Origin of the sequence: Pseudomonas sp. MF6776 (assembly GCF_016613125.1) — a bacterium.
GTDB classification, from domain to species: Bacteria; Pseudomonadota; Gammaproteobacteria; order Pseudomonadales; family Pseudomonadaceae; genus Aquipseudomonas; species Aquipseudomonas iridis.
In genome coordinates this window covers 1-115,343 of sequence record NZ_JAENSQ010000010.1, presented here as the reverse complement: position 1 = coordinate 115,343, position 115,343 = coordinate 1, and the positions used below count along the sequence as shown (strand labels likewise).

73 protein-coding genes and 8 tRNA genes (1 of these 81 running past the window's edge) are annotated in these 115,343 nt (G+C 60.3%); 21 read left to right on the top strand and 60 right to left on the bottom strand.

Annotated elements, in window-relative coordinates:
- The 23 genes from JJD74_RS13820 to leuC form a co-directional block, all read right to left on the bottom strand.
- Positions 1–695 carry the 5' portion of an XdhC family protein gene (locus JJD74_RS13820; RefSeq protein WP_047300463.1) on the bottom strand. The gene continues 277 nt to the left of window position 1, outside the view, so the window shows 695 of its 972 coding nt (coding positions 1–695); it begins with the start codon at positions 693–695; its stop codon lies off the left edge, out of view.
- 1 nt (position 696) lies between these two features.
- Entirely contained in the window at positions 697–1,932 is a 1,236-nt protein-coding gene (locus JJD74_RS13815; RefSeq protein ID WP_200614677.1) for a c-type cytochrome, read from the bottom strand.
- Positions 1,933–1,934: 2 nt separating this feature from the next.
- On the bottom strand, positions 1,935–2,474 hold the full coding sequence (locus JJD74_RS13810) for a (2Fe-2S)-binding protein (protein WP_042558620.1): 540 nt from the start codon (positions 2,472–2,474) through the stop codon (positions 1,935–1,937).
- Positions 2,467–5,298, bottom strand: coding sequence for a xanthine dehydrogenase family protein molybdopterin-binding subunit (locus JJD74_RS13805; RefSeq protein WP_200614675.1), 2,832 nt, complete (start codon positions 5,296–5,298; stop codon positions 2,467–2,469). The genes JJD74_RS13810 and JJD74_RS13805 overlap by 8 nt, the downstream gene beginning before the upstream one ends.
- A 490-nt stretch (positions 5,299–5,788) precedes the next feature.
- Positions 5,789–5,865, bottom strand: a tRNA-Asp gene (locus tag JJD74_RS13800).
- A 94-nt stretch (positions 5,866–5,959) separates the two neighbouring features.
- Positions 5,960–6,036 (bottom strand) — tRNA-Asp (locus JJD74_RS13795).
- A 55-nt stretch (positions 6,037–6,091) separates the two neighbouring features.
- Positions 6,092–6,167, bottom strand: a tRNA-Val gene (locus JJD74_RS13790).
- A 183-nt stretch (positions 6,168–6,350) separates the two neighbouring features.
- Positions 6,351–7,127 (bottom strand): SDR family oxidoreductase, encoded by a 777-nt coding sequence (locus JJD74_RS13785; RefSeq protein WP_200614673.1) that lies wholly within the window; start codon positions 7,125–7,127, stop codon positions 6,351–6,353.
- Positions 7,124–8,335: an O-succinylhomoserine sulfhydrylase gene (locus tag JJD74_RS13780; RefSeq protein ID WP_200614671.1), complete on the bottom strand. Its 1,212-nt coding sequence runs from the start codon at positions 8,333–8,335 to the stop codon at positions 7,124–7,126. Before JJD74_RS13780 ends, JJD74_RS13785 begins: the two co-directional genes overlap by 4 nt.
- An 80-nt stretch (positions 8,336–8,415) precedes the next feature.
- Positions 8,416–9,921, bottom strand: coding sequence for an amidophosphoribosyltransferase (purF, locus tag JJD74_RS13775; RefSeq protein ID WP_042558616.1), 1,506 nt, complete (start codon positions 9,919–9,921; stop codon positions 8,416–8,418).
- A gap of 41 nt (positions 9,922–9,962) precedes the next feature.
- A complete protein-coding gene (locus JJD74_RS13770; RefSeq protein WP_042558615.1) occupies positions 9,963–10,523 on the bottom strand; it encodes a CvpA family protein in 561 nt (186 codons plus the stop codon).
- A gap of 98 nt (positions 10,524–10,621) precedes the next feature.
- A complete protein-coding gene (locus tag JJD74_RS13765) occupies positions 10,622–11,272 on the bottom strand; it encodes an SPOR domain-containing protein (RefSeq protein ID WP_200614669.1) in 651 nt (216 codons plus the stop codon).
- Entirely contained in the window at positions 11,256–12,563 is a 1,308-nt protein-coding gene (gene folC / locus JJD74_RS13760) for a bifunctional tetrahydrofolate synthase/dihydrofolate synthase (RefSeq protein ID WP_200614667.1), read from the bottom strand. The genes JJD74_RS13765 and folC overlap by 17 nt, the downstream gene beginning before the upstream one ends.
- Positions 12,560–13,480: an acetyl-CoA carboxylase, carboxyltransferase subunit beta gene (accD, locus tag JJD74_RS13755; RefSeq protein WP_042558612.1), complete on the bottom strand. Its 921-nt coding sequence runs from the start codon at positions 13,478–13,480 to the stop codon at positions 12,560–12,562. The genes folC and accD overlap by 4 nt, the downstream gene beginning before the upstream one ends.
- 200 nt (positions 13,481–13,680) lie before the next feature.
- Positions 13,681–14,301, bottom strand: a complete 621-nt coding sequence (locus JJD74_RS13750) for a phosphoribosylanthranilate isomerase (protein ID WP_042558611.1) — start codon at positions 14,299–14,301, stop codon at positions 13,681–13,683.
- 65 nt (positions 14,302–14,366) lie between these two features.
- On the bottom strand, positions 14,367–15,191 hold the full coding sequence (gene truA / locus JJD74_RS13745) for a tRNA pseudouridine(38-40) synthase TruA (RefSeq protein WP_042558610.1): 825 nt from the start codon (positions 15,189–15,191) through the stop codon (positions 14,367–14,369).
- 226 nt (positions 15,192–15,417) lie between these two features.
- Positions 15,418–18,069: a FimV/HubP family polar landmark protein gene (locus JJD74_RS13740; RefSeq protein ID WP_200614664.1), complete on the bottom strand. Its 2,652-nt coding sequence runs from the start codon at positions 18,067–18,069 to the stop codon at positions 15,418–15,420.
- Between the two features lie 209 nt (positions 18,070–18,278).
- The gene (locus tag JJD74_RS13735; RefSeq protein ID WP_200614662.1) at positions 18,279–19,289 is read right to left on the bottom strand and encodes an aspartate-semialdehyde dehydrogenase; all 1,011 of its coding nucleotides are present in this window, start codon (positions 19,287–19,289) and stop codon (positions 18,279–18,281) included.
- 248 nt (positions 19,290–19,537) lie between these two features.
- Positions 19,538–20,650 carry an aspartate-semialdehyde dehydrogenase gene (gene asd / locus JJD74_RS13730; RefSeq protein WP_200614660.1) on the bottom strand — a complete coding sequence of 371 codons (1,113 nt, stop codon included), beginning with the start codon at positions 20,648–20,650 and terminating at the stop codon, positions 19,538–19,540.
- Positions 20,651–20,716: 66 nt separating this feature from the next.
- Entirely contained in the window at positions 20,717–21,799 is a 1,083-nt protein-coding gene (gene leuB / locus JJD74_RS13725; protein WP_042558606.1) for a 3-isopropylmalate dehydrogenase, read from the bottom strand.
- A 63-nt stretch (positions 21,800–21,862) separates the two neighbouring features.
- Positions 21,863–22,636 (bottom strand): class I SAM-dependent methyltransferase, encoded by a 774-nt coding sequence (locus tag JJD74_RS13720; protein WP_200614658.1) that lies wholly within the window; start codon positions 22,634–22,636, stop codon positions 21,863–21,865.
- A 137-nt stretch (positions 22,637–22,773) separates the two neighbouring features.
- Positions 22,774–23,418: a 3-isopropylmalate dehydratase small subunit gene (leuD, locus tag JJD74_RS13715; protein WP_047300452.1), complete on the bottom strand. Its 645-nt coding sequence runs from the start codon at positions 23,416–23,418 to the stop codon at positions 22,774–22,776.
- Between the two features lie 10 nt (positions 23,419–23,428).
- Positions 23,429–24,847 (bottom strand): 3-isopropylmalate dehydratase large subunit, encoded by a 1,419-nt coding sequence (leuC, locus tag JJD74_RS13710; protein WP_200614656.1) that lies wholly within the window; start codon positions 24,845–24,847, stop codon positions 23,429–23,431.
- A gap of 148 nt (positions 24,848–24,995) precedes the next feature.
- On the opposite strand from leuC, the gene JJD74_RS13705 reads away from it, so the two are divergent.
- The 3 genes from JJD74_RS13705 to JJD74_RS13695 all read left to right on the top strand — a co-directional run bounded on the left by JJD74_RS13705 (position 24,996) and on the right by JJD74_RS13695 (position 31,012).
- Positions 24,996–25,886: a LysR family transcriptional regulator gene (locus tag JJD74_RS13705; RefSeq protein ID WP_042558602.1), complete on the top strand. Its 891-nt coding sequence runs from the start codon at positions 24,996–24,998 to the stop codon at positions 25,884–25,886.
- 69 nt (positions 25,887–25,955) lie between these two features.
- Positions 25,956–29,234 carry a sensor domain-containing protein gene (locus JJD74_RS13700; RefSeq protein WP_200614654.1) on the top strand — a complete coding sequence of 1,093 codons (3,279 nt, stop codon included), beginning with the start codon at positions 25,956–25,958 and terminating at the stop codon, positions 29,232–29,234.
- 86 nt (positions 29,235–29,320) lie between these two features.
- Positions 29,321–31,012, top strand: a complete 1,692-nt coding sequence (locus JJD74_RS13695) for a molecular chaperone HscC (protein ID WP_200614652.1) — start codon at positions 29,321–29,323, stop codon at positions 31,010–31,012.
- Here the strand turns inward: JJD74_RS13695 and JJD74_RS13690 are convergent.
- The 13 genes from JJD74_RS13690 to uvrB form a co-directional block, all read right to left on the bottom strand.
- The gene (locus JJD74_RS13690; RefSeq protein WP_200614650.1) at positions 31,009–33,714 is read right to left on the bottom strand and encodes a J domain-containing protein; all 2,706 of its coding nucleotides are present in this window, start codon (positions 33,712–33,714) and stop codon (positions 31,009–31,011) included. The genes JJD74_RS13695 and JJD74_RS13690 overlap by 4 nt on opposite strands.
- Entirely contained in the window at positions 33,711–34,406 is a 696-nt protein-coding gene (locus tag JJD74_RS13685) for a DUF1266 domain-containing protein (protein WP_200614648.1), read from the bottom strand. Before JJD74_RS13685 ends, JJD74_RS13690 begins: the two co-directional genes overlap by 4 nt.
- 182 nt (positions 34,407–34,588) lie before the next feature.
- On the bottom strand, positions 34,589–35,035 hold the full coding sequence (locus JJD74_RS13680) for an Hsp20 family protein (protein WP_042558597.1): 447 nt from the start codon (positions 35,033–35,035) through the stop codon (positions 34,589–34,591).
- 121 nt (positions 35,036–35,156) lie between these two features.
- Positions 35,157–36,116, bottom strand: a complete 960-nt coding sequence (locus tag JJD74_RS13675) for a tRNA dihydrouridine synthase (protein ID WP_200614640.1) — start codon at positions 36,114–36,116, stop codon at positions 35,157–35,159.
- A gap of 79 nt (positions 36,117–36,195) precedes the next feature.
- On the bottom strand, positions 36,196–36,639 hold the full coding sequence (locus tag JJD74_RS13670) for an acyl-CoA thioesterase (RefSeq protein WP_200614637.1): 444 nt from the start codon (positions 36,637–36,639) through the stop codon (positions 36,196–36,198).
- A 47-nt stretch (positions 36,640–36,686) separates the two neighbouring features.
- Complete coding sequence (locus tag JJD74_RS13665) at positions 36,687–37,520, bottom strand: alpha/beta fold hydrolase (RefSeq protein ID WP_042558594.1); 834 nt, start codon at positions 37,518–37,520, stop codon at positions 36,687–36,689.
- 30 nt (positions 37,521–37,550) lie between these two features.
- A complete protein-coding gene (locus JJD74_RS13660; protein WP_042558593.1) occupies positions 37,551–38,090 on the bottom strand; it encodes a TetR/AcrR family transcriptional regulator in 540 nt (179 codons plus the stop codon).
- Positions 38,091–38,271: 181 nt separating this feature from the next.
- Positions 38,272–38,347 (bottom strand) — tRNA-Glu (locus tag JJD74_RS13655).
- Between the two features lie 81 nt (positions 38,348–38,428).
- A tRNA-Ala gene (locus JJD74_RS13650) sits at positions 38,429–38,504 on the bottom strand.
- A 53-nt stretch (positions 38,505–38,557) separates the two neighbouring features.
- Positions 38,558–38,633, bottom strand: a tRNA-Glu gene (locus JJD74_RS13645).
- A 79-nt stretch (positions 38,634–38,712) separates the two neighbouring features.
- Positions 38,713–38,788 (bottom strand) — tRNA-Ala (locus tag JJD74_RS13640).
- A 249-nt stretch (positions 38,789–39,037) separates the two neighbouring features.
- Complete coding sequence (gene gltX / locus JJD74_RS13635) at positions 39,038–40,519, bottom strand: glutamate--tRNA ligase (RefSeq protein ID WP_042558592.1); 1,482 nt, start codon at positions 40,517–40,519, stop codon at positions 39,038–39,040.
- A 152-nt stretch (positions 40,520–40,671) separates the two neighbouring features.
- Positions 40,672–42,687, bottom strand: coding sequence for an excinuclease ABC subunit UvrB (gene uvrB, locus JJD74_RS13630; protein WP_115147583.1), 2,016 nt, complete (start codon positions 42,685–42,687; stop codon positions 40,672–40,674).
- A 336-nt stretch (positions 42,688–43,023) separates the two neighbouring features.
- Between uvrB and JJD74_RS13625 the strand changes: the two genes are divergently transcribed.
- Positions 43,024–44,220, top strand: a complete 1,197-nt coding sequence (locus tag JJD74_RS13625) for an amino acid aminotransferase (RefSeq protein ID WP_042558590.1) — start codon at positions 43,024–43,026, stop codon at positions 44,218–44,220.
- A gap of 221 nt (positions 44,221–44,441) precedes the next feature.
- A complete protein-coding gene (locus JJD74_RS13620; RefSeq protein WP_115147584.1) occupies positions 44,442–44,642 on the top strand; it encodes a hypothetical protein in 201 nt (66 codons plus the stop codon).
- On the opposite strand, the gene JJD74_RS13615 is transcribed toward JJD74_RS13620, so the two are convergent.
- Positions 44,639–44,869 carry a hypothetical protein gene (locus JJD74_RS13615; RefSeq protein WP_042558588.1) on the bottom strand — a complete coding sequence of 77 codons (231 nt, stop codon included), beginning with the start codon at positions 44,867–44,869 and terminating at the stop codon, positions 44,639–44,641. The two genes, JJD74_RS13620 and JJD74_RS13615, sit on opposite strands and share 4 nt — an antisense overlap.
- A gap of 219 nt (positions 44,870–45,088) precedes the next feature.
- Here JJD74_RS13615 and JJD74_RS13610 point away from each other — a divergent pair.
- Positions 45,089–45,164 (top strand) — tRNA-Asn (locus JJD74_RS13610).
- A 196-nt stretch (positions 45,165–45,360) separates the two neighbouring features.
- On the opposite strand, the gene JJD74_RS13605 is transcribed toward JJD74_RS13610, so the two are convergent.
- Positions 45,361–46,887 (bottom strand): nucleobase:cation symporter-2 family protein, encoded by a 1,527-nt coding sequence (locus JJD74_RS13605; RefSeq protein ID WP_200614636.1) that lies wholly within the window; start codon positions 46,885–46,887, stop codon positions 45,361–45,363.
- 255 nt (positions 46,888–47,142) lie between these two features.
- Here JJD74_RS13605 and JJD74_RS13600 point away from each other — a divergent pair, with 255 nt between their 5' ends.
- Both JJD74_RS13600 and JJD74_RS13595 read left to right on the top strand, forming a co-directional pair.
- A complete protein-coding gene (locus JJD74_RS13600) occupies positions 47,143–47,427 on the top strand; it encodes a BrnT family toxin (RefSeq protein WP_200614635.1) in 285 nt (94 codons plus the stop codon).
- A 3-nt stretch (positions 47,428–47,430) separates the two neighbouring features.
- Positions 47,431–47,766, top strand: a complete 336-nt coding sequence (locus JJD74_RS13595) for a BrnA antitoxin family protein (RefSeq protein WP_042558586.1) — start codon at positions 47,431–47,433, stop codon at positions 47,764–47,766.
- A 3-nt stretch (positions 47,767–47,769) separates the two neighbouring features.
- Here JJD74_RS13595 and JJD74_RS13590 read toward each other — a convergent pair whose 3' ends face one another.
- The 4 genes from JJD74_RS13590 to JJD74_RS13575 form a co-directional block, all read right to left on the bottom strand.
- On the bottom strand, positions 47,770–48,597 hold the full coding sequence (locus JJD74_RS13590; RefSeq protein ID WP_200614634.1) for an arylamine N-acetyltransferase family protein: 828 nt from the start codon (positions 48,595–48,597) through the stop codon (positions 47,770–47,772).
- Positions 48,598–48,697: 100 nt separating this feature from the next.
- Complete coding sequence (gene xth / locus JJD74_RS13585) at positions 48,698–49,492, bottom strand: exodeoxyribonuclease III (protein WP_200614633.1); 795 nt, start codon at positions 49,490–49,492, stop codon at positions 48,698–48,700.
- A 105-nt stretch (positions 49,493–49,597) separates the two neighbouring features.
- Entirely contained in the window at positions 49,598–51,040 is a 1,443-nt protein-coding gene (locus JJD74_RS13580) for a mechanosensitive ion channel family protein (RefSeq protein WP_200614632.1), read from the bottom strand.
- 192 nt (positions 51,041–51,232) lie between these two features.
- Positions 51,233–52,099: a pirin family protein gene (locus JJD74_RS13575; RefSeq protein ID WP_200614631.1), complete on the bottom strand. Its 867-nt coding sequence runs from the start codon at positions 52,097–52,099 to the stop codon at positions 51,233–51,235.
- Positions 52,100–52,467: 368 nt separating this feature from the next.
- Here JJD74_RS13575 and dkgB point away from each other — a divergent pair, with 368 nt between their 5' ends.
- Positions 52,468–53,271: a 2,5-didehydrogluconate reductase DkgB gene (gene dkgB, locus JJD74_RS13570; protein WP_200614630.1), complete on the top strand. Its 804-nt coding sequence runs from the start codon at positions 52,468–52,470 to the stop codon at positions 53,269–53,271.
- Between the two features lie 17 nt (positions 53,272–53,288).
- Here dkgB and JJD74_RS13565 read toward each other — a convergent pair whose 3' ends face one another.
- From JJD74_RS13565 to JJD74_RS13525, 9 genes are all read right to left on the bottom strand, one after another.
- A complete protein-coding gene (locus JJD74_RS13565; protein WP_200614628.1) occupies positions 53,289–56,507 on the bottom strand; it encodes a transporter substrate-binding domain-containing protein in 3,219 nt (1,072 codons plus the stop codon).
- A gap of 10 nt (positions 56,508–56,517) precedes the next feature.
- Positions 56,518–57,144, bottom strand: a complete 627-nt coding sequence (locus tag JJD74_RS13560; protein ID WP_042558579.1) for a response regulator transcription factor — start codon at positions 57,142–57,144, stop codon at positions 56,518–56,520.
- Between the two features lie 135 nt (positions 57,145–57,279).
- On the bottom strand, positions 57,280–57,702 hold the full coding sequence (locus JJD74_RS13555; protein ID WP_115147592.1) for a chemotaxis protein CheY: 423 nt from the start codon (positions 57,700–57,702) through the stop codon (positions 57,280–57,282).
- 85 nt (positions 57,703–57,787) lie between these two features.
- Positions 57,788–58,996: an EAL domain-containing response regulator gene (locus tag JJD74_RS13550; protein ID WP_200614964.1), complete on the bottom strand. Its 1,209-nt coding sequence runs from the start codon at positions 58,994–58,996 to the stop codon at positions 57,788–57,790.
- Between the two features lie 94 nt (positions 58,997–59,090).
- Positions 59,091–59,480, bottom strand: a complete 390-nt coding sequence (locus tag JJD74_RS13545; RefSeq protein ID WP_200614626.1) for a hypothetical protein — start codon at positions 59,478–59,480, stop codon at positions 59,091–59,093.
- Positions 59,481–59,666: 186 nt separating this feature from the next.
- A complete protein-coding gene (locus JJD74_RS13540) occupies positions 59,667–60,383 on the bottom strand; it encodes an MgtC/SapB family protein (protein WP_042558576.1) in 717 nt (238 codons plus the stop codon).
- 142 nt (positions 60,384–60,525) lie between these two features.
- Positions 60,526–63,225, bottom strand: coding sequence for a magnesium-translocating P-type ATPase (mgtA, locus tag JJD74_RS13535; protein ID WP_200614623.1), 2,700 nt, complete (start codon positions 63,223–63,225; stop codon positions 60,526–60,528).
- 613 nt (positions 63,226–63,838) lie between these two features.
- On the bottom strand, positions 63,839–65,173 hold the full coding sequence (locus JJD74_RS13530) for a lysine N(6)-hydroxylase/L-ornithine N(5)-oxygenase family protein (protein ID WP_200614620.1): 1,335 nt from the start codon (positions 65,171–65,173) through the stop codon (positions 63,839–63,841).
- A gap of 132 nt (positions 65,174–65,305) precedes the next feature.
- Positions 65,306–65,788 (bottom strand): sigma-70 family RNA polymerase sigma factor, encoded by a 483-nt coding sequence (locus JJD74_RS13525; RefSeq protein WP_042558573.1) that lies wholly within the window; start codon positions 65,786–65,788, stop codon positions 65,306–65,308.
- Between the two features lie 322 nt (positions 65,789–66,110).
- On the opposite strand from JJD74_RS13525, the gene JJD74_RS13520 reads away from it, so the two are divergent.
- Genes JJD74_RS13520 through JJD74_RS13510 form a run of 3 tightly spaced genes read left to right on the top strand, consistent with a single transcriptional unit; the run spans position 66,111 to position 70,650 of the window.
- Positions 66,111–67,274, top strand: a complete 1,164-nt coding sequence (locus JJD74_RS13520; protein ID WP_200614618.1) for an efflux RND transporter periplasmic adaptor subunit — start codon at positions 66,111–66,113, stop codon at positions 67,272–67,274.
- Positions 67,275–69,248: a MacB family efflux pump subunit gene (locus JJD74_RS13515; RefSeq protein ID WP_200614616.1), complete on the top strand. Its 1,974-nt coding sequence runs from the start codon at positions 67,275–67,277 to the stop codon at positions 69,246–69,248. It begins immediately after the preceding gene.
- Between the two features lie 7 nt (positions 69,249–69,255).
- Complete coding sequence (locus JJD74_RS13510; RefSeq protein ID WP_200614614.1) at positions 69,256–70,650, top strand: efflux transporter outer membrane subunit; 1,395 nt, start codon at positions 69,256–69,258, stop codon at positions 70,648–70,650.
- 189 nt (positions 70,651–70,839) lie between these two features.
- Here the strand turns inward: JJD74_RS13510 and pvdP are convergent, their stop codons facing one another.
- Positions 70,840–72,465 carry a pyoverdine maturation tyrosinase PvdP gene (gene pvdP / locus JJD74_RS13505; RefSeq protein ID WP_047300429.1) on the bottom strand — a complete coding sequence of 542 codons (1,626 nt, stop codon included), beginning with the start codon at positions 72,463–72,465 and terminating at the stop codon, positions 70,840–70,842.
- Positions 72,466–72,673: 208 nt separating this feature from the next.
- Between pvdP and pvdM the strand changes: the two genes are divergently transcribed.
- The 5 genes from pvdM to JJD74_RS13480 all read left to right on the top strand — a co-directional run bounded on the left by pvdM (position 72,674) and on the right by JJD74_RS13480 (position 80,606).
- On the top strand, positions 72,674–74,044 hold the full coding sequence (gene pvdM / locus JJD74_RS13500; protein WP_047300428.1) for a pyoverdine-tailoring dipeptidase-like protein PvdM: 1,371 nt from the start codon (positions 72,674–72,676) through the stop codon (positions 74,042–74,044).
- Positions 74,041–75,327, top strand: coding sequence for a pyoverdine-tailoring periplasmic protein PvdN (gene pvdN, locus JJD74_RS13495; protein ID WP_200614611.1), 1,287 nt, complete (start codon positions 74,041–74,043; stop codon positions 75,325–75,327). Before pvdM ends, pvdN begins: the two co-directional genes overlap by 4 nt.
- A gap of 37 nt (positions 75,328–75,364) precedes the next feature.
- Entirely contained in the window at positions 75,365–76,252 is an 888-nt protein-coding gene (pvdO, locus tag JJD74_RS13490) for a dihydropyoverdine dehydrogenase (protein WP_200614608.1), read from the top strand.
- A gap of 108 nt (positions 76,253–76,360) precedes the next feature.
- Positions 76,361–78,010, top strand: coding sequence for a cyclic peptide export ABC transporter (locus tag JJD74_RS13485; protein ID WP_200614605.1), 1,650 nt, complete (start codon positions 76,361–76,363; stop codon positions 78,008–78,010).
- A 115-nt stretch (positions 78,011–78,125) separates the two neighbouring features.
- Positions 78,126–80,606 carry a TonB-dependent siderophore receptor gene (locus JJD74_RS13480; RefSeq protein WP_200614603.1) on the top strand — a complete coding sequence of 827 codons (2,481 nt, stop codon included), beginning with the start codon at positions 78,126–78,128 and terminating at the stop codon, positions 80,604–80,606.
- Positions 80,607–80,706: 100 nt separating this feature from the next.
- On the opposite strand, the gene JJD74_RS13475 is transcribed toward JJD74_RS13480, so the two are convergent.
- From JJD74_RS13475 to JJD74_RS13445, 7 genes are all read right to left on the bottom strand, one after another.
- Positions 80,707–81,663, bottom strand: coding sequence for an alpha/beta hydrolase (locus JJD74_RS13475; RefSeq protein ID WP_047300424.1), 957 nt, complete (start codon positions 81,661–81,663; stop codon positions 80,707–80,709).
- Between the two features lie 75 nt (positions 81,664–81,738).
- Entirely contained in the window at positions 81,739–95,397 is a 13,659-nt protein-coding gene (locus tag JJD74_RS13470) for a non-ribosomal peptide synthase/polyketide synthase (RefSeq protein WP_200614600.1), read from the bottom strand.
- 13 nt (positions 95,398–95,410) lie between these two features.
- Positions 95,411–103,240 carry a non-ribosomal peptide synthetase gene (locus JJD74_RS13465; protein WP_200614590.1) on the bottom strand — a complete coding sequence of 2,610 codons (7,830 nt, stop codon included), beginning with the start codon at positions 103,238–103,240 and terminating at the stop codon, positions 95,411–95,413.
- The gene (locus tag JJD74_RS13460) at positions 103,237–106,638 is read right to left on the bottom strand and encodes a non-ribosomal peptide synthetase (RefSeq protein ID WP_200614581.1); all 3,402 of its coding nucleotides are present in this window, start codon (positions 106,636–106,638) and stop codon (positions 103,237–103,239) included. The genes JJD74_RS13465 and JJD74_RS13460 overlap by 4 nt, the downstream gene beginning before the upstream one ends.
- A gap of 188 nt (positions 106,639–106,826) precedes the next feature.
- Entirely contained in the window at positions 106,827–107,810 is a 984-nt protein-coding gene (locus JJD74_RS13455; protein ID WP_200614578.1) for a TauD/TfdA family dioxygenase, read from the bottom strand.
- Positions 107,811–107,849: 39 nt separating this feature from the next.
- The gene (locus tag JJD74_RS13450; protein ID WP_042558558.1) at positions 107,850–108,590 is read right to left on the bottom strand and encodes a thioesterase II family protein; all 741 of its coding nucleotides are present in this window, start codon (positions 108,588–108,590) and stop codon (positions 107,850–107,852) included.
- A gap of 71 nt (positions 108,591–108,661) precedes the next feature.
- Positions 108,662–109,834, bottom strand: coding sequence for an MFS transporter (locus tag JJD74_RS13445; RefSeq protein WP_200614567.1), 1,173 nt, complete (start codon positions 109,832–109,834; stop codon positions 108,662–108,664).
- 242 nt (positions 109,835–110,076) lie between these two features.
- On the opposite strand from JJD74_RS13445, the gene JJD74_RS13440 reads away from it, so the two are divergent.
- The 3 genes from JJD74_RS13440 (at position 110,077) to JJD74_RS13430 (ending at position 113,339) form a co-directional block, all read left to right on the top strand.
- Positions 110,077–110,877, top strand: coding sequence for a glucose 1-dehydrogenase (locus JJD74_RS13440; RefSeq protein ID WP_042558556.1), 801 nt, complete (start codon positions 110,077–110,079; stop codon positions 110,875–110,877).
- Positions 110,870–112,696, top strand: a complete 1,827-nt coding sequence (locus tag JJD74_RS13435) for a glycoside hydrolase family 15 protein (protein ID WP_200614565.1) — start codon at positions 110,870–110,872, stop codon at positions 112,694–112,696. The genes JJD74_RS13440 and JJD74_RS13435 overlap by 8 nt, the downstream gene beginning before the upstream one ends.
- A gap of 253 nt (positions 112,697–112,949) precedes the next feature.
- On the top strand, positions 112,950–113,339 hold the full coding sequence (locus tag JJD74_RS13430) for a hypothetical protein (RefSeq protein ID WP_200614562.1): 390 nt from the start codon (positions 112,950–112,952) through the stop codon (positions 113,337–113,339).
- A gap of 39 nt (positions 113,340–113,378) precedes the next feature.
- On the opposite strand, the gene JJD74_RS13425 is transcribed toward JJD74_RS13430, so the two are convergent.
- Positions 113,379–114,374 (bottom strand): GlxA family transcriptional regulator, encoded by a 996-nt coding sequence (locus tag JJD74_RS13425; RefSeq protein WP_200614560.1) that lies wholly within the window; start codon positions 114,372–114,374, stop codon positions 113,379–113,381.
- Between the two features lie 89 nt (positions 114,375–114,463).
- Here JJD74_RS13425 and inhA point away from each other — a divergent pair, with 89 nt between their 5' ends.
- Entirely contained in the window at positions 114,464–115,150 is a 687-nt protein-coding gene (gene inhA, locus JJD74_RS13420) for an isonitrile hydratase (protein ID WP_200614557.1), read from the top strand.
- Positions 115,151–115,343 lie beyond the last annotated feature (193 nt).

Genomic DNA, 115,343 nt, shown 5'->3' with positions numbered 1-115,343 from the left:
ACCGCGGTATCTCGATGGCAACCGCCATCGGCAATGAACACCGACGGCAGTTGCCGACGAATCTCCACACCACTGAGCACCACACCCTCGAGCACTTCATCGCGCGGATCGCAGAGGATCACTTCGAAACCGAGGCCGACCGCAAACTCGGCGCACGCCTGCGCAACGCTGGAATATCCGGCGAGCAACAAACGCTGCGCCGCACCGATGCGGATCCGCACCCGATCAATCTCCCGCTCGATACGCGCACCCTGCTCGCGATCAGCGAACAGACTGCGCGCACCGCTGGCCAGATCGACCTCGCGAATCAATCGACGCTGACCGAGCAGCGCCGACTCCAATTCGCGCAGATGCGCCTGGACGTCGCAGTCGGCGTCAAATTTCTCTACCAGCACATCGAGAATGCCACCACAGGGCAGGCTGACCCGCGAGCGCGGATCGTCGCCTTCACCGTAACGCACGACATTGACCGCATCGAGAAACGCACCTTCGGCGACGCGCTCGAGAAAATCTTCCTCGACGCAACCGCCGGACAGCGACCCGATCCACTGCCCACCTTCATTCACCGCCAGCAGCGAACCCGGCGCACGCGGTGCCGAGCCGTAGGTAGTCAGCACGGTGCAGAGCCAGATGCGCTGCCCCGCCACCGACCACTCCAGCGCGCGGCGCACCACTTGCAGATCGAGATGCTGCATATCAGTGCGCCTTGTGCTCGATGGTCGGAGCGTCGGCTTGCAGCTTCTGCACTTCGCTCACTGCCAGTTCAGCGGATTGACCACCCCAGCCTTGGCGCAGGTAGTTCAGCAGATCGGTCAACTGCTCAGGACTGAGCTTGTCGGCAAAACCCGGCATCGGTTGCATGTGCTCGAACCCGGAGAATTTCTGTTCGCCGATACCATCCTCGATCACGCGCAGCAAGTTGCGTGGATCTTCCAGACGCAGCGTGGTGTTGCCGCGCATGGCCACCGCGATATGCGGTTTGCCTTCGCCACCGACCGCGTGACATCCGGCGCAGACGTTCAAGTAATCCTGACGGCCGCGCTGGGCGCTCGCGCTGAGCTTGTCCACTGGCACTTCGACCAACGCTTTGGCTGCCGGCGGCTGATCACCGAGCAGGAACGTGGCCATCGCAGCCAGATCGGTATCAGTCAGGCCCTGAGTGCTGTTGTGGAACACCGGGAACATCTCGTTGAACATCGTGCCCTGTGCACTCATACCGTGCTTGAGGAACGTGCTCAGGTCCTGATGATTCCAGCCGCGAGCAGCCAGATCGGTCGCCAGTAGACTCGGCGCCAGATAACCGTTGAGGATGCCACCGGTCATGCTTTTGTCCATCTGCATAGCGCCCGGCAGGCCGCGCGGCGTATGGCATTCGCCGCAGTGGCCGAGAACGTCGACCATGTATTGGCCGCGCTTCCACGCTTCGCTTTTGCCTTCGCCCGAATCCAGCTTCACATCTTTGCCGTACATCATGTTCCAGCCCATCAGGCCCAGACGCACGTTGAACGGAAAGCTCAGGCTGGTGACCGGTGCAGCACGCTCGATCGGCTCGACGGTTTTCAGATACGCATGAATCGCGTCGGAATCTTCCCGCGGCACCAGGTGATAGGAGGTGTACGGCATCGCCGGATACAGATTCGCACCGTCGCGGCGCTTGCCTTCGGTGAGCGCGGCAAAGAACTCCTCATCGCTGTACAAACCGATACCGTGTTCTTTACTCGGCGTGATGTTGGTGCCGTAGATCGTGCCGAACGGCGAGACGATCGGCAGGCCACCCGCATACGGCGCACCACCCGGTGCTGTGTGGCAGGCCACGCAGTCGGCAGCGCGGGCGAGATACTCGCCGCGCTTGACCTGATCATCAGCGTGCGCCAACAACAGCGGCGCAGTCAGCCCGACCGCCAGGGTCAGGCGGGTCAATAAAAGCTTCATGCTTAACCCTCCTTGACCAGGCCGAGATCGGTCAGCACGTTGCGGGTAGCGTTGTAGTAACGCACGTACCCGGTGCAACGACAGATGTGATGGCCGAGGCTGTCCTCGATGACTTGTTCCAGTTGGCTTTTGACGATCGGCTGGCGTTGCAGCTTTTCCACCAGCACGGTCGCAGCATTGACGAAGCCCGGAGCGCAGTAGCTGCACTGGAAGGCGAACTCGTCGACGAAACGCTGCTGGATCGGGTTCAGCTCAGTGACCTGACCGTCCTCGTCACGCTTGGCGTGGCTTTCGATGGTGCGAACTTTCTTGCCTTCGAAATAATGCGCACCGGTGATGCAGGTGCGCACTTCTTCGCTGGTGCCGTCCGGATTGTCGACGATCACGACGCAGGCGTGGCAGATACCCTGACCACAGCCCAGGCGCGAGCCGGTGAGATTCTTGTATTCGTGCAGGTAGTCGATCATCGGCAGGTCATCAGGGATGTCCACCGGGCCGACGGATTGACCATTGAGGGTCAGTTGAAGCGGACGGTTAGCCATTGAGGGCCTCCTTGATGCGCGCAGCAGTGATTGGCAGATCGCGAACACGTTTACCGATGGCGTGCGCCACGGCGTTACCGATGGCACCGACTACCGGGATCATCACCACTTCGGCGATGCCTTTGGACGGATCGCTTGGCGACAGCGGCGGCAGAATTTCCGCCGTCTGTTTCCACACCGCAACGTGACGCGCCATTGGCAAGCGGTAACGGTTGAAGTTCCAGTCACCCTCCCCCGGCCCACCTTCGTACAGCGGCATTTCTTCCATCAATGCGTGGCCGATGCCCATGGCGATACCGCCCTCGAGCTGGCCCTTGACCAGTTCTTCGACCAGCACACGTCCGCACTCGACCCACGAATGGTGATTGAGCACTTCAACTTCCGCCGAGCCTTTGTTGACCTTCAACTCGACCAGCGTCGCGACCGGGCTGTAGTACGTCACGGCAGCGTTGTTCAGCTGGGTCACCGGGTAGTTGATGTTCTGGCGATCCAGCAGGTGGAAACCGGCAGTGCTCATCAACGCTTGCTTGGCCTTCGGTGCGCCGTCGCCATACTTCACCGCCAGACCATCGAGTGGCAGACGCTCTTTCACGCCGTCGATGCTGTACTCAGCCTCGGCCCAGCTCCAGCGGTTGAAACCGTGAACTGTCGCCGCAGTGACCAAGCCACGCTCGTGAGCGCGTTTGGCCAACTCTTCGAAGCTCAGCGGCTGCATGCCGTTGGCGGTCAGTTTGCCATCGACCCAATGCGCGTCTTCACGTCGCACCACGTAAGGGTTGGCCTGGCCGCCATAAGGCCCCTGACGCCAGATCTCCAGCGCCGCCGGCCACAGACCGTGATTGAACAACACACGCGCCGCTTCACGGGTGGCATGACTGAAGTAGTAAGCGGAGTTGGTCGCGGACGACGCCGAGGCCAATTTGCCCACCCAGCGCGGGTTGCGCAGCAGGCTGTCCTGCTCGGCCTGGCTCATGGTGTAAGGGTTGCCGCTGGTGATCAGCTGCATTTCCTTCCATTCGGTTTCGCCAGTCTTCACTTCGTGCGCCGGGCTGCCGAGGAAATCGGCGACGACCAAAGCTTGCGACGTGGACATGCCGGTACCGATTTCAATGCCAATGTGTCGCAAGGTAATGCGACCGTCGGCAGTGAATTCGATGCTGGCCATCGGTGCTTCGGAACCGGTGCCGAAGTCTTTCTGGCAAATGGCAAAACCAACGCCATACCAGTTATCCGGGTCTGCCGCTTCGCGCTGTTTCTTGATCGCGTCGCGGTTTTTCCAGACCTCGTGCACGGAGGCCTTGTCGAGAATCTCGTGCAGTCGCAGCGCGCCGGCCGGAATCGCACCCTGGGTATTTTTCATGCCGGAACGCAGAGCGTTTTTGCGACGCAGGTCGATCGCGTCGACACCCAGGCGATTGGCGATTTCGTCGACCATCATTTCGGTCGCCGCCATGCTTTGCAGGGTGCCGTAGCCGCGCATCGAACCCGCCTCAACACCGCGCGAGTGATAGGCGGTAACTTGCAGGTCATTCTGCGGCATGTAGTAGATCGACTGCGCTGCCGTGGCACCCACTGCGGCTACCGACGGGCTGTAGTTGATCCGGCCACCACCGTCGACACTCATTTCGGCGCGGAAAATCTTGAAGCTGTAATCGTTCTTGTCCACCGCCAATTGGTAACGGATGTCGAACGGGTGACGCTTGATACCGCTCTGGAACTGCTCGTAACGATCGTTGGCCAGACGCACAGGCACACCGGCGCCGTACAGCGCAGCGAGGGCCGCGTAGTAAACGAAGATGTTGTGGTCTTTGGAGCCGTAACCCACGGTGTAACCCGGGTGCATGTTCAGGTTGGCCAGGCCAAAGCGCGAAGGTGCGATCATTTTCGCAGTATCGGTCGCCGTTTCCAGTGGGCACTGAGTCGCCACGACGAAGTGCAGGGTTTTGGTCTTCGGGTCATACCAGCCGTTGCCGTTGTCCGGCTCCATGGCGGCCGGCTCGATCGACGGAGTCTTGTAGCGCTCATCGAACACCAGCCAGTTGTCCGGCGGCGTGTCGATCTCTTTCTTCATGCGATCGGCGTAGAACAGCCCGCGCTCGGTCAGGTTGCCATGCAGATTCGGCGATGCATCCCACACCGGACGGCGGTTTTTCAGCATCGGGAACAGTATCGAATCCTTGAGGCTGGCGAATTCGTCTTCATCGGCCGAGGTCGGGCCACCTACACGCACATAGCGGAAGCTGCCGTAGGGGTCGCGTTCGTAGAACGGCACTTGAGCACCGTAACGAATCGCCTTGTCATTGAATTTGAGCTGGTTCTTGGCCTGACGGAAACGCTCGAAATCGTTCCATATCAGGATTGCCACCGGGTGCCCGATGAACATCGGCACTTTGCCTTCCGGCAGCAGCGGATCCGGAGCGTGTTCTTCCGGAAAGACGATGCCGTCCTTGTCCAGGTCAGCAGCGGTAACGATGCGATCCGGTTGCAAGTCTGCACCAAGCCACGACAGGTCGTAGCCGGCATAGATGCGATCAGCCTTGATGGTTTTCAGCAGCATGGCGTGGCCCTGCTGCTCAGGCCAACCCGGCATGTCCTTGGATCGGATATCGCGGGCGAACACTTTGCTGCCGCAGACCTTGGACAGTGCATCGTTACGCTGACGCGCCTTACCGTTGTTGCCGAGCCACTTCTCGGACGGCACGGTGACGCTGTTTTCCATCAAGGCAGCCAGCGCCTGACTGCTGAGCGGCGTGAGCGTGACGCTCACTCCCGCTACCAGCCCGCCCTGAAGGAATGAGCGCCGGGATATTTCACGGTTGGACATGGATCATCCTCTGGGCGGTTATATGTCCGCCCTTCTGGTTATCTACTGGGAATCTCGAGTCTTGCAGAAGCTCTTTCTGGCGTAGCAAAGAGCTGTGTTGACAGTGCAAAGCTGACCGAAAGGTTAACTTTAAAGGTTTCTTGGCTCGCAGCAAACAACCAGTTACATAATTCTGACTAAAGAATCAAAAAATCAATGCGACGTGGCAGCGCAGCAAACCCGTAGAGATAACTGTGCATGTCTAGGCGCTCGCGAAAGCATTCTTGCGGCGGATGCAAATTTTGAATGTGCCGACGCCTTCGCGAGCAGGCTCGCTCCCACGGGGATTTGTATTGGGCACAGGATGGTGGAAGACAGGAAGAAAAGCGGAGGGTCAAATTTCAGACACAAAAAACCCCGGTCTTTCGACCAGGGTCTTTGCTATCGATTCCGAACCAGCCAATGGCTGCTTTCGGTGCTTCAAGGCGTTCAGTGGGCCTCGAAGCAGATATGGCGCAGCGGACGGGACTCGAACCCGCGACCCCCGGCGTGACAGGCCGGTATTCTAACCGACTGAACTACCGCTGCGTATCGCTTTGAGCTTGCGCTCAAGTAACTCGTTTTGATTGAAAGCTTCGGTGCTTTTCAATCGCGAACCAGACAACGTCTGACTCGTTAAATATGGCGCAGCGGACGGGACTCGAACCCGCGACCCCCGGCGTGACAGGCCGGTATTCTAACCGACTGAACTACCGCTGCGCGTCGGTGCAGGCACTTTCAGCCTACCCTCTTGCTTTCGCAAGTTACCCGGAAGTGGTGGGTGATGACGGGATCGAACCGCCGACATTCTGCTTGTAAGGCAGACGCTCTCCCAGCTGAGCTAATCACCCGTTTGCATCTCCGAGGCCGCGAAATTTACGCAGGTAGCGAACCTAAGTCAATAGCAGGATTGAAGTTTTTTTCAAAAACCGCTTTTAGCGACAAGTGTCGAGCAGCAAGCAAAAGCAAGAACACATACCGCAGTCACTTCACTGTTGTGCTTTGACTGGCAGCTTGAAGCTCGAAGCTGCCCTTCACTGCTTGTAAATCATCTTCTTGGTCATGCCGCCGTCAACGACGAATTCCTGCCCGGTGACAAACCCGGCATTCCTCGACAGCAGCCACGCGACCATCGCCGCGACATCCTCAACCGTGCCCACCCTGCCCGCCGGATGCTGAGCGTGATCGGAATCGGTCAACGGCTCGGCACGGCGTGCAAACGGGTCCCGCGCATCAATCCAGCCCGGGCTGACGGCGTTGACCCGAATCTCCGGCCCGAGACTGATGGCCAACGCGTGAGTGAGGGCCAACAACCCACCCTTGCTCGCCGCATATGCCTCGGTATCAGGTTCGGACTGTCCGGCACGGGTCGACGCCAGATTGACGATCGAGCCATTGTGCGCCCGCAGATACGGCGCGCAATGCTTGGCCAGTAGCATCGGCCCGCTGAGATTCACTGCCAGCACCCGATTCCAGTAGGCCAGATCAAGGCTTTCCAGCGTGATGTTGTGGGGATCAGCCACCGCCGCGTTGCACACCAGCGCATCGAGCCGACCAAACTGCCCCAACACCTCGGCCACACCAAGCGCCACCTGACCTTCATCCGCAACGTCCATGGCGATGAACCAGGCGTGCTCGCCCAGCACCTTCGCCACTTTCGAACCCCGCGCACGATCGAGATCGGTCAGCACCACTTGCCAGCCTTCGCTGATCAGCCACGCGGCGATGCCCAGACCAATGCCGCGCGCGGCCCCCGTGACCAGTGCAACGCGGCCATGGGTACCGGCTTTCGCAGTGGACAATTCGATCACAGCGCCGCCAGACCGCGCGCCAGGTCGGCTTGCAGGTCGGCCACGTCTTCCAGACCCACTGCGACACGGATCAGGCTGTCACGAATACCCGCTGCTTCACGCTCCTGCGGCGCCAGACGGCCGTGGGAAGTGGTGCTCGGGTGGGTGATGGTGGTTTTGCTATCACCGAGGTTGGCGGTGATCGAAATCAACCGGGTGGCATCGATAAAGCGCCACGCGCCCTCTTTACCGCCCTTGACCTCAAAACTCACCACCGCACCAAAGCCCTTCTGCTGACGCTGAGCAAGCTCATGCTGTGGATGGCTCTTGAGGCCGGCGTAATGAACCTTCTCGATACCGTCCTGCTGCTCCAGCCATTCGGCCAGTTGCTGGGCGTTGGCACAGTGCGCCTTCATCCGCAGGTTCAGGGTTTCCAGACCTTTGAGGAAGATCCACGCGTTGAACGGGCTCAACGTTGGCCCGGCGGTACGCAGGAAACCGACGACTTCCTTCATCTGCTCGCTGCGACCGGCGACCACGCCGCCCATGCAACGGCCCTGGCCATCGATGAACTTGGTCGCCGAGTGCACGACGATGTCCGCACCGAGCTTCAGCGGCTGCTGCAACGCAGGTGTGCAGAAGCAGTTGTCGACCACCAGCATCGCGCCTTTGGCGTGCGCAATTTCCGCCAGGGCGGTGATGTCCACCAGCTCAGCCAGCGGATTGGATGGCGACTCGACGAAGAGCAGCTTGGTGTTTGGCTTGATCGCCGCATCCCACGCCGGCAGCTCTGCCAGCGGCACATAGTCGACTTCGACGCCGAAACGCTTGAAATACTTTTCGAACAGGCTGATGGTCGAACCGAACACGCTGCGCGAGACCAGCACGTGATCGCCGGCGCTGCACAGGCTCATTACCACCGCCATGATCGCGGCCATGCCGGTCGCCGTCGCGACAGCTTGCTCGGCGCTTTCCAGCGCAGCAATGCGCTCTTCGAACGCGCGCACAGTCGGGTTGGTGTAGCGCGAGTAAACGTTGCCCGGCACTTCGCCAGCAAACCGTGCTGCTGCGTCGGCGGCAGTGCGGAACACGTAGCTTGAGGTGAAGAACATCGGATCACCGTGTTCGCCTTCCGGCGTACGGTGCTGACCGGCACGTACGGCCAGGGTATCGAACGCTACGCCTTCGAGGTCGCTATCCAAACGACCGGCATCCCATTCCTGACTCATGCTGTCACTCCTTGCCTGTTCTCGATAAATAAAAAGTCTTTTGCCAGATACAAAACCGGCCCCTCAGGGCCGGTAGAAACTCAGTTGTTGTACAGATCGATGATCGCACTGACCGCCTGGGTCTTGACCTTCGAGGCATCGTTGCGTGCCTGTTCGATCTTGTCCAGATAAGCCTCGTCGACGTCGCCCGTCACGTACTTGCCGTCGAACACTGCGCAATCGAAGTTTTCGATCTTGATCTTGCCGCCGCCGACCGCTTCGATCAAGTCAGGCAAGTCCTGATAGATCAGCCAGTCAGCACCGATCAGATCAGCCACGTCCTGAGTCGAACGGTTGTGGGCGATCAGTTCATGGGCGCTTGGCATGTCGATGCCGTAGACGTTCGGGAAGCGCACCGCAGGGGCGGCCGAGCAGAAGTAGACGTTTTTCGCGCCGGCTTCGCGGGCCATCTGGATGATCTGCTTGCAGGTGGTACCGCGAACGATCGAGTCGTCAACCAGCATCACGTTCTTGCCGCGGAACTCCAGCTCGATGGCGTTGAGCTTCTGGCGTACCGATTTCTTGCGGGCAGCCTGGCCCGGCATGATGAAGGTGCGGCCGATGTAACGGTTCTTGACGAAACCTTCGCGGAATTTCACGCCCAAGTGATTAGCCAGCTCCAGCGCAGCGGTGCGACTGGTGTCCGGAATCGGGATGACCACGTCGATGTCGTGTTCAGGACGCTCACGCAGGATCTTCTCGGCGAGCTTCTCGCCCATGCGCAGGCGCGCCTTGTAGACCGACACGCCGTCGATGATCGAGTCCGGACGCGCCAGATAGACGTGCTCGAAGATGCACGGTGTCAGGGACGGGCTGGTCGCGCACTGACGGGTGTGCAGCTTGCCCTCTTCAGTGATGTAGACCGCTTCGCCCGGCGCCAGGTCGCGAATCAGGGTGAAACCGAGCACGTCCAGGGAGACACTTTCCGAGGCGATCATGTACTCGACGCCTTCGTCAGTGTGACGCTGACCGAACACGATCGGGCGGATGCCGTGCGGGTCACGGAAACCAACGATGCCGTAACCGGTCACCATGGCCACTACTGCGTAACCGCCGACGCAACGGTTGTGCACGTCGGTCACGGCAGCAAACACGTCTTCTTCGGTCGGTTGCAGCTTGCCGCGCTGGGCCAGCTCGTGGGCGAACACGTTGAGCAGCACTTCCGAGTCGGAACTGGTGTTGACGTGACGCAGATCGGATTCGTAGATTTCTTTGGCCAACTGCTCAACGTTGGTCAGGTTACCGTTATGCGCCAGTGTAATGCCGTAAGGCGAGTTGACATAAAACGGCTGGGCTTCGGCCGAAGTCGAGCTGCCCGCGGTTGGATAACGGACGTGGCCGATACCCATATGGCCGACCAGGCGTTGCATGTGACGCTGATGAAACACGTCACGCACCAGGCCATTGTCCTTGCGCAAGAACAACCGGCCATCATGGCTGGTCACGATACCGGCAGCGTCCTGGCCGCGGTGCTGGAGCACGGTTAGCGCGTCATACAGCGCCTGATTGACGTTCGACTTACCGACGATACCGACGATGCCACACATGCGACGCAACCCCTACTTAATGGATCTGAACTGAACAACACTCACTGCGGCGTTTTGGCCGACGGCAAGAGCTGTTCCTTGAACGGAATTTCAGCGGGTACGCTGATTCCGCTGGCAAGCCACTGACTGCTCCACCCAAGAATCAGGTTCTTGGACCAGTCGGCGACCAATAGAAATTTTGGCACGAGCTGTGACTCTTTCCACCACCCGTCCTGCTGTACCGGCCCCAGGCTCAACAGCCCGACTGCGACGACCACCAGCAACACGCCACGCGCCGCGCCGAAGGCCATTCCCAGAAAGCGGTCGGTCCCGGACAACCCGGTGACGCGAACCAACTCGCCGATAAGATAATTGATCATTGCGCCCACGATCAGCGTGGCGACAAACATGATGGCACAGCCCGCGATCACGCGAGCCGATGGGGTTTCGATGTATCCGGCGAGGTACTCGGACAATGAACCACCGAACATCCAGGCTACGACTCCTGCGATGATCCAGGTCACCAGCGATAATGCTTCTTTGACGAAGCCGCGGCTCAAACTGATCAATGCGGAGATGGCGATGATTGCAACGATCGCCCAGTCAACCCAGGTAAATGGCACAGTGCAGCCTACAGACGGATAAGGCGGCGCATTTTAGCAGAGCGCATGGCTGTCGGTAAGCTGCGATTTTCAGTGCATTTCAATCGAATCGATAGATCCTAGCCACGCTCGGGCTGGAAGCGTACGACAAAGCCCTTGAGCTTCTGCTGACGACTCAAAAGATCACGCAGACGATCGGCTTCGGCGCGCTCGATCAGCGGGCCGACGAACACCCGATTCTTGCCATCGGCGGAACGGATGTAAGCGTTGTAGCCCTGGCTGCGCAGAGTTTTCTGCAGACTCTCGGCGCTGGCGCGGCTCGACAGGCTGGCCAGTTGCACCGACCAGCTTACCGACAGACCATTGGCGTCGACACGGCTCTGAGTGGTATCAGGCTTGGTCGTCGCTGAAGCTATCGGCTGGGCAGGCGCAGGAATCGGCTTGGACACCGGCGGCGGCGCGGCAGGCTTGGCTATCTGAGCCGGCACAACAGGTGCCGCGGCGATCGGCGCAGAAGGCGCGACTTGCTCGGCGATTTCGTCATCGCTTGGCACGGGCTCTTGCGGCAAGGTTTGCGGCTCGGGAACGGCGACCGGTTCCAACTGCACTTGCGGCACGGCAGGCGCAGACGGGGCAGCCGGGGTCTCGACGGTCACCTGACGCTGTTCGTCCTGACGGGAAAACAGCATCGGCAGGAAAATCACCGCCAGCGCCACCAGCACCAGGGCACCGACCATGCGCTGTTTGTACGCTTTATCCAGCAAAGCCATTTGCCGCTTCCTCCGTGGAGTGCCGGGCCAACCATTCAAGGGCCTCGGCGACACAATAAAATGATCCAAACAACAGAATCTCATCGTCGCTAGTTGCGACGGCGCACTGCCCTTCAAGTGCGGCGGCAACACTGTCGTAAGACGTGACCGACGCGCCAAGGTTCTGCAATGCCGCCTGCAATTGCGCAACAGGGCGCGCACGCGGTGAACCCAACGGCGCTACTGCCCAGTGTTCGACACTAGCATTCAACTCGCTGACAACACCATCCAGATCCTTGTCCGCCAACAGACCAAACACCGCCAGACGCTTGCCGACCGGTGGTCGCGAGGCCAGACGGCGAGCCAGATACTCCGCCGCGTGCGGGTTATGGCCAACATCCAGCAACAGATTCAGGCGCTTGCCATTCCATTCGAAGGAACGGCGATCCAGACGCCCGACAACACGTGTCGCCTGCAAGGCCGCCACAATCTGCTGTGCATTCCACGGCAAACCGAGCAGCAGATACGCCTGCAACGCCAGCGCGGCGTTTTCCATCGGCAGATCAAGCAGCGGCAAATCATGCAGCTCGACGACCTGGCCCTGCGCATCGGTACCGCGCCACTGCCAGTTGTGGTCAGTGATGCCGAGATCGAAATCGCGCCCACGCAAGGAGAACGGGCACGCCAGTTCGCGCGCCTTGTCGAGCAACGGTTGCGGAGGATTGAGGTCGCCGCACAGCGCAGGCTTGCCCTGACGGAAGATCCCGGCCTTCTCGAAGGCTACGGATTCGCGAGTATCACCCAGATAATCTGCATGATCGACACCAATGCTGGTGACCAGCGCGATATCGGCGTCCACCACGTTGACCGTATCCAGACGCCCGCCAAGACCGACTTCCAGCACCACAGCGTCGAGCCCGGCCTGCTGAAACAGCCAGAACGCCGCCAGGGTGCCCATTTCAAAGTAAGTCAGGGAGGTTTCGCCGCGCCCGGCCTCGACCGCAGCGAAGGCTTCGCACAGCTGTGCGTCAGTGGCTTCGACGCCATTGAGCTGCACCCGCTCGTTGTAACGCAGCAGGTGCGGAGAATTGTAGACACCAACGCTCAAGCCCTGCGCCCGCAGCAATGAAGCCACGAAGGCGCAGGTCGAACCCTTGCCGTTGGTGCCGGTGACCGTGATCACCCGAGGCGCCGGCTGGCCCAGCCCCATGCGGGACGCTACCTGTTGCGAACGCTCCAGACCCATGTCGATGGCCGACGGATGCAACTGCTCAAGGTAGGCGAGCCACTCGCCAAGGGTGCGCTCGGTCATATGTTGGCAGGCACCGGCGGAACGACGATCGGCTCGATTGGCGCAGCAACGAATGTCGGCGTTGGCTTACCCGTCATTTGTGCCAGCAGGTTACCCAGACGCGGACGCAGTTCCTGACGGTGGATGATCATGTCGATCGCACCGTGCTCCAGCAGGAATTCGCTGCGCTGGAAGCCTTCCGGCAGTTTCTCGCGCACGGTTTGCTCGATAACGCGCGGACCGGCGAAGCCGATCAGGGCCTTAGGCTCGCCAACAATCACGTCGCCGAGCATTGCCAGACTGGCGGAAACACCACCGTAAACCGGATCAGTCAGCACCGAGATGAACGGAATGCCTTCTTCGCGCAGACGCGCCAGCACGGCCGAGGTCTTGGCCATCTGCATCAGCGAGATCAGGGCTTCCTGCATGCGCGCACCACCGGAAGCGGCGAAGCAGATCATCGGGCAGCGGTTTTCCAGCGCGTAGTTGGCAGCGCGTACAAAACGCTCGCCGACGATGGCACCCATGGAACCGCCCATGAAGCTGAATTCAAACGCCGAAACCACTACCGGCATGCCCAGCAGGGTGCCGCTGACGGAAATCAACGCGTCTTTTTCGCCGGTCTGCTTCTGCGCAGCGGTCAGGCGATCCTTGTACTTCTTGCCGTCACGGAATTTCAGACGGTCAACAGGTTCCAGATCGGCGCCCAGTTCGTTGCGACCTTCGGCATCAAGGAAGATGTCGATGCGCGCACGTGCGCCGATGCGCATGTGGTGGTTGCACTTCGGGCAAACGTCCAGGGTCTTTTCCAGCTCCGGACGATAAAGCACAGCCTCACAGGACGGGCATTTGTGCCACAGACCTTCAGGCACCGAGCTCTTCTTGACCTCCGAGCGCATGATCGAAGGGATCAGTTTGTCTACTAACCAGTTGCTCATGCTTTCTTTCTCCAGTACCGGCGGCCCGAACGCTCTGGTTCGCAGCCCCGTGTATGCCCTTGAGCTAAATTCATGTGTGGCGATGATCAAGGATGGCCGGGTCAGAAAAACTGACCTTCGTACAACCCAAAAACCCTCAGCCTCTTTTCTACCAAGCTGTGGACGGCGGCAGTGTGCCAGCCGTCACATCATGCACAGGCCTAAATGCCCCTGACGGCGCCGATGAACGCCTGAACTTTTGCGTGATCCTTGATGCCTTTGCTCGCCTCGACCCCACCGCTGACGTCGACTGCGTAGGGTTTTACCCGAGCCACGGCGCCTGCGACGTTTTCCGGGGTCAATCCACCCGCCAGAATCAGCGGCTTGCTCAAACCTTGCGGAATCAATGACCAGTCGAACGCCTCGCCGGTTCCGCCGGGCACGCCTTCGACGTAGGTATCGAGCAGTACGCCACTGGCACTTGGGTAAGCATCGACAGCCGCGGCAATGTCATCACCGGCCTTGACCCGCAGCGCCTTGATGTAAGGACGATGCCAGCCTTCGCACTCTTCGGCGGTTTCGTCGCCATGGAACTGCAACAGATCCAGCGGCACGGCATCGAGGATTTCCCCCAACTCGCAACGGCTGGCATTGACGAAAAGGCCCACGGTGGTCACAAACGGCGGCAAGGCCTTGATGATTTCCCGTGCTTGCTGCACCGATACTGCGCGCGGACTTTTGGCGTAAAACACGAATCCGATCGCATCAGCCCCGGCTTCGACGGCGGCCAGCGCATCTTCTATGCGGGTAATGCCGCAGATCTTGCTGCGAACGGCTGACATATCGAGAAAAACTCCGAGGCAGAATCCGGGAAAGTCCCGGATGGTAACAAAAGCGTTCGAGGGCGTCAGCCGTCAAGTTCGGAGAAACCCGTAAGGAAATGTGGACCGATAAAACGCTCGGGCAGCGGAAATTCGTCGTGGTACTCGACTTGCACCAGATACAGGCCGTAAGGATGCGCTGTCACGCCGCCAGACCGGCGCTCGCGACTTTCCAGCACTTCCTTCATCCACTCGACCGGCCGCTCGCCAGCGCCGATGGTCATCAGGACGCCGGCGATGTTGCGCACCATGTGGTGCAGGAATGCGTTGGCGCGGATGTCGAGCACAATCATCTTGCCGTGACGTGTCACGCGCAGGTGATGCATCTTCTTGATCGGCGATTTCGCCTGGCACTGGCCGGCACGAAACGCACTGAAATCGTGGGTGCCAATCAGATACTGCGCGGCTTCGGCCATTCGCTCAGCGTCCAGCGGACGGTGATTCCAGGTGATTTCTTCATTGAGATGGGCCGGGCGAATCTGATCGTTGTAGATCACATAACGATAGCGCCGGGCGATGGCCTTGAACCGCGCATGGAAATGCGCCGGCATCACCCGCGCCCAACTGACACTGATGTCGTGAGGCAGGTTGATGTTGGCGCCCATTACCCAGGCCTTCAGCGAGCGGTCGACCTGCGTGTCGAAATGCACCACTTGTCCGCAGGCATGCACACCCGCATCGGTACGCCCGGCGCACTGCAAGGAAACGGGCGCGTTGGCGACCTTCGACAAGGCTTTTTCAAGCGCTTCCTGCACCGTTGCCACTCCGGTTAACTGACGCTGCCAGCCACTGTAGCGCGAGCCTTTGTATTCAACGCCCAGCGCAACGCGGTAAAAGCCGTCGGGGGCCATTTCGGCGACCGGGTTATCTATGTTTGCCAAGGTGGGACAGCCTGCTGTTTTTGCAAAGGCCGGCATTATAAGGCCTCAAGATCAAAAGATCGCAGCCTTCGGCAGCTCCTACACAAGAATCGGCGTTTTCCTGTAGGAGCTGCCGAAGGCTGCGATCTCTTGATCCAGTGAGCCAAACAAAAACGGCAGCCTCTTGGGCTGCCGTTTTTGTTTACAACTGAAACTACTACAGGCTCGAGAGCATGTCCTTGGCTTCGCCGCGTTGCTTCTCGTCACCCTCGGTCAACACTTCGTTGAGGATGTCGCGCGCACCGTCGCTGTCGCCCATGTCGATGTAGGCCTGGGCCAGATCAAGTTTGGTGGCTGCTTCGTCGGTGCCCGCGAGGAAGTCGAAATCGTCTTCACCCAAATCATCACCCAGCGCCGCATCGGCCTCGGTGAACGTCGGCTCGGCGATGCTCTGCGACAGGCGATCCAGCTCGGCGTTGACGTCATCCAGCTCGGCGGCAAATGCATCAGGCTCGCCCGCCGGGTTGGAGTCCATCTCGTCAGCCAGCGACAGGTCGAAATCGGCTGGCAGCTCCAGGTCATCCTGCGGCAAATCGGCGACGACCGGTGGCTCTACCGGCGACAAATCCTTCACGCCGTCATCCAGATCCAGCAGGAAGTCATCATCGGCCAACGGTGCTGGAGCAGGAGCCGGCTCTGCGCCAAGGTCCAGATCCAGGTCGAAATCCGACAGATCATCCAGATTCTCTTTGATGTCGGTCTGCTGTTGCAGCACCGATTCAAAGCTCAGATCGTCGTCCGACGGGAACTCGTCCAGTTCGACAGGCGCTTCGGGTTCAACGATTGGCGCCGGTTCCACCGGAGTGATGTTGTCGAGATCGTCCAGACTCAGGTCGAACGCGCTGTCCAGATCGTCCGTTGCTGGCGACGGCTCAGGCGTTTCGGGCTCATCCAGCAGCAATTCCTTGACGTACTGGGCGTCCAGCTCCGCTGCAATGGCGGCGGCGGCCAAACCACCGGCAACCGCTACTGCCATGGCCGGGAAACGGCTTTTCAGCTCTTCGACCTTGGCGAAGTTGTCGCCATTGGCCACCAACTGACGCTCCTGGCCTACGAAAGCATCGCGATCACCCTGCTGACCATAGACTTCCATCAGCTTCAGACGCAGATCACTGCGCTGCGGCTCAAGACTGATGCCCTCTTCCAGCAACGCAGCAGCCTGATTCAGACGCCCGGCGTTGATGTGCGATTGAGCCTTGTCGAGGACGTCATCGGAGCGCTCGCCTGCCGGGGCAACCAGCGGCGCAGCGATTGGCTCGGCCATGACGATTGGTGCCACAATCGGGGCGACTACTGGCGCTGGTGCCGGAGTGTTGAGTTTGACGCTCGCGGCTGGGGTTTCCAGACCTTCGAAGCTGCTTTCCGGCAGATCCTGCTCGGCGGAGAACTCTTGTTCCTCAGCCAGGGCGCGGGCCATGCGCACATGCTTCTCGGCTTCCTGCTGGGCTTTGCGGCGACGGGCCAGCAGCAACAGCAACAACAGCAAGACCACGGCACCGCCACCGACCAGACCCAGCAAGATCGGATTGGTCAGCAGTTCGTTAAAGGTTTTTTCGTCATCGGCGACAGGTGTGGTTTCGACCACCGGCTCGACCACCGGCTCGACCACTGGCTCAACTGGCGTCTCGGCCGGCGGTGCAATGGCGGACTCTGGTGTCGGAGCTGCTTCTGCCGGTGTCGCTGGCGGTGTGGCGGCCAACTCGGCAGTGATCGCAGGCACCGCCGGATTAGCGTCTGGAGCAGCGCCCGCCCCTTCGGCCTGCATCTTCGCCAATTGATTGTTCTTCAACTCGATCAGACGTTGCAGCTTGTCCAGCTGACTTTGCAGATCGGTCATGCGGCTTTTCAGTTCCTCGTTGTCACGAAGGGTCGTGTCGAGGTTTTCCTGAGTGACCGCGAGCTTGTCGCTCAGGGCCTTGGCGTCGCCCGCCGGGCCTTTGCCGCGCGCCTTGGCGCTTTCAGCAGAAACCAGGCTCAGGTTGTCTTGCGCGTCAGGCGCAGCGCCCGTATTGCCGCGACCACGGTTGGTCGCATCAAGTTGCTGCTGACCGGTGCCAGGTTTGGCCACATAACGACGACCCTGACGCCAGGCTTCGTTTTGTGCTGCGACTTCAGCGATGGCCGCCGACTGTGGCAGCGCAGTGCTTTGCACCGAATCCGGAAGACGCAGGACCTGGCCGACTTTCAGGCGATTGATGTTGCCGCCGATAAACGCATCCGGGTTCAACGCCTGAATGGCCAGCATCGTCTGCTGCACCGAACCGCCGTTACGGGCCTTCGCCGCAATTTCCCACAAGGTGTCACGCGGGGTGGTGGTGTATTGCGTCGGGTGTGTGGCGCCGGTGGTCGGTGCAGTGATGGTTTGCGACGGCGCCGGTTGCGCAGCGGCGTCAGCGGTCTGCGGCGAAAACTTCGACGGATCCAGCAGTACGCTGTAATCGCGCAACAAGCGGCCATTCGGCCACATCACCTGGACGAGGAATTTCACCATCGGTTCCGACAGTGGCTTGCTCGAGGTCACGCGCAGCACGCTTTTGCCGCTGGCGTTGAGTACGGGGGTGAACGTCAGATCATTGAGGAAGGCCTGGCGGTCGACGCCGGCCTTGGCAAAGTCTTCCGGCGAGGCCAGGCTCGGCACCACTTCGGCAGCGGTGAGATCCTTGACGTCGAGCAGCTCGATTTCAGCCACCAGCGGCTGGTTCAGGGTCGACTTCAGGGTCAGCTCCCCGAGCCCGAGGGCATGCGCCATACCGGAGGACAGCGCCGAGGCGGCCGCTATTGCTAACACCAGTTTGCGAACTTGAACCATAGCCTCATCCTTTGTTTGAACGTTCCTCGGCCAGCGAGAAGATGTTGAATATCGCTGCCGTAAGGCATTGCGCGCGACGACGACAGACTGCCGCGCGCGATCATTTCTTTGATGCCCCGGAAAGTCCCGGAGGGTGACACGTTATCAACTGCTTCGGCCAAGCATAGCGCCCAGCTAGAATCAGTCGACAAATTGTTGCCAAGTATCTTTTACAGCAGGTCTTTTATCAACAACTCGGCAACCTGCACAGCATTGAGTGCTGCGCCTTTGCGCACGTTATCTGACGTCAGCCACAGATTAAGTTCCGCCGGGTCATCGACACCACTGCGAACACGACCGACATAGACCACGTCCTGCCCCACCGCGTCTCCGACTGCCGTCGGGTAATCACCCGCATCGACCAGTTCAATGCCCGACGCTGCTTCCAGCGCAGCATTGACCTTTTTCAGGTCGACGGCCTGCGCTGACTGCAAGGTCACGCTAAGGCTATCGCCAAAAAACACCGGGGCTTGAACGCAACTTGCGGAAATCTTTAATAAAGGCTGTGCCAGCACCTGACGCAACTCACGCACCAGGCGTTTTTCCAGCAGCGTATGGCCCTGCGCGTCCGGCGTGCCGACCTGGGCCAGCAGGTTGAACGCCATCTGCCGATCAAAAAACTTGGGCTCCAACGGGCGCATGTTCAGCAGCTCGGCGGTCTGGCGTGCCAGCTCGGCGACGGCTTCACGACCCTGGGCGGAAACGGCCAGGTTGGCGGTGACGTTGACGTATTGCAGATCGATCAGATCGAGCAACGGCGCGAGCACCACGGTAAGCGTGGTCGCCGACGGGCTCGGGCTGCTGACCTGGAATGGCGCTTTCAAGCCGGCGAGCACATCAGCATTGGCTTCCGGCACCACTTGCGGCGCCTGATCGGCCGGCAAGGCGCCGGACAGGTCGATCAGCGAGCAACCAGCGGCGTGGGCGCGGGCGGCGTAGCTCAGGGTGATGGCTGGACCGGCGGCGAAGAACACCAGTTTGACCTTGCTGAAATCGAATTCGTCGACCTCACGCACGCGCACGTTCTTGTTACGGAACAGCACCGAGCTGCCGGCGGATTCGCTGCTGGCCAACAGGTGCAGGTTGCCGATCGGGAAATTACGCTCTTCAAGAATCTGTACGAGGGTTTCGCCGACAGTACCGGTGGCGCCGATCACGGCAATATCAAGGGTCTGGGTCATGGTGCGGCCTCTGGCGAAACGGGGGGAGCGGCACTTTACCGGGTGACTGGCGCACAGGCAATTTCTGCCGGGGATTTGTGGCGCCTATAACGCCCCCTTCGCGAGCAGGCTCGCTCCCACAGGTGAATGCATTCCAAAGGTGGGAGCGAGCCTGCTCGCGAAGGCGCCAAATCAGGCAATCGAGAACTCTGAAGCATAAAAAAACCCGCGCCTCTAGCAAGGCGCGGGTTTTTCATTGCTTCAAACGATCAACGCTCAAGCAAAATCCGCAGCATGCGACGCAGCGGTTCGGCCGCGCCCCACAGCAGTTGGTCGCCGACGGTGAAGGCGCCCAGATACTGGGTGCCCATGTTCAGCTTGCGCAGACGACCGACCGGAACATTCAGGGTGCCGGTGACTTTGGTCGGGCTCAGCTCCTGCATGCTGATCTCGCGCTGATTTGGTACCAGTTTGACCCAAGGGTTGTGCTGGCTGATCAGCCCTTCGATGTCGGCGATCGGTACGTCCTTGTTCAGCTTGATGGTCAGCGCCTGGCTGTGGCAACGCATGGCGCCGATGCGCACGCAGATGCCGTCGACCGGGATCGGGCTCTTGAAGCGACCGAGAATCTTGTTGGTCTCGGCCTGGGCCTTCCACTCTTCGCGGCTCTGGCCGTTCGGCAGTTCCTTGTCGATCCATGGGATCAGGCTGCCGGCCAACGGTACGCCGAAGTTTTCGGTCGGGTAGGCTTCGCTGCGCATGGCATCGGCTACACGACGGTCGATGTCGAGGATCGCGCTGGCAGGATCGGCCAGTTGCTCGGCAACAGCGGCATGGGTCGCGCCCATTTGCTTGATCAGTTCACGCATGTTCTGCGCGCCAGCACCGGAGGCCGCCTGATACGTCATGGCGCTCATCCACTCGACCAGACCAGCCTCGAACAGACCGCCCAGGCCCATCAGCATCAGGCTGACGGTGCAATTGCCGCCGATGTAGTTCCTGGTGCCCGCATCCAGCTGCTGGTCGATGACCTTGCGGTTGACCGGATCAAGAATGATGACCGCGTCATCGTTCATGCGCAGGCTGGAAGCCGCGTCGATCCAGTAACCCTGCCAGCCGGCTTCGCGCAGCTTGGGGAACACTTCGCTGGTGTAGTCGCCGCCCTGGCAGGTCAGGATCACGTCGAGGGTCTTCAGCTCTTCAATGCTGTAAGCGTCCTTGAGCGGAGCAATGTCCTTGCCCACGGACGGGCCTTGGCCACCGACATTGGAAGTGGTGAAAAACACCGGCTCGATAAGATCGAAATCCTGCTCTTCCAGCATCCGCTGCATGAGCACGGAACCGACCATACCGCGCCAACCGATCAGACCTACACGTTTCATCGCAACTACACCTTCTTGAAAAGTGGGCCGCTGCTTTGTATTGAATTTCGCAGCGGGCCCGAGAGATTACAGATTCCGCAGCGCGGCGACTACTGCGTCGCCCATTTCCTGCGTACCGACTTTGGTGCAACCGGCCGAATAGATGTCGCCGGTGCGCAGGCCCTGATCCAGAACCACGCTGACGGCTTTCTCGATGGCATCGGCCGCGTCATGCAGATTGAAGCTGTAACGCAGCATCATCGACACCGACAAAATGGTCGCCAACGGGTTGGCAATGCCCTTGCCGGCAATGTCCGGCGCCGAACCGTGGCAAGGCTCGTACATGCCCTTGTTATTGGAGTCGAGCGAGGCCGACGGCAGCATGCCGATGGAACCGGTAAGCATCGACGCTTCGTCGGAGAGGATGTCGCCGAACAGGTTGTCGGTGACGATCACGTCGAACTGCTTCGGTGCGCGCACCAGTTGCATGGCGGCGTTGTCGACGTACATATGGCTCAGTTCGACTTCTGGATAATCTTTAGCAACCTGCTCGACCACTTCACGCCACAGTTGGCTGGAAGCCAGCACGTTGGCCTTGTCCACCGAGCACAGCTTCTTGCCACGCACCATGGCCATGTCGAAACCGACACGGGCGATGCGGCGGATCTCGCTTTCGCTGTATGGCAGGGTGTCGTAGGCCTGACGCTCGCCGTTTTCCAGCGTACGGGTGCCGCGCGGCGCGCCGAAGTAGATACCGCCGGTCAGCTCACGGACGATCAGGATGTCCAGGCCGGCAACGATTTCCGGCTTCAGGCTCGAAGCATCGGCCAGTTGCGGGTACAGGATCGCCGGACGCAGATTGCCGAACAGGCCCAGTTGCGCACGGATTTTCAGCAGACCGCGCTCAGGGCGGATGTCACGCTCGATGGTGTCCCATTTCGGGCCACCGACAGCGCCCAGCAGCACTGCATCGGCAGCGCGGGCACGGTCGAGGGTTTCGTCGGCCAGTGGCACGCCGTGCTTGTCGATGGCCGCGCCACCGATCACGTCATGGCTCAGCTCGAAACCCAGGCTGTACTTGTCGTTGGCCAATTCCAGCACCTTGACCGCTTCGGCCATGATTTCCGGACCAATACCGTCGCCTGGGAGAATCAGAATCTGCTTGCTCATGCTTTCCTCGTGTCTTCAGTCGGTGCGCCATCAACGGACGCACCCGGAAAAATTCTTGTCGTTCTAGAACTGTTTTTCAGCCCAGAGCACGATCACATCTGTACTGAACGAGCCATCGGCTTCGATCTCGAAATATTCGCGTACTTCGTTGCCCATCGACTGCTGCAACTGGCGGATCGCGGCGCGCATCACTTCAGGTGTGCGCATGCGCTCGACCCAACTGCTGAACTCCAGACGCAGACGTTGGCGCGCAGTGCTACGCGTATGCAAACCCGCCTCACTGACCTGCCGCAACCACTCGCCGGCAGAATAATCGCGCACATGGCTGGTGTCGCGCAGCACTTCGACGCTTTGCAGGTAAGTGTCGAACAACGGGCTGCCCGGCGACAACACATCGACGAACGCCGCCACACCGCCCGGCTTCAGCACCCGGCGTACTTCGCGCAGGGCCACACCGAGATCGCTCCAGTGATGCGCCGAATAACGGCTGAACACGAAATCGAATTCGCCATCGGCAAACGGCAGACGCTCGGCGGCCCCGTTGACCGTGGCGATATTGCTCATGCCGCGATCGACGGCAGCAGCCGCCACGACGTCGAGCATCTGCTGCGACAGGTCATAGGCGACCACTTCCCTGACCAGCGGCGCCACGTGAAAACTCACATGCCCGGCGCCACACCCCAGGTCCAGCAACCGGGCGTCGCCCTGCCCTGCCAGTTCAGCTTGTAGCAGTGCGAATTCGGTACCTTGCGCGTGAACGGCGCTGCTCAGGTAGGCGGCGGCCTGTTCACCGAATTGCTTTTGTACAACCTGACTGTGCTGGGCGGTGCTGGTCATAGTCACATCCTGACATTTGTGTTGTTTTGGCTGCCGTCTTCGCGAGCAGGCTCACTCCCACATTTGAAATGCATTCCAATGTGGGAGCGAGCCTGCTCGCGAAGAGGCCCGCTCTAACTACATCAGTCTCAAATCAATCAAGCGTCGCGAAACAGCCAAGGCTGGCTCACACGGTGCCTGGCCTCGAACGTCGCAATCGCTTCGTGGTCTTGCAAGGTCAGGCCGATATCGTCCAGACCGTTGAGCAGGCAATGCTTGCGGAACGCATCGATCTCAAAGCGGTAAACCTTGCCATCCGGACGCGTCACGGTTTGTGCTTGCAGATCGACCTGCAATTGATAGCCCGGCTCAGCTTCAACCTGCTTGAACAGCTCATCGACTTCAGCGTCGCTCAAGATGATCGGCAGCAAGCCGTTCTTGAAGCTGTTGTTGAAGAAGATGTCGGCGTAGCTCGGCGCGATGATGCTGCGAAAACCGTACTCTTCCAGCGCCCATGGCGCGTGTTCACGGCTGGAGCCGCAACCGAAGTTCTCGCGGGCCAGCAACACGCTGGCGCCTTGGTAACGCTCGGCGTTGAGCACGAAATCCTTGTTCAACGGGCGCTTGGAGTTGTCCTGATACGGTTGCCCGACATCGAGGTAACGCCATTCATCGAACAGGTTCGGGCCGAAACCGGTGCGCTTGATCGACTTCAAGAACTGCTTGGGAATGATCTGGTCGGTGTCGACATTGGCACGATCCAAAGGCGCGACAAGGCCAGTGTGCTGGGTAAAAGCTTTCATGCTGCGCTCCTTAAATCAATTCACGAACGTCGATGAAGCGACCGTTCACCGCCGCAGCCGCCGCCATCGCCGGGCTGACGAGGTGGGTGCGGCCACCGGCACCCTGACGGCCTTCGAAGTTGCGGTTGGAAGTCGAGGCGCAATGCTCGCCGGACTCCAAACGGTCCGGGTTCATCGCCAGACACATTGAGCAACCGGGTTCACGCCATTCAAAACCGGCTTCGAGGAAAATCTTGTCCAGACCTTCAGACTCGGCCTGCGCCTTCACCAGACCCGAGCCCGGCACGACGATGGCTTGCTTGATGGTCGAAGCCACTTTGCGGCCCTTGGCAATGACAGCGGCGGCGCGCAAATCTTCGATCCGCGAGTTGGTGCAGGAACCGATGAATACGCGATCGAGTTGAATGTCGGTGATCGCCTGATTGGCGGTCAAACCCATGTATTTCAGGGCGCGGACGATCGAGTCGCGTTTGACCAGATCCATTTCCTTGTCCGGGTCCGGCACGTTCTGATCAACGGCCAAGACCATTTCCGGCGAAGTGCCCCAGCTGACTTGCGGCTTGATCTGCGCGGCGTCGAGTTCGACCACGGTATCGAATTTGGCGTCGGCGTCGGACACCAGATCTTTCCAGGACTCGACGGCCATCTCCCACTCGGCGCCCTTCGGTGCGAACGGACGGCCCTTGACGTAATCGACAGTTTTTTGATCCGCCGCGACCAGACCCACGCGGGCGCCGGCTTCGATGGACATGTTGCAGATGGTCATGCGGCCTTCGACGGACAAATCGCGAATCGCGCTGCCGGCGAATTCGATGGCATGGCCGTTACCGCCGGCGGTGCCGATCTTGCCGATCACGGCGAGGACGATGTCCTTGGCGGTCACGCCGAACGGCAATTGGCCTTCGACGGATACCAGCATGTTTTTCATTTTCTTGGCGACCAGGCACTGAGTGGCGAGCACATGCTCGACCTCGGAAGTGCCGATACCGTGAGCCAGAGCGCCGAACGCGCCGTGGGTCGAGGTGTGCGAGTCACCGCAGACCACGGTCATGCCCGGCAAGGTCGCGCCCTGCTCCGGGCTGATCACGTGGACGATGCCTTGGCGAACGTCGTTCATCTTGAACTCGACGATGCCGTATTCATCACAGTTGTCATCGAGGGTCTGAACCTGCAAACGCGAGACCTGGTCGGCGATGGCTTCGATGCCACCCTTGCGCTCCGGGGTCGTCGGTACGTTGTGGTCCGGGGTCGCGATGTTGGCATCGATGCGCCAAGGCTTGCGCCCGGCCAGACGCAGACCTTCAAAGGCTTGCGGCGAAGTCACTTCGTGAATGATGTGACGATCGATGTAGATCAACGCAGAGCCATCGTCGCGCTGCTTGACCAAATGCGAATCCCAGAGTTTGTCGTAGAGCGTTTTGCCGGCCATCAGACGGTTCCTCATCAGCTTGTTTCTATGCCCTGGGTATTTGAGAGATTCAATAACCCTTTGGCTTGTGAGGTCGATCCTATGGGGTTAGATTAAATAACTCAAATTCATATTTTTTATGCTTTGGATAACCAACTGGAATACAACCATGGATCTGGCCAACCTCAACGCTTTTATCGCCATCGCCGAGACCGGCAGTTTCTCCGGCGCCGGTGAGCGGCTGCACCTGACACAACCGGCTATCAGCAAGCGTATCGCCGGTCTGGAGCAGCAACTCAAGGTGCGCCTGTTTGATCGACTGGGTCGCGAAGTCGGCCTGACCGAAGCTGGTCGCGCCCTGCTGCCACGGGCTTATCAGATTCTCAATGTGCTGGACGACACCCGTCGCGCACTGACCAACCTGACCGGCGAAGTCAGCGGCCGCCTTACATTGGCCACCAGTCATCACATTGGCCTGCACCGCTTGCCGCCGCTACTGAGGGAGTTCACCCGCTGCTACCCACAGGTCGCGCTGGATATTCAGTTTCTCGATTCGGAAGTGGCCTACGAAGAAATACTCCACGGCCGCGCGGAACTGGCGGTCATCACCCTTGCCCCCGAGCCGCACACGCTGGTCAAAGCCACCCCGGTGTGGGATGACCCGCTGGATTTCGTGGTCGCCCCGGAGCATTCATTGATCAGTAATGGCGTCGTCAGTCTGGCGGACATTGCCGGCCATCCGGCGGTTTTCCCCGGCGGCAACACATTTACGCACCATATTGTCCAACGTTTGTTCGAGGCCCAGGGGCTGACACCGAACATCGCGATGAGCACCAACTACCTGGAAACCATCAAAATGATGGTCTCCATTGGCCTGGCATGGAGCGTGCTGCCGCGCACCATGCTCGATGAACAGGTGGCAAGCATCGCATTGCCGGGCATACAGCTCAGTCGCCAGCTAGGCTATATCGTGCACACCGAACGGACGCTATCGAATGCAGCAAGAGCTTTTATGGCCTTGCTGGATGCACAAATCGATCTGCCAGGGACTCAGGGCTAACTTGTGCTAATCCTATAGAGCCGCTGCCCCTGTGCCTAAACGCCACCACCCGCTCAAGGCCTGTCGATAATGCCGAAATCTGTTGACCGAATTCCGCCGATGCCGCGCATTCAAGCGATTGACCCGCGACATTCCGAGCAGAGCTGGGAGAGCGCGCCGCAATTGCTCGCAGCGCTGAACGGTGCGCGGCTCGGCGCCTGGTATTGGGATATCGAGCGCGGTCAGATCAGTTGGTCGCGTGGCACGCAGGCATTGTTCGGCTTCGATCCGCGCCAGCCGCTGCCGGAAGATCTCGAATACCTGGATTTGCTGCCACCCGAAGACCGGGCAAAAACCGTGCGCGCCTTCCACGCGGTAATTGCCGGCGCCCCGCTGGAACAGGCGATGCATCACCGCATCCGCTGGCCCGACGGCAGCCTGCACTGGCTGGAGATCAACGGCAGCCTGCTGCCAGACAAAAACGGCCGCCCCCGAATGATTGGGGTGATTCGCGAAATCACGCACCAGCGGCAACGCGAACAAGCCCTGAGCAGTTCGGAGAAACGTTTCGCCACGCTGTTTCATCTGTGCCCGAACATGGTGCTGCTGACCCGCCAGGAAGACGGTTTGATCAGCGAAGCCAACCAGTATTTCGAAAGCCTGTTCGGCTGGCCGGTGCAAAGCGCGATTGGCCGCACCACGCTGGAACTGGGCCTGTGGGTGCACCCTGAGCAGCGCGGCGAACTGGTCAAGAAGACCAAGGCCAAGGGTGAACTGATCAGCATGGAAGTGCAGTTTCGCGCCAGTAACGGGCAGATCCATGACGGCATTCTCAGTGCGCAAAAGGTCGAACTCGAAGGCCAGCCTTATCTGCTGAGCACGTTCCTCGACACCACCGAGCGCAAAGCTGCGGAACACGCCTTGAAAGACAGCCAGGAACGCCTCGACCTGGCGCTCGACTCGGCGCAGCTCGGCACGTGGGACTGGCACATTCCCAGCGGCATGCTCTATGGCTCGGCGCGCGCGGCGCAATTGCACGGACTGGAGCCGAAACCGTTCCATGAATCGTTCGACGAGTTTTTCGAAGGTGTGCCCGGCGAGGAGCGCGACAGCATGCGCGACGCCTATCGCAGCCTGCGCGAAGGCCCGGCGGGCAATTACCAACTGACGTATCGCGTGCAATTGCCGGACGGCAGCTCACGTTATCTGGAAAGCCGCGCCCGCCTCTATCGCGACGACAATGGCGCGCCATTGCGCATGGCCGGCACTTTGCTCGACATCACCGATCAGGTCGAACGCGAACAACGCCTGGTGGCCTCGGAAGAGAAATTCGCCACGCTGTTCCAGGTCAGCCCCGACCCGATCTGCGTCACCCGTCAGGACAGCGGCGAGTTCATCGAAATCAACAACAGTTTCACCCAGACCTTTGGCTGGAGCGCCGCCGACGTAATCGGCCGCACCGCCGAAGACATCGGCCTGTGGGACGCATCGGCGAAAAGTCTGCAGCGCATCGAAAGGGTGATCCGCGAACAAGGCCTGAGCAATGTCGCGATCATCGTCCAGCACAAGGACGGCCAGTCGTTGACCTGCGTGATTTCCAGTCGGCAGATCAGCGTTGGCGATCAACCGTGCATCGTCACTACATTGCGCGATATCACCCAGCAGCAACGCTCGGAAGCGGCCCTCAAGGCCAGCGAAGAGAAGTTCGCCAAGGCGTTTCACTCCAGCCCCGACGCCATCACCATCACCGAGCGCGACACCGGGCGCTATCTGGAGGTCAACGACGGTTTCTGTCGCCTCACCGGATATCGCGCCGATGAAGTGCTGGGTAAAACCGTGTATCAGGTCGGGATCTGGGCCGAGGAGAAACAACGTTCAGCCCTGCTCGCCGAATTGCAGATCAAGGGCCGCGTGCACCATCAGGAAATGCTCGGGCGCAACAAGCGCGGGGAAATCCTCACGGTGGAAGTCTCGGTGGAGCCGATCACCCTGAATGAAACGGCTTGCCTGCTGCTGACAGCTCGAGACGTCAGTCTGTTGAAAAACGCTGAAGCACAAATCCGCCATCTGGCTTACCACGACCCGCTGACCAACCTGCCCAACCGTGCGTTGTTGATGGATCGACTGAGCCAGCAGATCGCCCTGCTCAAACGCCACAACCTGCGCGGCGCCTTGCTGTTTCTCGATCTCGATCACTTCAAGCACATCAATGACTCACTTGGCCATCCGGTCGGCGACACGGTGCTGAAGATCATCACGGCGCGGCTCGAAGCCAGTGTGCGCATGGAGGATACGGTGGCGCGCCTGGGCGGCGATGAATTCGTGGTGCTGCTCAGCGGCCTGGAGGGCACGCGCAATGAAGTCAGCTTGCAGGTACGCGAACTGGCCGACACCCTTCGTGAACTGCTCTCGGAACCGATGTTCCTCGACGGCCAGCGCCTGCAAGTCACACCAAGCATCGGCGTGGCACTGATTCCGGATCACGGCTCTACCCCGACCGACCTGCTCAAGCGTGCCGACATTGCCTTGTACCGAGCCAAGGATTCCGGGCGCAACACCACGCAGATGTATCACAACACCATGCAGAAAGCGGCCAGCGAACGTCTGCGCATGGAGACCGACTTGCGCCTGGCGCTGTCGCGCGGCGAATTCAGGGTGCATTTCCAGCCGCAAATCGACGCGCAGAACAACCGCATCATCGGCGCCGAAGCCCTGGTGCGCTGGAACCACCCGAAACTCGGCGCACAGTCACCGACCGAGTTCATCAAGGTTCTGGAAGACAGCGGTCTGATTCTGGAAGTCGGCACATGGATACTTGATGAAGCCTGCTCGGCGTTCAAACAACTGATCGCCCTGCAACTGGTCGACCCGCTCAATTTCAGCTTGTGCGTCAACATCAGCCCGCGCCAGTTCCGCCAGAACGACTTCGTCGAGCGTATCGAACAAAGCATGGTCAGCCACGGCCTGCCGTGCTCGCTGCTGAAACTGGAGATCACCGAAGGCATCGTCATCCAGAACCTGGAGGACACCATCAGCAAGATGCGCCGCCTGAAAAAGCTCGGTGTGAGTTTCGCCATGGACGACTTTGGCACCGGTTATTCATCGCTGACTTACCTCAAGCGCTTGCCGGTGGACACGTTGAAAATCGATCAGTCGTTTATCCGCGATGCGACCACTGACCCGAACGACGCGGAGATCATCCGCGCCATCGTCGCCATGGCCCGCAGCCTGAAACTCGAAGTGATCGCCGAAGGCGTGGAAACCCCGGAGCAGCTTGAGTTTTTGCAGGGCCTGGGTTGCCATTTGTACCAAGGGTATCTGCACAGTCGGCCATTGCCGCTGGAGGACTTGAAAAAGCTGCTGACATAACGCGCTCAGCTTGCACCCGGCCAACAATTGCCAGTGTTGGCGGCAACCTGTAGGGTCGCGTTTTTTGCGCCGTTTCGAGATCAATCATGCAGGATGCAACCCTCCCACGCCCGGCCCTGCTGGGCATCGACCTTGGCACCACCAACAGTCTTATCGCCGTCTGGCAGGACGGTCAGGCCCGATTGATTCCCAACGCCCTCGGCGACGTGCTGACCCCATCGGTGGTCAGCCTCGACGAAGACGACACGATTCTGGTCGGCAAAGCTGCGCGCGCCCGACTGACCACGCACCCGGAACGCAGCGCCGCGGCTTTCAAGCGCTTCATGGGCAGCGACAAGCAGATTGAACTGGGCAGTCGTCAGTTCAGCCCCGAAGAATTGTCGGCACTGGTGCTCGGCTCACTCAAGCAGGACGCCGAAGCCTTTCTCGGCCACCCGGTATCCGAAGCAGTGATTTCCGTACCGGCGTATTTCAGTGACGAGCAACGCAAACGCACGCTGTTTGCCGCCGAACTGGCTGGTTTGTCCGTGACGCGCCTGATCAACGAGCCGACCGCTGCTGCCATGGCCTATGGGCTGCACGAGCAGAAATTCGAACGCACGCTGATTTTCGATCTGGGCGGCGGCACCTTCGATGTCACGGTGCTGGAATATGCGCTGCCGCTGATTGAAGTGCATGCGTCCACCGGCGACAACTTCCTCGGCGGCGAAGACTTCACCGCCGCGCTGTTGCAGGCCTGCCTCAAGGCCTGGCAATTGACCCCGACAATGGTCGATGCACAAGGCATGGCCAGCCTGGGTGATGCGCTGGAGCAGCTCAAGTGCAAACTCGGTGAAGGCACGCAACATTTGAGCTGGCGCCATGCAGACAAGACATTTGAATGGTCGCTGGATGAAGTCGCTGCGGTGAAGATCTGGGAGCCACTGCTCGGCCGCTTGCGCGCACCGATCGAACAAGCCCTGCGCGATGCCCGGCTCAAGCCCCGTGATCTCGACAGCCTGGTATTGGTGGGCGGTGCCACGCGAATGCCGGCGGTGCAGCAGATGGTCGCCACGCTCTTCGGGCGCCTGCCTTATCGTCATCTGGATCCCGACACCCTTGTCGCGCTCGGCGCCGCGACGCAAGCGGCGTGCAAGGCGCGCGACGGTGCGGTGGAAGAGCTGATCCTGACGGACGTCTGCCCTTACACACTGGGCATCGAGACTATGCGCGGCAAGGGTATCGAAGGCGCCTTCTCACCTATCATCGAACGCAACACCATCATTCCAACGTCTCGGGTGGAGCGCTATTACACGACGCATCCGCGGCAGGAAAAAATCCGCATTGCGGTGTATCAGGGCGAACGTCCATGGGTACGCGACAACATTCTTATCGACGCTTTCGATGTCACGCTGATGCCCACCGAGCACATGCAGCAACTGGATGTGCGTTTCAGCTACGACATCAATGGCTTGCTCGAAGTTGACGTCACGTTGCTGGAAACAGGTGCACGGTACAGTCACAGCATCGACCGCAGCCCCACCGGACTCGATGAACAGGCCCGAAAAAACAGTCATGACCGGCTCGCCGCGCTCAAGGTTCACCCGCGCGATGCATTACCCAACCGCACGCTGCTGGCACGTCTGGAGCGGGCATGGATGCAGAGCCTGGGGACGGAGCGCGAGCGCATTGCCGAATGGCTGCACAGTTTCACCACCGTGCTCGGCGGCCAGCAATCGTCAGAGATCGCCAGCCACCGCGCACAGCTCAACAGCGCGCTCGATGAGTTGCGCCTCTAGCCAATGAGCCGGCGCAACGCTGCCTGCAATCCACCGGACAATGGATCCTCACGGAAACTCTCCGGTGGCACGCCGTAGCGATTGGGCAGCTTCTCGCCAGGAAAACCGAACAATACCAACGGCAGAAACGGCAAAACCGGCGTCAGCCCCGCGAGTACCAGAAAGGTCGCGACGCCTCGGCCCATGTCGTGCAGGCGCCGCAGCATGGCGCTGAGCAACAGCAGCAGCGCCACGGCCAACACAACGAAGGCCGAAGTCATTGAGCCACTGAACAATGCCAACAGCGGCGTCAGCAATACGATTCCGATCACTTGCCCGACAAATGCCTCACGCCCCAACCGTGTGCCCAGGCGCCAGAACGCTGTGGCGGCGACCGGACGTGTGTCGGCCTTGGCCAACAACAAGCGTTCGGACCACGACAGCAATGCGCTGAAGGCAAACCGTAAACCGAGCCCGTTCTGCGTATCGTCCTTGGCGCGTTGCAGGCGCATCAGGGTTTTCTGGCGTGGCACGCCGGCATTGCCGTAAAGCACCAGGTCCTTAAGCACGTCGAGCGCCAGGTAAAACGCGTCGATGTCGTTAACGCCTTCGTCTTCCAGAGCCTCGCGTGGTGGGCGCGCCGGCTCGCCTTTGATCAGACTGTGGCGGAAACCGTCGAACCAATCCTGGGGATTGACGATTTCGGTAATTCTGTCGAGCAGAAAGCGCCGCTGCTTGGCGTCAAACAGTCCGCAGTGATAGAGCACTGCCGTCAGGAGCATTCGTCCCAGCAGATCATCGTCAAATGCACTCAGATCGCTGCGCATGCATTCGAACAGGCGGTCGTTGCTCAACAGTCGCAGGCTGGCGAGCGCTTCCTGCACACCGCACATTTGTCGGGCCAGCAGCGCATGCACCGGGTCCGCCGTTTGCAGCAGGCCGAGCAAGCCCTCGCAGTTACCCTGTTCACGCAGTAAGCGTTGCAGCAACGGCTGCAACCGGCTGAGCGGATGGGTCGGGTTGTAGGGCAGTTGCTCCAGCCATCGCGCGTCGATCAATGGCAACCAACGCTCGGTTTGCCCCAGCAACGCCAACAGAAACAGCGTTTGAGCGTGCCATTGCCACAGCGCCTCTGCCGCCCCCGGCGGCGGCAACTGCACATCGCCCTGGCTCAGTTGCAGCAGCAGCACCAGCTCTGACAAATCGAGGGTGGCGTGCGCATCGTTCAGTTTGAAATCTTCAGCAATGCGCTCGAGCTCGGTGCGGCTGTAAGGACGCAATCTGCGTAACCAGAGTCGGCAGAGACTGTGCGCAAAACCTTCCTTCAGGGCTTCGGGCAGTTGTGGCGAAACCGCGTTCGCATCGGTGTAGGCGCTCATCGCCAACGGGATCGGTGCTTGCGTCAACCAACGCACATGCTGCTCAGCCTGTTGCTTGAATCCGATCAGCACCAACGCCTCAAGAGCATCCACCGGCAACGGTTCGTCGAGCATTTGCTGTAACAGCGGCACGTCACCGCGATGCAGTGCCCAGGCATGTCGATAGAGTCGCTGCAACCTTGGGTCGTCATGACTGCCAAGCAACAGTGCCAGCAATGGCAGCTCATCGTCGCTCATGCGCCAGTCGACGAAGGCCTTGGCCAGACCCTGAAGTTCGAGACTGCCAATGCCCATCCATCGCGCCAGGGTTTCCGGCCTTTGTGAAGGACTGCCATATTGCTGACTGACATGGTCGAGGTCGCGGGACCAGTCACTGAAAACCTGCGCTCGATCAAATGCCTGAATCAGCAGCGGCAGAAAATCCGGCTGACGTTCTGCGCACATTGCCATCAAGTGGCTTTCGGCCGTCGGATGACGATAATCCTGCCAGAGCCGGATCCAGCACGGCCACGCTTGATCGTCCAAGCCCAGTAGAGTGCTTTGACAGGCGAGCAGGTAGAGCCAATCGACATCCTCAGGGTTTTTGCCCTGCTGCTCTTCGCAACACTGCAGCCACCCTGCCCCCCCCATGCCCGCCTGAGTGAACTGCGTCACGAGCCGCTTGATGTACATTTCATCGTTCGGCAACGGCAGGCAGGTGTGCCGACTGGCAAAGTCGACGAATTCATGGAGCGGACGGTGGGCGAAGATAAAATCGAGACTGCGCGCGTACCACAGGGATTCGGTCTGCGCGGCTTCTGACCAGGCGCTCATCAGATCCGTATCGAACGGATCACCCGCCTTGATACGTTGCAGAAATGCTTCAACACGCTGAGCGTCGTCAAACGACAGATCCAGCAACTGCTGGTCCCAGGCCATGCGCTCGGCCAACAGGTTTGCGCAACGATAGGACAGCGGCCCGGCGTCAGCCAGCCGATGGTACAAGCTCCAACTGAGGTCATCGAGAGACTCGAGAGGCAGTTGATCCAGACCTCGGATAAACGACTGCCAGGCTGCGAAGTCGAAGCGCCGTACAGGATCGTCAAGCAACTCGCAGAAATCCACGAAGGCCTGCGGCACCTCGATGACTGTCTGTTCCGGCTCTTCGTATTCCTCGAATTCTTCTGGTTCTTCTTCATCGCCTTCGCGTGCCAGACGAAGCGCTTTTTCGTAGGCCATGCGCAGCGCCTGAAAACCTTCGGGATCGGTCTCCGGGTGATGTTCCGGCAGGCGCGTGCGGTAGGCGTTGCGAATGAGGGCTTCGTCGGTGGTGCGTTCGATGCCCAAGCGGATCCAGCAACTCATGACCAGTCGAACTCCTTGAGCGATTCGGGACGTTGCGACAGATCAAGCGCCATCTGCCAAGGCAAGTCCGCGAGGAACTGCGGGATGTTCCGGTCGAGCCCACGGGCAATCAGCAGGTTATTCGAACTCTGCCCTTGTCGATCCAGTTCAAACGCCAGCTCATCGTCACTTTTACTTAAGCAACACCAGAAGGAACGGCCGACAAGGAAGCCATTGAAGTAAGCCATCCAGCTGCCGTAATGGTATTGCGCTCTGACGGCCAGACGACCATGCAACCAATTGCTTTCTACCAGATCAATCCACTGGTTGCGCACGGCGCAACGCAAGAGAAACCCCATCCGCCCGTAGTCCCAGGACAAGATCCCACCCGGCCCGCAACTGCCAAACGTGCGACTGGCAAACTCATGCAGGATGCGCTCTCGCGGTTCGAGGCGCTCAAGCAATGCCTGCCACTCACCCGGCAGACAACGCTGCCACGCCCGATAAGCCGCTTCGAGGTGCGTGGCATGGCCGTCATCGGCCATGCGCTCGATCATGTCGAACAGTTGCTGCCGGTTGTCGATGCCCCAGCTGTCTTTAAGATCGATGTAGTTGTCGTCGCAGAAAGCCGGATCGTCGTACCCGGCTCCAGGATTGAGCGCCGCCATCGGTGCAGACAGGGCACACAGCCAACGCTGTTGAATCTCATCCATGAAAAAGGCTCCAGGCCGACCGAGTGAGTAATAGGAGGTCGGCAAAACTGCGGCGGATTGTAGAGAAACCGCCGCCGGGCGGCAAAGCCGGTTTTCAGCGCGCACAAAAAAGGCCCCGACGTATCGGGGCCTTCGTTCAGCGGCTCATCGCTTGTTCAGACGATTGTGTGTCTTCGCGTGAATCAGTGCTGCAGAACCGGTTTTTGCGTCCCGTTGATCGGGATGCGTTTGGCCTTCGCCTCTTCCGGGATCACTCGCAACAGGTCGATGCTCAGCAGACCGTTGCTCAGATCGGCAGCCTTGATCTCGATGTGATCGGCCAGACGGAAGGACAGCTTGAAAGCACGCTGGGCGATGCCCTGGTGCAGGAAGGTCACGTCTTCGTTGGCGTCACGCTTGCCGCCACTGATGGTCAACACGCCCTTCTCGACTTGCAGCTCCAGGTCTTCTTCCTGGAAACCGGCGGCGGCTACGACGATGCGGTATTGATCGTCACCGTGTTTTTCCACGTTGTAGGGTGGATAGCTGCTGCCTGGTTCGTTGCGCAGGGCCGTTTCGAACAGGTCGTTGAAGCGGTCGAAACCTACCGAGGAACGGAACAGTGGCGCGAGGGAAAATGCAGTACTCATGGTTCAAATCTCCTGAAAACAATCAGCAAGGTTTTTTATCTCCGCGACCCGAATTCGGCATCGCGTAACCCTTAGATAGGGACCGCTGATTTGATTTCAAGAGAGTATTTGCAGATTTTTTTCAGGCCACTTCGGCGACCGGCAGACCAAGTAAACGCGAGACGTGATCCAGTCCCGTCTCACGGCGCAGCACGGTAAACAGCTCGGTGGCTTCAGGGTAATTGCGGGTCAACATGGCCAGCCACTGCTTCAAACGGCCCGGCGATTGACGTGCGGTCATCTGCGCTTTGGCTTGCAACCAGAAATCCTGGATCAGTGGCAGCAGCTCGGCCCAGGTCATCTCGACCACTTCCTCACCGGCGCGTGCAGCGGCGATTTGCCTGGCCAGATCCGGCCGCGAAACCAGACCACGACCAAGCATGATGTCTTCCACGCCGCTGATTTCGCGGCAACGACGCCAGTCCTCAACGCTCCAGATATCGCCATTGGCGAACACCGGCACCTTGACCACTTCCTGCACGCGCGGGATCCATTCCCAGTGCGCGGGCGGTTTGTAACCGTCCATTTTGGTCCGGGCGTGCACCACGATGTGCTCGGCGCCGCCTTCGGCCAGTGCCGTGGCACAGACGAGCGAGCCATCCGGGCTGTCGAAGCCCAGACGCATCTTGGCCGTGACGGGAATGTGCGCAGGCACGGCGCGACGCACGTGCTCGACGATCTGGTTGAGCAGTTCGGGCTCTTTGAGCAGCACCGCACCACCACGGGATTTATTGACTGTTTTTGCCGGGCAGCCGAAGTTGAGGTCGATCACTTCGGAGCCGAGTTCGCAGGCCAACGCAGCATTTTCCGCCAGACACACCGGATCAGAACCCAACAGCTGCACACGCAACGGCACGCCGGACGCGGTGCGGGCACCGTTGAGCAGTTCCGGGCCGAACTTATGGAAGTAGGCTGGGGTGAGCAACTGGTCATTGACGCGAATAAATTCGGTCACGCACCAGTCGATGCCGCCAACACGGGTCAGCACGTCGCGAAGGATGTCGTCGACCAACCCCTCCATGGGCGCCAGAGCAATTTGCATGGGGAAAACACTACTTGAGGAAAAACGTGCGGCAGTTTACTGGATTGCGCAGGTTAAACCCACGACCACCTACAGGGGATTACGCTGACTCTAGAGCCTGGATCGCCGGGCCGTAGCCTTCGATGAACTCCGCCGGCATGCGCTTGGGCTTGCCGGTGGACAGTTCGATGCAGACGAACGTGGTCTGCGCGCGCAGCAGCGTCGCGTGGTCGCTTGGGCGGATCAGCTGGAAATGCCGGGTCATTTTCAGACGTTGATCCCAATCGACGATCCAGGTCGCCAATTGCAGCTCGTCGCCTTCATAGGCCGCCGCCAGGTAATCGATCTCGTGGCGCACCACGGCCATTGCGCGATCCAGCCGCCGGTACTCGACCAGATCCAGCCCCAGACGCTGCGAGTGGCGCCAGGCGCAACGTTCAAGCCAGGTCACGTAAACCGCGTTGTTGGCGTGCCCCAGCCCGTCGATGTCCTCGGCGCCCACTTGCAGATCAATGGTAAACGGCGTCGCCCGATCCCAGCTCATGCCCCACTCCCGGTCAGATTATTCAACCGGGGCAGTGTAACGGATGCTCACGCCGATTGGCGCGCCTGAAGGCTGCGACCGGTCAGCAGTGATAACACGCCATCAATCACCCGAGGGTCGGCCAGCACGCGTTGATGACCACCGCTTTCGAGGCGCAACAAGCGGCTGTCGAACCAGGATTCGTGGATCAATTGCGATTCCTTGACCGAGACAAAATTGTCGTCCTCGGCATGCACGATCAGCCCTGGCATATCCAGTTGATAGTGCGCGACGTCGAGGGTGGCGGCGCGCATGCCGACATCTTGCTCGACCTGGCGAATGAATGCGGAACGCGCTCGGGGCGGCATCCCCACGTAGCGGGCAAATCCTCGCAGCACGCCAAGAATGCGGGCGGGAGCGGCAATGCTGACGAGGGTTTCGGTGCGCAGGCCCAATTGCACGGCGAGCATTGCACTAGCGCCGCCCATGGAGTGACCGATAACAGCTTGCAGGGGCGGCAGCTCGGCAGCAGCTTCAAGCATGGCGCGGGCAAACAACACAACGTTGGCCTCACGCCCCGGCGACCGACCATGGGCCGGGCCGTCGAGTGCAACCACCGTGTAACCGGCGTCGACCAGAGCGGTGATCAGCGCAGCAAATTGAGTGGGTCGCCCTTCCCAACCGTGCATCAGCAGCACCGTCGGACCGTGCCCCCAACGCAGTGCGGAGAGGCCGAAGCGCAAAGTGATCCGTTCTGAGTTGGCCAGCAGCGGCAACTCCCAATCGCGCAAGGGCAACGCGCGCGGCGTCATGAACGCCAGGCGCATTTTGCTCGCCACCCGTTGCGGTGCAATCCAGCCCAAGGTGCCATTTACGCCACGAACCCACTTCAACGTGTTCATCGCTCTCTCCTCAGGCGTGCTGCCTTCAGGTCAACGCACCGCCGACTTGGCGGCGCGCAGCAATCGATCGGATAAGTCTCCCGGGCCGAGCGCTCTTGCGAGTGCCAGACCACCCACCATCAAGGCCACATCGGCCAAGGCTTTGTCGGTGTCCTCAGGGCTGGACGCCAACTGCGCAATCATCAATTCCAGGTGCTCGTTCAGCGCTGTGCGGAACGACTCCGGCAAACGACCCAGTTCGCCAATGGAGGCAGGAATCGGACAGGCCGATTCGCTGGAATCGCGGTGCTTGCGCGACAGGTAGAACGCAGCGACCAGCGCGCGGCGCTCTTCGCCAGTCAATTCGGTGTCCATGTCGGCAATCAGGTCGCGACGCCGGCCCAGCAACTGCTTGAACGCTTCGAGCATCATCGCGTCCTTGCTTTCGAAGTGCGCATAGAAGCCACCGACCGTCAGGCCGGCTGCGCCCATCACTTCGCCCACGCTTGGGTCTGCCGGGCCGCGCTGGATGAGTGCGGCGCTGGCAGCCTTGAGGATGCGTTCGCGGGTTTGAGCTTTTTTATCGTTCATCGTCGCCTCCGAATATTACGACTAGAATATTATTCTCATAATAATATTCTGCAAGTCAAAGGTATGACCGCTGGTCTGAAGCACAGTGTAAGGAAAAAGGAGAGTTGGCCAAACGCCAGACAAACAAAAGGGCCATTCAATAATTGAATGACCCTTATAAATCCCGCAGAGCGGGTAATCGTGGCGTCCCCTAGGGGACTCGAACCCCTGTTACCGCCGTGAAAGGGCGGTGTCCTAGGCCACTAGACGAAGGGGACACAAACCCTTCTATACAACTGATCAGTGCTGAGAGCTGATCGATTCAAGGCCGGTGTGGCCAGACCTTGAACTTGTAAAATTGGTGGAGCTTAGCGGGATCGAACCGCTGACCTCCTGCATGCCATGCAGGCGCTCTCCCAGCTGAGCTAAAGCCCCGGATTTTTCGCCTCGCGGCGGAGTGACATCTTGCAACATCACTTCTGTAAAACTGGCGTCCCCTAGGGGACTCGAACCCCTGTTACCGCCGTGAAAGGGCGGTGTCCTAGGCCACTAGACGAAGGGGACGCAAACCCTTCTATACAACTGATCAACGCTGAGTGTTGATCGCTTCAAGGCCGGTGTGGCCAGACCTTGAAGTGTAAATTGGTGGAGCTAAGCGGGATCGAACCGCTGACCTCCTGCATGCCATGCAGGCGCTCTCCCAGCTGAGCTATAGCCCCTCATCGTTGATGTCATCGCTGAGGACGGGGCGAATCTTAATGGCGCTTCGGAGGGCTGTCAAACTTATTTTTAAAAAAAATCAAAGTTTTTTGCCGACATAACAATCACTTACCGCCCTCCCCCCGTAAATTCGGGAGGTTTACAACCTGCGCAGAACGGTAGGAGCTGCTGAAGGCTGCGATCTTTTGATCCTGTTTTTAAAAACCAACGTCAAAAGATCGCAGTGTGCCGCAGCGCCAACAGGGGAATCAGGCGATGGCGCCCAGCAGTTTTTCCCACTCTTTGTTTTCTTTCTTCGACACGCCGCCCAGCAGGTCGATCGCCTGACGCAGACGGAAGCGGGTCAGGTCCGGCCCGAGGATTTCCATCGCATCGAGCACCGACACCGAACTCGCCTGCCCGGTGATTGCCGCGAACATCAACGGCATCGCATCACGCAGTTTCAGCTCCAGCGACTCAACCACCGCCTGAATCGTCGCGGTGATGCTGTCCTTCTCCCACTGACGCAGGCTTTCCAGCTTCCACAGAATCAACTGCATCAACTGCCGAACCTGATCACCCGAGAGCTTTTTCGATTCAAACAGCTTGGCATCCGGATTAACGCCGCCGGCAAAGAAGAACCCGGCCAACGGTGCGACCTGGCTGAAGGTTTCAACACGACCCTGCACGTGCGGCGCGATCTTCATCATGTATTCCGGGTTCAGCGCCCAGGTCTGCAAACGGCTGGCGAACTCTTCGACCGGCAGATCACGCAGCCACTGGCCGTTGAGCCACGACAGTTTCTCGATGTCGAAGATCGGTCCGCCGAGGGACACACGCTTGAGGTCGAAGTTGTCGACCATTTCCTGAAGCGAGAACTTCTCGCGCTCGTCCGGCATTGACCAGCCCATGCGGCCCAGGTAGTTGAGCATCGCTTCCGGCATGAAGCCCATGCGCTCGTAGAACGTCACCGAAGTCGGGTTCTTGCGCTTGGACAGCTTGCTCTTGTCCGGGTTACGCAGCAGCGGCATGTAGCACAGCTCCGGTTGTTCCCAGCCGAAGTACTCGTAAAGCAGGATCAGTTTTGGCGCCGACGGCAGCCATTCTTCGCCGCGCAGTACGTGGGTGATGCCCATCAAGTGATCGTCGACCACGTTGGCGAGGAAGTACGTCGGCAGGCCGTCGGTCTTCATCAGCACTTGCATGTCCATGCGGTCCCACGGGATCTCGACATCACCACGCAGCATATCCGGCACCACGCAGACGCCTTCGCTCGGCACTTTCATGCGGATCACGTGAGGCTCGCCAGCGGCCAGGCGAGACGCGACTTCTTCTTTGGACAGCAGCAGCGCGCGGCCGTCGTAACGTGGAGTTTCGCCACGCGCCTGTTGCTCGGCGCGCATCTGGTCCAGCTCTTCTGCCGTGCAGAAGCACGGGAAAGCGTGACCCAGCTCAACCAGTTGCTGGCAATATTTCTGGTAGATATCGCCGCGCTCGCTCTGGCGATACGGGCCGTGCGGGCCGCCGACGTCCGGGCCTTCGCTCCACTCGATGCCGAGCCAGCGCAGGGCGTCGAAGATCTGCTGTTCGGACTCGCGGGTCGAACGCAACTGATCGGTGTCTTCGATCCGCAGGATGAACTCACCGCCATGCTGCTTGGCAAAGCAGTAGTTGAACAATGCGATGTAAGCGGTACCTACATGGGGATCCCCGGTAGGCGATGGCGCGATGCGAGTGCGGACGGTGGTCATGGCATGTCTCGAAAAGAATGAAAAGCAAAGATCAATAAGCGGCGAATGGTAACAGGCGACACCCGCCCCGCTCCAGCGGGCAGGGTATTTAAGCCAGGTTTGTGTCCGTCAGGTCCGTTGGCCGCGATGAGGGCGGATAGCTCACCGCACAATTACACAGCCAAAAGACGCTCGCGCAGCTTGGCAATTTCATCACGCATCTGCGCCGCCGCTTCAAACTCCAGGTCCCGAGCAAGCTGATACATCTTCTCTTCCAGCGCCCGAATCCGCTTGGTGATCTCGCTTGGCGAGCGCAATTCGGCCTCGTACTTGGCGTTTTCTTCGGCGGCCTTGGCCATGCCCTTGCGCTTCTTGCTGCGCGAGCCGGGCACCGTGGCGCCTTCCATGATGTCGGCAACGTCCTTGAACACACCCTTAGGCGTGATGCCATTGGCCAAGTTGAAAGCGATCTGCTTGTCGCGACGGCGTTCGGTTTCGCCAATCGCGCGTTCCATCGAACCAGTAATGCGATCGGCGTAGAGAATCGCCCGGCCATTGAGATTACGCGCCGCACGGCCGATGGTCTGGATCAGCGAGCGCTCGGAGCGCAGGAAGCCTTCCTTGTCCGCATCGAGGATCGCTACCAGCGACACCTCCGGCATGTCCAGGCCTTCACGCAACAGGTTGATCCCGACCAGTACATCAAAGGTGCCGAGGCGCAGGTCACGGATGATTTCAACCCGCTCGACTGTGTCGATATCCGAGTGCAGATAACGCACACGCACGCCGTGGTCGGCGAGGTAATCGGTCAAATCCTCCGACATGCGCTTGGTCAGCGTGGTGACCAACACGCGCTCTTCCAGCGCCACACGCTTGGTGATTTCCGAGAGCAGATCATCAACCTGAGTCAACGCCGGACGGATTTCGATTTGCGGGTCCACCAGACCGGTCGGACGCACCAGTTGCTCGACAACGCGACCGGCGTGCTCCGCCTCGTAATTGCCCGGCGTGGCCGAGACAAAAATCGTTTGCGGGCTGATGCCTTCGAATTCGTCGAAACGCATAGGCCGGTTGTCCAGCGCCGATGGCAGACGAAAACCGTACTCCACCAGGGTTTCTTTACGCGAGCGGTCACCTTTATACATCGCGCCGACCTGCGGCACGCTGACGTGGGATTCGTCGATCACCAGCAAGGCGTCGGCCGGCAGGTAGTCGAACAAGGTCGGCGGCGCCTGGCCGGAGTCGCGACCCGAGAGGTAACGTGAGTAGTTTTCGATGCCGTTGCAGTAGCCCAGCTCGAGAATCATCTCCAGATCGAAACGAGTGCGCTGCTCCAGACGCTGGGCTTCCACCAGTTTGTTGTTGCTGCGCAGGTATTCGAGACGCTCCTGCAACTCGACCTTGATGCCCTCGATGGCGCCAAGCAGGGTTTCGCGCGGCGTCACGTAGTGGCTTTTCGGGTAAAACGTGAAGCGCGGCATCTTGCGGATGACTTCGCCGGTCAGCGGATCGAACGCGGAAATACTCTCGACCTCGTCATCGAACAGCTCGATGCGGATGGCTTCCAGATCCGATTCCGCCGGGTAGATGTCGATCACATCGCCGCGTACGCGAAAGGTCGCGCGGGCAAAATCCATGTCATTGCGGGTGTATTGCAGATCGGCCAGACGCCGCAGCAGCGCACGCTGATCAAGTTTGTCGCCGCGATCGACGTGCAACACCATCTTCAAATAGGTTTCCGGGCTACCCAGACCATAGATGCAAGACACCGTGGTAACGATGATCGAGTCCTTGCGCTCCAGCAGCGCTTTGGTCGCGGAAAGGCGCATCTGTTCAATGTGGTCGTTGATCGACGCATCCTTCTCGATGAAGGTGTCGGACGACGGCACATACGCTTCGGGCTGGTAGTAGTCGTAGTAGGAAACAAAGTACTCGACCGAGTTGTTCGGGAAAAACGCCTTGAACTCGCCGTACAGCTGCGCGGCCAAGGTCTTGTTCGGCGCCAGCACCAGAGTCGGGCGCTGAATTTGCGCGATGACATTGGCGATGCTGAAGGTCTTGCCCGAGCCGGTCACACCGAGCAGCGTCTGGTGCGCCAACCCGGCCTCGATGCCCTCAACCAACTGGCGGATGGCTTCCGGCTGATCGCCGGCGGGCTCAAAGCGGGTGACTAGCTGGAATTCGGACATACACACCTCTGGGATCGCGGGGTTCCGAGTAAAGCGGAACACCACGGGGACGACCGCAAACGACCGATGTCGCGCAAGAAAAATCTGGATTGTGCTGAATGTGGTGGCGATTGCCTTGGCTTTCAAGGCAAACGTCCTACATCCGGTAAAAACTCTGACACGTTCAATCGACTAACGGTCAAGAAATAATCGGAAAAACTTACCCTAAAAGCCGAATCGCCTGTCGCCATTGCTCAGTGATGGCCTCTATACTAGCTCCCCGTTTGTGCACCGCTCTAGTGCATCCGGCTGGAGCGCGACACGTCCCTCCACTCTCCATTCAGAGCCGCCGCAAAAATGAGCCTGTTCTCCGCTGTCGAAATGGCACCCCGCGATCCAATCCTGGGCCTCAACGAAGCATTCAACGCCGATACCCGGACCACGAAGGTCAACCTGGGCGTAGGTGTTTACTGCAACGAAGAGGGGCGAATTCCACTTCTGCGCGCCGTTATCGAAGCCGAAACGATCCGCGTCGCTCAACACGCTTCGCGCGGTTACCTGCCGATCGATGGCATCGCTGCCTACGACCAGGCCGTGCAAAAGCTGCTGTTCGGTAACGACTCGCCGCTGATCAGCGCCGGTCGCGTCATCACCACTCAGGCCGTCGGCGGGACCGGCGCACTGAAAATCGGTGCCGACTTCCTCAAGCAACTGCTGCCGAACGCGGTTGTGGCGATCAGCGACCCGAGCTGGGAAAACCACCGTGCGCTGTTCGAAACCGCCGGTTTCCCGGTGCAGAACTACCGTTACTACGATGCTGCCACCCACGACGTGAACCGTACTGGCATGCTCGAGGACCTCAACGCCCTGCCAAACGGCTCGATCGTTATCCTGCACGCCTGCTGCCACAACCCGACCGGTGTCGACCTGACCCCGGCGGACTGGAACAACGTGCTGGAAGTGGTCAAGGCCAAAGGTCACGTGCCGTTCCTCGACATGGCTTACCAGGGCTTCGGTGACGGCATCGACGAAGACGCCGCGGCTGTGCGCCTGTTCGCAGAATCGGGCCTGACCTTCTTCGTTTCGAGCTCGTTCTCCAAGTCGTTCTCGCTGTATGGCGAGCGCGTAGGTGCACTGTCGATCATCAGCGAGTCGAAAGAAGAAAGCGCGCGCGTGCTGTCGCAAGTCAAACGCGTGATCCGCACCAACTACTCCAACCCGCCGACCCACGGTGCAAGCATCGTCGCCGCCGTGTTGAACAGCCCGGAACTGCGCGCGCAGTGGGAAGCCGAACTGGCGGAAATGCGCCTGCGTATTCGCGGCATGCGCGAGCAAATGGTCAGCCTGCTGGCAGAAAAAGCACCGCAGCGCGACTTCAGCTTCGTCGGCCGTCAGCGTGGCATGTTCTCCTACTCCGGCCTGACCACTGAACAGGTTCATCGCCTGCGCAACGAGTTCGGTATCTACGCCCTGGACACCGGCCGCATCTGCGTGGCGGCTCTGAACCAGAGCAACATCAAGGCTGTAACCGATGCGATTGTTCAGGTCATCTGATTTCGCATTGTGATGAAAAACGGGAAGCCTTCTGGCTTCCCGTTTTTATTTGTCCCGGTAAACAGTCCACACCCTCTAAACTGCACACAGATTTAACTGTGGGAGCGAGTCTGCTCGCGAAAGCGCTGTGTCATTCAACTTATTGTCGACTGACACAAAGCCTTCGAGCAGGCTCGCTCCCACAGGGTATGAGTCAACCCGAGAATTCTGCGAGAGCCAACATGAAAAACGACAACCTGCGCGCCGATCGTGACGAAATGGACGATTTCATCCCGCGCGCCCCGGCCAAACGCGAAAAAAGCCTGGTACTGCAAGTGGCGACCGGGGTGTTTCTCGGCGGCCTGGTCTTGTGGCTGGTGCAACTGGCGACCACCGCGGCTTACGCCAAGTTGATGATGGGCACCATCACCTTCGGCAGTTAAGCCAGTTCGCTCGCACGCTGGCTGGCGGCATCGTCATAGACAACGTACAGCGATTCGGCAATCTGGCTTTTGATGGCCTTGGCAGTTTCCAGGCCGAGGACAAAACCCTCAGCCTTGCCGCCAGCGCGGTTCAATTCTTCAGCGGTGCTGGCCTGAGTGATTGCATCGAAGAGTTTTTCGGCGTGCGGGCCGACGCCTTTTGGCAGGCTGATTTGAGCGGTGGTCATGCGAGCACCTCGATGTACAGTGATGTGTGATTCATGGCGCGTACCTTTTCGGCGAATGGCCGGCAGCGCGTGTGACCACTTCCGGGCGGCCATGGTAGACCCCTGAGGCGATTCTGGTAACCGCCAATTGCCGGTAAACCACCGTCCGTCCTGACGAATTGCAAAATTCAACAACAGACGCTTGACTTCTCTTTTTGAATCAGTAACATACGCACCAATTCCGCAATAGCTCAGTTGGTAGAGCAAGTGACTGTTAATCACTGGGTCCCTGGTTCGAGTCCAGGTTGTGGAGCCAAATAGCAAAGCCCCTGAATCGAAAGGTTCAGGGGCTTTTTTGTGGGCGCTCGGAAAGATCAAAAGATCGCAGCCTGCGGCAGCCCCTACAGCTTGAAATGCATTCCCCCTGTAGGAGCTTGCGATCTTTTGATCTCCACGAAAACGAAAAGGCCGATCTGTCTTCCAACAGATCGGCCTTTTTATTCGATCAGCGATCAAACATGCTCGCTGCTTTTCATCTGCACCTTCGGCGCACCGTGACCATGGTCGTGATCCGTGTCCACTTCGATCACCGGCACTTCCTTGCCATCGCAGTCATGCAGTTTGCCGTCGCAGAAGTAGTCACCCTCACGCAGCGCCGCCAGATCGCGATAGCGCAGAGTTCGCTCCTCCGCCACCGCAAACACCGACTGCTGGTCAGAGTTGCCGGTAGTGAAGTGGTTGAACGCCAGGTTAAGCAGGATCGCCATGATCGCCGACGAGCTGATGCCCGAGTGGAAAATGGTCGCGAACCAGCTCGGGAATTGATCGTAGAAGCTCGGCGCAGCAATCGGGATCATGCCAAAACCAATCGAGGTCGCAACGATGATCAGATTGACGTTGTTACGGTAGTCAACCTTCGACAACGTACGGATACCACTCGCGGCCACGGTGCCAAACAACACAATACCTGCGCCGCCGAGTACCGAGGTCGGCACTGCCGCGATCACTCGGCCCATGAATGGCAGCAGGCCAAGGACTACCAGAAACAGACCACCGGTGGCGACCACAAAACGACTCTTGATCCCGGTCACCGCCACCAGCCCGACGTTCTGGGCGAAAGCGCTCTGGGTGAACGAGCCGAAGATCGGCGCAAACATGCTCGACAGCATATCTGCGCGCAGTCCATTGCCCAGACGTTTGGAATCGACCTTGGTGCCGATGATTTCACCCACCGCGAGAATGTCCGCCGAGGTTTCCACAAGCGTCACCATGACCACGATGCACATCGACAGAATCGCTGCGAAGTGGAAAGTCGGCATGCCGAAATGGAACGGCGTCGGGAAGCCGAACATCGGGCCGGTGGTGACGCCAGAGAAGTCGGCCATGCCAAGGAACACGGCCAGCACCGTGCCGATCACCATAGCCAACAGGATCGACAAGCGCGAGATGGTCGAGCTGCCGACCTTGCTCAGCAGTAACACCAGCACCAGCGTGACCGCCGCCAGACCAATGTTCTGCATGCTGCCGAAGTCCGGCGCCTGGCTATTGCCGCCCATGGCCCAGCGCGCGGCCACCGGCATCAGCGTGAGGCCGATTGTGGTGATCACAATGCCGGTCACCAGCGGCGGGAAGAACTTGGTAATGCGCGAGAACACCGGGGTAATCAACAGACCGATCAGCGACGCGGCAATCACCGCGCCAAGCACCGACTGGAAGCCACCCTCCCCGCCGCTGCTGACGATCGCGACCATGGTCGCAACGCCGGAAAACGACACACCCTGTACCAGCGGCAACTGACAGCCGAAAAACGGTAGACCCAGGGTTTGCAGCAGTGTCGCCAGCCCCCCCGCAAACAATGAAGCAGCAATCAACAAACCAATGTCTGCGGGCGACAGCCCGGCCGCCTGACCGATGATCAGTGGCACCGCGACGATACCGCCATACATGGTCAGAACATGTTGCAGGCCGTAAGCCATATTCGCGCCGACCCCGAGGTTTTCGTCCTCGGGCCGTTGGTGTGAAACATGGGGCGTTTTCATGATGGGGGGGTTCCCTAGTTTTTGTTATGCGCACACTGTATTCAATACTCGTGACAAATGTCCATAGAGTTGTATACAACTTATCAGTCAGATAATGGATAGGTAACCACCCAAGCTTCTATCCCGCAGCTTCCATCCCCCACAAATCCGGCAACACATCCCCTCCTGCCCCTGCTCTATCTACCACTAGGCTGAAGTGACCATGGCGACCGACGGTGCGATCGCGCCCTTTTTTATACATATAAAGTATGCATAATGAAGTCATTCGACATTCAGTACGACAAAAGCAAGAACGCAGCCAATAAACTCAAGCACAGGGGTTTCAGCCTTGCAGAGACTGAAGCGGTTTTTCACGATGAACGCGCACTGACCATTGAGGACAACGACCATGACGAACAACGCTGGATCACCCTCGGCCTCGATGCCAGGGGACGTTTATTGGTCGTTGCGTACAGTTACCGCGAAGCGAATGTCGTACGCGTTATTTCTGCACGTTTCGCCACCCCGAGCGAACGTTGCGAGTATTTTCTGGAGGCTTGACCGATGAAAGATGAATATGACTTCTCTCAGGGCAAACGTGGCGCAGCGGTGTCCACCAAGGGCAAAACCCGCATCACCATCATGCTCGACGATGCCGTTATAGACGCCGCGCGCACGGTGGCGGAAAACGAGGGGTTTGGTTATCAGACGGTGATCAACAACACCCTGCGCCATGCGCTGCTCGACAGCGCTGGCGATAAGGGCCAAGCCGATGACTCGGCCCATTCCGGGCAGTTCAAGAAAGGCATCACGGCCGCCGACCTCAAGAGCCTTGAGAAGAAACTGTCGGCAGCGGTAGGGGAAATTCGCCGGGTATTGGAGCCGGATGCGAAGCCATAGGCCTCAGGCCGGGACAATCAACCGCGCCAAGGTGTCGCGCACATGCGGCCGCTCAGGCAAATGTAGATCGAACTCCTGCAGCAGCAACTCAATCAGTTCATCGACGTCGATGACATCACGCCGCTCGCTCTCGGCACCGATGCGGTGGATCGCGAAACTGCCATTGTTCAATATGCGCCGCCAGCCATCGCCAGTACGCGCAACCATCAGGCGATTGGCAAACGGTGATTGCGGATGCGTCGAGACGTACCAGTTGCCGATGGTGAAATCGATGTCTTCCTGGCGTTGCAGATCGAACAGGTACATCGGCCGCCATTCGCCCCCGACATTGGCGCGCAGCATGTAGCCATCGGGTTGTTTTTCGATGCGATAAGGTTCGTGCGGTGTGGCTTGCTCGGCCTCGGTATCCAGCATCAGCGGTGCGGTCGGCACCATGCCGCCGAAGCCGACATCGGTGACGTAGCGCACGCCGTCGAGGGTTACCAGACTCAAGCGATGGGTGCGCGCGGTCCAGGTGCCTTCGGGCTGATTCATGATCACTCGCCCGCTGATGGCACGAACGTCGAAGCCCAACTCAAGCAACAGGGCAAAAAACAGATGATTGAGTTCGTAGCAGTAACCGCCGCGCCCACTGTGCAAGACTTTCTGCTCGATCGAGGCAAGATCGATCAATACCGGGGCGCCGGTGACCGTTGCGAGATTTTCAAAGGTGAAAGCGCCGGTATGGCGCCATTGCAACTCGCGGAGGGTTTCCAGGGTCGGCGGCGGTGGCGCCTCGAAACCCAGGCGTTGCAGGTATTGTTTCAAATTCGTCAGACGTGGCTCACTCATTGCTCAGTCCTTATGCATGGGGCCGCAAGTCACTGCGTTGATGGTCGCCAGGTATACGGTATGGGGCGTTGAATTCGACAATTGATTTCACCAATCGCCTCTAGCGTTTTTTCCGTGATCCGATGCGAATCCATGTCGGTGCATGGTCGCTGGCGTGCGGTTCATTGCGCACCCAGGCATCTACGCCGGCCTCGTGCAGGTAAGGGCTCAGCGCCGGATTGAGTAACAGATGATCGATGCGCAGGCCGGAGTTGCTTTGCCAGTGCTGGCGGAAATAATCCCAGAATGTATAGAGCCGCTCTTCGGGATACAGATGCCGCAGCGAATCGGTCCAGCCCTGATCCAGCAATCGCTGATAACACTCGCGGCTTTCGGGTTGCAGCAACGCATCCTTCAGCCATGACCGAGTGTTGTAGATGTCCATGTCGGTGGGCACGACGTTGTAGTCGCCGGCCAGCACCACGGGGTGATCACTGCTTTGCAGGTCTTTCGCATAGGCGATCAACCGTTCGAACCATGCCAGTTTGTAATCGAATTTCGGCCCCGGCTGCGGGTTGCCGTTGGGCAGGTACAGGCAACCGACCAACACGCCGTGCACCGCCGCTTCCAGATAACGGCTGTGCTTGTCCTCGGGATCACCGGGCAAGCCGCGCCGACTCTCCAGTGGTTGCGCATCGCGGGCGAGGATCGCCACACCGTTCCATGCCGCCTGACCGTGCCAGATCGCGCCGTAACCGGCCGCTTCCAGTTCGGCGGCAGGGAACGCGCTGTCGAGCGATTTGAGTTCTTGCAGACAAACGATGTCCGGCTGCTCGCGCTTGAGCCACTCCAGCAGATTGGGCAGCCGCGCGCGCAGGCCGTTGACGTTGAAGGTGGCGATCCGCAGGTTTTTCATCGTCCGGGGCTCGTGTCAGAGGTTGTGAAAAATCTGACCTGATCGCCCCCGCACTGGTTGCATTGAATCGTTCCGCGACGGCGTGCGACAACAGCGCTCAAAGGCTCAGGCGCGACTGCGCAGCCACTGCAAAAAGCCTTTCTTTGGCAACACCACCGGCGCTTCCTCGGTCAGCGATTGCGCCTTGTGCAGACGGTAATCAAACAGCGCCGTCATTGCATCGTTGATGTCGTGCCGCGCATCGAGACACGGCTTGAGATAGGACTTCTCGATGCGATACAGGGCGCAAAAGGTTTTTGCCGTGAAATCCGCCGGCAACGACGTATCGGCGAGAATTCCGGCCTCGCCGATCACTTCCCCCGGGCCCATGCGCCCGGACTCGAACGGTGTGCCGTTACGTTTCAATGTCACCGAGACCACCCCCGACTCGACAATGAACAAGTGATCGCTGACCTCCCCGCCCGCCAGAATCACCTCACCGGCGCGGAAAGTTTGCAGGACCATGTTCTGGCTGAAGGTGTCCTTTTCTTCCTGGCGCAACGTCGAAAAGATCGGTGAGCTGTCGAGCAACGCACGCGGTCGCGACGAATGGGTCGGTACGTCACCTTCATTGCTCGACAGCAGATTGACCCCGGATGCCTGCAAGTGCCGATACGCCAGATCAAACAGCTGATTGCGTACCAACCGCTTCTCGCTCATCGAGGCAACGAAACCGCTGATCTCGTATTCGGCGCCACTGCTGCCAGAGCTTTTCAACGCCACGCTCGGTGCGGGCGTGTCGAGCAGTTGCCGACAGCCCTGCATCGCCCGCTCCAGCGCGTCGATCACCGAATGGGGCCGCGCATGGGGGCTGACCTGCACGCTGACCGATACGCCGAACATGTTGCTTGGCCGACTGAAGTTGATGATCTTGGCCTTGGCCGCCAACGAATTGGGAATCACCGCCATGCTGCCCTGACTGGTTTGCAGACGCGTGGCACGCCAGTCGATATCAGTGACGCGGCCTTCGGTGCCGTCGATGGAAATCCAGTCATCCAGCTGATACGGCTTGGTGGTGTTGAGGACGATGCCGGAAAACACGTCGCTCAGCGTGCTCTGCAAGGCCAGACCGACGATGATCGCCAGTGCGCCGGACGTCGCCAGCACTCCTTTGACCGGCAGATCCAGCACGTACGCCAATGCCGCGATGATTGCGATCAGGAAAATCACCGCGCCGAGCAAATCCTGGAGCAGCCGCCCGGTGTGCCCGACCCGCTGCATCATGACCGCACCGATCAACACCGTTAGCGTGCGCGCGCCGAATAACCACCAGCCGATCTGCAACCCGGTCGCCGCCAGGTGCAGAGGAACGTTATCGGCCCATGGCGCAGGCTCCATCGGATTGAGCCCTTCGTTGAACAGCAGAAGGCTGAACACCGCGAAAATCAGCACCCGCACCAGCAGTTTCCATTCACTGCCATGGGAGCTGATCAGACGCCAGAGTCCGAGATCGAGCAGGATCAGGATAAACGCGCAAAACAACGGATGTTCAGTCAGCAGAGACAGCATCAAACAACTCCGACGAAGGCTAATCGCGCGAAGATCGCACAGATTGGGGACAGTGTAGGAGTAATTGATTTCAACCCCCGCAACAAAAAAACTGTAGGAGCTGCCGCAGGCTGCGATCTTTTGATCTTTAAAAACCAGATCAAAAGATCGCAGCCTGCGGCAGCTCCTACAGGGGGTCTGGTGTGGCTGGAATTACCCCTGCATTCGGCCAAAACGCCCGGACTGGAAGTCGGCGAAGGCCTGGTGGATTTCCTGCTCGGTGTTCATCACGAACGGGCCGTGGCCGACGATCGGTTCGTCGATCGGCTCGCCGCTCAGCAGCAACACCACGGCGTCGGTTGCAGCTTTGAGAGCCAGTTGACGGCCGTCGCGCTCGAACAACACCAGTTGCCCCTGCTCCGCCGATTCTTGTTCATTGATCTGCACCGAACCTTTCAACACCACCAGCGCAGTATTGCGTCCTTCGTGCAGATCCAGCGCCAGCAACTTGCCAGCGTTCAGGCGCAGATCCCAGACATCAATTGGCGTGAAGGTACGCGACGGACCTGTATGGCCGTCGAACTCACCGGCGATCAAACGCAGGCTGCCGGCATTGTCCTTGAGCGCAATGCGCGGGATGTCACGATCGAGAATTGTCTGGTAACCCGGCGCGGCCATCTTGTCCTTGGCGGGCAGATTGACCCACAGCTGAACCATTTCCAGCTTGCCACCGGTTTTGGCGAAGTTTTCCGAGTGGAACTCTTCGTGGAGTATTCCGGAAGCGGCGGTCATCCATTGCACGTCGCCCGGGCCGATGGTGCCACCGCTGCCCGTGGAGTCGCGGTGCTGCACCTCACCGTCGTAAACAATCGTCACGGTTTCAAAACCACGGTGCGGATGCTGACCCACGCCGCGCTGCTCGGTGGTCGGCGTAAATTCGGCAGGCCCCGCGTGATCGAGCAGCAAGAACGGGCTGATGTGTTGGCCAAGGTTGTCGTAGGAAAACAGTGTGCGAACCGGAAAACCATCGCCGACCCAATGGCCGCGAGGGCTGGTGTAAATACCGATGATGTTTTTCATGATTGGCTCCAAAGGTGTGGATGACGCAATGGATTAAGCTTAATTGCATGACGATGATTGCACTAGACGGCAAAAATCAGCTTCAGCGTTCTATCTGGAGGACAGTGAACTTCGGCAGCCTCAAGACCGAGTCGCGGCGATCGCTGGCAAGCCAGCTCCCACAGGTTTTCGGGATGTAAATACAATTCAGCACCAACACAATTCCCTGTGGGAGCGAGCTTGCTCGCGAAGAGGCCAGGCCAGACATCACAAGTCTCGGAATTGATTCATGATTTCTGATCAACAATGCTTTGCGCTACCAACGGTTTTTCCCACGAAAGCAAACGCGGATACTCCCGGCCATTCCCACTGCAACCCCTGGAGTCTTCATGTCTGTTCCCGCTTTCGGCCTTGGTACGTTCCGCCTGCAAGGCCAGGTGGTCATCGATTCAGTGAGCACCGCCCTCGAACTCGGCTATCGGGTCATCGACACTGCACAGATCTATGAGAACGAAGCCGACGTCGGCCAGGCCATCGCCGCTAGCGGCATCCCACGTGAAGAGCTGTTTATCACCAGCAAGATCTGGGTTGCCAACTTCGCCAAAGAGCGCCTGATCGACAGCCTTAAAGAGAGCCTGCAAAAACTGCAGACCGACTACCTCGACCTGACGTTGATCCACTGGCCATCGCCGGACGATCAAGTGCCCGTCGAAGAGTTCATGACGGCCCTGCTGGAAGCCAAGCGTTTGGGCCTGACCCGGCAGATCGGTATTTCCAACTTCACCATCGACCTGATGAAACAGGCGATTGCTGCAGTCGGTGCCGACAACATCGCGACCCATCAGATCGAGCTGCATCCGTACCTGCAAAACCGCAAAGTAGCCGGGTTCGCCCAGAGTCAGGGCATCCACATCACCTCATACATGACCCTCGCCTATGGCGAAGTGCTGAAAGACCCTCTGATCCAGCAGATCGCCGAACGCCTGCACGCCACCCCGGCGCAAGTCACTCTGGCTTGGGCCATGCAGTCGGGTTTTGCGGTGATTCCGTCATCGACCAAACGCGCCAACCTGCAAAGCAATCTCGGCGCCACGACCCTGACGTTGAGCGATGCCGACATGGCGCAAATCGCCACACTGGATCGCGGCCATCGCCTTACCAGCCCGAAAGGCATTGCGCCTGACTGGGATTAATCAGCGCGACTGAATGCTCAGCCCTGAAGACGCTGCGCGAGACCATTCATGGCCTCGCGCAGCGTATGGATCGCCATGATCACGGTATCGGCTTCGGCCTCGATACACGCCTGTTCAAGACCCGCGCAAGCTGCCACCACACGCGCTGCCCCCACCATCTGCGCGCCGCCCTTGATGTGATGGGCCAGTTCGCGCAACCCGTCGCTGTCATGCTCGTGGTTCAACTCGTCGAGGCGTTGCAGATCGTGGTGCAGGCTGCGCAAAACTTCTTCACGCAGGTGATCAATCATCGAGTGATCATCGCCGGCCATCTGCTCCAGCGCGCTCAGGTCGATTTCTGTCAGGGCCATGTCTTCGACCGGTTCGACACCACTGTCGCAATGGCTGGCCCCCGTCAACGCCTGCTGCAAATCGTGCAAGCGAATCGGTTTGAACAGGCATTCGTCCATGCCGGCATCGAGGCAACGAACCGTCTCCTCGACCTGAGCATTGGCGGTGAACCCGATCAACAGACAAGGCGCGCGGCCGCTCGCGGCTTCTTCGTCACGGATGGCCCGCGCCAGTTCATAGCCGTTGCGCCGCGGCATGTTGCAGTCGGTGATGACCACGTCGAAGGGCTGTGTCCGCCAACGTTCCAGTCCTTCATAGCCATCTTCGGCGGCAATCGTTCGATGGCCCAGCTCACTCAACTGCCAGCACAGCAACAAACGGTTCACCGGATGATCATCCACCACCAGAACGCTCAGTGGGCACACAGGCATATCCTGCGTCAGCGGTGTTGCCGGGGCATGCGCGATACCGGCCAGCAGCGGCAGTTCGAGGTTGACCTGCACTTGCGTACCGCGACCCGGCTCGCTGTCGAGGTGCAACCAGCCGCCCATCATTTCGCAGAGGCTGCGACTGATCACCAAGCCCAATCCGGAACCACCGCGCGCCGATTGAGCGTTATTGCTCGCCTGTACGAAAGGGCTGAACAACCGTTGCCGATCCTGCGCACTGATGCCAATCCCGCTGTCTTTGATGACCACTTTCACGGCCAGTCGCTCAGCCGACACCGCTGTCACTTTCAGCCACAGGCTCACCTCGCCGTCTTCAGTGAACTTGATAGCGTTGCTGAGCAAGTTCGACAACACTTGTTTGAAGCGCGTCGGGTCAATCAATACATCGACGTCACTGTGCTCACCCAACTCGACGTGCCACAACAGGCACTTCTGTCGCGCCAGTCCTTCAAACACCCGGCACACCGACACCACCAGTTCCCGCAGGTTTGCCCGCTCGGGAGCCAGGGACAAATGCCCGGTTTCAATACGCGCGATGTCGAGGATGTCGCCGATCAGTGCCAGCAACTGTTGCCCGGCATTGGATGCCACCTGAATGGCCAGGCGATCGGTCACGCCCTCATCGGCACGTTTGAGCGCCAGCTCGAGCATCCCGATCAATGCATTCATTGGCGTACGAATTTCATGGCTCATAGTCGCCAGAAACGTGGTTTTGGCCCGATTGGCGTCGTCCGCGGCGTCCTTGGCCTGCTGCAATTGTTGCAACCACTGCTGACGCTGACGGATCTGTCTGCGCTGCAAACCGATCCAGATCAGCGCCGCCAACAGCAGGCTCGCCGCCCCTGCAAAACCCAGCAGAATCTCGCGGCGATGTCGTAGCCAATAGCTCTCTTCCACCACCACATCATGACTCCAGCGTGCAACCAGTTCGTCCATCTGTTGCGGAGCGATGCTCAGCAATGCCTTGTTCAGGATCGAATGAAGCATCGAAGATTGTGGTGCGGTGGCCAGGGCAATACGGGCCGGTTGATCGCCAATGGTGCTGGCAATACGCAGACGCTCGCGATGCTGACGGGCAATCACAAATCGCGCCACCAGCAACGAACTGACGGTGGCGTCTGCCTGCCCCCTGGCAATCAACGCTATGCCTTCGGCGGGGCTTTTGACTTCGACAAAACGTAATGCCGAGACCCGTTCCTGCAAATAGCCGCGCAACGGGTGGCCGCGATAAATCGCCAGCCGTTTACCCACCAACTCATCGAGGTTGCGCGGGCTTGCCTCGGTTGTCGCACTGACCAGCACAAACGGATTGCTCATGTAGGCCCGAGTGAATCGCAGTTCGTTTTCACGCTCGCTGCTGGGCGTCACCACGGGTAGCACGTCAAGCTCACCGACCTGCAGTTGCTCGATCTGTCGATCCAGCGACTGCCCGCGCACGACCTCGAAATTCAGCCCGCTGCGCTGACTGATCAGGCTCAACAGTTGTGCCGCCAGCCCACTGAAACGCCCATCCGCGTCAAAAAAACTCAGCGGGGCAAAATCTTCGACACCGCCGACCCGCACCACCGGATGTTGATCCAGCCACTGCTGCTCTGCGGCACTGAGCTGCACCCGTGTTTGTTCAGCCATCTCGGCAAGACCGACGCTCCAGCGCTGTTCGATACGTTGCCGATGCTCCATGGGAATCGCCGCCAACGCGTTGTCGACGAGACGTTTGAGGCGCACATCGCTGCGCATCAGCGCAAAGCCGAACGGGTTGGCATCAAGTCCCGCGGGCCCTGCCAATTGCAGGTCATTTCGATAATTGGTGTTGATCAAGTAACTGGCACTGATGAAATCGCCCAGATAAACATCATCCGCACCGAACGCCACGGCTCCCAGTGCATCCATTGCCGAGGCGTAAAGTTGCACGCTCGCTTCAGGGTAGAACGCCTGCACCGTCGCCAGCTGCATGTAATCCTCGACCATGGCGACACGCTTGCCCGAGAGATCCATCGGCATGGATTCTTCGAGCCGGGTAACCAGCATTGGCTGATCTTCGGCATAGGGTCGGGACAGAACGATCGCAGGGTCGGCGATCTCAAAACTGTTGGATGTCCCCAATACATCGAGATCGCCACGTTTGAGTGCCGCCATCACCGCATCCCGGTTGGCAAAACGCCGGACTTCGACTCTGAGGCCCAGCAGTTGCGCCAGCAGGTCGGCGTAATCGGCTGTGAGCCCTTCCAGTTCATGCTGATTGCGGGTGATCTCGAACGGTGGGTAATCGCGACCTGAAATGCCCATCCGCAACACCGGATGCTGACGCAACCATTGGCGGTCTTGTTCGTCCAGACGGATCTGGACATTATCCAGCCCGGAGCGAGTCAGCACCTCGAGAACCTGCGGCGCTTCACTCGCCCAGCAAGAGGTAACAAGGCTAAGCCACAGCCAAAAGGCACGCCCTCCCTGGCTCATGTCCGGCTACTCAGATCAAATGATTGCGCTTGGCGAAATCGCGCAAGTGCACCGCTGTACCCATCCCGAGCTTCTTCATCAGTCGGGTTTTATATGTACTGACCGTTTTATGGCTGAGGTGCATGTCCTCGGCAATTGTCTTGTTGGGCTTGCCCTGCGCCAGTTGCACGAAAATGCTCAACTCTCGATCGGAGAGCTGATCGATCATCTGTTTTTCCGTGGTTTGCACTGCATTCAACACGCTGAAGTTGTCCGGCATCGCGGAAAAATAGGTGTAGCCCGCCATCACTGCCTGAATGGCTTTGTGCAGCTGTTGCAGTTGATTGGTCTTGGTGACGTAAGCCATCGCCCCAGCGCGCAGACACCGCTCCTGGAAAAACAAGGCTTCGTGAGTACTGAACACCAGAAGTTTGCACTTAAGGTCGTTGGCCTTGATTCGAGCCATGACGTCCAGCCCGTCGAGTGCTGGCAGACCCAAGTCAAGCACGACCAACCGGGGCTGGTGCTCGCGAATCATTTGCAGCACCTCGTTGCCACTGGACGCCTCGTGAATCTCCTTGAAACCCTCGGATTGCAGCACGATTCGGATGGCGGCGCGCACCACTGGGTGGTCGTCGACGATCAGCGCTGACTTCATTTCCACTCCCACTAAAAAATCTGGCAATAAGATCACCGGGATCGGCTGATCCAGACTCAATGGCTGCGCAGCGACTGTTGCACGCAATGGAATGGAAATCACCTGTCAGATCTGACAGTTGCGGCGCGAGTATTTTTATGCATAGGCCCGACGCTGCTCAACCACGGCCTGTTTCCACTGGGGTGCGTCGACCAACGCCATCAAGTGCCTGATTGCCTGTTCATTGGGCAGCGCCGCATGACTGATCTGCACGTTCTCCTGCGCGAAACCTGATTTCACCTGCAACGGCGCCGAAGGTTCGTTGTAAATCAGCGCATGCCGCACCTGGGGGTTGTCGAGAAAAAACCCCAGCAGATCCAGCGACCCCATCGCCAGTTCAGCGTTGATAACCACCACGTCGAACGGTTCGCAGCCGTAGTCCACCAGCGTCAACAGCTCGGCGATACTCTGCACCGGGGCAACGCGGTAGTAGTTGAGGCCGTTGAACAGACGCTCGACTTTCATCCGGTGAAAATGCTGCGGATCGGCGATAAGGATACGCAGGGCTTTATTGATCATGGTCAATCTCCCGGTGATCAGGTTTTTCAGTGCGGCAAGACTACGCAACCTCAACGGCAGGTTCTGTAGGACATTTCCTAAAAAGTCATTCGCCCGAGATCTGCCGATAACTGCGCCGTTGCAGCCAGTTCAGCAAATCGGTTCCGGCCATCGGTCTTGCGTACCAATACCCCTGCCCTTGCGTGCATCCCAGTGCCAGCAGCTCGCGGCGCTGCGCATCGGTCTCGATGCCCTCGATCACCACGGTCATGCCGAGGGTTTCGCCAAGCGCCAAGGTGCTGCTGATTGCTGCCCGGCAACGGGGTTCACGCTCAAGGTTACGAATGAAATCACCGTCAAGCTTGATCTCGTTGAAGGGCAACTGACACAAGCGTTGCAGCGAGGAAAACCCGGCCCCGAAGTCGTCGATCGACAAGCGACACCCCATCATCCGCAACCGCACCAGGCTTTCCAGGCTGGTAGCCGGCGCTTCCAGCAAACCGCTCTCGGTCAGTTCAAAGGTCAGGCCCGCGCCTTGAGCGGCGTGGCGCGCCAGAATGTCTTTGAGGGAGGCGGTCAGCTCAGCGTTGGCCAACTGCACGGCTTGCAGGTTGAACGCCAGATTCAGGAAGAAACCCTGCTCCCGGGCGCTTCGCTGAATATCCAAAGCCTGATCGAGCTGAGAGAACAGCAACGCGTCGAGCAGGCCACAGCGTTCCAGCACCGGCATGAACAGCGCGGGCGAAATAATGCCGCGGGTTGGATGCAGCCAGCGGCAGAGCACTTCTACACCGCAGACTTCACCGCTGCGCAGATTGAATTTTGGCTGATACCAGGCGTGCAGCTGCCCATCGGCCAGTGCCCGCCGCACGGACACTTCACTCGCCAGAGTGACGAACGCAGGCGCAGCCTCGAGAAGGCTCGGCCGCTCAACATATTTGTCCAGCAGATCACCCAGCACCTGGGCATGCAGTGGTTTGCCGACATCGCCCAGCAGGTCCAGACCGAGCAGCGTCACCATTTGATGCACCGCGCGGCGCAGATCGGCCGACAACGAGCTGCTGATGATGACCGACTTTACCTGCCCGGACGCGCCTACGCGTTGCAAGAACTGCAGGCCGTCCATGCCCTCCATTTGCAAGTCGCACAGGGCAATGTCTACGCAGCCGATGTCCTTCAACAGGGCCAGTGCCTGCGCGCCGTCACTGGCTTCGTAAATCTGCCGGAACCCCAGGCTTTGCAAGATGCTGACCGCAACCGAGCGTTGGAACGCGTGATCTTCGAGCACCAGAATTCGAAGCGGCTGAAGGGGCATGATCGTTGCCTCGAGGATGGTGGAATTGGCACAAGTGTCCGGCGTTTCTGCGCAGAACTCGTTAGGAAAAGTCTCAAATCTCATGGGACTTTTCCTAAATATCGAGGTGTTCAAGGAGTGCAGCCAGGGTTTGCCGGTCCGGCGTACGGATCAGCGTCAACTGGCGTCGCTGGTTGGCATAAATCGTTTCTGCCTGTGCCTGGCCACGGCGTGCGTCATAAATCACACCGTGACGAATCTGCGAATTGCTCTGGAAAAACCGCACCGGATCAATCCCGGCGGCAGCGATCAGCACACCGTTGATGACCAGCAGATCAAAGTGCTCGAACGGTTCGAACGAGTAATGGGTCACGCCCAGCAGTTCACGAAACGAACGCACCGGTGTGAGCGTGCGATATCCCAGTTCGTTGAGGGACTTGCAGATTCGGTTGCGCTCGATGAGTTGCTCTTCAGCAACGAGAATTCGCCAGTGTTTGTAGGACATTGATTTCGCCGGCCGTAGGAAATGTTTCCAATCAGCGGAACACTCTAATCAATGCACGCAGCAAAACATGTAGGACAAGTCTGATAAACGAGCGGGATTTCTGGAGGCGAACCAAGAAGAAAGCCACACCGCAATCACCGGCGTGGCTTACTTGATTGATCAAAGGCAGTGGATGTCTTAGGAACGTCATTCAGTCGTACTCGGACTCCAGAATGCCTGCACCACGAGCGCCGACGTCGAGATCCGCGCGATCAGTGCATCCAGCTCATCGCCGTCCACCGAAGTGGTCGCCAGCGTCGCTTCGATCTCGACTTCGTCGGCGCCAAAGGCGTGCACATCGACGTCGCTGGCCGGATAGTTGCTGCGTTCCAGCTCGGCTTCGAGTAAGGCGAGCACAGCTTTTTGCTGTGAACGTCGGGCGATCACGTAGACGATATTGGTGACTTCGGCCGAGACCACGTCCAGTGGCTGGCGGTTGATGTTATTGACGATCGGCCGCAGCAACGTATTGGCGGCGAGGATGAACAGCGTGCCCAGCACGGCTTCGGCCAGCAGGTCGGCACCGGCGCAGGCACCCACCGCAGCGGAGGTCCACAGGGTGGCAGCGGTGTTGAGACCGCGCACGTTGCCTTCCTCACGCATGATTACACCGGCACCGAGAAAACCGATGCCGGAGACAACGTAGGCCACCACGCGCACCGCGCCCTCGGCCCCGGCGAGACGGTTGGCCATGTCGACAAAAATCGCCGCGCCGACCGCCACCAGCACGTTGGTCCGCAGGCCGGCGGTGCGTTGCCGGTACTGTCGCTCGAAGCCGATCAGGCCGCCGAGAAGGAATGCGGCGCTGAGGCTGATCAGGGTGTCGAGCAGCGAGGTAAGGTTGAGGTTGTTGATGGCTTGCATAGTCTTGTCCTTGAAAACATACCAATCCCCTGGCGGAGCGAGCCTGCTCGCGAAAGCGGTATGTCAGCCAACATAAATGCAACTGACACGACGCCTTCGCGAGCAGGCTCGCTCCCACACGGGGAACAGCGTTGTACTGCTGTTACTGCCAGCCAAACCGGCGGATGTAGAAACCTTTCACTGCCTGAGTCAGCGCCATGTACGCCAGCAGAATCACCGGCAGGAACACGAAGTACATCGACGGCAACGCCTGCAATTTGAAGTAGTGCGCCAGCGGCCCCATCGGCAGGAAGATGCCGACCGCCATGATGATTCCGGTCATCACCAGCAGCGGCAGGGCTGCACGGCTTTGCACGAACGGAATCTTTGGCGTGCGGATCATGTGCACGATCAGCGTCTGGGTCAGCAGGCCCACCACGAACCAGCCGGACTGGAACAGCGTCTGGTGATCCGGGGTGTTGGCATCAAATACGTACCACATCAAGGCGAACGTTGTGATGTCGAAAATCGAACTGATCGGCCCGAAAAACAGCATGAAGCGCCCGACATCGCCCGGCTGCCAGCGTTGCGGTTTCTTCAGCATCTCCTCATCGACGTTGTCGAACGGAATGGCAATCTGCGAAATGTCGTAGAGCAGGTTTTGCACCAGCAGGTGCATCGGCAGCATCGGCAGAAACGGAATAAACGCACTGGCAACCAGCACCGAGAACACGTTGCCGAAGTTGGAACTGGCGGTCATCTTGATGTACTTGAGCATGTTGGCGAAGGTGCGACGCCCTTCGAGTACGCCCTCCTCCAGCACCATCAGGCTCTTTTCCAGCAGGATGATGTCTGCCGCTTCCTTGGCGATGTCCACCGCGCTGTCCACTGAAATGCCGATGTCGGCGGTGCGCAACGCCGGCGCGTCGTTGATGCCATCACCCATGAAGCCGACTACATGGCCGTTACCCTTGAGGATGCGCACGATGCGTTCCTTGTGCGACGGCGTCAGCTTGGCAAAAACGTTAGTGTTTTCCACCGCCACGGCCAGTTCGGCGTCGCTCATGCGCTCGATGTCGTTGCCCATCAGCAGGCCTTGCTGAGCGAGGCCGACTTCGCGGCAGATCTTCGCCGTGACCAGCTCGTTGTCACCGGTCAGCACTTTCACCGCCACGCCATGTTCGGCCAAAGCCTTGAGCGCCGGTGCGGTGCTTTCCTTCGGTGGATCGAGAAACGCCACGTAACCGATCAGCGTCAGTTCTTGCTCATCAGCCAGGCTGTAGGTGTCGCGCCCCTCAGGCATCGAGCGGGCCGCTACTGCCACCACGCGTAAGCCTTCAGCGTTGAATGCTGCGGTGACCTGACGAATCCGGGTCAGCAATTCATCGCTCAAGGCTTCATCGACGTCGCCGTGACGCACACGGCTGCACACCGCCAGCACTTCTTCCACCGCGCCTTTGCAAATCAGTTGATGCGCCTGGCCGCGCCCTTCTACCACCACCGACATGCGCCGGCGATTGAAGTCGAACGGGATCTCATCGACCTTGCGAAACGCTGTGCCGACCTTCAGCTCACGGTGGACTTCCACATGTTCCAGCACGGCCACGTCCAGCAGGTTTTTCAGGCCGGTCTGGTAGTAGCTGTTCAGGTAAGCCATTTCCAATACGTCGTCAGAGTCTTCGCCCCAGACATCAACGTTGCGTGCAAGGAAGATCTTGTCCTGGGTCAGCGTGCCGGTCTTGTCGGTGCACAGCACGTCCATGGCGCCGAAGTTCTGGATCGCGTCGAGACGTTTGACGATGACTTTTTTGCGTGACAGAAATACCGCGCCTTTGGCCAGTGTCGAGGTGACGATCATCGGCAGCATTTCCGGGGTCAGCCCGACCGCAACCGACAGCGCAAACAGCAGTGCTTCGGTCCAGTCGCCCTTGGTGAAACCATTGATGAACAGCACCAGCGGCGCCATCACGAACATGAAGCGGATCAGCAACCAGCTGACTTTATTGACGCCTTGCTGGAACGAAGTGACCGCACGATCGGTAGCACCGACACGCTGCGCCAGCGCACCGAAATAGGTGCTGTTGCCAGTGGTGAGAATCACCGCCACCGCAGTGCCAGACACAACGTTGGTGCCCATGAACAGGATGTTGTCCAGCTCCAGCGGATTGCGTGTATCGCGATCAGCCTGACGCGGGAATTTCTCCACCGGCATCGATTCACCAGTCATCGCGGCCTGACTGACGAACAGGTCTTTGGCGCTGAGCACCCGGCAATCGGCGGGAATCATGTCGCCGGCCGACAACACAATCAGATCGCCTAGCACCAATTGTTTGATCGGCAACTCGCTGCGCGGCGCATCACGTCGCATTACTGTGGCGGTGTTGCTGACCATCGCTTTAAGCGCGTCGGCAGCCTGGTTGGATTTGCTTTCCTGCCAGAAGCGCAGCAGCGTCGACAGCACCACCATGGAGAAAATCACCACGGCTGCTTTAAGGTCTTCGGTCAGCCACGAGATCACCGCAAGCAGCGTCAGCAGCAGGTTGAACGGGTTTTTGTAGCAGTGCCACAGGTGGGTCCACCACGGCAGCGGCTGCTCGTGTTCGACTTCATTGAGGCCGTATTGCGCACGCAGTGCATCGACTTCGAAATCGGTAAGGCCATCGGAGTGCGTACCCAGTGAAGACAGCAATGCCGAGCTGTCGCTGTGCGCCGCATCGACCAGCGTATTGGCCAGAGTTGGCGGGACTTCACGGCTGACCGTGGTGTCGTTGATGGTTTCCAGCAACGCCAGGCGGCGGAAGTGCCGGGCGATGTGGCGGGTACGCAGAAAACCTGCGAAAAATTCCTTGAGCGTAAATTTCATGGCTGTTGCCCCTGTGGTCAGCCGGGAAACCGTCAAGCAGGTACGACCGCGCCTCGTCCGCCGGAAAAACCGGCACAACAAGGCATGGCGCGCCGGTCAGAAAAGACAGGCGTGTCGATAGGGCTGCGATGGCGACTTTAAAGTCGACATCACGCTCTGTTCAGCGTCGATGAGAAGGACGTCGAGACATGACCAAGGACTGGTCATGTACGGGATGCCGCTGCTCGCTTTTACGGCGAGACAACGGCAAAAAAAATGCGCGTTATCTTGCCGAGAATCTGCCGGTTACCGAGACCGGCCGACAACTGTCACTCGAACAAGTACCCACTGTGGGTCTCCGCTATTGATGAAAACGCGCGAAGCTTACGCCTCGATGTCTGGAGAGTAAACCCGTGAAAAGCATTGTGGCGGGGAATGTGCTGGATCTTCAGGAAGCGTTCAGGAGGGGCTTTTTGCTGTTCTTGAGGGCCCCTTCGCGAGCAGGCTCGCTCCCACAGGGAATCTCCAGCGAACACGGTTTTTGTATTCATCAAAGAACCAAATGTGGGAGCGAGCCTGCTCGCGAAGGCGGTGGCTCATCAACGGTGATGGCGGTGTATCAGGCGGCGCAGATTCAGCTGGCAGTCGCCAACAGCAAATCCGCCATCGAACGGTGCCCTCGATGCTTGCCATGTTCATACAGCGAGCCCGCAATCTCATCGGCACGAATCGGCAGCACCGACAGCAACGTGTCGCTCAAACCATGGCTGGCCTGGCAGAAGCCCTGCATGTAAATGCCAGCCTTGCAGCGCTCATCGGTGATCAGTTTGTAGTTGCGATCAACCTCGAACTCGCCCAGGTATTCTTCCAGCGGCGCCAGCAATTTACGGTGCATCTGACGCTCGTAACCGGTGGCCAGTACCACGGCGTCGTACAGGCGCACGCTGACTTCGCCAGTGGCGTTGTTGCGTACCGCCAACTCGATGCCGTGTTCGGTGGCGGTAGCACTCTCAACGGTGGTCAGGGTGCGGAACGCATGACGGGCAATTCCGGAAACCTTCTGGCGATAGAAGATGCCGTAGATGCGCTCGATCAGGTCAATGTCGACCACCGAGTAGTTAGTGTTGTGGTACTCGTTGACCAGACGCTCACGCTCGGCGCTGTTCTGCTGGAACACCAAGTCAGTGAACTCCGGCGAGAACACTTCGTTGACGAACGGGCTATCGTCCGCCGGCTTGAGGGCCGAGCCGCGCAAGATCATGTCGACCTGCACCGACGGGAACGAATCGTTCAGGTCGATGAACGCTTCCGCCGCGCTCTGCCCGCCACCGATGATCGCAATGCTCATCGGCTGATTGTGGACGCACGGCTGCCTGGCCATCTGCGACAGGTATTGCGAATGATGGAACACACGGTTGTCGCCCTTCAGCGACTTGAACGCCTCGGGAATACGCGGCGTGCCACCGGCACTGACCACCACCGAACGGGTGGTGCGTACATGTTGCTGGCCATCGCTGCCACGGGAAATAACGCGCAGTGCTTCAACCTGGTGGTTATGCAGCACCGGCTCGATGGTCAGCACTTCTTCGCCATAACGGCTCTGCTCGGTGAATTGCCCGGCTACCCAGCGCAGGTAATCGTTGTACTCCATGCGGCACGGATAGAAGGTGCCCAGGTTGATGAAATCCACCAGACGACCGTGGTACTTGAGGTAATTGACGAACGAGTACGGGCTGGTCGGATTGCGCAGGGTCACCAGATCCTTGAGGAAGGAAATCTGCAACTCGCTCTGGGTCGACAGAGTATTGCCGTGCCAGCTGTAGTTGGCCTGCTTGTCGAGGAACAGCACATCCAGTTCGCCCTGGGTCGGCCCGCGCTCTTGCAGCGCGATGGCCAGCGCCAGGTTCGAAGGGCCGAAACCGACGCCGATCAGGTCGTGAACGATGGGCGATGCAATTGCCTGTGTCATTTCCAGTGTCCTCTGGATGAACCCCTCAACCTCGGGGATAAAGCCTGAATGACCTGACCGGCCCGAAGCAGGACAGCAGGTCGTCTGTTGAGTAGGAACGAGGACGGTGAAAAAAAATTTAACGGGGAAGGATCAATGGGCGTCCCATTGTTTGATGCGCAGGCGGCAATGTTTCATGGCATTGACGATGTGTTTTTCCACCAGAGCCTTGGAAATACCGAGGCTCTCGGCAATTTCGTTGTGGGACAGACCTTCTATCTTGCGCAGCAGAAAACTGTCACGACACAGCGGTGACAATTCTGCCAGCGCTCGCTGGAGCATCTCCAGGCGTTGACCGTGATCGAGGGTGCCGTGGGGAGACGGAGTGAAATAACGCTCTTCATTGTCGAGCACTTCAAGGGATTCGACCTGCCGCAAGGCATTGCGTCGATGATCGTCGATGACCAGATTCAGCGCGGTGCGATAAAGGAACGCCCGGGGTTGTTCGATCGGCGTGTCGCTGGAGCGTTCCAGCACCCGCAGATAGGCGTCATGCACCACATCTTCGGCAACCTGACGGTTGCCCAGCTTGGCGTTCAGGAAACACACCAGCTCGCGATAGTAGTTTTCCAACATGACTCCTGGCCGCAACGACGCGGTTTTTGTCCTTGGGCTCACCCATCCGCCCTGCACTAACAGGCAGTAGCAAGATAGTGGCAACTTAAGTGCGTAATTTATAGTAATTCTCATATAGATTTAAAGTCTTGTTTCCACATACCAGCCGAATAGTGTCGGACGGGCACCTGTTACCTGATGTGTTAGCGCTTAAATTCCCTCGTACATTCATCGTTTACATGACAGCTCCCCGTTTCTGTCGTGCCTTGCGACAGCGTTCAAGTGCCCGAACATTCCGTGCACCTGCTGAACGTCGGGCCGAACCCACTGGCCGGAACCCTGCATGAAACGTCCCCGCCCCGCCCGACGCGCCTTGTTCGCCGCCCTCTGTCTGATTCCCGTGATCGCCGTCGCGGCATGGCAAGTCCTGCCGCCGGGACGCGACACCCTGGCGACCGTACAAGTGACCCGCAGCAATATCGAAAACAGCGTGACAGCACTGGGCACTTTGCAGCCGCGACGCTATGTAGACGTCGGCGCACAGGCCTCGGGGCAAATCCAGAAGATCCACGTCGAGGCAGGTGATGCGGTCAAGGAAGGCCAACTGCTGGTGGAAATCGATCCGTCGACGCAAAAAGCCAAACTCGACGCAGGTCGTTTCTCCATCGAAAACCTCAAGGCCCAATTACAGGAACAGCGCGCTCAGCACGACCTGGCGCAGCAGAAATACCAGCGCCAACAGAAACTCGCCGCCGGCGGCGCCACCCGCGAGGAGGACGTGCAGACCGCCCATGCCGAAGTCCGCGCCACCCAGGCACGCATTGACATGTTTCAGGCACAGATTCGTCAGGCCCAGGCAAGTCTGCGCAGCGACGAAGCGGAACTCGGCTACACGCGCATCTTTGCACCAATGAGCGGCACCGTCGTCGCTGTGGGCGCGCGCGAAGGCCAGACACTCAACGCGCAACAACAGACGCCACTGATCCTGCGCATCGCGCGGTTGTCGCCAATGACGGTGTGGGCCGAAGTTTCCGAAGCGGACATCGGCCACGTCAAACCCGGTATGACCGCCTACTTCACCACCCTCAGCGGTGGCAGCCGGCGCTGGAGCAGCACGGTGCGGCAGATTCTCCCGGTGCCCCCGCGCCCCCTTGAGCAAAACCAGGGCGGCAGCCCCACCGGCGGTCGCAGTGGCAGTGAGCGAGTGGTGCTCTACACCGTACTGCTCGACGTCGACAACACAGACAACGCCCTCATGACCGATATGACCGCTCAGGTGTTCTTCGTCGCACAAAACGCGCAGGACACCCTGACAGTGCCGAGCACTGCCTTGCAACCGGGCTCGCGCCCGCAATGGCAACTGGCGCAGATCGTCGCTGCCAACGGGGAAATCCAGTCGCGCGAAGTCCGCACCGGCATCAGCGACCGATTACGTACACAAGTCCTCGAGGGCCTGGCCGAAGGCGATCACATTCTCAGCGCTCCCGCTGTAGGCAACGGAGGCTGAATGCAAACGCCCCTGATTGACTTGCGCCAGATCCGCAAAGCCTACGGCGGCAACGACAGCCCGCTGGTGGAGGTATTGCGCGGCATCGATCTGTCGATTCACGCCGGCGAATTCGTGGCCATCGTCGGCGCCTCCGGCTCCGGCAAGTCGACGTTGATGAACATCCTCGGTTGCCTCGATCGCCCGACCAGCGGCGAATACCGCTTTGCCGGTGAAGACGTTGCGCAACTGGACACCGACGAACTGGCGTGGCTGCGTCGCGAGGCATTCGGCTTTGTGTTTCAGGGTTATCACCTGATCCCGTCCGGCTCCGCACAGGAAAACGTCGAGATGCCGGCCATCTACGCTGGCACGCCTGCGGCCGAACGACACGCCCGGGCCAGCGCATTGCTGGAACGCCTGGGGCTGGGCAGCCGCACCGGCAATCGCCCGCACCAGCTCTCCGGCGGTCAACAGCAACGCGTATCAATTGCCCGAGCACTGATGAACGGCGGCCACATCATTCTCGCCGACGAACCTACCGGCGCCCTCGACAGCCACAGCGGCAAAGAAGTCATGGCCCTGCTCGACGAGCTCGCCAGCCAGGGCCATGTGGTGATTCTCATCACTCACGATCGCGAGGTGGCGCAACGTGCCAAGCGCATTATCGAAATTCGTGACGGCCTGATCATCAGCGATACCGCCGAGCAACCGGGTGCCCCTGCCCGTACCGCCAATTCCGGCGCCTTGCAGGCAGTGGATCTGCGCCAGCGCCTGAGCGCCGGCAGCACCGAGACCGGCGCCTGGCGGGGCGAACTGCTGGATGCCGTGCAAGCGGCCTGGCGGGTGATGTGGATTAACCGTTTCCGCACCGCGCTGACGCTGTTGGGGATTGTCATCGGTGTCGCGTCAGTGGTGGTGATGCTGGCGGTCGGCGAAGGCAGTAAACGCCAGGTGATGGCGCAAATGGGGGCGTTCGGCTCCAACATCATTTACCTCAGCGGCGCGGCACCCAACCCGCGCACGCCACCGGGCATCATCACCCTCGATGACGTTGCCGAACTTGCAACCCTGCCCCAGGTGGAACGAATCATGCCGGTCAACGGCTCGACCGCCGGCGTGCGCTTCGGCAACGCCGACCACTCCAGCTACGTCGGCGGCAACGACACCAATTTCCCGATCATCTTCAATTGGCCGGTGGTACAGGGCAGCTACTTCACTCAGGCCGATGAAGACAGCGCCGCCGCAGTCGCGGTGATCGGCACCAAGGTTCGCGACAAATTGCTCAAGGACGTGGCTGACCCGATCGGTCAATACATCCTGATTGAAAACGTTCCGTTCCAGGTGCTCGGCGTGCTGGCGGAAAAAGGCTCAAGCTCCGGCGACTCGGACAGCGACAACCGGATTGCCGTGCCGTACTCGGCGGCCAGTACGCGCCTGTTCGGCAGTCGCAACCCGGAATATGTCGTGATCGCCGCCAGGGACGCACGCAAAGTCAAAGACGCCGAACAGGCCATCGAGCAATCGATGCTGCGCCGGCACAACGGCAAAAAGGATTTCGAGCTGACCAACAACGCCGCCATGATCCAGGCCGAGGCTCGCACCCAGGGCACGCTGTCACTGATGCTCGGCGCCATCGCCGCCATTTCCTTGCTGGTCGGCGGCATCGGCGTGATGAACATCATGCTCATGACCGTCCGTGAACGCACCCGCGAGATCGGCATTCGCATGGCCACCGGCGCCCGTCAGCGCGACATCCTGCGCCAGTTCTTGACCGAAGCGGTGATGCTCTCCGTGGTCGGTGGCATTGCCGGCATCAGCCTGGCGATGCTGGTCGGCGGCGTTCTGTCGTTCAGCGGCGTAGCGATCGCATATCAATGGATGGCCGTAATCGGTGCCTTCGCCTGCGCCCTGGTCACCGGTGTCATCTTCGGCTTCATGCCTGCCCGCAAGGCCGCCCGGCTCGATCCGGTCACAGCCCTTACCAGTGAATGATCAACCTATGAAAGCGCAACTGACATTGATTGCCGCCAGCCTGTTACTGGCGGCCTGCAGCAGCCCTGCGCCACGCCCTGACAGCGGCGTGCAATCACCGCCCGCCTGGCAATCGCCAGACCATCGCGGCGCGGTGCAAAGCAATCGCCAATGGTGGACGCAGTTCGGCAGTCGCGAACTCGATCAACTGGTCGAACAGGCACGACTGGGCAGCCATGACCTCGGCGCGGCCGTTGCCCGCGTCAGACAGGCGCAGGCCAGCGCGACGGTTGCCGGGGCCCCGCTGTTGCCCGAACTCAAGGCCGGAATCAATGCCAATCGGCAGAAGCTTCTGCACGGCAAAGGCTACAGCCAACTGGATGTCAACCCGGACAATCGCTCGCTGGATTACTACGACGCCGAGCTGAGCGCCAGTTACGAAATCGATTTCTGGGGCGGTAAACGAGCCGCCCGTGACAGCGCCGTGTTCGGTGTGCAGGCCAGTGAGTTTGATCGCGCCACGGTCGAGCTGACCTTGCAAAGCGGCGTCGCCAACAGCTACGCCCAGGCGCTCGCCTTGCGTGAGCAGGCGCGCATTGCCGAACTCAATCTGGCCAACGCGCAAAACGTGCTGCACCTGGTGCAAACCCGCTTCGATGCAGGCAGCGCCACCGCGCTGGAACTGGCCCAGCAAAAAAGTCTGGTGGCCGAGCAACAGCGCAAATTGCCGCTGGTGCAGCAACAGGCCCGCGAAGCGCTGATCACCCTCGCCGCCCTGCTCGGTCAACCGGTGCAGGCGCTGTCCTCGCCTCAGCAGGCATTCGCGCAATTGCAGTGGCCCAACATCGCCAGTGGCGTGCCCAGCGATCTGCTGAGTCGACGTCCGGACATCGCCAGCGCAGAAGCCAGACTGGCGGCGGCCCAGGCTGATGTCACCGTAGCCCGCGCGGCCATGCTGCCAAAAATCACCCTCACCGCCAGCCTCGGCACCGGTGCCGATCTGGCGGCGGATCTGCTGCGCACAACGTTCTACAACCTGTCATCCGGATTGACGGCGCCGATCTTCAACAACGGGCGCTTGAGCGCCGAACGCGACAAGGCCAAGGCCCGTCAGGATGAATTGCTGGAGACCTATCGCGGGGCGATCATCAATGGCTTCGCCGATGTCGAAAAAGCCCTGAGCACCATCCGTGGCCTCGATGAGCAACGGCAGTGGCAAAGCGAAGAATTGGGTCAGGCGCAAACCGCCTTCGACATCGCGCAAAGCCGTTATCAGGCGGGTGCCGAAGACTTGCTCACCGTACTGCAAACCCAGCGCACCTTGTATGCGGCGCAGGACATGAACGTGCAACTGCGCCTGTCGCGACTGCAGGCGAGCATTGCCTTGTACAAAGCGTTGGGCGGTGGCTGGCAAGTTATCTGACAGCGAACACTCACACTCTCTTTTACCGAACCAAAAACCTGTAGGAGCTGCGGCACGCTGCGATCTTTTGATCTAGAAAAACAAGTCAAAAGATCGCAGCGTGACGCACCTCCTACAGGGGGTATTGCGTTGTGTCGGATGGGTGACGGGCAAAAAGAATCGCAGCTTCGGGCTGCGATTTTTTTGCGCTTAAAGTTGCCGGCCTTTCACCTTCAAATGCCTGGCGTACCACGGTCGCTGCGGCACCTTGCGAAACAGATCGGCCATGTTGTCTTCGTCGCCGAAAGTGATGCGCAGCGCCAGTTTCATGGTCTCCGGATCCATCTCCACCGAACGCCCGACTTGCAGGCCGGGCACGCTGCTGCAGCCATGGGTGTCGGGGCCCAGCCAGGGGTCATCGACTTCCACCCAACGCCCCGGCGCAAACCACGGCACGCCGTTGACCTCGAGGCGACTGACTTCCCCCGGGTGAAAACGCTCGTGGGCGCGGAACCAGTCTTCAAGCCGATCATCGATCCAGCCATGAAAACGCCAGAACACCGGGTTCACATGGGAGGAAAACGGATCGCCGAGAAAGTCGTTTTCCGGGGCATACCAACGCGCGGCGAAATCCGCCTGATCCCGCGCCATTGGCACTGGAATGTTGTTGGACGGGTCGCGGGCCACCGATGCCCAGCGCATATGCAACCAGTCGTGCAGGCCCAGTTCGACTTCCGAGCCGAACTGGCCGAGGGTGAGTTTCGACAAGTAGCGCGGATCGCGGTACTGCGACTCCCACACCTGAAAATTACTGTGATAGGTTTCGGCCGCTTTGATGTCGCTGACCCACTTGGTGTACTCGTCGTCGCCTTCGGTCAGCCACGTTGGCGGCAATGCGTTGCCGTCGTGATTGTCGAAGTAGCGGGCGAAGCCCTGACGGTCACGCTCCAGCTCCGGCTGCGGCATGGGGAATGCCTGCCATGACGGCAAGTCTTGCATCGAACGGGCTTTGCCCAGCATGTGTCGATGCATGAAGAAAAAATCGATGCCCGAGCCGTTGCGATCCTTACGCGGCCCACGGGCATCACGCTCCTTGTCCCGTGGGCCAGGTTGCCAGCCGATACCACGCAACGCATCACGTTTTTTTTCGGAGAGTTTGTGCCACTTGTCCCGCGACGCGTGCCAGAGCTGATGGAACAGCCGATGTTCGGGCGCTACCAGCCACGCCAGAAACGCCGGATTCAACCCGACTCTTTCTCGGGCTTCGGGAAACCGTCGCTTGATCGCGATGAAGTGATTGTCGAGTTCTGGTAGACCCAGCGCGCGATCCAGTCGCAGCACTTGCCCGGTAAACGTGCCGCTGCCAGCGTTGCCGAACGCGGCCCAGACTTCGTCCAGTTTTACTTTGAATTCGTACACCGCCGGCGCTTGCGGCGCATCGCTGCGCATCAGACGCCAGAACATCTCGGCGCCATTACCCGGCGCCAGATCGCCGATGACTTGATAACGCAGTGGCGCCTCGGAACGCAGGTTAGCCCCCGTGTCGAGATAACCGCGCAAACCGCGGCCACGGTGGGCAATGTCGAGAAACAGCTCCAGACCTTCATTGGGCAAGCCATCCAGTCCAGCGGCAGCACCAGTGAAACGAATGTCCCACACGCCGCGCAAACTGTCCGCCAACTGCTGACCGGCCGTGTCTGCCAGGTCGACCGTGGCCTCTCCCGGGGTGATCGGAAACTCCTCACGGGTCAGTTCACGATGTGCATAAAAAGCGGCAGGCAGCGCGGCGCCCGTGAGTGCCATGCCCGCCATGAACCAGCGTCGAGAGATCGTCATTGCCCTACCTGTGTCAGCCATGAAGCAGGCTTTATCCAAGCTAGAACGTTTGCTCGCCGAGGAAATTTATGGCCGCGGCGAAAGATCCCGGCATTCGCCGTCGCCTTTTCACCTTCCGCCCCTAAATTACCCGCTCCGCCGCTCGTTCCTCCCAGATAGCAAAGGCCCCTGCGCCTGAACCTCGACGGCGAACCTGAATGAGATGGCAATGACAAAACCGCGTTCGAAAAAGGCTCTATTTATCGGCCTGCCGCTGGCCTTGGCGATCAGCGCCGGCGCAGGGTTTCTGGCTTGGGATTACTGGTTTCGGGACAACCCCGGCTATCCGGTCAAAGTGATGAAGCAGGCGACCGAACTGCAGGATCGCATCCTCTCTTTCGACAGCCACATCACCGTGCCGTTGAGCTTCGGCACTCACGGCAACGAAGCCGACAAGGATGGCTCGGGGCAGTTCGACCTGATCAAGGCCAACCGTGGACGGCTGTCCGGCGCGGCACTGACCGTATTTGGCTGGCCGGAAATGTGGAACGGCCCGAATGCACCGCACCGCCCGACCGAAGGTTTTGTCGAGGAAGCGCGCAATCAGCAGGAAGTGCGCTACAAGATCATTTCCGGGATGGTGCGCGACTTCCCCAATCAGGTCGGCATCGCCTATACCCCGGATGATTTCCGCCGTCTGCACGGTGAAGGCAAATTTGCGATTTTCATCAGCATGCTCAACGCCTATCCACTGGGCAACGACCTGAGCAAACTGGACTTGTGGGCCGGACGCGGCATGCGCATGTTCGGCTTCAGCTATATCGGTAACAACAGCTGGGCCGACTCTTCGCGCCCGCTGCCCTTTTTCAATGACTCTCCCGACGCGCTCGACGGTCTCTCGGACATCGGCAAACAAGCCGTGCATCGCTTGAACGATCTGGGGGTGATCATCGACGTCTCGCAGATGTCGACCAAAGGTCTGGAGCAAGTCGTGCAGTTGAGTCGTACGCCGATTGTCGCCTCGCACTCGGCACCGCGAGCGGCGGTGGATATTCCACGCAACCTCAGCGACAAAGAGCTGCAACTGATCAAAAACAATGGCGGCGTAGTGCAGGTGGTCGGCTTTTCGCAGTACCTCAAACCGCTGACTCAAGGCACCCAGGACAAACTCAACGCCCTGCGCGCACGCTTCGACCTACCGCCACTGCCGAACCTGGCCATGGCCCTGATGCCGGGCGATCCGATCATCACCGCCTGGTCCGAACAGAAGCTCGGCCAGTACGCCAGCGGCCTCTACGGCATTCTTGAAGAGGAGCCGAAAGCGACCCTCAAGGATCTCGGCGACGCCATCGATTACACCGTGCGCAAGATCGGCATCGACCACGTCGGCATCGCTTCGGACTTCAACGATGGCGGCGGCATCAAGGGCTGGGAAAACGTCGGCGAAATCCGCAACGTCACCGCCGAACTGATCCAGCGCGGCTACTCCGAAGCGGACATTGCCAAGCTGTGGGGCGGCAACTTCCTGCGCGTTTGGGATCAAGTGCAAAAGGCTGCAAAACCTGCACTGGTTTCTCGTCAGGATGCGGCCAAGCCATGACTGACCGTCGTACATTCCTGAAACAGGCCGGCGTACTCGCCGCTGCCCTGCCCCTGGGTTCCAGCCTTGCCTGCGCGACCGCTGCCACCCCTCACCCTGCGCTGCCGGGCAACAAATGGGCGCAATTGCGCCAGTTGTTCGATCAGGATCCGCAGGCCATTCACTTCGCCAATTTCCTGATCACTTCGCATCCCAGGCCCGTGCGCGAGGCCATCGAACGCCATCGCGCAGCGCTGGATCTGAATCCGGGACTGGCGATGGACTGGGACCTGGGCGTCACCGAACAGCACGAAGAAAACGTGCGGGTCTGGGCCGGCAAGTACCTGCAAGCCAAACCGAGCCAGATCGCTCTCACCGGCAGCACCACCGAAGGCCTGGCGATGATTTATGGCGGCGTACATGTTCGCCCGGATCAGGAGATCCTGACCACAGTTCACGAGCATTACTCAACCCGCAACATTCTCGAATTCCGTAGCCGGCGCGACGGCACACAAGTTCGCAAACTCAAGCTGTTCGACACTGCGCAAAGCATTTCGCTGGATCAGGTACTCGACACCATCAACCGCAACATCCGCCCGCAAACTCGTGTGCTGGGTATGACATGGGTGCATTCGGGCAGCGGAGTGAAGTTGCCGATCGCCGACATCTCGCGTCTGGTCGATGAACACAATCGCGGACGCGACGACAAGGATCGGCTGATTTACGTGGTCGATGGTGTGCACGGATTCGGTGTCGATGACCTGAGCTTCGCGCAGATGAACTGCGATTTTTTCATTGCCGGCACCCACAAGTGGATGTTCGGCCCACGCGGCACCGGCATCGTCTGCAGCCGCAGCGAAGAGGTGAAATACGTCAGCCCCAGCGTGCCGACGTTCTCCGAAGCCACGACGTTTGGCACCACCATGACCCCGGGCGGTTACCACGCCTTCGAACATCGCTGGGCGCTGGACGAAGCCTTCAAGTTGCATCTGCAACTGGGCAAGGCCGACGTGCAGGCACGCATTCATCAGCTCAACAGCTACCTGAAACAGCGCCTGCGCGAACAGTCGAACATCGAACTGGTAACCCCGCTCGATCCGAAGTTTTCCGCCGGTTTCAGCTTCTTCCGGGTCAAGGGCCAGGACAGTGATGAAGTGGCCGCTTACCTGATGAACAACCGGGTGATCTGCGATGCCGTCAGCCGCGATGTCGGTCCGGTGATTCGTACGTCACCAGGGCTGCTGAACAACGAAACCGAAGTCGACCGGTTCATGGACATCCTCGGTAAAAAACTGCGCGCCTGATTCCTCGACTCCAGTTTTCCTTTCACAGAGACGACTCATGAAAAAGCCTCACACCCGCTTCACTTTCAAGGCGCTCCCCGCCCTGGCTCTGACTGCGCTGTGCGCCGGCCTGTTGCCCGGCGCCGCTCAAGCTGCCACCCCGCCGGCACCCGGAAAAGTGTTCAAAGACTGCAAGGACTGCCCGGAAATGGTGGTGTTGCCGACCGGCAGTTACATCATGGGCACCCCGGACGACGAAGTCGGTCGCGAACCGGACGAAGGCCCACGCCACGAAGTGACCTTCAGCAAACCGTTCGCCATCAGCCGCTTCCAGGTGCTGGTGGGCGAATGGGACGCGTATGTGCGCGAAACCGGCAACAAACCTTATGACTTCGATGATCGTCCGGGTCGTCGCTGCACGGCCGGCAAACCCGAATTCAAACAGACGGCGCGCGATCCGGCCGTGTGTATGAACGTCGCTGAAGCCCAAGGCTACATCGACTGGCTGTCGAAGAAGACCGGCAACGCTTATCGCCTGCAGAGCGAATCGATCCGCGAATACGCCGCACGTGGTGGCAGCACCGGGCCCTTCCCGTTCCCGTTCGATGAAGGCAACAACTACCAGATCTCCAAACACGCCAACACCTATGGCGCCGCCGACGGCTACAACTTCACCTCACCGGCCGGCACCTTCCCGGCCAACGCGTTTGGCGTTTATGACGCCCACGGCAACGTCTACGAATGGACCGCCGACTGTTATCACAAGGATTATTCCGACGTACCGAGCGACGGTAGCCCATGGACGCAGGAAAATTGCGAGCGCCAGGTCATGCGCGGTAACGACTGGGGCGAAGCGCCGGTTTTCTCCCGTTCCGGCAACCGCAACAGCAGCTGGCCAACCAGCAAGGGCGACTGGCTCGGGTTTCGAGTAGTGCGCGACCTCTGATCCCGCCTCACGCGACCGCAGCCCACCTGCGGTCGTTTAAAGAAAGTCCGTGACCATTCGTTTTCCTTAAGTACCGGCACTCCCTCCGCATCGAAGCAGGAATCCTCCATGACCAAGCCTACGCGTGGGGCGATCAACGAATTGTTCGCCCTGCTCAAGCCCTTCCGCCTGATCGTCTCTGCGTCCATCGTGCTTGGCATGATCGGCGGCCTGAGTGTCACTGTGCTGCTGGCGACCATCAACAATGCCCTGCACTCCGACGACGGCCTGACCCGCACCGTAGTCATGATCTTCGCCGGTCTGTGTGCACTGGCGCTGCTGACGACGATTCTGTCCGACATCGGCACCAACTATGTCGGCCAACACATCATTGCCAAGCTGCGCAAGGAACTGGGGGAAAAAGTGCTGTCGGCGCCGATCGACCAGATCGAACGCTATCGCAGCCATCGCCTGATCCCGGTATTGACTCACGACGTCGACACCATCAGTGACTTCGCCTTCGCCTTTGCGCCGTTGGCGATTTCGATGACCGTCACCCTCGGCTGCCTCGGTTATCTGGCAATGCTGTCGTGGCCGATGTTTTTGATGATGCTGGTGGCCATCGCCATCGGCACGACCATTCAGGCGATTGCCCGGGCCAAGGGCATGCGCGGTTTCTACGCCGCCCGTGATTGCGAAGATGAACTGCAAAAGCACTACAACGCGATTGCCGAGGGTGCCAAGGAACTGCGCATTCATCGTCCACGGCGTCAGCGCATGTTTGTCGCCGGAATTCAGAAAACCGCAGAAAAAATCTGCGACACCCAGATCAAATCGATCAACACCTTCGTCATCGCCAAGTCGTTCGGTTCGATGCTGTTCTTCGTGGTGATCGGCCTGGCGCTGGCCATGCAATCCTTCTGGCCTAGCGGCGATAAAGCGGTGATGAGCGGTTTTGTCCTGGTGCTGCTGTACATGAAGGGGCCGCTGGAACATCTGGTCAGCACCTTGCCGATCATCAGCCGCGCACAAATTGCCTTCCGCCGCATCGCCGAGCTGAGCGAGCAGTTTTCCTCGCCCGAGCCGCATCTGTTGCTGGAGGATCACGGCAAGAAACCCGGTGTCGTCAACAGTCTGGAACTGAACAATGTGCGCTACGCCTTCCCTCCAGTGGAAGGCAGCGAACCGTTCCGTCTGGGGCCAGTCAACCTGCGCATCGAACAGGGTGACATCGTGTTCATTGTCGGCGAAAACGGTTGTGGCAAAACCACGTTGATCAAACTGTTGCTGGGCCTCTATGCACCGACCGAGGGCGAAATACGCGTCAACGATCAACCGATCACCGCGCTCAACCGCGATGATTACCGACAGAACTTCACCACCATCTTTGCCGACTATTACCTGTTCGATGATCTGATTCAGGGCGACCGCGAAGTCCCGCAGGACGCCACGCGCTACCTGGAGCGTCTGGAGATTGCGCACAAGGTCAGCGTGCGCGACGGCGCCTTCAGCACCACCGATTTGTCCACCGGCCAACGCAAGCGACTGGCGCTGGTCAACGCTTGGCTCGAAGAGCGTCCGGTGCTGGTGTTCGATGAATGGGCGGCGGATCAGGATCCGACGTTCCGGCGCATTTTCTACACCGAACTGTTGCCCGACCTGAAACGTCTGGGCAAAACCATCATCGTGATTTCCCATGATGACCGTTACTTCGACGTTGCCGATCAGCTTGTGCGCATGGAGGCCGGCAAGGTCAAAAGCGAACTGCAAACTGCTTGATTGAAGAGGCCGTGGCCAGGCTGGAAAAAATAATTTTCCGGTTTGCCGCGGCTTCCTCGTCTTAATGAGATGAATAAGAACCATTAACAACTATACCTGCCAAGGTCTTAACCTCATGTCCGCATCCCGTTTCATGCTTCGCCCTCTGACTCGAGCCCTGCTGATGCACGGCGCCACACGCTCCCGACTGGCCAGCACCGGTCTGGGTCTGGCACTGACTGTCGCTGCCGCCCCTTACGTCCAGGCGCAGGAATGGACCCTGAACATTCCGGCTCAGCCACTGGCGCAGGCGCTCCAGGCGCTGGGCCAGCAGACCAGCCTGCAGATCATCTACAGCCCGGAAAACCTGCAAGGTCTGCGCTCCAGCCCGCTCAGCGGCCGGTATCAGGATGACGACTCACTCAAAGCCATCCTCAAGGGCACTGGCATCAGCTATCAGCGCGACGGCAATACCGTCACGGTACTCGGCCCGACCACAGGTGATGCAATGGAGTTGGCACCGACCAACGTCAACGCCCAGCACCTGACCGCCACCACCGAGGGCAGCAACTCCTACACGACAGGCGGAGTGACCATCGGCAAGGGTGTGCACTCGCTGAAGGAAACACCGCAATCGGTCACGGTGATGACCCGCAAAATGCTCGACGACCAGAACCTCAACACCATCGAACAGGTGATGGAAAAGACGCCGGGCATCACCGTTTACGACTCGCCAATGGGCGGCAAGTATTTCTACTCCCGCGGTTTCCGCATGACTGGCCAGTACCAGTACGACGGCGTGCCGCTGGACATCGGCAGCAGCTACGTGCAGGCCGATGCCTTCAGTAGCGATATGGCGATCTATGATCGGGTCGAAGTGTTGCGCGGCGCAGCCGGGATGATGAAGGGCGCCGGGGGCACCGCAGGTGGAGTGAACTTCGTGCGTAAACGCGGCCAGGACACCCCGCACACGCAACTGTCGTTATCTGCCGGCACCTGGGACAACTATCGCGGCCAGGTCGATACTGGCGGCCCGCTGAACGACGCCGGCACCATCCGTGGTCGCGCCGTGGTCACTCAACAGACCCGTCAGTATTTCTACGACGTGGGCGAACGAAGGGACCAAATCTACTACGGCGCGCTGGACTTTGACCTGAGCGACTACACCACCCTGGGTCTGGGCATGGCCTATGAAGACGTCGATGCCACGCCGTGCTGGGGCGGCTTGCCGCGTTACGCCGATGGCAGTGACCTGAAGCTCTCTCGCTCCACATGCCTGAACACCGCCTGGAACAACCAGCGGAGCAAGCGGGCCACTTACTTTGGCGACCTGAAGCACGAATTCAACGACAACTGGGCGCTGAAGGTTGCGGGTGTCTACTCGAAAAACACTCAGGACATGGAATACGCCTTCCCGAGCGGTTCGGTACCGGTTGGCGCCACCAGCACCAATACCCTGATGATCGGCAGCACCTTTGACTACGATCAGGTCGACTACGGCCTCGATGCTTATGTGGACGGCAAGTTCGACGCATTCGGCCAAGAGCACGAGCTGGTCGTCGGCGCCAACGCCAGCCGCTCCCACAAGGATGATTTCTACGCCGTGGCACTCCTGCCTCAAACTCAGGATGTGCTGAACCCCAACCACCACCTGCCCCAGCCAGATCAAAGTTACTACCTGGCCAACGCCACCCGGGGAGGTCCGGTGGACATGCGAATCAAGCAATACGGCGCCTACTCCACGGCACGCCTGAAACTGGCCGATCCGCTGACCTTCGTCCTGGGCAGCCGCGTCAGCTGGTACAAGTCCGAAACCGACTCTGTCTCGTACTGGCGCGGCGAAGGCACACCGACCAGTTCCCAGGCCAAGGAAACCGGGCAAGTCACTCCGTTCGCCGCGCTGTTGTTCGACATCAACGACAACCTGACCGTTTACACCAGCTACGCGGATATCTTCACCCCGCAAGGCAACTACAAGACCATTAACGGTTCGACCCTCAAGCCATTGATCGGTCAAAGCTATGAACTGGGGATCAAGGGTGAATGGTTCGACGGTCGCCTGAACAGCTCCTTCAACCTGTTCCGCACCGTTCAGAAAGACGCAGCCCAGGATGACCCGGCCTGCCCGGACAGCACCTGCTCACTGAACTCCGGCAAAGTGCGCGCCCAAGGCTTCGAAGCAGAAGTCAGCGGTGAAGTCATTGACCGCCTGCAATTGCTGGCCGGCTACACCTACACCCAGACCAAGGTGCTGGAAGACGCGGACGCCAGTCTGGACGGTGTGGTGTACAACTCGTACGTGCCGCGCCACCTGCTGCGCGTATGGGGCGACTACGCCCTCAGCGGTCCGCTGGAGCGCGTTACCGTCGGTGCAGGCGTCAACGCCCAAAGCAGCAACTACCGTGTCTCGCCGAGCAGCGGCAACGATATCAGCCAGGCGGGCTATGCGGTCTGGAACGGTCGTGTCGGCTACCGCATCGACGACACCTGGTCCGTGGCACTGAACGGCAACAACCTGTTCGACAAGCGCTATTACGCTACGGTCGGTACCGAAGGCTGGGGTAACTTCTACGGTGAACCGCGCAACTTCGTGATGTCGGTCAAGGCTGACTTCTGATTCTGCAGCGCCAATGAAAACGCCCCGCAATTGCGGGGCGTTTTTTTGCGTACAAGGTAAGAAGCTGCATTCCCACGAAGAGCGCGGGAACGATCAATGTTCAACCCAAATGGCGACTCAACGCCCGACTCAGGCTTTCATACACGCTCAGCACCTCCGGCATGACCGAGACCAGCCTGAGCAAGTCATGGGTCAGGCCCGAACAATGTTCGAGTTCAACATTCCCCCCCTGCGCGCGCAATTTATCGACATAGGCCTGGCCTTCATCGAGCAACGGATCAAACCCGGCCAGCAGCACAATCGCCGGCGCCACACCGCGCAGGTCTTCGGCCAGCAACGGTGAGAAGCGCCAGTCCAGCAGGTCTTCGGGGCTGCGGGCGTAGTGCTGGTAAAACCAGTCCAGCGTATCGTTCTCCAGCAAATACCCTTCACTGAACAACAAGCGCGAATCGTGAGTGCGCGAGGCATCAGTGACCGGATAACACAGCAGTTGCACCTTGGGGACGATGGCCACAGTCCGTGGCTGAACCACCGCTTGCAAGGCCAGCACCGTCGCCAATGTGCCGCCGGCGCTATCACCACCGAACGCGACTCGACCGGCATCCAGTCCCAAGGCCAGCGCCTGCTCCGCCAGCCAGGACAAAGCGTCTTCACCGTCCTCCAGCGCTGTCGGGAAGCGGTGCTCCGGCGCCAGTCGATAGCCTACCGACAACACCGCGCACGGCGTACGCCGGCAGAATTCGCGGCAGACTCCGTCATGGGAATCCAGGCTGCCCACGACAAAACCACCGCCATGGAAATACACCATTACCGGCATCAGTGCCGTCGCTGCGCTCGGGCGATATAAACGCAACGCCAGCGGCGCACCGTCCCGCGCCGTGGTGTTGACCTCCAGCACGTCAATATCCTGAGGAGCATTCCAGCGCAATTGCGCCGTGGTTTGTTCGAAGATCGCCCGGGCCTCTGCCGGGGTCAGTTGATGCAACGCCGGCTGGCCTGCGTCCTGGCCGTCTTGCGCCAGGTCGAGGAACGCTTCCAGATCAGGGTGTAACGACATCGAAAAAATCCTTATGTCTGTAAAAAAGGGACGCGCCTGAGCAACGCCCCCCAGCAATGATTAAAACCCCGGTTCTCAGCCCACCCGCGCCATGCAATGCTCGATCAACGCCTCAAGCTCGCGCTGATAATCCTGCATGAACGACTCCATGGTGCTGGCCCGATAACGCTGGGTGCTGTAGATGCAACGCAGCGCCAACTGACCGTCGTACACCTGGCCGACAACCTCCAGCCAGTTGCCCAGATTGGCCTGCAGACTATAGTTGTCGCCGGTTTCTTCCAGCGCCGGCACCAGCAAGGCTTGCTCGTCGAAGCTCTGGTCGAACTGCCCCAGATAGTTGAACGTCACTCGTGCCTGCGGCAGGTCGGCCAATTGGCGGGCCAGTTGCGGGCCGGCCAAGTGACGCAACACGCCGTAGCCGATGCCCTTCTGCGGGATGGCCGCCAACTGCGCCTGCACGTTGATGATCGACGCACCGATGTCCGCGCTGTCGGGAGTGAGCCGGACCGGGAACATGCTGGTGAACCAGCCCAAACTGCGGCTCAGATCGATATTCTCGAACAGGTCCTCGCGGCCGTGCCCTTCCAGCAGAATCAGCGCCGATGGCTGTTCGCTCCAGCGACACAATGCCCGACTCAGGGCCGACAGCAGCAGATCGTTGATCTGCGTGCGATAGACCGCCGGCGCCTGTTTGAGCAATTGCCCGGTGTGCTCGCGGGACAACTTGAGTCGCGCCTGAGCCTGGTGACGCACCTGATTCTTGCCGCGACGGTTGTCGCATGGCAGGTCGATACCCGGCTGATCCAATTGCTCCAGCCAGTAACCCAATTCCTGCTCGGCAATAATCGGCGCCTGCGCCTGCAGGGCTTCGGCAAATGCGCGATAGCTGCTGGTACGGATCGGCAATTGCGGTTCGATGCCGATCACGCAAGCCTCGTAGGCGACCTTCAAGTCGTCGAGCAAAATCCGCCACGACACGGTGTCGACCACCAGATGGTGGATAACCATCAACAGCCGCGCCTGGCCGTCCGGCAAAGCGATGTGCACCACACGCCAAGCCGGTCCATCATCGAGTTTGAGGCTGCGCTGAGTCAGGTTCGCCAAGGCCTCGACCTGCTCGCTGCTCTCGACTTCACGGCGCCACAGCAACGTCTCGCGGCGCTCGGTTGGTGCGGCATAGCGCTGCAACCAGCGCCCGCCTTCCTGACAGAAGCGCAGGCGCAAGGTGTCGTGATGGTTTTCGATCCAGCCCAGCGCCTGTTCCAGGGCATCCAGATCCAGAGTCTGACGCGCACTCAGCAAAAACGACTGGTTGTAGTGATGAGACTCGGCCATGCGTTCGGCAAAAAACCACTCCTGAATCGGCAGCAGATTGAACAACCCTTCACTGGCCACATGGGTGAGGTCCACCGACGGTTGCGCGGTGGCGGCCTTCACCACGTCCTGCTCGACGATGCCAGCAATGGTCTGATAACGCATCAGATCGCGCAGCTTGAGGTCCATCTGCAGGGTCGGGTGGTTCCTGACCCGGGAAATCACTTGCAGACTCAGGATCGAGTCGCCGCCCAGTTCGAAGAAGTTGTCGCTGATACCGACCGGCTCCACCTGCAACACCTGCGACCAGATCTGCGCCAGTAATTCTTCCTGCTGATTGCGCGGGGCGACGTATTCCTCGCTTTTGAATTCCGGCTCGGGCAATGCCTTGCGGTCGAGCTTGCCATTGGGGGTGATCGGGAAGGCACTGAGGCAAACGATCTGCGCCGGCACCATGTATTCCGGCAAGGTGCTGCGCAGACCGGCCTTGAGTTCTTCACCCAGTTGCTGGCCGGCGTCGGTGACCACATAACCGATCAGTTGCTTGCCAGAGACACTGTCCCGGGCGATCACCAACGCGTCGTTGACCTGCGCCAGTTGCCGCAGGCTGGCCTCGACTTCACCGAGCTCGATACGGAACCCGCGCACTTTGACCTGATGGTCGATACGACCGACGTAATCGACCACGCCGTCCTGGCGCAAACGCACCAGATCGCCGGTGCGGTACAGCCGCTCGCCGCTGGCAAACGGATTGGGCACGAAGCGTTCGCAGGTCAGGTCTGGCCGGCCATGATAACCACGGGCAACCCCGTAGCCACCGATGTACAACTCGCCGGCAAAACCTGGCGGCAGCGGATTCAGTTCTTCATCCAGCACATACAGCGAACGCGCACCCACTGCCCGGCCGATCGGCGCATAGGCTGCTTCACACTGTTGGCTCACCGGCACTTTCCACAGCATCGGCGTGACCACGGTTTCCGTCGGCCCGTAGCCGTTGGTGAAGTACTCGGGACGCAGCGCCGCCTTGACCTGTTCGAAAGTCTGGTCCGGCACCGCATCGCCGCCGAAGCAATAGATGCGCACCGGTGGCGGTGCAATTGCGCTGGCGGCGGCGTACTCGGCCAGTTGCTTGAGGTAAGCCGGCGGGAAGCAGGCGATGGTCACGCCGTACTCGTGCAACGCCTGATAGGTCTGCTCCGGAGTCCACAGGCAACCGTCGCGTACCACCAACCGGCCGCCGCTGTACAGCGTACTCAACCAGCGCTCATGAGCACCGTCGAAGGCGAACGACATGAAGTGCAGCTCGCAACTGCGGCTGTCCATTTCATACAGTTTGGCGATGGCCTGACAGTGCATGCTCAGTGGTCCCTGAGTAACCGCCACGCCTTTTGGTCGTCCGGTGGAACCCGAGGTGTAAACCAGATAGGCCAGCCCTTGCTCCAGCACGCGACGCACCGGCGCCTCATCGCCATAGCGGGATTCGTCGAGGTGATCCAGCTCAAGGCGCAACAGGCCCTCGGGCGCCGGCAACGTCGCCCGCAGGCTGCTCTGGGTCAGCAGCAACGCCATACCGGAATCTTCGATCATGTACGCCAGACGCTCTGGCGGGTAATCGATGTCGAGCGGCACATACGCTGCGCCGCTTTTGAGCACAGCGAGGAAGCTGACGACCATTTCCAGTGAGCGCGGCAGTGCCACGCCGATCACTACTTCCGGCCCCGCGCCATGCTCGATCAAGCAATGGGCCAGACGGTTGGCCCGTCGTTCCAGCTCGCCGTAGCTCAGGCTCAGCCCGGCGCATTGCACCGCAATGGCCTCGGGCTGACTCAGTGCGTGTCGGCTGATCAGCTCCGGCAACAGCTGCGATTGGTGCTCCGCCGCCGGTTCGGCGCTCCAGGTTTGCATCGCCTGCCATTGTTCAAGCGACAGACGCTGCAGGTTACCCAGGCGTTCGTAAGGCGCGCGCATCATCGCCTCAAGGGTGTTTTCCAGGGTCAGGCGAATGCCTTCCACCGCCTCGGCACTGAAGTGGCTGCGCAGGTACAGGTATTCAATCGACAGTTCGTCGCCGAGCATCACCGCCAGGTCCATCGGCACGTTCGTCACGTCATGTCCGATGGATTTGCCGAAGCTCAGGCCGGTATCGTTGTCTTCTTGCAGGCGATCATCGATCGGGTAGTTCTCGAACACGATGATGCTGTCGAACAGCGCCTGCCCGCCCAGGCCGGACCAGCGTTGCACGTCTGCCAGCGGAACCTGGGAATGGTCGCGTATATCCAGGTTGTAGGCCTGGATCCGGTTCAGCCAGTCTGCCAGAGGCTGATCCGGTTCCAGCGTCTGAATGATCGGCAAGGTGTTGATGAACAGACCCAGCATGTTGCCGACATTGGGCAAACTCTCGGGACGCCCGGACACCGTGGCACCAAAGGTCACGGTGTTTTTCCCGGTGTAGCGCTGCAACAGCAGCAACCATGCGCCCTGGATCAGCGTGTTCGGCGTAATCCGCAGATCGCGACAGAACTGAAGCAGACGACCGGTCTGTTGCATGTCCCAACGCGAGTAAATGGCGTTGTGGCCGGGTTCATCGGACACATGCCGTGGATGGATGGCCTGGCTCAACGCCGTCGCCTCGTTGACCGGGGCCAGCCGGGCTTTCCAGAACAGCTCCCGGGCGGCTTGGTCCTGGGCTTGCAACCAGGCGATAAAGTCGCGGTAGCGACCATTCTCAGCGCTGATTTCACCCTTGGCGTAGTGCTGGATCACCTCACCAAACAGCCGCGAGCTGCTCCAGCCGTCCATCAGGATATGGTGACTGGTCCAGACCATCTGATACTGATCTTCTGTGCTGCGAATCAACAACACTCGCTGCAGTGGCGCATGGGTCAGCTCGAAGCCTCGCGCACGGTCCTCGGCGGCCCGCGCGGCAATGTCCGCCTCGCTGGCGTCACGATCGCGCCAGTCGAGCACCTGCAAATCGAGCGCCGCCTGACGCTGGACAACTTGCAGCGGTTTGGCCAAGCCATCGTGCCAATGGAAGCTGGTGCGCAGGATGGCCTGACGCTCGATGACCGCCTCCCAGGCCTTGCGAAAACGCTCAACATCCAGACCGCCCACCGGCAAACTGATCTGATTGACGTACAGGCTCGAACCATTGTCCGACAAGGTATGGAACAGCATGCCCTCTTGCATCGGCGACAGCGGATAAATGTCTTCGATCCGGGACGGGGCTATCGGCAAGGCGTCCAGTCGGGCCTGATCCAGCTGCGCCAGCGGGAAGTCCGAAGGCGTGACGCCGTGACTGTCCGATTGGCAGCAATGCTCGATCAGCAGCTCCAGCTCCCGGGCGTACTCCTCGGCCAGGTGTCCGATGGTCGAGGCGTTGAACATCTGCGTGCTGAATGACCAGCCGACACTCAACTCGCCGCCGTACACTTGGCCATTGAGCGTCAGCCAATTCCCCAGCAGCGCATCGTTACTGTGTTCTGCGCCCTTGACCTCATCGACCGGCACAAACAAGGCACCGCTCTGGCTATCGAAGCTACCGTCAAACTGCCCCAGGTAGTTGAAGGTGATACGCGGTGTCGGCAGGGTCCGCAGCGATGCCTGGCAAGCCTCGTCACCCAGATAACGCAGCACACCGTAACCAATGCCACGATCCGGAATCGCGCGCAGTTGCTCCTTGATTTGCTTGATCGAGCCGGCGAGCTCCTGAGTCGGGGTCAATTTGACCGGGAACAGGCTGGTGAACCAGCCGACTGTGCGGGTCAGATCGAGTCCGTCGAACAAATCTTCACGACCATGGCCTTCGAGCTGAATCAGCACCGACGACTGTTCGCTCCAGCGGGCGATCACCCGTGCCAGCGCCGTCAGCAACAGATCGTTGACCTGTGTGCGGTAAGCCGCCGGGGTTTGTTGCAGCAGTCGTCGGGTCAAGGTTGCGTTCAGGCGACTGTAAAGCGTCAAGGCATGGCGGCTTTGCAGGCTGCCCTGAGGGTTATCTTGCGGTAGCGGCGCGCCGTCCGAGCGCTGCGCCTGCCAGTAAGGCAGTTGCCCAAGCAGCGATTCACTGCGGGCGTGACGTTCTAATTGCTCCGCCCAATGCTTGAAGGACGTGGTCTTGGCCGCCAATGCCAACGATTCGCCGGCCAGTAACTGACGGTAGCTGCCCTGCAAGTCCTCCAGCAGAATCCGCCAAGACACACCGTCGACCACCAAGTGATGAACGATCAACAACAAGCGCTGTTCGCCCTCAGGCAAATCGAACAACACCGCGCGCAACAACGGGCCTTGTTGCAGATCCAGACTGCGCTGGGCTTGTTCGGCGACGCGTTCCAGGTGGGCGGCATCGCTGACCGTTTCCTGCCACAACGGTGACAGGCGCTGTTGTTCCACGTTTCGATAGCTCGCCGACCAGCTGCATGGCGTTTGTGTAAAGCCCAGGCGCAGGCCGTCGTGATGATCGATCAGCGCGTGCAAGGCCTGTTCAAGCGTCTCGGCCACCAGAGGGTTTAACGGTTTGAGCAGCACCGACTGATTCCAGTGATGGCGTTGCGGCAAGGGCTGTTCGAAGAACCATTGCTGAATTGGCAGCAATGGTGTCTCACCTGTCACCGGGCCTTGATCGATTGGCGTCAGGGCTTTGCCAAGCTGCGCGACAGTGGCCAGCCCCTGGACGGTCTGCTGCTGGAACAGATCCTTGGGTGTAAAGCTGATTCCCTGCTGACGCGCCCGGCTCACCACCTGAATGGAGATGATCGAATCGCCGCCCAGGGTGAAGAAGTTGTCAGTCAAGCCGACCCGTTCGAGTTTCAGAATGTCCTGCCAGATCCCGGCAATCTGCTGTTCCAGCGCGGTGCGCGGGGCCACATAATCGCGCTGCGACTGACTGGCATCGGGTGCCGGCAGCGCGTTTCGATCGAGTTTGCCATTCGGCGTCAACGGCAGTTGTTCAAGGAACAACCACTGCGCAGGCACCATGTAGTCCGGCAGATGCGCCTTGAGGGCGGTCTGTAGCGCTCCACTCAAGTCGTCCTGTTCTTTGAGACTGAGGCCGCTATCACTTGGCACCACATACGCCACCAGTTGCTGACCACTGTGGCCATCCACCGCCAACACCACACCGTCACGCACGCTGTTATGGGCAAGTAACCGCGCTTCTATTTCGCCCAGTTCGATGCGGAACCCGCGCACCTTCACCTGATGGTCGATGCGCCCGACATATTCGATACGGCCGTCGTCAGTGAAGCGGGTCAGGTCGCCGGTGCGATACATGCGCTCGCCGGTTTTCGACAGCGGGTTCGGCACGAAACGTTCGGCGGTCAGACCCGGGCGGAACAGATAGCCACGGGTGATGCCGTCGCCGGCCAGATACAGCTCGGCCGCCACTCCAATCGGCGCTGGCTGCAATTGGCCGTCGAGCATATACGCCGTGGTGTTGACCAGCGGCCGGCCAATGTTCGCTTGGCCACCGAGTTCACGGCGGGTGCAGGTCGAATACGTGGTGTCTTCCGACGGGCCGTACAGGTCGTAGACGTGCGCCACTGCCGTCTCGCGGTAGAGCGTGTCGACCAGACTTTGCTTCAGTGGCTCACCCGCCAGGTTGATGATGCGCACGCCCGGCGGGATTTGCCCGATGCGTTGCAGTGCGGCAATCGCCGACGGCACGGTGTTGATCAGGCGTACCTGATCACGCTCCGGCAAGTCCGGTAGCTCCAGCGCATTACGCGCCATGACAATCGAACCGCCACGCGCGAGGGTGACGAAAATCTCCCACACCGACAGGTCGAAACACACCGACGTCGAGGCCAGTACACCTTGCAGATCGTCTTCGCTGTAGACATCGGCGGACCAGTGAATCAGCGCCTGCACATTGCGATGAGCGATGGCCACGCCTTTCGGTTTGCCGGTCGAACCGGAGGTGTAGATCACGTACGCCAGATTGGCGGAGTCGCCCTGCGCTGGCAGATTGTCCGAAGACAACTCGGCAAACGCCTGACCGCCCGCCTCGACCAGTACCACTTCGGCTTCGGTCTGCGGCAATTGCGCCAGCAGCGACTGTTGCGTCAGCAGGACTTTTGCCTGGCTGTCTTCGAGCATGTAGGCCACGCGATCAGCCGGATAATCCGGGTCCAGCGGCACATAGGTGCCACCGGCCTTGAGCACCGCCATCAAGGCGATTACCAGCTCCGCCGAACGCGGCATCGCCACGCCCACGCGGATTTCGGGGCCGACCCCGAGCACCTGCAGATGACGGGCCAACTGGTTAGCGCGCTGGTTGAGTTCGGCGTAGCTCAGGCCCACGCCGGCGTGACTCAGGGCCTGTGCGTGCGGATGCATTTGCACGCGGGCTTCGAAGCTTTGCGGGATCAGACGTTCAGCCGGATACGTGGCGTGATTGTCGTTCCACTGCGCCAGTGTCTGGCGTTCAGCGACCGACAGCAGGCCGATCTCGCCCAACAGCCGTTGCGGCGCCTCAAGGAACTGACGCAGCACTTCTTGCATATGCGCCGCCAGCCCCTGCACGCTGCGTTCGGCAAAGTGTTCGGTGAGGTAATTGAAGTCCAGATTCAACACGTCGCTGGCCCCGGCGATCAGGGTCAGACCGTAGTTGGTTTGCTCGCGGTGCTCTAAACCTGCGAAACGCAGGCCACCGGGGTTGGCTTCCAGCGCTTCGGACACCGGGTAGTTTTCAAACACCAGCAAGGTGTCGAACAGCGCCTCGCCACTCAACTGAGCCAGACGCTGGATGTCCTGCAACGGCGTCTGCTCGAAGTCACGCAGCAACAGGTTCTTGTCCTGTACGCTGCGCACCCAGTCGCCGACGCTGACCGTGGCCTGCGGGCTGGCGATCACCGGCAAGGTATTGATGAAAAGACCCAGTTGCTGCTCGATGCCCGGCAGATCCACCGGGCGCCCGGACACGGTTGCGCCAAACGCTACGGTGGCCTGGCCGGTGTAGCGTTGCAGCACCAGCAACCACGCCGCTTGCACCAGGCTGTTGAGGGTCACTTGCTGCTGACGGGAGAAACTGTTCAGGCGCTGAGTAAAGACTTCGTCGAAATGCAGACGATGCATTTGCTTGCCCGGCCCCGGCACGGTACGCCCATGGCAGGCCGAGGCCAAACGGGTCGGCTCGTCCAGTTCAGCCAGTTGCCCGCGCCAGAAATCCTCTGCGCCGGCCTTGTCCTGACCTTGCAGCCAGACCAGGAAGTCGCGGTAACGACCCTGTGCACTCGGCACCGGGTGACCGGCGTAATCCTGCAATACCTCGCCGAACATCCGCGAGTTGCTCCAGCCGTCCATGAGGATGTGGTGGCAGGTGAAAATCAGACGATGACGGTCATCGGCAGTACGTAGCAGGCACAGGCGCAACAGAGGCGGGTTCTGCAGATCGAAACCGCGCTCACGGTCGGCCTGCGCCCGCGCTTCGAGCACGGCCGGCAGATCCGTCACACCGCGCACATCGACTTCCGGCATTTCCAGAGTCAACTGCCGGTTGATCACTTGCAGCGGCGCATCGAGGCCGTCGCGGCCCCAGATGAAACCGGCGCGCAGCACTTCATGGCGATCCACTACGCGCTGCCAGGCTTGCTGGAAGCGCGCCACGTCGAGGCCGTCGATATCCAGCAGCATCTGATAGACATAGGCGCTGGCATCGGCGTCGTACAGGCTGTGGAACAGAATGCCCTGCTGCATTGGCGCCAGCGGATAAATGTCCTCGATGCGCTGGGCAGCGATCGGCAGGCTGTCCAGATGCGCTTGGGACAACCCCGCCAGTGGCACGTCGGACGGCGTCAAACCACCGCTCGGGTGGCTAAGGCAATGGTCGATCAACTCGCCCAGCGCCACTTCATACGCGCGGGCCAGCGCGTTGATGGTTGCCTCTTCAAAGACATCGCTGCTGTAGGTCCAGGTCAGGCTCAGTTGGCCCTGATAGACCCGACCGTCGATGGTGAGCCAGTTGGCCATCGGCGCGTTTTCGTCCTGGCCGGCGCCCTTGTCTTCGGTGGCCGGCACCCACAGGGCGTCGACGTCGAAGTTGTTGTCGAACTGGCCGAGGTAGTTGAACGTCACCTTCGGTTGCGCCAATGGGTTCAGGGAAGCTTGCGCCTCGGGGCTGCCCAAGTGACGGAGCAAGCCATAGCCGATGCCTTTATTGGGGATCGCGCGCAGTTGCTCCTTGATGCCCTTGATCGACGCTTCGAGATTGACCTCGGGGCTCAGGCGCACCGGGAACATGCTGGTGAACCAACCCACCGTGCGGCTCAGGTCGACGTCGTCGAACAGGTCTTCACGACCGTGACCCTCAAGCTGCACCAGTGCGCTGTCGGTGTGGGTCCACTGGCACAAGACCCGGGCGAGCGCGGTCAGCAACAAGTCGTTGACCTGGGTGCGATAAACCGCTGGCGCCTGCTGCAGCAACTGACGGGTGCGTTCGGCGTCCAGACGCGTATCGACACTGCGTTCGAAACGGTTGCTCAACTGGCCCTGCGGGTTGTCCAGCGGCAGTTCGACCGACACATCGCGCAGCTGCCCGCGCCAGTAATCCAGTTCGCCTTCCAGTTCAGCGCTGCGGGCATGCTCCTGCAGACGCTTGCCCCACTCCTTGAACGCGCTGGTCTTGGCCGGCAGACGCACGGCTTGCTGGGTGCTCAGTTGTTGATACGCGGTTTGCAGATCTTCCAGCAGGATCCGCCACGACACACCATCGACCACCAGGTGATGGATCACCAGCAGCAAGCGCTGGCTGGCGTCCGGCAAATCGACCAGTGCCGCGCGAATCAGCGGGCCATCGAGCAAATCGAGGCTGCGTTGCAAGTCCAGGCACAAGGCCGGCAATGCCGCGCTGTCGTCCAGCGTAAAGGTGCGCAGCAACGCTTGCGCTTGCTCCGCAGGCGCATGGCTCTGTTGCCAGCCATCGCTGGATTGGCGATAACGCAGGCGCAGGGCGTCATGGTGCCGCTGCAGATGCTGCAACGCCTGCGCAAGCGGTGCCGCTTGCAGCGCGGTGGCCGGGGTCAGCAGGATCGACTGGTTCCAGTGATGCCGCACCGGGATGTCGCTGTTGAAGAAGTAATGCTGGATCGGCGTCAGGACCGCGTCGCCCAGTACCTCGCCCTGCTGGGTCTGCACCGCATCGCTTTGTTGCGCGACGGTGGCCAGACGCTGCACGGTCTGGTGCTGGAAAATGTCCTTGGGGGTGAAGCGAATGCCCGCCTGACGGGCGCGGCTGACCACCTGAATCGAAATGATCGAGTCGCCGCCCAGCTCAAAGAAGTTGTCGTTGAGGCCGACCCGCTCGACCTTCAACACGTCCTGCCAGATCTCGGCCAGACGCTGTTCGAGTTCGTTGCGCGGTGCCGCGTACGCTTCCTGCACCTGGGCGACGTCGGGCTGTGGCAGTTGCTTGCGATCGAGTTTGCCATTGGCCGTCAGCGGCAGACGTTCAAGGAACGCCCAACTGACCGGAACCATGTAATCCGGCAGGGATTGGCGCAGGTGAACCTTGATCGATTCGCGCAGCGCGCCCTGCCCTTCGGCGTCCAGCGTCTCGTTGGCGACAATCCAGGTCGCCAGTTGCTGACCGCTGAGGCCATCGACCGCCAGCACCACCGCCTCGCGCACTTCGGGGTGCTTGAGCAGTTGCGCTTCGATTTCCCCGAGTTCGATACGAAAGCCGCGAATCTTCACCTGATGGTCGATACGGCCGATGTATTCGATCACACCGTCGCCGCGCAACCGCGCGAGGTCACCGGTGCGATACAGACGCTCACCCGCCTGCGGATTGAACGGATCCGGCACGAACCGCGTAGCAGTCATTCCCGCCTGGTTCAGGTAACCACGGGCCAGACCGGCGCCGGCAATGTACAACTCGCCGATGCAGCCTTGCGGCACCAGGTTCAGCGAGTTGTCGAGCAAGTACCACGACAGGTCGACAATCGGTTCGCCGATCGGGCTGCTGTGGCTATGCTGCAAGTCGGCCAGCGACAACGGCCGGTAAGTCACGTGCACGGTGGTTTCGGTGATGCCGTACATGTTGACCAGCGTGGGGGCACAGTCGCCAAAACGCTCGAACCACGGACGCAGGCTCTGCACTTCCAGCGCCTCGCCACCGAACACCACATAACGCAGCGCGTTATCGCGTGTCGACTCGCTGGCCACCTGCATCAACGGCTTGAACGCCGACGGCGTCTGGTTCAGGACGGTGACATTTTCGTCGCACAGCAGAGTGTAGAAATCCTCCGGGGAGCGGCTGACGTCGTGGGGCACCACCACCAGTTTGCCGCCATAGAGCAGCGCACCGAAGATCTCCCACACCGAGAAATCGAAGGCGTAGGAATGGAACAGTGTCCAGCTGTCCTGTGGACCGAAATCGAACCAGTGTTCGGTGGCGCTGAACAGGCGCATGACGTTGCTGTGCGGCAGCAGCGCGCCCTTCGGTTTGCCGGTGGAGCCGGAGGTGTAAATGACGTAGGCCAGATTGTCCGGCGTAGTCAGGCACACCGGGTTGGTGTCGTTGCCATGTTCTGGCGTTTGATTCAGATCGAGGCACGCCAGCCCCTGCGGAACCGGCAATTGCGCCAGCAGATGCTCTTGGGTCAGCAGCAACTCGATGCCGCTGTCTTCGATCATGTGGCTCAGGCGATCATCCGGGTAACCCGGGTCCAGCGGCACATAGGCGCCTCCGGCCTTGAGCACCGCGAGGATGGCGACGATCATGTCCAGCGAACGCTCAACGGCGACACCGACGCGTACGTCCGGGCCGACGCCACGCTCGATCAGCACATGCGCCCACTGGTTGGCGCGGCGATTGAGTTCTGCGTAGGTCAGGCGTTGCCCGTCGCAGGTTACGGCCACCGCATCGGGATGACGTTCGGCCTGGGCTTCGATGGTTTGGTGAATGCATTGCTCGACCGTTTGCTCGACCAACGCCGGGTTCCACTGTGCGAGCAATTGTTGCTGCTGGCTGCCATCGAGCATCGGCAACTGGCCGATGCGCTGCGTCGGCTCGGCGACGATGGCCTGCAACAGTGCGGTCCAGTGTTGCGCCAGACGCTCGATGGTTGCCGCGTCGAACAGATCGGTGGCGTACTTGAGCACGGCTTCGATGCCATGCGCCTGTTCGGTGGTGTTGAGGGTCAGGTCGAATTGCGCGGTCTGGCTCTGCCATTCCAGTGGCTCAATGCTCAGGCCGTTCAGACGCGTCTCGACGCTCGCGCGGCGTTCGGCCTGGTGGTTGAACATCACCTGGAACAAAGGACTGTGGCTCAAGCTGCGGCCCGGCTCCAGCGCTTCGACCAGTTGCTCGAACGGCAAGTCCTGATGGGCTTGCGCTTGCTGCGCGGTTTGCTTGACCTGACGCAGCAGATCGACAAACGGCAGTTGCCCGTCGATGTCGGCCTTGAGCACCTGAGTGTTGACGAAGAAGCCGATCAGACGCTCGATTTCCACCCGCCCACGGTTGGCCACTGGCACACCGACACGAATGTCGGGCTGCCCGCTGTAACGGTGCAACAAAGCCTGGAACGAGGCCAGCAGCAAGACGAACAGCGTGACGTTTTCCTTGCGCGCAAAGGCCTTGAGCGCGTTGCTCAGCGTCGGGTCGAGAATCAGGTTATGGCTGGCGCCGGCGAAGCTTTGCTCGATGGAGCGCGGGCGATCCATCGGCAGTTCCAGCACCGGTTGCTCGCCGCCCAGCTTCTCCTGCCAGTACGCCAGTTGCCGCTCCTGCTCCCCGGCCTCCATCCACTGCCGCTGCCACAAGGCGTAGTCGGCGTATTGAATCGGCAAGGCCGGCAGACCGGCGTCGTGACCGAGATTGAAGCCAGCGTAAAGCTGCACCAGCTCTTCGATCATCACTTGCAGCGACCAGCCATCGGACACGATGTGGTGCAGGGTCAGCACCAGTACATGATCATGCGGGGTGACTTGCAGCAAGGCCGCGCGCAACAGCGGGCCGTGCTCCAGGTCGAAAGTTTTCTGGCTCTGGGTCTGCACGAACGCCTGAATTGAAGCCTCAGGGTCGTTCGCCAGCGCAGCGCTCAGTTGATGGATCTCCAGTGCAAAGGGTCCTGCGGGCAGGACCACTTGCAAGGGTTGCCCGGTTTCCTGAGTGAACACCGTGCGCAGGGTTTCGTGTCGTTCGATCAGCGCCTGGACGCTGCGCTCCAGCGCAGTCACATCCAGCGGCCCCTGCAAACGCAGGGCCGTCGGAATGTTGTAGGCCGCGCTGTGCGGCGCCCACTGCCAGAGAAACCACTGGCGTTGCTGAGCGTAGGATAGCAACAGCGGCTCTTCAGCCGTGCGCTTGAAAACCGGGGCAATGTCAAAGAGGTTGACGCCTTTCTGCTTGAGCAGAACCGCCAGAGCCTTTCTTTGCTTAGCCGAAAGTTGTCCTACCGACTCGATTAACTCTTGCACGCGTTTTTCCCTCTCAAGAAATCAGTTTTTCCAGATCATCGAGGGATAGACGTTTGAGGGCCTCCAGGGATTTAGCCAATTCATCCTGAACGGGCGACATTTCGACGCGCAAGGCCTCGATCCGCGCGCAGAACGCCTTGAGGGTGTCGGTTTCGAACAGCTCTTTGAGCGGCACCTTGTCGCCCAGACGTTCCTTGATCCGGGTCACCACCAGCGTGGCCAGCAACGAGTGGCCGCCGAGCTGGAAGAAGTTGTCGGCCAGGCCCACCTGTTCGACCTCCAGCACCTCTTGCCAGACCGTCGCCACCTCCCACTGCAAATCGGTCTGCGGCGCCTGATAGTGCTGCTGTGTCGGGCTGTCGCCCAACGCCATCAAGGCCTTGCGATCCAGCTTGCCGTTCGGGGTCAGCGGGATGGCTTCGATCAGGTGCAAGTGTCCCGGCACCATGTACGCCGGCAAGCGACTGGCCAGCGCGTTGCGCAAGCGTTCCGTCAATGCGTGCTGATCCGTCACCGCCTGCGCCGCCACGACGTAGGCATGCAGGTGTTTGCCGGCGGCACCGTCCTGAGCGAGCACCACCGCTTCGCGGATTTCGTCCTGCTCCAACAGCCGCGCTTCGATTTCGCTGAGTTCGATACGGAAGCCGCGAATCTTCACCTGATGGTCGGCCCGGCCGATGTACTCGATGTTGTCATCACTGCCCTGGCGCACCAGGTCGCCGGTGCGGTAGAGCCGTTCGCCGTTGCTGGCGTACGGGTTCGGCACAAAACGTTCGGCGGTCAGTGCCGCGCGCATCAGATAACCACGGGTCACCCCGGCACCGCCCAGATACAGCTCGGCGGCCACGCCGTTCGGCAGCACCTGCAACTGGCTGTCGAGCAGATAAGCCACGGTGTTTTCCAGCGGCCGACCGATGTTGGCCTGCCCTTGCGCGGTACGCAGGGTGAAGGTCGAGTAAGTGGTGTCCTCTGACGGCCCGTAGAGGTCGTAGACCTGCTTGACCGATGTGCTTGCGTACAAACTGTCCACCAGATTTTGCTTGAGCGGTTCGCCAGCCAGATTGATCGTGGTGACCGAATCTGGAATCTGCCCGGCGCGTTGCAATGCGGCAATTGCCGAAGGCACTGTGTTGATCAACGTGACCTGCTCGCGGGCCGGCAAATCGGCCAGCGCCAGCGCGTTGTCCGCCAGCACCAGGCAACCACCGCAAGCGAGGGTGACGAAGATCTCCCAGACCGACAGGTCAAAGCAGATCGACGTCGAGGCCAGCACGCCGCGCAGCTGCTCCTCGCAATAGACCCCGGCCGACCACTGAATCAGAGCCGAGAGGTTGCCATGGGTGATGGCCACGCCTTTCGGTTTGCCGGTGGAACCGGAGGTGTAGATGACGTACGCCAGATTCTGCGCCGACACTTTCGCCAGCGGAGCCGTGGACGGGAATTCGCTCAGCTCGCCCTCTTCCACCAGCAGCACCTGTGCGCTCAGCGCTGCGGGCAACATCGCCTGCGCCGCCGGCTCGGTGAGCAGCACCGCGGCGCGGCTGTCATCGAGCATATGCAGCAAACGTTCCTGTGGATAATCCGGGTCTAGCGGCACATAAGCGCCGCCGGCCTTGAGAATTGCCAACAGGGCCACGAGCATGTCCGGTGTGCGTCGCATGCACACACCCACGCGCACCTCTGGCCCGACCCCCAGCGTTTGCAGCTTGTGCGCCAAACGATTGGCCCGGACATCGAGTCCTTGGTAATCGATCCGTTGCTCGGCGAACACAATGGCGTGCGCCTGCGGTTGCCGCTGCACTTGTGCGGCGATGTGTTGCAGCACGCTGCGTGAATCCAGCGCCTTGACATCGGCCCGCCCCCAATCGATCGCGTATTGACGCTCGGGCTCTGCGAGCAATTGCAGGGTTCCCAACGGTTGAGTGGCATCAGCCAGGAACTGCGCCAACAGACTCTCAAGCTGTGCACTCAATGCAACGACTGTCGTCGCCGCGAAACTGGCCTGATCGTAACTGACCCCCAGACTCAGCTCGCGACCGGTGACCGCTACCAGCGTCAACGGGTAGTTGGTCTGCTCCTGACGGCGAATCGCCGAGAACGTCAGGCCGGTGGCCGGACCTTGTTGCAGGGCTTCGGCCATCGGGTAGTTCTCGAACACCAGAATGCTGTCGAACAACGCCCCATTACCCGCTCCCGCCCAACGCTGGATATCGTAGAGCGGCGTGTGTTCGTGCTCGCGCAGCGCCAGATTGAGGCTCTGCACCTGTTGCAGCCACTGGCTGACAACGATGTCGGCGGACGGCGCTGCCACCACCGGCAAGGTATTGATGAACAGACCGATCTGCTGCTCGACGCCCGGCAAGTCGGTCGGACGCCCGGCCACGGTCGCGCCGAACGCGACGTTGTCCTGACCGGTATAGCGCTGCAACAGCACCAGCCACGCCGCTTGCACCAGAGTGTTGAGGGTGACTTTCTGCTCGCGGGCGAAACGGTTCAAATCAGCCGTCAGTTGCTCACTGAACACATGCTCGTGATCGGCGTAACCACTGGCACTGCGCTGCCCGCCAGACACGGCATTGGCCAGACGCGTCGGCTCTTCAAGGTCAGCCAGGGCCGCCGTCCAGAAATCGCGGCTGGCTTGCTGATCGCGCTGGCCGAGCCATTCAATGTAGTCGCGATAGCGTCCCTGCCCGACCGCCGGGGTCATGCCGGCATAACGCTGCAGCACTTCACCGAACAACTGCGAGGTACTCCAACCGTCCATGAGGATGTGGTGGCAGGTGTAGATCAAGTGATGCGTCGAGTCGTCCGTGCGCACCAGCGTCACCCGCAACAGCGGCGCGGCGGTCAGGTCGAAACCACTGGCCAGATCGTCGCTGGCCAGTTGATCCAGCGCCGTACCGAGGTCATCGCGACCACGCCAGTCCTGCAAGCGCCATGGCATCTGCGCACTCTGGCGAACCACTTGCACCGCAGCGGCGGCATCTTGCGGCCAGACGAAAGCCGTGCGCAGGATTTCGTGGGCGTCGACGGTTTGCTGCCAGGCCTGACGGAAACGCTCGGTGTCCAGATTCCGTACATCGACACGCAGTTGGTTGGTGTAGGCCGGGCTGTCCGGATCGTTGACGCTGTGGAACAGAATGCCCTGCTGCATCGGCGACAACGGGTAGAGGTCGACGATGTCGCGGGCCGGGATCGGCAGTGCCGACAGCTGTGCCTGGGTCAGGCTCGCCAGACTGAAGTCCGACGGTGTTACACCGGCCTCACCACTGTCGCAGCAATGCTCGATCAAACGCTCCAGCTCACGACGATAGGCCTCGGCCAGGGCTTCGATGGTTTCGGCACGGTACATGCCCGTACCGAAAGTCCAGGTCAGTTCCAGCTCACCGCCATAGACCTGACCGTCGATGCTCAGCCAGTTGCCCAGCGGCGCCGCGACGTCCTGATTGGCCCCGGTGCTTTCACCTGCCGGAATAAACAAGGCGCCTGCGTCGGCATTGAACGCGCCGTCGAACTGGCCCAGATAGTTGAACGTCACCCGTGGCTGAGCCAGCCCCTGCAACTCGGAGGATCGGGTCAAATAGCGCAGCACGCCGTAACCGATGCCTTTGCCCGGCACCGCACGCAATTGCTCCTTGATCGCGCAAAGAGATGCGCCCGGCTGCGCTTGGGGGGTCAGACATACCGGGAACAGGCTGCTGAACCAACCGACCGTGCGACTCAGATCGACTTCATCGAACAAGTCTTCGCGACCGTGCCCTTCAAGTTGCACCAATATCGAAGGCTGCTCACTCCAGTCGCACAACACCCGCGCCAGCGCGGTCAGCAGCAGGTCGTTGATTTGTGTGCGATAGGCAGCAGGGGCGACTTTGAGCAGCTTGTGAGTCAGCGCCTGGCTCAGGCGCGAACTGGCCCGGGCCGCTTGCCCACGGGTCTGACGCTCTTGCGGGAAATCCTGCGGCAGTTGCGCGTCACCCGCCTCCAGGGTTGTGCGCCAGTATTCGCTCTCAGCAACCAGCGCCTCGCACTGCGCATAACGCTGCAGGTGTTCAGCCCAGCTGTGCAGCGAAGTGCTTTTGCCCGGCAAGACCATCGCGGTACCGGTGGCGAGCGCGGTATAAGCGTGCTGCAGATCTTCCAGCAGAATGCGCCACGACACGCCATCCACCACAAGGTGATGGATGACCAGCAACAAACGTTGCTCGGCGTCCGGCAGGTTCACCAGCACGGCGCGCAGCAAACGCCCCTGTTGCAGATCCAGACTCCGCTGGGCCTCATCGGCAAGGGCCGGAAACGATGCCAGACTGTCCAGTTCGCGCACCCACAACAACTGCGGGTCACGCTGGGTCTGCGGCAGTACCTGCCACGTATCGCCCGACGCCTGGAAATTCAGCGCCAGCGCGTCATGCTGTTCAACCAGCGCCGTCAGCGCGGTGCGCAGGTGATTGGCGTTAAGAGTGGTAGTCGGCTGCAACATCACTGACTGGTTCCAGTGCTGACGCCGGGCAATCTCGGTCTCGAAGAACCGCGCCTGAATCGGCAGCAATGGCAGCGGCCCACGCGCCGGCTGCGCGCTGGCAACCGCTGGTTTGGCTTCGATCAGTTTTGCGACGGCGGCCAATTGGCCGACCGTCTGTTTTTCGAACAGTTGCTTGGGGCTCAACTTGATGCCTTGGCGCTTGGCCCGAGCAATGATTTGCAGACTGAGGATGGAATCACCGCCCAGTTCGAAAAAGTTATCGGTGCTGCCGACGCGCTCAAGCTTCAGCACATCAGCCCAGATCGCCGCCAGCTTCTCTTCGATCTCACCCACCGGCGCGACGAAATGCTGAGTGACCACCCCCGGCACCGGTAAGGCACGTTTGTCGAGTTTGCCGTTGGCCGTCAGCGGCAGTTGCTCCAGCAGGACGATCTGCGCCGGCACCATGTAATCGGGCAAACACGCTTGCAGTTGCTCGCGCAGCGTCTGCGCCTGCAATGTCAGACTCGCCGCCGGCACGCACCACGCCACCAGTTGCAGTCGCGCCGGATCGTCATCCAGTGGCAGCGCCAGCACCGCCGCCTCACTGACACCCTCGAGCCCGAGCAGCACCCGCGCGACCTCCGCCGGCTCCACGCGATAACCGCGCACCTTGACCTGATCGTCGGCGCGGCCGATGAATTCCATCGATTGCTGACGATTGCGACGTACGCGGTCACCGCTGCGGTAAACCCTTGCACCCGGCGCGCCGAACGGATCCGGGAGGAAACGCTCTGCGGTCAGCCCCGGCTGGTTCAGATAACCCAGCGCCACGCTGTCACCACCGATGTACAGCTCGCCGGCTACCTGATCGGCAACGTTGTTCAGTACGTCGTCGAGCACATAAACGTGAGCACCGGCCAATGCGCTACCGACCGGTACGCTGCGCGTCAGGGTCAGATCACCGACTTCATGGGCCAACACGCCCACCGTGGTTTCGCTCGGTCCATAGTGGTTGATGACGCGGCAGCCCGGTTTAAGCTGACGCACGCGCTCCACCAGTGCCGGCGCACACGCCTCACCGCCGACGATCAGCGCGTGTTCCGGCAGTACGTCGGCAGCCCGTGAGGCCTGCAACAAAGCGGTCAGATGGCCCGGAACGATTTTCAGCATGCCCACTTGATGCGCGGCCATGTACTCGGCAAAGCGATCCGGATCGAAGCCCAGTTCCTCCGGCAATACATGCAGCAGCCGCCCGGAGCACAGCGCCCCGAACAGCACGGTAAAACCGAGGTCCGCCGCGATGGTGGAGACGAGCGCCATGCTGGCGTCCGGTGCCGGCGCCAGACGCTCCAGCACACCGCGCACATAGCTGGCCAGCGCACCGTGGCTGACCAGTACACCTTTGGGTTGTCCGGTGGAACCGGAGGTGTGGATGACGTACGCCGGCGATTGAGCGCACAACGTCACGGCTGGACAGGTGCCCGCCGCCATTGACTGCCACTGCTGCGGTGTAAACGCGATGCCCTGACAGCCGTCAACCGCCAGCCCGCAAACACGTGCATCGCCTTCGGCGCATAACAGTACCCGCGCGTTGGCAGCGCCGAGCATCTGCTGCAAGCGTGCGTCCGGCGCCTTGACGTCCAGCGGCATGTACACCGCGCCAGCCTTGAAGATCGCCAGCACACAGGTCAGCCAATCCAGCGAACGCTCCATCAGCACTGCCACCGGTTGGCCGTCGCGCACGTCTTGGGCGCGTAAATGATGGGCCAGGCGATTGGCCGCCTGATCCAGCGTCCGATAACTCAAGACTTGATTCAAATCGCGGGCAGCCGCCGCTTCAGGCTGGCGGGCGACTTCACGATCCCAGTGCTGCAACACCGACAGTGCCGGCTCGGCAACTGCTGGCAGTGCCACAGGTGAGATCAGCGCGACGCTGTGCAGCGGCGCTTGCGGCGCTTTCAGCAATTCACTGAACAGACCGAGCAAGGCCGGCACGAAACCGGCAACAGTCTGCGCGCGATAGAGGTCGCTGGCATAAGTCATCTGACCGTGAATCAGCGTGCCGTCGTCGGTGATGTCCAGCGCTAGATCGAAGTGGGTGCCATCCTTGTCCAGCGGATATTCCGCCACGCTCAATCCGGGCAGGGCCATCGCACGTTGCTTCTGCATGCCGACGTTCTGGTTGAACTTGACCTGAAACAGCGGGTTATGGCCCAGGGTTCGCTCTGCGACCAACTCGTCCACCAGTTGCTCGAACGGCAGTTCCTGATGCGCCTGGGCGCCGAACGATGCTTCACGCACCCGCGCCAGTAGATCCGTGAAACTGCCGCGCTCATCCACCTCACAACGCAGCACCTGAGTGTTGACGAAGAAGCCGATCAGCCCTTCGACTTCGGCACGTCCACGGTTGGCATTCGGCACACCGACACGAATGTCGCGCTGCCCGGCGTGTCGCGACACAAACAGCGAAAAACCCGCCAGCACCAGCATGAACAGACTGATGCCCTGACTGCGGGCAAACGCGTTGAGTTGCCGCGACAGGTCCGCACCAAAGTCAAAGCTCAGAGTCTGGCCTTCGAAGCTCTGGGTCAGTGGCCGGGCGAAGTCCGGCGCCACTTCCAGTAGCGGATGCTCCTCGCCCAGCTGCTGGCGCCAGTAATCGAGTTGGCGCTCGCCCTCGCCGGCTTCCAGCCAGCGCCGCTGCCAGATCGCATAGTCGGCGTATTGCAACGCCAGTGCCGGCAATTGCGGCTCGCGCTCCAGGCTGAACGCCTGATAGCACTGCACGAACTCCTTGACCATCACGTCCATCGACCAACCGTCGGAGACGATGTGGTGCATGCTCACCACGAGCACGAACTCTTCGGCAGCCAAGGCAAACAGACTGGCTCGAAGCAACGGCCCGTGGCGCAAATCGAACGGCCGCGCCGTGACGGTTTGCACCTGTTGCGCCAAGGCCGGCTCGCGCTCAGAAGCAGGCAGCGCCGTGAGGTCGATGCGTTCCAGCGCAATCGGTTGTTGATCCAGAATTACCTGATGCGGTTGATCGCCGTCGGTCTGGAACACCGTGCGCAGCACTTCATGGCGCGCCACCAGAAAATCGAAGGAGCGTTGCAGCGCCGCTTCGTCCAGACGCCCGTTCAGACGCAGGCCGGCCGCCATGTTGTACGCGGCGCTTTGTGGTTCCAGCTGCCAGAGAAACAACAAGCGCTGCTGCGCGAACGACAACGGAATCGGCGTGACTTCGTGACGGCTGACTGGCAGTGGCAACAGGCTGAAATCCTTGCCGTCCTCACGCAGTTTGGCCAGAAACAGACGACGCTGCTCCAGCGGCAAGCCGACGAACCTTTTCGCGATGCGCTCCGCCATAGTGCCGCTCATACTTCTTCTCCTTCCAAAGCATTCATGAACTGATCCATGTCGGACCAGTCGTCGTCCGTTGCACTGTCAGCCAGGTGCGCCAGCACCGCCGCCAGATCAGCCAGCAACGGTTTTTCGAACAGGCTGCGTAGCGGCAACACCACGCCCGATTGACTTTTGATACGCGCAATCACTTGTGCGGCCAGCAGCGAGTGGCCGCCCAGCTCAAAGAAGTGATCATCCAGACCGACCCGCGACACTTGCAGGACCTCTGCCCAGATCTGCGCCAGTTGCTGTTCGGTGTCCGTTTGCGGTGCGCGATAGTCGCCTTGCAGTTGGCTCGGATCCGGTGCCGGCAACGCCTTGCGGTCGAGCTTGCCGCTTGGCGTCAGCGGCAGATTCGGCAACAACAGCAAGTGCCCCGGCACCATGTAGTCCGGCAGATGGGCTTGCAGCGCGGCGCGTATTTGCTGGCGGAACGCCGACTGAGTGGCGGCGCTTTCCAGCACGGCCTGATCGCAGACCACGTACGCCACCAGTTGCTGGCCACCGCTGAGCGGCACTGCCAGCACCACCGCTTCGCGAACCCCTGAGCACTGCTGCAGGCGCGATTCGATTTCGCCCAGTTCGATGCGGAAACCGCGAATCTTCACTTGATGATCGACCCGGCCGACGTACTCCAGCGCACCATCGGCACGCAGTCGCGCACGGTCACCGGTGCGATACAGGCGTTGGCCAGCGGCGAACGGGTCGGCGATAAAGCGCTCGGCACTGAGCATCGGCTGACGGTGATAACCACGGGCGAGGCCCGGGCCGCCGATGTACAACTCGCCCACCGCGCCTTGCGGCAGCAGGTTCAAATGATCATCGAGCACGTACAGGCGACGGTCATCCAGACCTTGGCCGATGGGAATGCCGCGCCACGACACAGCGTCCGCCGTCAGTGCCGTGCAGTCATGAATCGTCGAGACCACCGTGGCTTCGGTCGGGCCGTAGGTATTGAGCAAACGCACATGGCCCAAACCGGCCTGTTGCCACAGACGCAAACCGTCCACCGCCATGGCCTCGCCACCAACGTGAATCTGGCGCAACGCACCGAAATCGGCCGGTGGATTAGCGGCGTATTCCTGCACCAGCCAATACCAGTACGCGGCCGGCAAATCGGCCAAGGTGATGCCGTGGTCGACTATCACTCGATGCAACGTCGCGCTGTCCCACAGCTGTGCATCGCGTAGCACCACGCCAGCGCCATGGCACAGTGGTGGAAAAAACTGCTCGACGAAACCATCGAAACTGCTGGTGGCGAACTGCAGGACGCGGTCACCTTCGCGCAGGTCGCTGTAACTGATGGCGCGGGCGATGAACTCACTCAGCGCACCGTGGCTGACCGCGACACCTTTCGGCCGCCCGGTGGAACCGGAGGTGTAGATCACGTAGGCGAGGTTTTGCGCTTCGACCGTCACCGACAGATTGTCGACGTCGTCACTGTCGGCCAGTTGCTCTAGGCACAGGCAATCGACACCGTCGAGGGGCGGCAGGCTGGCGAGGCTGACGCTGTCGGTCAGCAGCAGTTTCAGGCCGCTGTCATCCAGCACATGGCGCAGGCGTTCGGCCGGGGTTTGCGGATCCAGCGGCACATAGGCGCCGCCGGACTTGAGCACCGCCAGCAAAGCCACCGCCAGTTCCAGCGAGCGCCCTAACGCGACGCCGACCAGCACGTCAGGGCCGACACCCCGCGCACGCAACTGATGCGCCAGACGGTTGCTGCGGGTGTTCAACTCGGCATAGGTGAGTGACGGCAACGGTCCGGTCGCCAGAATCACCGCCGCTGCCTGCGGCGTGCGCACCACTTGCGCGTCGAACAGGGTTTGCACGCTGGCGAAATCAGGTTCCGACGCAGTGGCCTGAATCAGCTGTTTGCGCTCGGTATCTGCCAGCAGCGCGACGTCGCCGACGAATTGCTGCGGGTCGTGGCAGACGGACACAAGAATGTTGCGCCAATGCCCGGCCATTGCGGCGATGGTCGCGGCATCGAAGATATCGGTGGCGTAGGTGAAGGCGGCGAACAGTTGCTCGCCCTCCTCGCGGGTGTCGAGCATCAGGTCGCTGGTGGCCGCGTGTTGCCGACCGCTGCCGGCCAATTGCGCTTCGCTCAGATAGTCCACCTGCAAACCGGACTCAAGCTGCACGTGCTGCAAGTCAGTCACCAGCGGCTGGTGGTTGAACATCACCTGGAACAGCGGATTATGGCTCTGACTGCGCGCCGGTTGCAGGGCTTCGATCAGGGCGTCGAACGGTAGCTCCTGATGGACCTGGGCGCCGAGCGCAGCCTCGCGCAGGCGCTGCAACAGCTCGGCGAAGCGGGTTTGCGGGGTGACTTCGCTGCGCAGAATCTGCGTGTTGACGAAGAAGCCGATCAGGCCTTCGGTCTCGCTGCGGGTGCGGTTGGCAATCAGACCGCCGACGCGAATATCGGTCTGGCCACTGTAGCGATGCAGCAAGGTCTTGAACGCGGCCAGCAGTACCACGAACAGGGTCACGCCCTGACGCTGGGCAAGGCTTTTCAGTTCTTGGCGCAGCGCGGCATCAATCACCGTTTCCAGACGCGCGCCCTGATGACTCGATTGTGCCGGATAGGCGCGGTCGGTCGGCAATTCCAATACGGGATGCTCGTCGCCCAGCTGTGTGCGCCAGTAATCCAGTTGCCGCTCGCGCTCACCCGCCTCTAGCCAGCTGCGCTGCCACAGCGCGTAATCGCGGTAATGCACAATCAGCGCCGGCAACGACGGCTCACGCCCCGCAACGAGGGCGTCGTAGGTGCGCATGAACTCATCGATGAGAATGTTCATCGACCAGCCGTCGGCAATGATGTGGTGCAAGGTCAGCAGCAGCACGTGTTCCTGCTCGGCCAGACGCAACAGCCGCAGGCTCAACAGCGGGCCGTGTTCCAGGTCGAACGCTTGCGTGGCCTCGGCCATCATGTGCTGTTGCACCAGCGGCCAGCGCTGCGCCTCGGGCACGCGGCTCAAATCAGTGAGCGGTAGTTGCAATGCCTGCGGCTCGGCCACACGCTGGAAGGCACGTTCGCCGGCCTGACCGAAGGTGGTGCGCAGGCATTCGTGCCGCGCCACCAGCAGGCTGAACGCCTGCTCCAGGGCCTGCACCTGCAACGCGCCGTTCAGGCGTACCGCCATCGGCAGGTTATAGGCGGCACTTTGCGGGTCCAGCTGCCAGAGAAACCACATCCGCTGCTGCGCGTAAGACAGCCCATCGCGCTCGGCGACTCCCTCACAGGCCGTCATGGGCAGCTGCGCAAAATCAATGCCTTCGCGAGCCATACCGGCGAGAAACAAACGTCGTTTGTCCTGCGGCAATTCGATAAAACGGCGGGCTAGTTTCTGTGCGTCTGCGGCATTCATGCATGGGGTCCTTGCTGATCGGCGGCGTGACCAGGAGGCCCGGTCGTATCAACAAGAACGAATGACAAACGCAATGATTTAGCAACCCGGCGCAATACCGGCCCAGCGGCAACCTGCGCCAGACGCACGAATGCCGAAGTCGCTACAGGAACGGCTTCGGCATTTATTCAAGCAAACCACCGGATCGTTCAGCGCACGTCCATCGTATGCCCCTCGGCCATGGCGACAATAACTTTGCGCGGGCCTTCGAACGGGGAACGGGCGTGAGCCGACAACATGTTATCGAGCATCAGCACAGCGCCTTCCTGCCAGGCAAAGCTGATCGCGCACTCGTCGAGTACCGCGCGAATCTGAGCCAGGACTTCATCTTCGATAGGAGAGCCATCGCCGTAATAAACGTTACGCGGCAAGTCTTCTTCGTCGACGATGTCCAACAGGCTTTCACGCACCTCCGCTTGCAGGTTGGAAATGTGGAACAGATGCGCCTGATTGAACCAGACCATGTCCCCCGTCACCGGGTGGCTGGCCACTGCCTGGCAGGTTTGCCGGGTGCGCAACTCACCGTCGTCTTTCCATTCGCAGAGGATGCCGTGAGCTTTGCAGTAAGTTTCGACGATATCGCGGTCGTCGGTGTTGAACACATCTTCCCAGGCCACATCCAGCCCGTTGCCGAAGTTGCGCACATACATCAGGCCTTTGCTGACGAAGCGTTCACGAATGGCCACCGGAATACGCCGATAGACTTCGCGACTGTCGGCAATCGGTGTTTCGCCACCGGACTTCGCCGCGATCATGCTGTAGAACCAGATCTTCATCGGCCAGTCGCGGGAGTAGGCCTGCTCGTTGTGCAGCGGAATACTCTGGTGCGCCGGGTATTCGGTAGAGGTGTAAACCCCATGCGTCACGTTGGTGCGCGGCGTGGAACCGAACTCGTAATTCAACAGCGGATGACCGAAGCTGGCCGCGAACTGACGAAACGGCTCGGCCCCGTCCAGGCGAAATCCGCGGAACAGCAACCCACCGTCGCGCAACAAATGTTCGTCGACCAACACTTTCAATTCGTCGAACACCGCCAACAGGTCGGTGTCCGGATCGGTCGCTTCCACCAATAGCGGCAAGCGCCCCCGATGCGGCAACAGCGGCCGAACGGAAAATCCCACAGCAACAGCCATGACTGGCCTCCAGTAATCATTTGATAGGAGAGCCGCGCGTTAATACGCGGGCGCCACCGATTGCGCATGGCGCCGGTGATGGACTTCCAGATGGGTCTTGATCGTGCGGATGACCCGGGCCTCGTGTTCATGAATAAAGAAGTGCCCTCCGGTCATCATGTCCACCGAGAAACTGCCCTGGGTCTCTTTGCTCCAGCCAATCAATTGTTCGGTGGTCGCCCGGTCTTCCTTGCCACCCAATACGTGCACGGGGCAATTGAGCAGCGGTCGGTCGATCGGAGTGAAACGCCCGCACATCATGAAGTCGGCACGCAGTACCGGCAGCGTCAGGCTCATGAGTTCCTGATTGGCGAGCACTTCTTCGCTGGTGCCTTGAAAGGCGCGCAACTGCTCGATCAGTTCTTCGTCACTGCGCGGCTCGGCGAAACCTCGGTCGTAATCGCTGCGCATGCTTGGCGCCGCGGTTCCGGAAGCAAACAGCGCCACCGGCTCAGCAACGCCAAGTTCGCGAAAGGCGTGAGCCATTTCACAAGCCAGCAGTGCGCCGAGGCTATGCCCGAACAGCGCATAGGGGGCCTGCAAACCGGGTTTGTGCTCACGGGCCAGTTGCCGGGCAAGCTCACGCATATCGATTTGCAGGGGTTCGTCGTAACGGGCGCCGCGCCCGGGCAATTCCACCGGCTGCAGTTGCATCCACGACGGCAATTGGCGCCGCCAGCGGCTGTAAACCATAGCGCTGGCGCCCGAATAGGGCAGGCACAGCAGTGTCAGCTTTGTCACCGCGTTTACCTCAATGGGTTATCTGTAAAAGAGAACGTATGAGGCCTGACCGGAATTAGTCCGCGGATCGATCACTTCAAATGCCGGAAACTCTGCACCGCAGACACCAACACCACTGCCCCCGCCGCAATCGCCAGCCAGAATCCACTGCGAGCGCCGTAGGCATCCACTAGCCAACCCGACCCGGCGGCGCCCACCGCCACGCCAATACTCAAGCCGGTCACCAGCCAGGTCAGCCCTTCGGTGAGTTTGGCCGGTGGCACGATGCGCTCGATCAACGCCATCGCCACAATCAGCGTCGGCGAGAAGAACAGTCCGGCGACGAACACGGCCACCGACAAGCCAAAAATGTTGCTCGCCAACAACAGCGGCAAGGTCGTCACCGCCGTCGCCACGCCGCCGTATAAAAACAACCGAGGCAATGGCAGTTTCGAGCGCATGGCGCCAAAGGCGATACCGGCCAGGCACGAGCCGATGGCATACACCGACAGCACAATGCTCGCCGCCGCCGGTTGTCCCTGATGCTGAGCAAACGCGACGCTCACCACATCAATCACGCCGACGATGATGCCCATGGCGATCATCAATGCCAGCAGCCATTGAATGTCGGTCGAGCGAATGATCGAGGCATGATCCCCGGACGCATGCGGGTGCACGGGTGGCTCGGTGCTGCGCTGCGCTACAAATGCAGTCACGCCAATCGTCAGCGCCAGCAGCGCCGCCAACGGTCCGGCCTCGGGAAACACTGCAACGCACAACCCCACTGACAGCGGCGGGCCGACGATAAAACAGACCTCATCAAGCACCGACTCCAACGCATACGCCGTCTGCAATTGTGGCTGGCCACGATAGATTTCAGTCCAGCGCGCCCGCACCATCGCCGACATGCTCGGCATGCAACCGGCCAGCGCGGCGAAAATGAACAGCGTCCAGGTTGGTGCCTGCAGCCGTGTGCACAGCAGCAACATCAGCAGCGCCCCGCCGCCGATCAATGCCGAAATCGGCAGGACTTTGCCCTGGCCAAACCGATCGACCAGCCGTGAAACCTGCGGCGCGCAGAACGCCGTGGCCAGGGCAAACGTCGCCGCCACCGCACCGGCCAACGCGTACCCGCCGTACAACTGCGAAAGCATGGTGATCACGCCGATACCGGTCATGGAGATCGGCATGCGCGCGATCATCCCGGCGAGGACAAAATTCCGGGCGCCGGGGGCGGTGAACAATTCGCGGTAGGGGTTTGCCATCGGTCACAACCTCGTCAGGGGCGGCCAAGTTGCCATATGGATGAGGGGTGTGGAAGCGGGGAATTGTTGGTGGAATGTGAAGGGCCTAAAGATCAAAAGATCGCAGCGTGCCGCAGCTCCTACAGGTGAATGTGGTCATCTGTAGGAGCTGCGGCACGCTGCGATCTTTTGATCTTCTGGCTGAACTCTCAAGGCTGGCCGTCGGTCAGCTAAATAGGTCCTCACTCAAGGCGAAAATTCGCATGCAGATTTCCCTCGCCCGCCAGGTCGCACTCATTACCGGCGCCAGCTCCGGCATCGGCCACGCTGCCGCCAAAGCACTGGCCGCTGCGGGTGCAGCGGTGGTCATCAATTACAACCGTCAGGCCGAACCCGCCGAAGCCCTCGCCCGGCAAATCATCGCCGACGGTGGCCAGGCCATCGCGATTGGCGCGGACGTGTCGAAGGAAGATGAGGTCGAACGGCTATTCGCCCAGACCCTCGAAGCCTTTGGCTCGCTGGACATTCTGGTGGCCAATTCCGGACTGCAAAAAGACGCCGCAGCGGTGGACATGACGCTGGATGACTGGAACGCAGTGATCGGCGTCAACCTCACCGGCCAGTTCCTCTGCGCCCGCGCTGCACTGCGGATTTTCAATCGCCAGGGCGTTCGCGAAGGCGTGTCACGGGCTGCCGGCAAGATCATTCACATGAGCTCTGTACACCAACGCATTCCGTGGGCCGGGCATGTCAATTACGCCGCGTCCAAGGGCGGTGTTGATCAGTTGATGCAGACTCTGGCTCAGGAAGTCAGCCATCAGCGCATTCGCATCAACGGCATCGCGCCGGGGGCGATTCGTACGGCTATTAATGAAGAAGCCACCGAAGGTGCAGCGGGTGAAAAGCTGCTTGAGCTGATTCCCTATGGGCGTATCGGCGACGTCGATGACGTCGCCAACGCCGTGGTTTTCCTTGCCTCCGACGCCGCTGATTACATCGTCGGCACCACCCTGTTCATCGACGGCGGCATGAGCCTCTATCCGGAGTTTCGCGGCAATGGCTGAGCATCATCAAGAACAACAAAGCCCGATCGACGCGCACGGCATCATCGGCGACATGCGCAGTGCAGCGCTGGTCAACGACAAGGGCAGCGTGGATTTTTTCTGCTGGCCGGAATTCGACAGTCCGTCGATTTTCTGTTCGTTGCTGGACACACCCGACGCGGGGATTTTCCAGCTTGCGCCGGACTTGCCCGATGCGCGACGTGAGCAGATTTACCTGCCGGACACCAACGTTCTGCAAACCCGCTGGCTCAGCGAATTTGCCGTGGTGGAAATCACCGACATGCTGCCAGTGGGCGATAGCGAAGATGACCTGCCACTGCTGATGCGCCGCGTGCGCGTGGTCAGCGGCGAAGCGACGTTCCATATGCGCTGCGCCGTGCGCCACGACTACGCCCGCGCCGACACCCGCGGGCAGGCCGATCAGAAGGACGTGCTGTTCAGCGCAACCGGCCAACCGACACTGCGTCTGGCGTCGGATCAGCCGATGCAGGTTGACGCAAATGCAGCCGTCGCCCACTTCACGCTGACACAGAACCAGACCGCCGCTTTCATGCTCGGCGCGACCGATGACCCGCGTTTCGTCGAGGGCGCCGGCGATTTCTGCATGGAGCGCACGCTGAAGTTCTGGCGTGACTGGATCGGCCAGTCGACTTACCGCGGACGCTGGCGCGAAATGGTCAACCGCTCGGCGCTCGCGCTCAAGCTGCTGACCTCACGCAAACACGGCGCGATCCTCGCGGCCGCCACTTTCGGCCTGCCGGAAACCCCGGGCGGTGAACGCAACTGGGATTACCGCTACACCTGGATCCGCGACGCCTCGTTTACCGTTTACGCATTCATGCGCCTGGGGTTCGTCAGCGAAGCCAATGCCTACATGCGCTGGCTACGCGGACGGGTCAGCGATTGCAACTGCCAGCCGATGAAACTGAACATTCTGTATGCCATCGACGGCCGCCAGGAACTGCCGGAAACCGAGCTTGCGCATCTGTCGGGGCACGGCGGCGCGAAACCGGTGCGCATCGGCAACGGTGCGTATGACCAGATTCAGCTGGATATCTTCGGCGAATTGATGGACGCGGTGTATCTGGTCAACAAGTACGGCGACGCCATTTCCCACGAAGGCTGGAAACATGTGCGCGAAGTTGTCGATCAGGTGTGTGAGACATGGCAGACCAAGGATGTAGGCATTTGGGAAATGCGCGGTGAGCAGCATCACTTTTTGCACTCACGGCTGATGTGCTGGGTGGCGCTGGACCGAGCGATTCGCCTCGCCTCGAAACGTTCATTGCCAGCGCCGTTTGCCCAATGGGACCAGACCCGTCAGGCGATCTACGCCGACATCTGGGACAACTTCTGGGATGAAGAACGCGGGCATTTCGTCCAGTACAAGGGCGGCACCGCACTCGACGGTTCCATGCTGTTGATGCCGCTGGTGCGTTTCGTCAGCGCCAAGGATCCACGCTGGTTATCGACCCTTGAGGCCATCGAAAAGAGTTTGGTGCGCGATGGCATGGTTTATCGCTATCGCAACGAAGAGGCGGGCATTGATGGCCTGGCCGGCACCGAAGGCGCATTCGCCGCGTGTTCGTTCTGGTACGTCGAATGCCTGGCCCGCGCCGGCCAGGTGGAAAAGGCCCATCTGGAATTCGAACAGTTGCTGCGATACGCCAATCCGCTGGGGCTGTACGCCGAAGAATTCGACAGCCATGGACGGCATCTGGGCAATACACCGCAAGCGCTGACACATCTGGCATTGATCAGTGCGGCGAGTTTTCTCGATCGACGTTTGAGTGGGGAAAAGAGTGAATGGCAACCGTAAAAGTCGCCGGAGTCTGTCGGAAACTTCCCTGAAAAAACCTTCTCTGTAGGACGCAAGCCTGCGCCTGAAGCAGCAAACCCCAGTCCCTCCAGCGAGGGACTACAAACTCGTAACAATTGTTGACCCTTCCCTCCCCTGCCACTCGCACTTACACCCCGAAATACCTTGTTGCCAGCTGTTACATCCGCCCCTACCATCCACCGCAACGGGCACAGCGGAGCTGTCCAACAAAACCCGAATTCAAGGAAGCAGAATGTCCCAGCACGTCCAGCGCAACATCGACAGCGCCCTGCGCACCGGCCTGAGCCGCACCCAGCTCTGGGAAGCCGCCGATAAAGGCCTGATCAAATGCTGGGAAATCGGCCGCCAGCGCGCCGCCCGTTTCCCCGACCTCGCCCAACGCTGCCTCGCCAACGAACTGCCCGTCCTCGGCTGGAAAGGTGGCGTTAGCCGCAGCCTGAAGAAGAATGAAAAATACGGCTCACTGAAATACCTCGCGCAGTGGCAAGGGTTGCGTGGAGAAGATCTGGATATCGATTTGGCTGAGGAGCGTTCGCTGACGTGTTCGCGGACGAAAATGGTGGTGACGTTCACGCCGGATCGGACGAAGTATTTTAATCAGGTGGCGGAAGTTGAGGCCTGAATGATTTGCGGCGAGGAAGCTCGCTCCCTCGGCGCAGGTTCAGCTTCGCGCGACAACTTCAGTGCTGATTGTTGCAGCGTTAACCGAAAACCGCTCCCGATACGCCTGCGGCGTCACCCCAATCGCCCGCAGAAAACTACGACGCAATGTCTCCTCACTGCCAAACCCGCAATTTGCCGCGATGCGTTTTACAGGGAGCCCGGTATCGCTGAGCAAACGCCGAGCCGTTTCGACGCGGATCAGTTCGATCGCACGCGCCGGGGTCTGGCCGGTGTCGGCGCGGTAGTGGCGGACGAAGCTGCGTTCGCTCATGCCGGCCTGTTCGGCGAGGGTCGGCACACCGAGGTCGCAGGTCAGGTTTTCGGCAATCCATGCGTGCAGGTCATCAAAACGATTGCCCTGGTTTTGCAGCGACAAGGTCACGCTGAACTGTGACTGCCCGCCCGGGCGCTTGAGGAACACCACCAGATGTCGGGCGACGTCCAGCGCAATATCGCTGCCAAGGTCTTCCTCGACCATCGCCAGAGCCAGATCGATGCCGGCGGTGACGCCCGCCGAGGTCCAGACCGGGCCGTCGTTGATGAAGATCGGATTGGCCTCGACCTGCAACTTCGGATGCTGCTGCGCCAGTTGCTCGCAACGCGTCCAGTGAGTGACGACGCGCCGACCATCGAGCCAGCCGCTGGCCGCCAACAGAAACGCGCCGGTACACACCGAAGCCACGCGCCGGCATTTCGCCGCGTGTTTGCGCACCCAATCCACCAGCGGCCTATCCTCCGCCGCCGGATAAATGCCCCAGCCACCTGCGATGATCAGCGTGTCGCTGGCCTCCAACGGCAGCGGTTCGGCGAGCACCGCCAGCCCCGCCGACGACATCACCGCCCCGCCCTCGCTGGCAATGACCGTCGGCGCATATGGAACAGGCAGGCCGCGTTGACGGCAAAGGTCATTGGCTGAGGCAAACACTTGCAACGGGCCGGTGACGTCGAGGATCTGCATGTTGGCAAACGCGAGTACGTGGATGGCTTTGGGCATTTGGCGTAATTCGTGGGGTGATTGGCGTATGCGCCAGAACGTACGCGCCTACAGTGAAGCCGTCCACCCCCCTAATGGAGAAAAACACCATGACGTTGCAGATCGGCTTTCTGTTGTTTCCGCAGGTACAGCAACTCGACCTGACCGGCCCATATGACGTGCTCGCCTCGCTGCCGGGCGTGAAGGTGCACCTGATCTGGAAAGACCTGATGCCGATCACCGCCAGCACCGGGCTGCTGCTGAAACCGACCACCACATTCGAGGACTGTCCGGATCTGGATGTGATCTGTGTGCCCGGTGGCGCTGGCGTCGGGCCGTTGATGGAGGATGAGCAGACGCTGTCCTTCATCAAACGCCAGGCCGCGCAAGCGCGTTACGTGACCTCGGTGTGCACCGGCTCGCTGGTGCTCGGCGCGGCGGGTCTGCTGCAAGGCAAACGCGCGACGACACACTGGGCTTATCACGATTTGCTGCCGACGCTGGGGGCGATTGCAGTGAAGGATCGAGTAGTGCGTGACGGCAATCTGTTCACCGGCGGCGGGATTACGGCCGGGATTGATTTTGCCTTGGTGCTGGCGGCTGAACTGGTTGATGCCGACACGGCGCAGTTGGTGCAACTGCAGCTTGAGTATGCTCCGGCGCCGCCATTTAACTCGGGTTCGCCGGATTCAGCGCCGAGTGTAATCGTCGACGAGGCCCGGTTGCGTGCGGCGCCATCGTTGAAACTGCGCACGGAAATTACCGCGCGTGCTGCGGCGAAACTCAACCTGCGCTGAACCTTCAGCCAAGTCCTGATGGAATAAAAATCCCCTGTGGGAGCGAGCCTGCTCGCGAATGCGGTGTATCAGTCGATACATCTATTGCCTGTCACACCGCATTCGCGAGCAGGCTCGCTCCCACATTGGGATTTGTGTTTGGCCACCGATATTGGTGTTGTACCGACTTCCCGCCTCACCTTTACTTGTCCCC

Bases quoted from the DNA above. Each gene is read 5' to 3' on its own strand.
- JJD74_RS13520 (WP_200614618.1), top strand. From the start codon at position 66,111: ATGAAACGTCCCCGCCCCGCCCGACGCGCCTTGTTCGCCGCCCTCTGT.
- JJD74_RS13680 (WP_042558597.1), bottom strand. From the start codon at position 35,035: ATGAGTACTGCATTTTCCCTCGCGCCACTGTTCCGTTCCTCGGTAGGT.
- JJD74_RS13540 (WP_042558576.1), bottom strand. From the start codon at position 60,383: ATGCAAGCCATCAACAACCTCAACCTTACCTCGCTGCTCGACACCCTG.
- JJD74_RS13805 (WP_200614675.1), bottom strand. From the start codon at position 5,298: ATGTCCAACCGTGAAATATCCCGGCGCTCATTCCTTCAGGGCGGGCTG.
- JJD74_RS13665 (WP_042558594.1), bottom strand. From the start codon at position 37,520: ATGAACACGTTGAAGTGGGTTCGTGGCGTAAATGGCACCTTGGGCTGG.
- JJD74_RS13600 (WP_200614635.1), top strand. From the start codon at position 47,143: ATGAAGTCATTCGACATTCAGTACGACAAAAGCAAGAACGCAGCCAAT.
- JJD74_RS13475 (WP_047300424.1), bottom strand. From the start codon at position 81,663: ATGTCGTTACACCCTGATCTGGAAGCGTTCCTCGACCTGGCGCAAGAC.
- leuB (WP_042558606.1), bottom strand. From the start codon at position 21,799: ATGAGCAAGCAGATTCTGATTCTCCCAGGCGACGGTATTGGTCCGGAA.
- JJD74_RS13615 (WP_042558588.1), bottom strand. From the start codon at position 44,869: ATGACCACCGCTCAAATCAGCCTGCCAAAAGGCGTCGGCCCGCACGCC.
- truA (WP_042558610.1), bottom strand. From the start codon at position 15,191: ATGGCCCCCGACGGCTTTTACCGCGTTGCGCTGGGCGTTGAATACAAA.
- JJD74_RS13700 (WP_200614654.1), top strand. From the start codon at position 25,956: ATGCCGAAATCTGTTGACCGAATTCCGCCGATGCCGCGCATTCAAGCG.
- pvdM (WP_047300428.1), top strand. From the start codon at position 72,674: ATGACAAAACCGCGTTCGAAAAAGGCTCTATTTATCGGCCTGCCGCTG.
- JJD74_RS13705 (WP_042558602.1), top strand. From the start codon at position 24,996: ATGGATCTGGCCAACCTCAACGCTTTTATCGCCATCGCCGAGACCGGC.
- JJD74_RS13560 (WP_042558579.1), bottom strand. From the start codon at position 57,144: ATGAAGTCAGCGCTGATCGTCGACGACCACCCAGTGGTGCGCGCCGCC.
- xth (WP_200614633.1), bottom strand. From the start codon at position 49,492: ATGAAAAACCTGCGGATCGCCACCTTCAACGTCAACGGCCTGCGCGCG.
- leuC (WP_200614656.1), bottom strand. From the start codon at position 24,847: ATGGCCGGCAAAACGCTCTACGACAAACTCTGGGATTCGCATTTGGTC.
- leuD (WP_047300452.1), bottom strand. From the start codon at position 23,418: ATGAAAGCTTTTACCCAGCACACTGGCCTTGTCGCGCCTTTGGATCGT.
- JJD74_RS13445 (WP_200614567.1), bottom strand. From the start codon at position 109,834: ATGGCAAACCCCTACCGCGAATTGTTCACCGCCCCCGGCGCCCGGAAT.
- JJD74_RS13690 (WP_200614650.1), bottom strand. From the start codon at position 33,714: ATGAGTTGCTGGATCCGCTTGGGCATCGAACGCACCACCGACGAAGCC.
- JJD74_RS13810 (WP_042558620.1), bottom strand. From the start codon at position 2,474: ATGGCTAACCGTCCGCTTCAACTGACCCTCAATGGTCAATCCGTCGGC.
- JJD74_RS13550 (WP_200614964.1), bottom strand. From the start codon at position 58,996: ATGCCCCTTCAGCCGCTTCGAATTCTGGTGCTCGAAGATCACGCGTTC.
- JJD74_RS13455 (WP_200614578.1), bottom strand. From the start codon at position 107,810: ATGGCTGTTGCTGTGGGATTTTCCGTTCGGCCGCTGTTGCCGCATCGG.
- JJD74_RS13765 (WP_200614669.1), bottom strand. From the start codon at position 11,272: ATGGCTTTGCTGGATAAAGCGTACAAACAGCGCATGGTCGGTGCCCTG.
- JJD74_RS13595 (WP_042558586.1), top strand. From the start codon at position 47,431: ATGAAAGATGAATATGACTTCTCTCAGGGCAAACGTGGCGCAGCGGTG.
- JJD74_RS13590 (WP_200614634.1), bottom strand. From the start codon at position 48,597: ATGAGTGAGCCACGTCTGACGAATTTGAAACAATACCTGCAACGCCTG.
- JJD74_RS13485 (WP_200614605.1), top strand. From the start codon at position 76,361: ATGACCAAGCCTACGCGTGGGGCGATCAACGAATTGTTCGCCCTGCTC.
- JJD74_RS13670 (WP_200614637.1), bottom strand. From the start codon at position 36,639: ATGAGCTGGGATCGGGCGACGCCGTTTACCATTGATCTGCAAGTGGGC.
- JJD74_RS13510 (WP_200614614.1), top strand. From the start codon at position 69,256: ATGAAAGCGCAACTGACATTGATTGCCGCCAGCCTGTTACTGGCGGCC.
- JJD74_RS13465 (WP_200614590.1), bottom strand. From the start codon at position 103,240: ATGAGCGGCACTATGGCGGAGCGCATCGCGAAAAGGTTCGTCGGCTTG.
- gltX (WP_042558592.1), bottom strand. From the start codon at position 40,519: ATGACCACCGTCCGCACTCGCATCGCGCCATCGCCTACCGGGGATCCC.
- mgtA (WP_200614623.1), bottom strand. From the start codon at position 63,225: ATGAAATTTACGCTCAAGGAATTTTTCGCAGGTTTTCTGCGTACCCGC.
- dkgB (WP_200614630.1), top strand. From the start codon at position 52,468: ATGTCTGTTCCCGCTTTCGGCCTTGGTACGTTCCGCCTGCAAGGCCAG.
- JJD74_RS13660 (WP_042558593.1), bottom strand. From the start codon at position 38,090: ATGAACGATAAAAAAGCTCAAACCCGCGAACGCATCCTCAAGGCTGCC.
- JJD74_RS13695 (WP_200614652.1), top strand. From the start codon at position 29,321: ATGCAGGATGCAACCCTCCCACGCCCGGCCCTGCTGGGCATCGACCTT.
- JJD74_RS13580 (WP_200614632.1), bottom strand. From the start codon at position 51,040: ATGCTGTCTCTGCTGACTGAACATCCGTTGTTTTGCGCGTTTATCCTG.
- JJD74_RS13620 (WP_115147584.1), top strand. From the start codon at position 44,442: ATGAAAAACGACAACCTGCGCGCCGATCGTGACGAAATGGACGATTTC.
- JJD74_RS13735 (WP_200614662.1), bottom strand. From the start codon at position 19,289: ATGACCCAGACCCTTGATATTGCCGTGATCGGCGCCACCGGTACTGTC.
- JJD74_RS13720 (WP_200614658.1), bottom strand. From the start codon at position 22,636: ATGACCAGCACCGCCCAGCACAGTCAGGTTGTACAAAAGCAATTCGGT.
- JJD74_RS13555 (WP_115147592.1), bottom strand. From the start codon at position 57,702: ATGATCAATAAAGCCCTGCGTATCCTTATCGCCGATCCGCAGCATTTT.
- JJD74_RS13425 (WP_200614560.1), bottom strand. From the start codon at position 114,374: ATGCCCAAAGCCATCCACGTACTCGCGTTTGCCAACATGCAGATCCTC.
- JJD74_RS13740 (WP_200614664.1), bottom strand. From the start codon at position 18,069: ATGGTTCAAGTTCGCAAACTGGTGTTAGCAATAGCGGCCGCCTCGGCG.
- inhA (WP_200614557.1), top strand. From the start codon at position 114,464: ATGACGTTGCAGATCGGCTTTCTGTTGTTTCCGCAGGTACAGCAACTC.
- JJD74_RS13625 (WP_042558590.1), top strand. From the start codon at position 43,024: ATGAGCCTGTTCTCCGCTGTCGAAATGGCACCCCGCGATCCAATCCTG.
- pvdP (WP_047300429.1), bottom strand. From the start codon at position 72,465: ATGACGATCTCTCGACGCTGGTTCATGGCGGGCATGGCACTCACGGGC.
- JJD74_RS13525 (WP_042558573.1), bottom strand. From the start codon at position 65,788: ATGTTGGAAAACTACTATCGCGAGCTGGTGTGTTTCCTGAACGCCAAG.
- JJD74_RS13565 (WP_200614628.1), bottom strand. From the start codon at position 56,507: ATGAGCCAGGGAGGGCGTGCCTTTTGGCTGTGGCTTAGCCTTGTTACC.
- JJD74_RS13685 (WP_200614648.1), bottom strand. From the start codon at position 34,406: ATGGATGAGATTCAACAGCGTTGGCTGTGTGCCCTGTCTGCACCGATG.
- JJD74_RS13515 (WP_200614616.1), top strand. From the start codon at position 67,275: ATGCAAACGCCCCTGATTGACTTGCGCCAGATCCGCAAAGCCTACGGC.
- JJD74_RS13530 (WP_200614620.1), bottom strand. From the start codon at position 65,173: ATGACACAGGCAATTGCATCGCCCATCGTTCACGACCTGATCGGCGTC.
- uvrB (WP_115147583.1), bottom strand. From the start codon at position 42,687: ATGTCCGAATTCCAGCTAGTCACCCGCTTTGAGCCCGCCGGCGATCAG.
- JJD74_RS13605 (WP_200614636.1), bottom strand. From the start codon at position 46,887: ATGAAAACGCCCCATGTTTCACACCAACGGCCCGAGGACGAAAACCTC.
- JJD74_RS13430 (WP_200614562.1), top strand. From the start codon at position 112,950: ATGTCCCAGCACGTCCAGCGCAACATCGACAGCGCCCTGCGCACCGGC.
- accD (WP_042558612.1), bottom strand. From the start codon at position 13,480: ATGAGCAACTGGTTAGTAGACAAACTGATCCCTTCGATCATGCGCTCG.
- JJD74_RS13815 (WP_200614677.1), bottom strand. From the start codon at position 1,932: ATGAAGCTTTTATTGACCCGCCTGACCCTGGCGGTCGGGCTGACTGCG.
- JJD74_RS13750 (WP_042558611.1), bottom strand. From the start codon at position 14,301: ATGTCAGCCGTTCGCAGCAAGATCTGCGGCATTACCCGCATAGAAGAT.
- pvdO (WP_200614608.1), top strand. From the start codon at position 75,365: ATGAAAAAGCCTCACACCCGCTTCACTTTCAAGGCGCTCCCCGCCCTG.
- JJD74_RS13780 (WP_200614671.1), bottom strand. From the start codon at position 8,335: ATGAGTCAGGAATGGGATGCCGGTCGTTTGGATAGCGACCTCGAAGGC.
- JJD74_RS13435 (WP_200614565.1), top strand. From the start codon at position 110,870: ATGGCTGAGCATCATCAAGAACAACAAAGCCCGATCGACGCGCACGGC.
- JJD74_RS13460 (WP_200614581.1), bottom strand. From the start codon at position 106,638: ATGAATGCCGCAGACGCACAGAAACTAGCCCGCCGTTTTATCGAATTG.
- JJD74_RS13675 (WP_200614640.1), bottom strand. From the start codon at position 36,116: ATGCAAATTGCTCTGGCGCCCATGGAGGGGTTGGTCGACGACATCCTT.
- purF (WP_042558616.1), bottom strand. From the start codon at position 9,921: ATGTGTGGCATCGTCGGTATCGTCGGTAAGTCGAACGTCAATCAGGCG.
- JJD74_RS13575 (WP_200614631.1), bottom strand. From the start codon at position 52,099: ATGAAAAACATCATCGGTATTTACACCAGCCCTCGCGGCCATTGGGTC.
- asd (WP_200614660.1), bottom strand. From the start codon at position 20,650: ATGAAACGTGTAGGTCTGATCGGTTGGCGCGGTATGGTCGGTTCCGTG.
- JJD74_RS13545 (WP_200614626.1), bottom strand. From the start codon at position 59,480: ATGTCCTACAAACACTGGCGAATTCTCGTTGCTGAAGAGCAACTCATC.
- folC (WP_200614667.1), bottom strand. From the start codon at position 12,563: ATGACCGAGCGCACCCTTGGCGAGTGGCTCGCCTACCTTGAGCAGTTG.
- JJD74_RS13440 (WP_042558556.1), top strand. From the start codon at position 110,077: ATGCAGATTTCCCTCGCCCGCCAGGTCGCACTCATTACCGGCGCCAGC.
- JJD74_RS13480 (WP_200614603.1), top strand. From the start codon at position 78,126: ATGTCCGCATCCCGTTTCATGCTTCGCCCTCTGACTCGAGCCCTGCTG.
- pvdN (WP_200614611.1), top strand. From the start codon at position 74,041: ATGACTGACCGTCGTACATTCCTGAAACAGGCCGGCGTACTCGCCGCT.